Origin of the sequence: Halalkalibacter krulwichiae (assembly GCF_002109385.1) — a bacterium.
GTDB classification, from domain to species: domain Bacteria; phylum Bacillota; class Bacilli; order Bacillales; family Bacillaceae_D; genus Halalkalibacter; species Halalkalibacter krulwichiae.
Genome location: NZ_CP020814.1, coordinates 4319514 through 4434856 on the forward strand (window position 1 = coordinate 4319514; position 115343 = coordinate 4434856).

Below are 115343 nucleotides of genomic sequence, written 5' to 3' on the forward strand. Positions count from 1 at the left end.
CGTTAACATAGGTAATGTTAAGTGACTCAAATTCTCGATTTGAACCAAGGTCCTCTTTCAATGTAAACGTAGTAGGATTTCCTAGATCAATATTTTCAAAAGACAAGGTTGTTCCGAGATATTCAAATGTTTCTTCTTGTTCAAAATCATATGGAAATGAGGCCTCGTCAAATACTTCTAAAACGGCTCCATCGATCTCAACTTTTAACACATCCGGCTCGTCAAGAAAAATCGATTCAAACAGTAGCTCTTGAGAACGGAATCCTCCAGCTGACGAAATTCCTCCTCCCATTGAGAATGGATCAACCTCATACGTTTTTCCGTCTCCTTCAATACCCGAGATGAGGTATTGTAATACCGATTCATGTTGGTCACGGTTTGTGTATTCATACGTTAACTTTGTAATAGTAGGTGCGATGGTTAATTCGGTAAAGCGAAGAAGATTCCCAGCTACTTCTGTTTCAACGTCGAGTTCTTTTACGATTGCTGGATGCTTCTTCACCGGGATCTCAAATGACCATTCACCGGCATACAATTCTCTTTCTTCGATCGGTGTCACCTCATCCTCCTCCAAAAACGCCGAGACAACTTCAAGCTCATTCAACTGCAGCGAAATGAACCCTTCCTCTCCTTTGATGGGGCTAACCCCATTCGGCCTTTTACGACATGGTCTTGGTCTGAGTAAAGACGCATATGACTTCTTAAACTATGGTCAACATATTCATGAACCATGAGTACATCATTTTTATTAACGACTTCCGTTCCCTCGTGGAAATCAATCATCAAATGCTTTTCATGAGCTAAATCCTCGATCTCATAATAAATATACGTTTGTAAGTCATCGGCAACGACGTCCGTAATCGTCACTTTGACATTTTGATCAACGACAGCAATATTGACTCGTTCCCCTAATCCATGTTCAATCGTTTGGTCGACCCTCTCTTGCTGATCATCGGCAATGGCTATCCACCAATCGAGTAAATCATTGAAGCCATTCGTTGCAAAAGCGGTGCCTACAAACAAAAAGCTGAAAACAATTGCTGCGACCCATGCTCCTGGTCGATAGAGGAGAGAGCGTTTTCTCTCAGGCTTTGCCTGCTGAACTTTCTCACGCACAGCATTCATGAATAAAGGCGGCGGTGATGGCAGCTTCTCTTCTTTTATCACTGAAATCATCTCGTTCATCGCTCTATACTCCGCGTCACAATCCGCGTTGTTCTTTAAATGCATTTCCATTTCCTTCATTTCTTCTGCTTCTAAATTCCGATCAATGTAATCGATTAAGCGTTCTTCACAATAGGTGCAGCTCATACGACTTCTCCTTTCTGTAGTTGTTTCCGCAAACGTTTCAGCCCTCGATAAACTCGTGATTTCACTGTCCCAAGCGGTATTTCTAGTAAATCTGCAATATCTTCTTGGGAAAAGTCGTTTATGTATTTTAAAATAATGACTTCCTTATAAGGTTCTTCTAATTGTTCTAAGCGATCGAGAAGCTCCATCTTTGTATGATCTTGATGGCTCGCTCCAATCGGCTCTACATCTTGATCAAACTCTTTTTTCCTTTTACGATACAATCGCTTGCATTCATTAATGAAAATCGAGGTCACCCACGTTTCAAAGTATTGAGGCTCCCTCAGCTGATTTATATGATCATAGACTTTGAGAATCGTAGTTTGAAACACATCCTCGATATCATGGTGTCTTCTGAGATAGGCCCAGCCAATTTTATAAAAGTCACTGTGCTTCTCATCAAACCAGTTCACAAGCGCCTCCATCTCTTTCTTTTTCACACACCTAATTACTTCTTCCACCCGCACATACTCCCCTCCTCTCAAACATTAGAGTCATGAAGGTCAAATAACGTTCCCTCTTTTTTAAAAAGAATTTTCCCTGCAAAGGAAAAAAGCGAACCGTTTGCCTTAACAGGGTTCACTTATCACTATTAGTTCCAGCTCGGTGTTTATGCCTATTTTGCCCTTCTCTAAAAGCCTCAACGATCTCCCAGTCCACCTGTACACTTCCTTCTAAATGCCTGCCTGTTACGACGATGTGATAAATGCCAGGGTCTTCAACATTGATCAACTGAGAATCTTCGCTAGTCTCCGTCATGCCAACTAGATCGCCAGCTTCGTCTCGGACATGATACCCATGGCTTGCCCCGTTTTCCACGGTGAATTTAACTTGAAACTGAACCGTTTTGCCATCCTCTACCGCAATCGGGATGTGATGTCTTCCATTAAAATAGTGAAACGTCGCATGAAACGATGAATCCGTTTGGACTGCCTCCCACTGTTTTTTCTCGGTAAAATCAAATTGGATTAGTGCAAGGAACAAGATAGGGAGAACGAAAGCGCACAAATATGTAAAAGCTTTCGAACGCTCGGCAAGCGTTAGTCCACCATAAAAAATAAGCGCGCATAAAGCTCCGACTGTACCGGCAATAATCGTCACATAATTCAATCCAAAGATGAGAAAACAACCGTACCCAGCAAGAATATATAGCAAGACTTTCAAATCTCTTTTAAATACGTTCGAACAGAGAAAGTCGATAACAATGGAGCAGATGACCCCATATCCAAAAAACAGTAACCATAACGACCAATGCGATATAGTCTCAACAAACTCATACAACTCTCTTCCAGTTATTAAGAAACTGATGATAAACAAAATGGTTATGGAAAAACCTGCCCCAGCAACCTTATGTAAGAAAAGTGATCCAACCTTTTGGAGTCTCGACTTTTCATTCACTACCATAACAAACCTCCTCTTACATGCAGCTTGATTTAGTACGATGAAGGCTACTCTCCATTCTCTTCAAACCACGTCCCATATAGCTCTTTCTCAAGTTGGGCAACTACTTCAATCTGACCACCATAAAGGATTTTTTCATAAATAGGGTGATCCTCATATTCTAGCTGCGTCGAAAACACCTCATACATATTTCTGTCCTCAAAAGAATCAACAAGGTAATAGACTCGTTCTGCTCTACGATCCCACTTCACCCCGTAGATGTCAGGATGAATCTGTGATACGCCTTTTAATTGTTTCGCTTTTTCCAGATCAAAATGATACATATTCACAACAGCTCCTCCCTCATGATGACCGCCGACAAAGGCAATCATATTTTCGTTAGGAGCCCATGCGATTCCAAAAGGTTTCTCATAGCCAGCGTAATCGTACTCATAACCAATGTCATCAGATAAATTCGTCACTTCACCAGAATGTCTATCGACGACATATATTTTCACTCCCGCTTCGCTGATTACATCAAAGGCTATAAATTGTTCATCGTGGGATAAGGCCACACTTTGAATCGCACTTTCTTTAAACGGAAACTCAATGACAAACTCTTGATCGCTTGTCTTGATCGTTACTTGATCGTCAATTTTAACTAGCTCATACTCTCCAAGCTCTATCCGGTCAAAGGTCCCCTCCACTTCAATCACATGGGGATTCGTATAATAGCTCGGTTCACTCGTCGTCGAACATCCAGCTAGCCCGAGCAAGACAAAAACTGTCCAAAACAAAAACTTCTTTTTCACGATACATCCAACTTTCTTTACGTTCATGCTTTTATCTTAACATCGATTACCTTTTTATTGGCAAAGAATCGAAAAAGGGGACGTCTCACTTTTTGAGACGTCCCTACTTCATTAAGAATGATGATGCTCCTCCGCTTCCAACGCCTCAGCTTTCGTCGCATGAACCGTTCCAAATGGATGCTGTGGCGGGGCATAAATAGAGTATAATTTCAGTGGCTTATCACCTGTGTTCGTTAAGTTGTGCCATTTTCCAGCTGGTACTATTATTGCAAAGTCATCAAACACTTCTGCTTGAAAATCTAACTGGTCCTGTCGATCTCCCATCTGTACAATACCTTGCCCTTCTTCAATTCGCAAAAACTGATCAAGATGCGGATGATTTTCAAGACCAATGTCCTCACCGACACCAATGCTCATTAACGTCACTTGCAAGTGTTCTCCTGTCCAGAGAGCAGTTCGGAATGTGTCATTTTCCTTCGTCGCTTCTTCGATATCAATAACAAATGGATTTGGTCCAAAATCGGTTTGACGATTGCGATTATCTTCCGTTAGATGATAGATTCGCCATGCATTTTCATGTTGACTCTGCATCGCTTGTAAAAAGGCATTTTGAACGTGTGGGTGCTCTGTAAGTACATGACTTCTTTGATCTTGTTCATAACCTGCTATTTCCAATTCATATGCCTTATACAATCCTTCTTCATAGTCCTCAAACCTCACCTCATCAATTTGATAATTCGGCTCGCTTCCTGTTAATTGGCTATACAGATTGCGGAATTCGTTCACCTGTGTCTTTTTTTCTTCTAATGATTGAAGAAGGTCGGCGTTATGCTCTTCATTAGGGGCCGCATCTGCTAAACGTTGATACAAGTTAAGCGCTGTAGCCTCTCTTTTTACTCCTGTTAAAATCGCTTCCACTACTTGCGGATTCTGTCCATGGTCCCTTGTCATATTGGGTGAATGATAGATCGGTGTGTGAACATTTGCGTAAAAAGGATACGAATGATAATAATTCAAACAGCTCATTCCCTTCAAATATTAGTCAAATTCATCATATGCCCAGCGTGTTGGAAGGTACTTGAAAAGTTTCTGTCCAACCAAAAATGGGCACGAACCTACTCCTCTTTTCTCAATCGTATATTTATGTTGAAATAGAGAAAGAGTTAATAGCAAAGGTAAAAAAAGAGAGAAGGTATTTTATGTTAAAACAACTAGCTCAAAGAGTGTTTTATATGCCACATTACTCCGAAACGGACCGACCAACATTGGGGTTGTTTGCGGAGATCACTTCAGTGTAATCGTTGATTCAGGAAACTCACCTGCTCATGCAAATGATTTTCTTCGCCTCATTGAAAAAATCGATTCAGCACCTGTTAAGTTTGCTGTCATCACTCATTGGCATTGGGACCATGTCTTTGGGATGAAAACGATCGATCACATAACGATTAGCACAGATGAAACGAAGAAGAAAATAGAGTACATGACAACGCTAAAATGGGATGATACTTCCTTGGATGAACGAGTTGCGACCGGGGAAGAGATTGAATTTTGCAGAGATATGATCAAACGAGAAATGCCGACACGTGATCACTTACAATTAAAAATTCCAGATATAACTTTTACTCATAAAATGGAAATCGATCTAGGCGGTATCACTTGTGTCATTGAACATGTTGGAGGCGTTCATGCAGACGATTCTTGTATTATTTATGTCCCAGAAGCAAAAGTCATGTTTCTAGGAGATTGCATTTATCAAGATTTTTATAGCGGTGACTGGAGCTATGACCAGCAGCAATTAACGATTTTACTAGAGAAAATTAAAAAATACGAAGTAGAACACTATGTCACAGGACACCAAGATCCAAAAACACACGACGAAATGTGGAGCTTCTTCGATGATCTAACAAGTATCGGAGAAATGGTCGGAGAAGAAACCGATCTACATCAAGCAGTTACGAAATTTCACGAAGTGCGAAAAGCACCCCCAACTGAAGAACAACTTGAATACATCGAGAACTTTATTAGTGGGAATCGAAAGACTATGAGAAATAGCTAATCATGGCCTCAGCTTGGTTTGTCCTTCATTCGGTTGATGAAGGACATTTTCTTGTAAATATAGCTTACGTTTGTCCTTGAGGTCCTTTCTCTTGGACACTTCACCCTCTTTTCCGCTCTTCCTTTGTCCTTTAGCACCCTTCTCTCGGACACTTCATCCCCTTTTACGCTCTCCTTTGTCCTTTAGCACCCTTCTCATACACTCTCCTCTAAAAAAATCGCCTCAAACGGTTCACTCTAACCATCTGAGACGATTTATTCCTTAGGATTCTTTCAAACTGTCCATTACTACATAACCGAAAACCATCCCTGCTACGAGCATACTCCTATCGCCTATTTGTAATAGTTGCACCGTAAAAGGAAAATATGGGCCAACCGCGCTAAAATACAATACAGGGGCGATGGTTACATAAAGACTAGGAAGACCGACTGCTACTAGCTTTGCCCAATTGAGCTGCCACTTTTTTGACTGCCTTATTTCCCTAATCAAGCGAGGCAACCGAAGTAGCATCCCGAGCAAGATCGGAAACAGAATGCTATAAACAACTAACGTCGAAACATGATAGGTGATTGCTGCTTGTTCTTCTAAATGCTTGTGAAACAGAAAACCATAGTAGATTATCGCTCCTATTAAAACAGTCGATATGAAATAATGGAAAAATCGCTTCATGCTATCCCTCCTACAATGTGACTCTCCAGTTATCGTATCATGAAGGAGAAAACGACTCCACGCATCGCAAACAATCTAAGAACATAATAGAAAATGAACCTTTTTCCCTATCTTCTATAGAGACAGATCCTACTTTCATGTATAATAAATAGTAAAAATCACCGTCCACACTGTAAGTCGTATCATAAACTATTATGTTTAGGTGGTGACATTCATGCTTAAAGCCATTCACTCGTTTGAGAAATTTTCAGCGACGGATCTTCATCTCATTAAAAAATGGGAGCGCTTTCACACTGATGGCATTATTGTTGGGCAACGTCCTACTGTTGCCGCATCTTGGAAACGAAGCAAAATGTACGACATTGATTATTCACTTAAACAAGTCCCTCTCCTCTATCAGACAGATAATGAACTCCATGAAATGAAAGAACAGAATCAAACGTTGCTGCACTTTGCCGCCCCGTTTATCCAACAGTTATATAGTGAAGTGTCTCATGAGGACATCAACATTGTCTTATCAAATGAGCAAGGCATCCTCATTGACCAGCTCGTCCCAGTCCATATACAAAAAGAAGTTGAGAAGATTTCCTTTGTTCCAGGTGCTGACCTGAGTGAACTAGCGGTCGGGACGAACGCGATTGGGACGGCGCTTGTTGAAAAGAAGCCTGTCCAAATTTTTTCTGGTGAACATTTTGTCGAAGGTGGACTTCCGTGGGTTTGCTCAGCTGCGCCGATTCTTGATCCTTTAACAAATGAAGTGCTAGGCATTCTCAACATGACAGGCAATAAAAAAGTGGTACAAGCTCATGATCTGAATTTAGTGATTAATTACGCTTTAAAAATTCAAAAAGCGATCGTCACTCCCCACCATACGTTGATTAATCAGACGATTTTTGACCATGTCGCGCAGCCAATTGTCATTTTTGATATTAAAGGACGGATTACCCAATGCAATGTACCGGCCAAACAACTGTTAAAAATACATAATGGGATCAGCGTCAGTGAGTTACTCGGTCGAACGAGTTTCACAGAGATTCAAAGACTTCTAGGCAGAAATGAATTACAAGAATTGATGACGGTTAAAGATGGAACCGAATGGAAGTTAAAAGTCGATGCCTATCAAATTGGCGAACATCTTCTAGGAGGTGTATTGCTATTTGAAAAAGGAAAGGAAGTCGTTCAAGAAAGCAGCCACTCTCACCAAACGCGCTATCATCTTGACCAGATCATCGCCGCTGATCCAGCAATGCTAAAATTAAAAGAGAAGGTCAAGAAAGCTAGCTATAGTGAAAGCAATGTACTCATTTCTGGTGAGTCAGGAACTGGAAAAGAGCTGATTGCTCAATCGCTTCATTCGTCTGGCCCAAGAGCGCACCAGCCATTCGTCTCAATCAACTGCGGCGCGATTCCAAAAGAGTTACTAAGCAGTGAGTTGTTTGGATATGACGGCGGTGCGTTCACCGGAGCGAAGGCGAAGGGTAAGAAAGGGAAGTTTATATTAGCGAACAACGGGACGATCTTTTTAGATGAAGTTGCTGAATTGCCTTTTGAATTGCAAGTGTATCTACTGCGCGTGCTTGAGGAAAGAGAAATTGTCCCGATTGGAGGAGAGAAATCGATTCCGATTCAAGTGAGAGTGATCGTCGCTTCTCACAAAAACTTGAAAGAGGAGGTGAAAAAAGGTACTTTTCGCCAAGATTTATATTACCGACTTCAAGTCATCTCCCTTCACGTTCCACCATTAAGGGATCGCAAAAAAGACATCCCACTCCTAGTAGATGATTGCTTAAAGAAACTAGGAAAAAAAGAAGGAGCAGCATGTCTAGAAGCAGGTGTGATGGAGACTCTACTTAATTATAACTGGGAAGGCAATATTCGAGAGTTAAAGAACAGCATTGAGTATGCCCTCTTCCAGGCAGAAACAGACTACATTTCCTTAACTGATTTTCCAGAAGAGATCTCCTGCATTGCCAATCGTTCAAGCAAACAACAAGAGTCTAGCAATCTAGTCACGTTCAGGAGTAAAATTGATCAACCGATGCTTATCGAAGCCTTAAATCAGACAGGCGGAAACATTACTCATGCAGCCAAAATGTTGAATACCTCACGAGTAACGATCTATCGAAAAATAAAAGAATTCAATTTGTAACAGTTGTTACACATGTAACTGTAACAACTGTAACATTGCTACGTCTTAATCAAAGCGCCGGTGAGAAAACAGCTTAACTAGTCCCTTTTTCATGGATTCTGAAAATTGGCACAGTAGTTGCATAATGACTTGTGTAAAAACATTTGAACAGGATTAGGGAGGTTGTTTACATGAAGATTCAAGCAGCTGTTACAAACTCAAAAGGGGAAGATTTTAAAATTGAAACGGTAACCCTTGATGAGCCAAAAGCAGGAGAAGTATTAATCCGTGTTGTTTCCTCAGGGATTTGCCATACAGATATGGTCGCGCAACATCAGGAATACCCTGTTCCTCTTCCGGCCGTTTTAGGACATGAGGGTTCTGGAGTTGTGGAAAAAGTCGGTGAAGGGGTAACGACACTCCAACCAGGCGATCATGTTGTAATGGGCTTTGCTCACTGCGGGAAGTGTAACCAGTGCTTAGACGGCCACCCTTATGTATGCGAACGATTTTTCGAATTGAATTTTGTAGGAAAAATGGAAGATGGCACTTGCCGTCATCATAATCACGACGATCAAGATTTATCAATTTTCTTTGGCCAGTCTTCTTTTGGAACGTATACGGTTGCGAATGAGCGCAATGTTGTCAAAGTCGATAAGGACGTTGATTTGAACTTATTAGGTCCTCTCGGATGCGGCATTCAAACCGGGAGTGGGGCTGTGTTAAATCGCTTAAAGCCGCAAGCTGGCTCAAGCATTGCTGTATTTGGTGCAGGGGCTGTAGGATTAAGTGCGTTGATGGCTGCAAAAGCGGTCGGGTGTGGAACGATTATTGCGATCGATGTTCACGATAACCGTCTTGAGCTTGCAAAAGAACTTGGGGCGACACATACCATTAATGCCAAAGGAGTCAATGTTCCTGATGAAGTAAAGAAAATTGTTGAAAACGGTGTCAACTATGCCGTTGAAACAGCAGGCGTTCCTGGGATTCTGCGACAAGCAGTTGATTCTCTCAGCATCCGTGGGGTCGTTTGTCAAATCGGAGCACCGCCACTTGGTACCGATGAGAAAATTGACGTCAACGATTTGCTCTTAATGAATAAAACGATTACGGGTGTTGTCGAAGGAGATAGCATTCCGAGAATTTTCATTCCACAGCTTATTACCCTTTATAAAGAAGGCAAGTTTCCTTTTGATAAATTAGTGAAGTTCTATGATTTTGAAGACATCAATCAAGCAGTTACCGATTCAAAAAACGGAACGACGATTAAACCAATCATTAAAATGGGGTAAATGAAAAATTAGGAGGAGATACGATGACAACAGCTACAACTTTTAGCCAATGGCAGAAGCAATATATTGGAGGTGAATGGACTTGCGGTACAAGTGAAGGGACGAGCACAAATCGTAATCCATTTGACCAATCAGAACTTGTCACCATTCAGCTAGCATCTGTACAAGACATCGATCAAGCCTATCAAGAAGCAAAAAAGGCTCAAAGCAACTGGCAGCGAACAAAACCAGAAGAACGTGTCGCCCTCATGAAAAGGGCAGCAGAGGTGATGGCTAATCGCCGTGCTGAAATTGTTGACATTCTCACACGTGAAACCGGATCAAGTGTCGCGAAAGCTAATGCCGAAGTTGATTTTGCGATTGCTGATATTCAAGAATTCTCCTCGATTCCGTTAAAAATGAACACAGAAGTACGCCCGTCTGTCATTCCTGGAAAGGAGAACCGAATTTACCGCATGCCGGTTGGAGTCGTCGGGGTCATTAGCCCATTTAACTTCCCGCTCTATTTGTCGACGCGGGCCATCTTCCCTGCGCTAGCAGCTGGAAACGGCGTTGTCGTCAAGCCAGACTTGCAAACCTTTATCTCAGGGGGACTCATTATAGCGAGCATCCTAGAAGAAGCAGGAATTCCAAAAGGACTTATGAATGTCACGGTTGCTGATGTTTCAGAGATCGGAGATGCCTTTGTTGAACATCCAATTCCTAAGGTTATTTCTTTCACAGGATCAACAGCCGTTGGACGTCACATTAGCGAGCTATGTGGCAAAAACCTGAAGAAAGTTGCCCTTGAACTCGGCGGAAACAATGTGATGATTGTTCTTGAGGATGCCGATGTGAACGAAGCAGCCAGCGCTGCTGTTTTCGGCAAGTTTCTACACCAAGGACAAATTTGTATGTCGCTAAATCGCATCTTCGTCCATCGCAAGCTATACGATGATTTCGTTAACGCCTTTGCTGAAAAAACAGCGAAAATCAAAGTTGGTGATCCGACTGATCCTGAAGTGTTTGTCGGCCCGCTTATTAACAAAAGACAAGTCGATAAAATCCAAATGTGGATCGATGAGTCGATTCGCCAAGGCGCTACCTGCTTACAGCGCGGCAACGTGAGCGGCACCTTGATGGAACCAGTTATTTTAACTGATGTCACAAACGAGATGCCCATTGCAAAAAATGAACAATTTGGTCCTGTCGCTGCGATTATTCCTGTTGAAAGTGAAGAGGAAGCGATCCAGCTTGCCAATGAAAGTGACTTCGGCTTAAGCGGATCAATCTTCACTAGCGATCTAGATCACGGTGTAGAAGTCGCTCTGCAAATTCATACCGGAATGATTCACGTAAACGATCAAAGCGTCAACTGTGAATCACACATCCCGTTCGGTGGTGAAAAATCATCAGGCCTTGGTCGATATGGCGGAGAATGGTCGTTAGATGAATTCACTACAGTTCGTTGGGTATCGGTTCAAAAAGAAACACGTCCATTCCCATTTTAATAAGGGGGCGTCTCAAAAGGTCTCGTTTTGACCTTTTGAGACAGCCTTTTTCTTTATACGGATAACCCAATCTTCCTCCGAACTTCTTTTAAAAATGGCACACTAACAGCCCTCGCCCTTTCTGCTCCTTTTAGCAAGATCTCATCTAAAGTTTCAGGTGAAGCGATCAATTCATTGTACTTAGCACGAGGCTCTTCTAACTGACGATTCATGACTTCAAATAGTTCTCTTTTCACTTCGCCCCAACCAATTCCCGCTTCGTATTGCGTTCTCATGTTTTCAACTTCTGCAAAAGTAGCAAATTCTTTATAGAGAGTAAACAAACTCGATGTACTTGGGTCCTTAGACGCTTCTGGTGGTAAGGAGTCTGTTTTGATTTTATTAATAAGCTTTTGCAACCTTTTCGGTTCGGCAAACACAGGAATCGTATTGTTGTAGCTTTTACTCATCTTTCTCCCATCTAATCCAGGAAGAATGGCTGTCCCTTCTTCAACTTTATACTGTGGCAAGACAAATGTTTCACCATAATGATGATTAAAACTTTCGGCAATGTCCCTGGCAATTTCAACATGTTGTATTTGATCTTTCCCTACAGGCACTGTCTCCGTTTTAAACAACAAAATATCCGCTGCCATCAAAATCGGGTACGTAAAAATCCCCATATTGACCCCATCATCTACATCGCGACCCATTTGATTGTTCTGATCAACGAGCGCCTTATAAGCATGAGCCCGGTTCATTAATCCTTTCGGTGCAAAACAAGAGAGGATCCAATTCAATTCGAATATTTCCGGAACATCACTTTGGCGGTAGAAAATGACTTTATTAGGATCAAGCCCAAACGCTAACCATGCTGCTGCGACCCCGTATGAAAGTTGTTTGAACTCCTTGCTGTCATGAATTTTTGTTAATCCATGAAAATCGGCAATAAAATAAGCTGGCTGAAACTTATCACTCTGTGCTAATGCCAAAGCAGGCTTAATGGCCCCGATATAATTCCCTAAATGAATCTGCCCAGTCGGCTTAATACCTGTTAAAATAGTCTTTTTCATTATCAAACACTCCTTATAAAATCAAAACACAAAAAGGGTTACCCCTCCTTAAAAAAGGACGAGTAACCCGTGGTGCCACCTTCATTCGTTTACATCTAGCAAACGCACTTAGTCTGTACGGAAACTGTGAAGCCGTTTCGATACATAGTCTCTTTTAACGGTAAGACACCCGCCAGGCCTACTATTCTTTCAACCTAGAAGCTCCAAAATCCATTCAACGATATTCCCGTACGGACTCACAGCAACCATCCGCTCTCTGAAACATTCCTATCGCCTACTCTTTTTCATCATCGCTCTTAAATATTAAGTAGATTTTAATGGATTACGAAGTTGAGGTCAAGAAACTTATTTCAAAGTTACTCCCTCTTTCTGTAACCGTTCAACAAAAAAAGGACTAGGACAAAAGAGTTTCATTAACGAAAAATCGGAACGAAATGACGGGTGGTGAGCGGTGCATAGCCTCCGCTCCGGAAATATACTTCGCTAAGCTGTCGTCGTTCCTATTTTCAATACACCACTTTAGTTATATCCCAGTCTAATTAAATGACAGCCGCTTCTTCGACTTCATGGGGCTTTTTATTGACCTTTAGTAGAACTTGACGAACTCGTTTTTCTTCCGCCTTCTCTATCTTCAAGCTCAAATGCTCATAGACAAATTCTTCGCCCTCTTTTGGAATTCGTTGAAACTCTTCAATCAACCAACCGCCTAATGTGTGGTTTGTCGTTTCGGGTGCAGCAATTTCCGCGAACTCCGCAAAGCTGTCGATTGAGTAATCAGCATCAACGACATAGCTGGATGGTCCAACTTGCTTCACTTGGTTGACACTGACATCATGTTCATCCCAAATTTCACCGACAATCTCTTCTAAAACATCTTCTAATGTGACTAATCCAGATGTTCCGCCAAACTCATCAATGACAATCGCCATATGAACCTTTTGCTTTTGAAGCTCTGGTAGCAAGGTTGAGATTTTCATTGACTCAACGACATACATTGGACGCCTGATCAGTGATGTCAAATCAAGGCTATCACCGTGCTCAATATAAGCTGTTAAGAAATCTCGCTCAGACAAGATCCCAATCACATTATCAATATTGCCCTCATATACCGGAATTCTCGAGAAATGCTCGGTTAAAAAGGCATCCTTAATTTCAGAAATGGGCTGGTTCACCTCGACAGCAACCATGTCAGGGCGCGGCTTTAAAATTTCGTGAACGATGATATCATCGAACTCTAATGAGCGATGCACCATTTCCCTTTCCTTTTTCCCAATCACACCTTCATCTTCACTGATCTGAACAAGCATCTTGATTTCTTCTTCTGTAACAGATGGCGTAGTTTCTTTGTTTCTCACAAATAAAGTGACTAGCTTCTTAATTTTTAAAAACACCCAAGTCACAGGATAGAACACTTGTATCATCAAAAATAGAATTCCCGACGTCTTTAATGCGTACGCTTCTGCATATTCTTTCGCGAGTGATTTCGGGATAATTTCGCCAAAAATTAAAACTAAAATTGTGACAACAAATGTACTAATAAAGACTCCTAGACTAGGGCCAAACCATTGGATCGCAATTTGTGAAGAAAGTGTTGCTGCTGCAATGTTCACAAGATTATTGCCAACCAAAAGGGTTGAAAGCGTCTTATCAAAGTTCTCAGCTATTTCAACAGCCTTCTTAGCCCCTCTTCTTCCTTCCTCCTCATAGTTTCTAAGGCGGATTTTATTAACACTTGAAAATGCCGTTTCAGCTGAGGAGAAAAAAGCAGATAAACCTAACAACATGATAAACAACGCAATCAAACTCGACGGAACATCGTCCATCTAAACATCACACTCCATTAGTATATTACTCCTATTTTATTATGAAACTTATTTTTTAACTACTGTTTTTTTCTTACTTTTTTTCCTTTATTCCTCCTGTGAGCTTGTATGTAATCTTCTCTTTGAAAATAAGCTGATTGCCTACATATACTTTGCAACTTAAGCTAACAAGCCCACCCATCTTTACTTTAACTGAATACGTTTGTCCACGATCTTCAACGACTCCTGTTAAGGTTTGGTACGGTTTAATCCACGAGTACCACCTCGTTCGTTTCTTTTCATCTACGAGTGTGTCATTGATAAACAATTGTTCATGGTTATATTTATTCACAACTTGAATTTGGTTTTCCTTAAAAGGAATGATCCATTGCTTTTCATAGTCTTTCTTGAGCTCATCGATGAATTCATCCCAAGTTTCATCTTGTTCCGGCTTCTTATCGGCTTCCTTAATGATCTTTTTCTTAATCAAGCTTAAAATCGCTTCGATGATAAAAATAACAACAAAGAAACTAGCTAGCATAACCCAGAAGTTTTCAAACACTGTACCTTTTGTTAGACTCCCATACGAATACCCAATCAAAAAGAATGCTACGACGTATAAAAGAAATTTAATCAACTTGCTTCCCACCCTATCACTCTATAATCTATGATCTATTATTTCACTCCAGGAAATATTTAACAACTCTTTAGTCTTTACAACACATACCCATTCGCAAATAGTGGTATAATGAGCACAAATGAATGGCTCGGATTTAATACAAAAAGTGCGGTGAATCATATGTTTAAGCTCATGTTAATTGAAGATGACGAAACATTATTTAAAGAAATCGAGGAACGGCTGACACAATGGTCGTATCAAGTGTTTGGAATTGAAGATTTCGGCCATGTATTTGAAGAATTTATAAAAATCAAACCAGATTTGGTCATTATAGATATCCAACTTCCAAAATTTGATGGCTTTCATTGGTGTCGGATGATACGGAACCATTCCAATGTTCCGATTGTCTTTTTATCTTCGCGTGATCACCCGACTGATATGGTGATGAGTATGCAGTTAGGGGCTGATGACTTTATTCAGAAGCCATTCCATTTTGATGTACTCATCGCGAAAGTTCAAGCAATCCTTCGCCGGGTTTACAACTATAATACGGAGCGAATTGAGTTAAAGACGTGGCGCGGAGCCACCGTAGATTATGAGACGAATACCGTTACGTATGAAAACGAAACAATTGAATTAACCAAAAACGAGCTCTTTATTTTGAAGCAGCTCATTGAACACAAAAATAAAATTGTCAGCCGCGAACAACTAATTCGCAGCCTCTGGGACGACCAGCGCTTTATCAGTGACAATACGTTAACAGTGAATGTGAACCGGTTGCGTAAAAAGCTAGATGAACTCCGTTTAGGTCAGTTTATTGAAACAAAAGTAGGACAAGGCTATATCGCAACAGATGAGGGGACAATATGATTAGAGCATACATAAAAGAGCGTCGGAGCTGGATTGTCCTGCTTCTAAGTATGCAAGGTTTGCTTTTATTTGTTTCCTATGTAGACCCAACGATTCCGGTCAGTTCGATCTTATATATTCATTTTTTATCGATTATCATCTCCTTTCTATTTCTTCTTTTGCGTTATAAAAGAGAAACAACCTTTTATCAGCAATTAAAAGAGCGTGACCCTACTCTTGATCTTGATTCCGTTGCCGATTCCCAGCGCCCCTTTGAGGTCATTGTCGAAGAAAGCATGCGTTCACAGATCGAGCAGCTGAAACAACAACTTTTCCAAAATCAGCAACAAGTGACTGAAGAAAAAGACGATTTATTAAGCTGGATACACGAAGTTAAAACGCCGTTAACTGCGATGCAACTAATGATCGAACGAGTCGAGGATGAGAATTTAAAAGCTCGTCTCACCTATGAATGGCTCCGTATTCACTTGCTACTCGATCAACAACTTCATCAAAAGCGCCTACCTTTTATGGAAAATGACTTATTTATTGAGAAAACATCGCTTGAATCGATCATGTTTCAAGAAATTCATATGCTTAGATCTTGGTGCATTCAGAAGAACATCGGCTTTGATGTTGATCTCGAATCTGATATTGTTTTAACGGATGCAAAGTGGCTTGCCTTTTTGATTCGGCAATTGCTTACCAATTCAATAAAATATAGTGAAGCTTCTGACATCGTTATTAAAAGCTTTCAACATGAGGAGCAAACGGTACTCATACTTGAAGACTTCGGCTGTGGTATTTCAACAAAAGACTTACCGCGTATTTTCGATAAAGGATTTACCTCGACGACTCAACACCAAAACCATGTGGCAACAGGGATGGGCTTATATTTAGCTAAAAAAATCGCCAAATCTCTACGCTTGAAGCTCGAAGTCCAATCCGAATTAGGCAATGGAACACGATTTACGCTAACCTTCCCGAAAGCAAATGCGTTCATTGACCTTTCAAGCATGTGACAACAATGTCACATGCTTTCGTTATTTGTTCGATGAAACGAAGGAAACCAAATGAAAGATTGGTTACGATTAAGCTATAAAGATGCGGAGGAGTGATTGCATAATGACAATCTTAACAGCTAGCAAACTACACAAAAGCTATGGCAATAAATTTAATAGACAAGAAGTGCTTAAAGGAGTCGACCTTTCGATTGAGAAAGGAGAATTTGTTGGCATAATGGGTGCATCGGGTTCTGGAAAGACGACTTTGCTTAATGTTCTCTCGTCGATTGATAACGTGAGTCAAGGGACGATTGCGATAGAAGGCATGGATATTACAAGAATGAAAGAAAAGCAGCTGGCTAAATTCCGCAAAAATCATCTAGGCTTTATATTTCAAGAATACAACTTACTCGATACATTAACAGTGAAAGAGAATATTCTATTGCCTCTATCCATTCAAAACGTTTCAAAGAAAAATGCGGAGCAACGGTTTCGTGAACTAGCCTCAGAACTTGGCATTAGCGATTTACAGAATAAATACCCAAACGAACTTTCAGGAGGACAGAAGCAGCGAACATCGGCTGCACGTGCATTCATTCATCACCCTAGCATGATTTTCGCTGATGAACCAACGGGTGCACTCGACTCAAAGTCGGCTGCTGACTTGCTTCATAAATTAAAGGAACTAAATCAATCAAGACACGCAACAATCATGTTGGTTACTCACGATCCCGTCGCAGCAAGTTACTGCAGTCGTGTCATTTTCATTAAAGATGGCCAAATTTATACGCAGTTAACAAAAGGAGATGAAACGAGGAAAGCCTTTTTTAACGATATTATGACAACTCAAGGTGTGTTAGGCGGGGTGCAGCATGACGATTAAGCGTCTCATCTATCAAAATTTCAAAAAAAACCTGCAACATTACTACTTATATGTGTTCGCACTGACCTTTACCGTCGCCCTTTATTTCGCCTTTGTCACCTTGCAGTATGACCCTGCCCTTGATCAGACGAGCGGGACGATAAAAGGAGCTGCAGCACTGAAAACAGCATCGGTCTTACTCATTGCCATTGTTGCAGTCTTCTTGTTATATGCGAATAATATTTTCATTAAACGACGAAGCAAGGAAATTGCGTTGTTTCAGTTAATTGGGATGACAAAAGGCAAAATTGTACGCATCTTAAGTATTGAGAATTTCTTATTATATGCCGGTTCCTTAGCGTTTGGAGTCTTTCTTGGCTTTTCCGTTTCTCGCCTGATCATGATGATGTTGCTTTCAATTGTCGGAGTCGAAGAAGTTGCTTCCCTTCGCTTTTCTACAGAAGCTCTAATCCAGACATTAATCGTTTTTGGCGTCATCTTTTTGTTCATTGTCGCTATGAATGGCTGGTACATTAAACGCCAAAGCATTCTTTCACTGTTCCATGCTGTTTCCGCAAGTGAGACACGCCGGAAGAAGATATCCTTTCTTGAAATCGTTATTGGTGTCGCCGGGATTGTTTCCATTATCACAGGTTATTATCTATCTTCTCGCTTATTTAGCGGTGAGATAACAGTCATGGGGAATTTATTCATTGCGATGCTTCTTATATTAGCTTCTGTCATTTTCGGAACCTATTTGTTTTACAAAGGGTCGATTAGCTTTCTATCTCATCTCATCCGCAAGAAAAAAGGCGGCTATTTAACGATCCATGATGTGTTATCTCTAGCAAGTGTCATGTTTAGAATGAAAAGCCATGCCTCGTTGTTAACGATCATTACAACGGTTTCTGCGTTAGCGATTGGGTTACTATCACTAAGCTACATTTCCTACTATTCGGCCGAAAAAATGGCAGAAAATAGCGTGCCGAATCATTTCTCATTAAGTGATCAAGAAGACGCCAACGCTTTTAAAAACCTACTAGATAGCGCAAACATCGGGTATGAGGAATTGGAGTTGAATATCATTCAAGCAAAGGTTGATATTACTTCGATTGTTGACTCAAACATGGACGGTCTTTATGCGGATCCAAGTGAGATGGTCTTATCTATCGTGAGCGATGATTCTATTTCGGGCATTGACCTTCCAGAAAATGAGTCGCTCTTTATCGGTTATAATAATATGTTGGAAATCTTCATGCCACTTAAGGACGAAGGCCAATTTGACATTTTGGGCGTGACTGAATCGTTTGAACTAAACTATTTAGGTCTTAAAGATGACTCCCTTATTCCTTTTTACTTTACCGGCGGCGGGTTACCAACTGTCATCGTTGACCAATCAATTTATGAAAGCATTGCGAGCGACCTTGATCCAGAATTACAAGGTAGGCCTTCTACTTATATCGGCATTGACATTTCTGAAAGAAGTCAACTCGAGAAAGCGAATACCCTCTTTAAAGAACCGGATTTCAGTGGCGACTATCATGAATCCCAGCTTGATGCCGCTAACATGCAAAAGCAAAATATGGGGTTGATTATGTTTATCGTCGGCTTTCTCGGCTTAACGTTTTTGGTTACTTCTGGCTGCATTCTTTATTTTAAACAAATGGATGAAAGCGAGGAGGAAAAGCCAAACTACACGATCTTACGAAAACTTGGCTTTACCGAACAAGACCTCATGCGTGGTGTTCAAACGAAGCAACTATTTACATTTGGAATCCCGCTTGTTCTCGGATTGTCACACAGCTATTTCGCTGTTCAATCAGGCTGGTTCTTTTTCGGAACAGAAGTTTGGACACCTATGCTTTTAGTGATGGGATTTTATACAGCTTTATACTCGATTTTTGGTATCTTGTCTGTCCTTTATTACAAGCGAGTGATCCGACAAGCATTGTAGTCGCACTGGATGAAAGTCGAGTGCGGCTTTCATTTTTTCCCCGAAGTACTCATCCCTGTTTCATAGCGCGATCCTGCGACTGCCTTTCCTCCTACGACAACCCATTCGCGTGTAGGTACCGTTGCTACAGCATGCTCTAAATTCAGCGCTGACACTAATAGAAAATCAGCACGTTCTCCAAGCATCGGAACGAGTGAATCGTTGGTGGCAAACCGAAAAGCTCGAACGAGTTGATCATCTTCAACCCAATTTGAACGCTCAGCGAGTCTACTTAGACGTGCGAGCATATCAACGTTCCCAAATGGAGACCATGCATCAAGAATATTATCCGTTCCAAGTTTCACGTTCACACCAAGTGCTGCTAGTTGCGTGACGTTTGGCATCGGTCGGTCAATGGGAACACTTGAAAGAATAGAAATTCGATGTTTTTTCAAGCGTCTTCCAAGCTTTGCTACAGCCTCTTCAGACACTTGACCAAGGCAATAAGCATGGCTAACACTGACATGCCCTTGTAAGCGTGCTTCCTTCGTATAATCGACGACTTTATCAATTGTGTATAAACCAAGATGCCCAGGGTCATGCAGATGAATATCAACCCCGCTCTTATAGGTTGTAGCCAATTCAAATACGTGTTCCAATGACGATTCGATATGTCGATCCAAGCCGCCTGGATCGACAGCACCAACAAGGTCGGCTCCTTCCTCCATTGCTTCTTTCAATACCTCATAGGATTTTGATCGAAGTAAACCTTGCTGAGGAAAGGCCACAATCTCTATTTTAACTTTCCCCTGGAATTCATCGCGTACTTGTTTGATCGCCTCTAAATGTGTGAGCCCTAGTTCGGGGTCAACATCAACATGAGTCCGAATATGAGTGGTTCCTTTTTCAAGCATCAATTGAAGCAATTTGCGGGCGCGGTCCATGACACTTCCTTCTAAACTCGCAAGCAATTTCTTTTCACGTTCAAGTTGCTTTGGCAGACTATCGATTGCTTTACGTGAGCGCCATGTCTCACCAATGAAATGTTTATCTAGGTGACAGTGCATATCCGAAAGCGCCGGGATATATAACAAGCCCTCTGCATCTATCTCATTTTCAAAAGTGACTTTATTGTCCTCATCTTCCTCAATTTTCGTGAAAAGTCCTTGTTCTGCCGTTAATTTGTAAAGCTGCCTCCCAACCCTAACTCGTCTCCAAATTGAGCTCATAGCGTAGCCTCCTATTTTTTTGTCACTTAGCTACTATATGACTTTCCTTTTTGTTATAGACTGCGCTTTTCCCTTATGCTTCTACCTAAATTTTTACATAGATGAACAGTTTATACCCCGTCCTTGTAAGGAGATGTTACAGAAAAAAAAGAGACTGCCTCCAAGGTCGTATCGACCTTACAGACAGCCTTATCTACTCTACATGAACTGCATCGTTGTGATACAAGTTGGATCTCCTTCAAACGTTGATAGCTCTGATTCGAGCGTTTCCCCGCCAACGTGTTCAATTACAACACGGTAGTTGTTGTCGCGTGGCAACCATAAATCGAGGAATCCGTTTGCTGGCGTCTCCATCGTATCATCGATGATAACATTTCCACCCATGTCTTCAATATATACGTTAAATGATTCGTTCACTAGTTCTCCTTGACAACCTGTCAAGTTGTGATTCATTCAAGGATGAGTGTGATCATAATATGGTGCGATTGAAACAAAAAATTCATCTTCCGGTAACTCATAGACAACTTGACTTCCATCACTGTCTGTAACAATTAGTTCATGTGAAGTGATCGAAGCATTTTCATTTTGGATATTTCCGACACTGTATTCATGAACCAGTTCCTTGATCTCAGGCTCTTGAAGTGCTGCCTGCTGATCATTATTAACAGCAAAGACATACACGAATAAAGCAACCGAAAGCAATCCAATAACAGCAAAGACTTTTCTTTTCATATGTGCTTCTCTCCTTGTCTCTCCGCTTTCTCTAAAGAATTTTTCCACCATTATCTTACCATAGTTTCACCGCCTACCTCTGTCCAACTAACGGCAAACATTTGAACATTTCACAACTCATTGAAAGAAACAAAGAGAGCGTCTCAAGATTAAGACGCCCCCTCATATTTTTCTATTTACGACTCTTTCAAATTTGCCCTAAAAGCGTAACTGATTACAAGTAATACATGGTAAAAGAACAAAGAGGCAATCACCCCAATGACTAAGAAAAACAATACATTTCCCCACTCTTGTCTAAACAACGACACATAGAAAAAGTAATTAACAACGACGCCCCCAACTGCATAAATCATCAAGGCCCGAGGGTATATTTCGTTTGTTTTCCTCGGTTTCCATTTAGTAAGTAGCTTTTCTGCAAGCACAGCAAAGGTGACACCACCTATAAGAAGCATAGGAAACGAATAAAAGAGTGCCACTGTGAACATGAAAGAAAACGAAATTGTTGAAGGTCTCGACAGCACTGCTGCAAGCGCAATGGATAACATGATTGCACAAATGAAAGACGCTAAACCTTTTTCTATTAGTTTCATAACGCTCTCCTTCCGTTTATGGCTTTAGTTTCACTCTACCATATGAACAGAAGGTGTTGGAGCTAGTTACTTGCTTTTATTGCACATACTTCTTTGTATGGCTTTTGATCTCTTCAAATGAACTTCCACTAATCGCGGGCGTTTCGATTTCCGAAAACGGATAAACTTTGTATAAATTCTCTTCTTTGACGACAATTGTCGGTTCAATTTCTGGTGAGTGGATTTGAACCGTCTGATCGCCTCTTATATTTTTCGTAATATCAATGGTCGCCACTCCACCAACATCAGTATAGTTAAAGTCTTGTCCTGACAAAAAATTTCCTAGTGAATAAAAGACCGTTGTTTCATGACCGGATTCTTGCTTAATCACATCGATTGGTTGCAAGACATGAGGGTGATGGCCAAAAATAATATCCGCCCCAGCTTCAGATAATAACTGGGCGAGCTGGCGTTGTTCTTGATTAGGCTCACGTTCGTACTCTGCACCCCAGTGCATATGAACAATGACGACATCAACCTTTTCTCTGAGTCTTTCAACGTCCGATTTCATTCGCTCTTTGTCGATTAAAGCAACAATGTCTTCATGGCCAACAGGAAGAGCGATGCCATTGGTTCCATATGTGTATGCTAGAATTCCAATCGTTACATCATTCACCGATACAATCCGATCTCTTTTTCGGTCTTCTCGATCACGATAAACACCGACATATTCCATTTGAATTTCGTCATAGAAATCAAGCGCACTCATTACAGCTTGAGGCCCTCGGTCAATCGTATGATTATTCGCACCAACCACCATATCAATACCAAGAGCTTGTAGATTACGAACAATTTCTTGCGGACTATTAAAAGCTGGGTACGTTGACAGGCCGATTTCAACCCCACCTGGCATCGATTCTTGATTGGCCATCATAAAGTCAGGAGCCTCTAGTAGTACTTGGACAGGCTTAAGCATTGGCATGAAGTCATAGCCTGCATCGGTTACTGCTAAATCATAGACACGCTCATGAAGCAATACATCGCCGATGGCTCCAACTGTAATCGTCACTTCTTCTTCCATTTCTTTTGTTGACATACTCACATGTTTATCTTTTGCCGCTTTTACATTGAGCGGATCGGGATCATCTTCTAGCGCTTGTTGACAGCCAATTAATAGAAAGATGAATATGATGAACAAGTAGTTTCTCATAAAAGGTAACCTCCCCCTCTAACGTTTGGCATCAGTATAGCCAAAGTTTGGAAAGGTTATTGCTTTGGTTCGACATTTTCCGGGAAATGATCAGGCAGTTTCCTCATTCTGAAATGGCCAAGCACCACATGCGCACATTTTAAAAAATGTAGGAACTCGTCTATACTCTACTTAGAGGCTATGAATATAGTGTTACTATAGGAGGTAGAAACCAGTTAAAGAGACATGAATGACAGATTATTAAAAGGGCAGCCAAAAAAAGATGACAACCTCCTACATGCTGTTCGCATCGAACAGAATCATCATCAAATAGGTATAGGCAAAACATATGATTCCTCCCTTATGACTGCTGACCGGATATGGCAATGCTCTTACCATTTGTTCACTCCCATTGAACAAAAAGAGACTGTGTCAAACGTACACAGTCTCAAATTTTACATAGCTAAGCTATTTGTCTTACCAGTACGGACGATAAGGGTAGACATAGTACGGATATGGTCTATACGGATATGGGTACACAGGATATGGGTATGGATAAGGAGGGTAATAATATCTAGGTGGTGTTAGTAATGCACCCGCTGCTAAGCCCGTCAGAAATGGAACTCCAAATCCAAAACCGCCTCCTCCGTATCCAAAACCGCCTCCTCCTGTGAGAAATCTTTGGTCTGTTTGGTGATAGTTATTCATAATTATCTTCCTCCCATTGCTTTTTCTTAACGGCCTATTAAACAATATGCCGAATGAAGAAGAAGCTCTTGGGCACTAAACCCTCTTTTTTAAAATTTACATACAGAAAAAGGCGTTAGTCAATCCTAGCGCCTTTTTCTGCCTCTTGTTTCACTCGATGAACAAAGTCTACAACTACTTTTTCCGTAGCAAACAATAAGAACAGCTTCACAAACCATTTGAGTGGCTGATTAGTCGCTGTATATGTAAGCAAAGTTGTGCCATCGTTGATTTTCTTTAATTGATACCTTGCTGTAATCTTAAACATATTCGCAAGGGTAAAGCCGATTTTTAGCTTCTTTTCATTGTCTTTGTTTTCATATTCTAGCGTTTCCACTTCATATTGTTGCACACGTTTGCCTTCTTTGTATGTTTGAAGGTATACACTGCCGACGCCTTCCTCCGTTACATGAACTGGCTTATTTTCGACAACTTGGGGCATAATTTTTTGGATGTTTTCCAATGAGCCGTCAAAGTAGTCCCATATTTTTTCGATTGGTGCATCGATTTCAATTGATTTCGTCCACGTTTTCATAAAGCACCTCGTCTTTTTTTGGTCTACCTTATTAATTCCACACAGTTATCAAGTTCCCCTTCCTGAGCATAGCCACGAACGCTCCTACTAAATCATTTGCTGCGTAAACAATGGCAAGAGGGATGAACGCCACCCCGATTTTGCTTATGACTATTCGAAACGGATTTTCGTTCTTTTTATTTCCTTCCTTCGCTTGCATACATTCCCCCACCTAGAAACATACTATCAAAGCAAATTCAAGAAAAAGGGGATCGTTTATGAGCGAGAAGAATTTTCTTTGGCTTTTACAAGGGATGACCATTGGCAGTTTACCGTTTGTGCTTTTTCGAAAGCAGCCGATAAAAGATTGGCTAATCGTCTTCTTCTTAGTTGGGATCGTTTCAGGCAACATTGATAAATGGCTAACAAGAAAGGGTATCTTACAATACCCAGTCAGAACGTTTCCAAGGTTTTTACAGACTTCCTTCTTATTTGACTATCTTCTTTGTCCGCTTTTAAATGTTCTCTATAACCAGATCACCTTTAAAGATAAGCCAAAACTTGCACTATTGAAATTATTCTTGTTTATTACACCTATGACTGTGTTTGAACTTTTCTTAGAAAAGAATACGAACTTAATCAAATGGAAGAAAGGATGGACCTTTTATCATACGTACATCTCGACTTTCACAAAATACTTCAGTGTTCGCCTCCTAATGGGATTAATAAGAAACATAAGTAGGTCACAAGAACAGAATCACCGCTACCAAACAGACTAATTCCCTTTGTGGTAAGGTCTGTTTTTTTTACAGCTAACCTCCTAGGCATGCTAGTACAAAACCTTTACATTTTTTCAATCATATTAGCGAACCCTAACGGTATTACAACAGGAAAGGGATTTGAACATGAGGCATATCCTTCTATCTACATTTCTCATTTGGTTAAATTACCGTAAGCGAACGTGGACGCTTCTTCCGCACTTTTTTCAGGCATTGATTTACATCGCTTTTATAAATTCCTCTTACTATTATTTTTTTAAGAACCGTATTCTTTGGGAGCTGCAATCGACCTGCTTGAGCTTAAAGGCGTTACGCGTTATCCATATTTTTATCATTACGCCTTTAATTTTCTTACTCTGCATGGTGAACTTTCCGAAAGAGAATGTTCGGAAACAAATGAAGCATATTGTGAAATGGGCATGCATGTGTGCTTCTTTCGAATTCATCGGGCTAAAATCAAATATGATTTACTTTAAGCATAAATGGAACATTCTTTGGTCATGGCTCATCTATATTTTGCTTTTCTCGTATGGATATGCTTACCCGAAGAAACCGGCTCTCGTTTGGGGACTATCGATGCCGACACTACTATTTTTCTTAATAAGATTTAAAGCTCCATTCAGAAGAGTCATGTTATTCGGGCCGATATTATTTTTAGTAAATAGGTTCAACATCTTCCGCACTCTTACCTAAGTATGGAAAAGAAAGGAGAAACATCAATGAAATCGAAACACCATGCTCCGTTAACATCAGCAGAAATTTCAAGTTTATGGACTTCATTTATTGGTGACAGCATGTCCATTTGCGTTCTTAGCTACTTTTACGAAAAAGTCGAAGATCCTGAGATTAAAAATTTGCTCAAATTTGCTCTTAAGCTTTCTAATGAACACGTCTCTGTCATTGATAAAATCTACCAACAGGAAGGGTTGCCCACTCCTAAAGGTTTTTCTAACAAAGAAGATGTCAACGTAAATGCACCAAGGCTCTTTAACGATACTCTCTACCTTTATTATTTGAAGAACATGACAAAAGCTGGATTAACGACGTATGCAATCATTTTACCTAATATGTCGAGGCTTGATATTCGTGAGTTCTTTTCAAGTTGTCTCGCTTCCTCAACAGAGCTTTATAACGAGGTGACAGATCTTTTACTTAAAAAGGGCTTAGAAATAAGAGCTCCACAAATTCCTTACCATAAAGAAATTACATTTGTAGAAAAGCAAAGCTTTTTAGCAGGATGGCTCGGAGAACAGAGGCCGCTGACTGGAACAGAGATTATGTATTTACATGCGAATATCCAAACGAATAACATTGGTCAAGCTATCGCTTTAGGATTTGCTCAAGTGGCTCAAGATCAAGAGGTAAAAGCCTATATGAAAAGAGGATCTGACATTGCTAAAAAGCATATTGAACTATTCTCAAAACAGTTATTAGACCACAATCTTCCTGCCCCAATGTCATCACACTTTGAAGTACTACCAGAGAAGATCCCTCCTTTTTCCGATAAACTAATGATGTATCATACAGGCTTAATGAGTTCTGCGGGCATGGGCAATTACGGGATTTCGATGTCACTCAGCCAACGACGGGACCTCGTCACAAATTACGCTAGGCTCGTTGCTGAGGTCGGAACATATGCAGATGACGGCTTATCCCTCATGATTAAACATGCGTGGTTAGAGAGACCGCCTCATGCATAGTTTTCATAATCACTGGTCTCCCTTCATCTTTATTGTTTGATACGACGAGAAGAGCCGCTCAGATCTCATTGTCTGAAAGCGGCTTTTTCAATTTATTCAATTAAACGACTTGATTTTGCTTTATCTGAGGTCGCTTGAATACGTTTGTCAAAGAGTGGCTTTAACAAAACACCGATGGCAATCGCTAGAAGCCAGAAGCAAACAAGCACCGCTATATTACGCCAAACAAGGATAGGGATGACGCCCCAACCGCTTCACGCAATAAATTAATTGCATAAGAAAATGGCATAAACGGATGAATCGCTTGGAAAAAGGGCGGGATTACTTCAACCGGGAACGTCCCTCCGCCACTAGATAATTGGAGAACGAGGAGGACGATCGCCAACGCTTTTCCAATGTTCCCTAAAATCGACGCGCACGTGTAAACAATCGTCATAAATATAATCGCGATCAAGACGGAAAACAAAATGAGCAACAGTGGATGAGCCGCATAGATTCCTAACAGCGTTAAATTACCGATGCTCACAATGAGCCCTTGAAGAACACCGACAATTAGAAAGAGAATCATTCGTCCAAAGTAGATCTGACGCAATGTGAACGGCTCGCGTCGGTCAGCTCCATGCAGGTTCGTGCTCACTAAATTTGATAGTAAGAGAGCACCGACCCAAAGACTTAGCGTTGTGTAAAACGGTACATTCGCTGATCCATAGTTTGGAATCGGAAACAGTTGCTCTTCACTTAAAAGAACAGGGCTTGCAAAGAAGTCACTTTCCTGATCAAGATCATTTCGGAGCATAGAAATGATTTCATTGATGCGGTTATCATCTTCCATTTGGTGGATACGCCGAGCTGCCTCACCGATATTCACTTCTATTTCTGGCAGATGCTGACGTCCAAAATTGGCGAGCTCGTGGATCGATTGTTGAATGTTAGGGACGTTCTCTTTTAAAAGAGATGCTATATGAAGATACGTTTGTTCGGCTTCTGGCAGATCTTCACGAATAAATGCTGTCACTCGCTTCACCTGTTCTTCAATAACAGGGAGGTCTTGTTTGACAAACTGCCCTAACGCTTCAATAACAACGATCACTGTTGGAAGATCTTCTTGAACACGATCAATCAATTCATTTAACCTTGTTTCAATTTCTGGCAAACGTTCGATCAACTCTGCAATCGTTTCTTCTCCCGTTGCCGTGATCGACTCTGCATGACTAAGCACCTCCTCAAGTGAGTCAAGCTTCGAATAGGCTTCATCAAACGATTGTTGCTTTAACGCTGAGTGCACACCGTTAATCGCACGTTCAAGCTCTGCAGGCCCATCGCCCTTTAGAAGGGAATAGAGTTCATTTGTTGCTCTCTCAACTTGTTCAGCATTTTGTCTGGCCACTTCTACTCGTTCAGGATTTGAAAGATCCACTTGAGGTACCTGTTCCTTCATGCGTTCGAGGCCATCCTTTGTTCCAGTTAACCGCTCGATCATTGGTAACAAACTTTCCTCTCCTGATACCTCATATAAACGACTGTACATCTCAATGGCACTTTCAAGCATTTCAAGATGCGCTGTTAGCTGGTGATCGATGCTCTCGATCACGTCTTCTACTTGCTCGAGCGATTGCTCATCTTCTACCATCGCAAGAGCATGATTGACCGCTGCAGCAGTCTGATTCATAAAAAGAAGCTGCTGCGCAAGCGTATCAATTATCGGATCGGCCGCCAATTGCGTCTCCTCGATGAACACATCTAACGCCTCAACATAAGCTTGAGTAGACTCAACTCGCTTCCAAGCAACAGACAAACTATCTTGAGCTGATTTAATAGACAATTGAGCCTGTTGTGTTGCTTCTAATGAGCGTTGAAGTTGCTCTTTCACTTCAGCAAAACGATCATTGATCTTATCTAATTCTTCTACCGCAAGCTCGATTTCTGGAATCGCATCTTCCAATTGCAAGATTCCATCACCGAGTTTATAAAGTTCAGGAAATAATTTCTCTATCCGTAAAATTTGTTCCGCCCCTTCATGAATTTGTGGAAGATGACCCTCGATAGCAAGGAGACGGTCAACCTGCTCTTCCACTTGATCCCAGTTTTCATCAAGCGTAATCAACCAGTCAGCAAACTCATTCACTTCTGGGAACCTTTTTTCCAGCTCATAGATTGCTAGCTTTATTTTGCGAAATGTAGGGAGTTCTTCTTCAAGGCGAATTCCAAGCTTATCAAACTCGTGAAACAACACCTGTGACGTTTCTGCAATAAATTGAGCGTTAATCTCTTTCACAATCGTTGACGCTCCTGTAGACGTCATTTTCGGAGCGATTGCATTAACCTTTTCGTTCACTTGATAAAACACTTCAGCCTGCACCGGATCACCTGTGATTACTTGTGCCAAATGCCGAGAGAAGTGCTGATCAATATAAAGCCCAGCATAATAATCACCATAGCGAACCCCTTTTTCGGCTTGCTCCCTTGACACAAAGACCCATCCTAAATTTTCATTTCCAGCTAAGCTACGGATGAGCTCTTCACCAATATTGACATACTCTCCTTCTATTTCTGTTCCTTCGTCTTCATTGACAACAGCCACTTGAATTCCTTGAGTATTGCTATACGGGTCCCAAGCGGCGCTTAAATTAAACCAAGCGTATAACGAAGGCAAGATCGCTAACCCAATTAACAAAAGCCCAACAAGTGGTACTCGCTTTATATTACGCAGGTCCTGCAGAAAAATCGCCCAAACATTTCTCATGATCGTCCTCCCATATCTTTGATGCCTATTTGAATTAGACAACTGACCAAAATAGTTCATTGGTCATTTTTTTGTAAAAAGAAAAGCTAGCTTACGACTTGGTCTGCTTAGCTAACCCTTCGATAAAGTATTGATTAATCAGACTTGCTACTTGTTGTTTCGGTAGAGGAGCGTGACGATCTTTCCAATCATTGACGAGGTTGATATACATTTTGAACATGAGAAAAGCGGTCACTTTCGGTTCACATTGACGCAATTCTCCCCGTTCGATTGCCTTTACTATATGAACTTCAATAAAATGACAAATTTCATCTTCTAATGATTGAAGTGCGTCAACGACTACAGGGGTTCCAATCTCTTTCACTTCTTGAGAAAGCTTGATTGTTAGTTCATGCTGTTCTTGGAATTCAACTATGCCATTTAACGCGGCATTAAAATTTGAGACAAACGAATTACCCGGAACGATTGCTTTACTCGCTACATCATTCATTTCTATTGAGATATCATTGATGATTTCCTTCAGTAACTCTTCCTTTGTTGCAAAATACGTATAGATCGTTCCTTTGCCTACTTTAGCAATTTTAGATACCTGATCCATCGTTGTTGCCTTATATCCAAACAAAGCAAATGACTTCGTGGCAGCCTCAATAATGCTCTTTTTCTTCACGCTTTCCATTTCTCTTCCCTCCACTGACCAAAATACTATTTTAGTCAATCCGTTCTACTATTAGCAGGATACCACAGGAATGGTAAGGACCACAACTATTTGGTAGGATTGAACGTTTTTCTTCTATAATTTCATCGTTTAGGTAGAGGAAGCTCAATGAAAAAGGTTGTCCCCTGTTGGGTAGAGCTCACGTCAATCTTGCCTTTATGAAGTTCGATTAATTGCTTCGTTATGGCTAGTCCTATTCCACTTCCTCCACTATTCGAATTCCGTGACTTATCTGCCCTATAAAATCGATTCCATATATATGGAAGATCTTCTGGTGGAATCCCTTCGCCAGTATCAGACACTGCAATCGTGACCGTCTTTTGTTTTTGTTCTATTTGTATTTCAATTGCACCCTTTTCTTCCGTATGTCTAACGGCATTTGATAATAGATTTATAAGTGACCGGGCGATTTTTTCTACATCAATCTCAGTCCAAATTTCAGGCTGATTTGCGTTGACTTCAACGGTAATCATTTTTTGATCAAGCTCGACCCGTACTCTATCTGTAAGGTTTGAAATAAATTCGACGAGTTCAGTTTCTTCTAGTTGCAAAGGAATTTTGCCTTCTTCTAATTTCATCAGTTCGAATAAGTCGCGAACGAGCCCTTCCATCCTGACTGCCTCTTGATGAATGATTTCCGCTTGGCTTTGAACTGTTGTTTGGTCTAACGGTTGATCTTTCAACAAGGCGGCATATGCCTTAATATATGTTAACGGGGTTCTTAAATCATGGGACACATTCGTTAAAAACTGTTGCTGCGTATCACGATACTGTTTTAATTGTATGGCCATAGACGAGATATGCTCGGTTAAGCCCGCTAATTCATCATTTCCTTTCGTATCTAAGCGAACGTCAAAATCGCCCTTAGCAATTTTCCTAGTTTCTTTTGCGGCAGCCCTGAGCGGCCTTGTAATTTTTCTTGAGAAAAAGAATGCTAGCATCCCTGCTAACAGCAACGTCAACAGCGCTGTTACTAACGTTAACATCATCATTCTTGAACTGGCTTCTTCAAAGCTCCCTGTATCTTGGTCAATAAATAAATACCCTAATAGCTCTTGTTGTTGATAGAAAGGCTCAAATGACCATATATGAGGAATGTGTCCTGCTATTGTCTCAATGTACTCACTCTTTTCCGTTGTCTCCCTCAACCAATCTCGGTAACTTTCAAGCTGCCTATCTTCTACTTGTTGACTTTGAAGCAACACATTCAAGTTTGGATCAAATATAACAAAAGCATTTTCCTCTCTTTGACGTTCCATTAATACAATATGAAGAAATGTTTCTTCTGCCAAGTGAGATTCAATAGCTTCGCGATGACCTTCGAGACGCGATTCAATGTCGAGTTGGAGTTGTTCCTTGTAAAAATTCTTTGACAATGTATAAAACGACGTACTCATAAGGATGATGACAAAAGTCGTAGCTGCAAAAACGGTCAGTGCCAGTTTCGTAGAAATCTTCATTTGCTTTCTTCTTCCGGCTGAGAGATTTTATAGCCAACTCCCCATACCGTTTCGACAATAGCTTCAGTAATTCCAACTTTCTTCAGCTTGTCTCGGATGTTTTTAATATGAGTATCAATCGTCCGATCCTCCCGTTCACCTAAACGATCCCATATTAGATTAAGAAGTTGTTCTCTTGTAAAAACCCTCCCTGCATGTAAAAACATGCGCGTAAACAGTTGAAACTCTGACTTCGTAAAAGCAATTTCCGCCCCATGATAGGTAACCCTGTTTTGTTCTTCATGCACTCTTAAGCCGTACATCGTCTTTTTGCTCATCGTTGTCCGCCGTAAGACGGCCTGCACCCTGGCCACAAGCTCTTTCGGTTCAAATGGCTTTGTCACATAATCATACGCTCCTAGATTTAACCCTTCTACGATTTGGTCAGTCTCACCAATAGCCGAGAGGATGATAGTCGGGATGATCAGCGCGGTTTGATTCACTCGCTTCAACACTTGAAAACCATTTGTCCCTGGCATCATAAGATCGAGGAGCATCAAATCAAAGCTGTTCCTCTCTAACATTTCAAGTGCCTCTTCACCTGAACTAGCCGTTTGAATTTGAATAGAATCAGACTGAATGCACGTTGTAAGCAAAGACTGCATTTGCCTTTCATCGTCGACTACTAAAATTTGATACATCCTTCCGCCCTTCCTCTCTACTCATTCATTTGCTTTTTGACCAAGCTCAGATATTGTTCTCCAAGTCTTCCCAAAATCATTTGTTTCCATAATGCTTTGATTGTATGAGCCTAGAGCAATTCTCTGATCATTGTCTGCGTCAATCGCAATATACGTAACATAGTCACCTTGAAGTTTGAAATTCAAACTTAACCATGTTTCTCCAAAATCAACACTAACAAACAAACCTTCTTGCTCTCCTATTAAATAAGCTAAAACATCCGCTGACTGAGCGTCAATTGTTTTTAACGCACTAGCGCTAAATTCTGATTCCGTTCGTTCCCATAATTGACCACCATTTTCAGACTGAAACAATCCATCTTCGGTTCCAGCCAATAATAAATCTGGCTGTTGTGGATGAGACGTTAATGAAAGGATCGATCCAACAGGACTTTGTAACCCTTCTGTCTTCACTTCGTTCCAATCATACCCGCCGTTTTCAGATCGATATAGCTTGGAATGGTAAGCATCAATGCCATAGATAATGTTTCTGTCACTTTGATTCACATGAAGAATATGAAAATCAACTTCTTCATAAAGCGCAATCGGCTCCCACGTTTCACCATGGTCCTTACTCAACATCACTCCAAGTGGATCCGCAAGCTTGGAGTCATGACTAGGATGCCCGCTTGAAATCATGACCTCTTCATCAATAATCGAAAAACCCATTAAATCATGTTGCTCACTTGCCCCACCAACATGTGTCCAACCGCCATCGGCAATGTTCACTAACCCATAATGAGTCGCTACAAACAGACTCTCATCATGATGCGAGTACTCCAACCCATGTATATGAGTAAAGGAATCGATCTCAGCCTTTCCACAAGCCGCGAGCGTGAAAATAACAAATAACAAGCAACAAATTCTTTTTCCCATCTGATTCTCTCCCTCAAAAGAAGGAGGTTGTCCAGTTTCAGACAGCCTCCTTCTTTTTTTTATTCTTCCTCAACCGGTGACAGTTCTTCTTCCGTCACCCACTTATGATTTTCCACTTCTTCTCCGGTAGTCGTAAGCACGAAATCAACCATATAGACAAATGTTCTTTCAACTGAATCAACCTCTGCAAGCGCTCCCTGCATACCAGCCATATGCTCAGCTTCAAGTACGACTTCATCGCCAACTTCTAATGGCTCTGCTCCAACATCAGCCAACTCCTCATGAATCACCCACTTATGATTTATCTCTCGGTCGCCACCTGTAGTTGGATCATAAGAAACCGCGTAGACATACGTATCGAAAGCTCCTACAATCGTAGCTTCAGCACCTTCCATTCCTGGCATATGCCCATCTGTTATGAGAGCTTTGCTTCCTACTTCATATGTTGGATTCTCTGCCACCGCTAACTCATCTGGTACTTCGCCTGAGCTAGAATGATCCATATGAGCATGTTCATCCGCATGCTCATCAACATGAACCTCTTCTTCTTCATTATGACCATTATGCTCGTTATCTTCTGGAGTTGAACAAGCTGCCATCACTCCAGCAAACGTAATAATCGCTAATGTCATCAACCATTTTTTCATTTATCCTCACCTCTTATGTTTTTATTTAATCTTAGTAGATAAATGTTGAGAAAGTATGGAGAAAAGAAAATTTCTACTTTTTTTATAAATTGCCCTACCTACATAAAAAGGATTGCCCCAGAAGGTAGACAAACTTACCTTATGTGACAATCCCTTTCAAGTTGGCAGTCAAAGCCGCAACTAATTACACTACTTTTTCAAATGGATACTTCTCTTCAATCATTTCTATAAACGGCTCAACAAATTGTGGATCGAACTGCTGACCCGAGCATTTCCGCAGTTCTTGAATCGCTTCTTCATAAGATTTAGTTGCTTGATAAGGCCTTTCCGTTGTCATCGCATCAAAAGAGTCGATAATGCAAAGAATTCGTGCAAGCTTTGGAATCGATTCACCTTGCAATCCATGCGGATACCCTTTGCCATCATAGCGCTCGTGATGCAACTCGACTAATGGCACAAGCTCACTCAACGCTTTGTTTGTTGAAATGATGTCCTTGCCCCAAGTAACATGCTTTTTCATGATCTCCCACTCGTCAGGATCCAGCTTACCCTTCTTATTAAGAATATCGCGTGAGATTTCTATTTTGCCAATATCATGGATAAGTGCCCCTAAAATTAGCACTTTGCCCTCACGTTCACTCAGCCTAAGTTTCTGTGCAAAATTAACCGCATACCGAAAGACACGCTTGCTATGCTTGTATGTATACACATCCTTTGACAAGAAAATGCGAACTTGTTGCTCAAGCAGTTCAATGTTCTTTTCTTCATTCAGACTCTTCTGATAGACATCATTCTCATCATAAAGATGCACATTGTTCTTTCCTTGCGCCTTCGCATGGTACAACGCTTGGTCAGCCCGATCAAGCAATTCTGATGTGTCGTAGCGCTCCCCTTCATGTGTAACAATGCCACCCGAGAAGGATAAACAACCATGAGGAAGCACTTCAACCCCTTTAAAATAACTATCATTAATCTTTTTTCGTAAGCCGTTTAAAAACTGATATGCCTCAAACGCATCCTTTTCCGGCATCAAGATCACAAATTCCTCTCCACCGTACCTCGCATACGTATAATTATATGGGCTGCATCCTTCCTTTAACAGCCGGCCGAAATGTTTCAGCAACTCATCTCCTTGAAGATGGCCATGGCAATCATTGTATTTTTTGAAATCATCAATATCAATCATTGCGAGACTCAAGCGTTTCATTTCCTGTGTCTTCATAATCGTCTCAAAAGTCTCTTTGAAATACCCGTGATTATAAAGCCCGGTTAAATCATCACGATTCGCCTTTTTAGAAGCCTCTTCATACAATTTAAAATGCTGCTTAAACGCAAGCGATAGCATCAATATGACAGCCGTAAACAAAATGAGCCCAATAATCGGCTGATGCAGGAGAAGAATCCCTAAGATAAGGGAAAGGATTAAAATGCTAAAGTAACTAAAAATCGACTCCTTCAAGAATACTTTGACAATTTGAAGCAATGGATCATTACTAATAAACCAAAAGAACATTCCAATCACAAATATATTTAACAACATATAAACGATCATAGCTAACACATAAGAATGCATGTACGGAAAGCCAACTGCCCCTACTTCTCCACCAGTTGCTATATAAACATAATACCCAGCAATAATCATTAACGTAAAAGAAGAGAAGTTAAAGAGATGCTTCCACCAAGCTGTTTTGACTTGATAGATCGCAACAATTACACTGCTCATTAATAGCAGTGTTAATGAAAAATTCAAACCAAAAATAAAAATGGATACTAAATAAATTGTTGAATCCATTGCAAGAGCATTTCCTTTTGGAGGGATCAAAATAGTAAAATGTTTACACAATACATTCACGATTGTTAACGACAAAATTATAGTCCATTCATAGGACGAATAGGTAAGTTGAAAGTCTCCTAGTAAAAGAAATAAACTACATCCTAGCATCGAGATAATCAGAACATATATATTTGAACTTTTATTAAATACTCCATGATTGTTCATTATTTCTCACTCTCTACAATAGATTAAAGAAGCCGGGACAACAGAGTTTTATTAACGAAAAATCCGAACGTGATAGGTGCATAGCATTCACTCCGAAAATATACTTCGCTAAGATTGTCACCGTTCGTTTTTTTAATAAAACACTTTAGTTATGTCCCAGCCTCTCTGAGTACTTACACTAGATGATAGCCTGATGTAAATGCAACAACAAGAGATGCAATTATCGCTAGATTGATTAATAGGTTTTTCTTATTCAAAGTCGTCACCTCCTTTGCTAGGCTGCTTTTGTAGTCGCTTGCCTTCTTTTGTGTCGCAACATAAGGTGTTGAATAAAAATAAAGATACCAATGTTCATAATAATATCGCCAATACTAATGACTTGGCTCTTAGGATAAGGGCTTGTGATTGGAATAACATCGCCTAGAAATCCTAATTTAGTAGATTCTGTCAGCATCATGTGTTTGCCGTATAAGCCTTCTTTTAGTATGTCTGCATAAATGGGATCAAGAGCGATTACAGTTGCCTCATAGGAGACTGGCATTCTCCCTCCATTTAAAGCCATGACTATAAAGTTTAGAAAGACACCAATTAATAAGAGAGTAAAGCCTTTGTTTTCGCGGTTCATCCATAAGAAACACATTCCTATGATGTAGATGAGGATAAATAAAAAGCCACTAAACTGCTCCAGAATAGCGACTCGGTCTTGAAAGAAAAAGACAAACAGTTGGATGCCTAGTAAAATAGGAAACACCCAGCCAAATTTCAAGCTGAGATCTGCTAAGCCTTTTAACGTTCCGCCCCTGATAAACCCGATGATAAGCGACAATAGAATTCCATCAAATACCATGTTAGCACCTGTCTAATAGTAGATTTTGCTTTCTATTAAAATGGTTATATCTTCTAATAGTAAGATTATTTTACCAGTAAAATAGTCAGACTTCAACGAATTTTATCGCAACTTAACTATTTACTGGTACTACAGTAGTTTACTAGATTCACCTCCCCCAATGGTGTTCTATATTGTTATTTTTGACCTAAAAAGAGAACAGAGGCTAAACAGCTCCTGTTCTCACTTTTTCATATGTTGCTTTATTACAAATAATATAAAGTTCTGCTTCTACGGGAATCTCCTCATTTAAACGACGATTAATGTCGAGTAAATGACGGTCAGCTATTAATGTTGCTCCTTGCATCAGCAGGTCCAAAAAGGCATCATTGTAAGTAGTCCAGCTTGGATGTTTCGAAATCTTATAAAGATCTTCACCGTGCTGACGACTAATAAGCTGGGAATAGACTTGGCTCACCCCTTTATATAGGGCAGACCGTACCGCAAGGCGAGAAATCGTCTCTTGTGACAAAATAAATTCATCGACTTTCACATGTGAGAAATTCGCTATGTTCTTTTCCGTCATCACTTCGGCGGTTGTATGGACATCTGGCGCTAGTCGTTCTACCGTGATGGAGACGAGTAAGGTTTTGGCATCTTTTAGTGATGGATCTTGGATATTGTCATCAGAAAAGATAATGACTGCACTTGCTTCCTCGATGTTTGCTTTTAAATATGGTTCTTCTGACGTGGGGTCACCTTGGACAAAGTGCAAGCGTGTATCCGAGATATCAATCGGTGCTTTTTGTAAGGAATCAATAACCACTACTTCTATCTCAGGATCAGAGTCTAGAATTTCTTTAATGGCTGATTCTGACTTTTTCCCCCAACCTATCATAACAATATGACGGTCTTTCATATAGCTCAACTTCCCTTCCTCTCTCATTTTCCGAAACAATGTGAACGAATCAACGATTTTTCCAATCACGACCCCAAGTAAGCCAATTCCAATTAAAAACATAAAGACAGCAAAGAATTTACCAGGCAGTGTAACAGGTGAATAATCTCCATATCCTACTGTTGTAAAGGTCGTCATCACAAAATAAAACGTGTTTAATAGATTTTCAAACGTCTGTGGCTCAAGCGCATACATGACGACAGTGCTTAGCACAATAAAGATCGCCGTTGTCATAAAGAGCGTCATGTTTCTCATTTTTATTAAGCCTAAGCTTATTTTTAGAAAGAAATGCATACTGTGGACTCCTCCATTCGATTCACTTACGCTCATTATGGTCGCGTACTGCACATAAAAATCAGCGCGTGCACTACACATGCACGCGCTACTCAAGTTACTTCGTCGTATAGGCGACAAACATTGAGAGGTTGCCGGTAATGTGCTCACCGACTCGGAAGAACAAACCGCTTGGTTCGCCGTTAATGACGTGGGAGCCGATCAACAGCTTTCCCGTATATGGTCCGTCCCACGTATCAACCGTTTGATCAGGCATCGGAAAGTATTGCTGGAAGACGACGGGTTGATCTTGATAATAATCGACATCTTCATCTAACACCGTGCCTCCTGAAACAATTTGTATGCCTCCTCCTTCGCGGCCAAGCACTGGCTTTTTCACATAGGAATCGAGTCCATGCGCTGTTTCATAGGTTGGCAAGAAGTACTTGTCAATCACCGCTTGCTCTTGGCGTGTGAACCACTGTTCTTTTTTTTCCGTAATTAAAGCAAGTATCGCTTTAGACTGCATGAACAGAGCAGAGGGCGGGTTAATGATTTTCACTTTTTCATTCAAGACGTGAACAATGAATCTTTCGCCGATTAATTCGCCTGTTGCGCTTTTTTCTTCCAAAAAGAATTCAAGCGGATATAGTCGATACAAAAAGTCAATGCGCTCCCCTTCAGGAGTTCGAACGTCCTCTTCCTCAACAACAATATCAGCGAGCGGTATGTATTTCGCCTGCTGCGGATACAAGCTCATCAAGTACTGAACCGTTTGCTTATCTTCATCATGCCAGTCAGCGCATGTGAAATAAAGTGTGTCCGTACTGCCAATTTGATAGTCTTTGATGATTTGATTCCAAGCATTCTTAATATTACCGGCCATTTTCTCATTCGGGTTGGTACTGTGATGTTCTTCGCAAAGCACTTGCTGGGCAACGGCTGCTTCGACTAGCCCAACCGGCGTGTCCGTGTTGCCTTCAATCACTTTTAACCCATTGGCCGATGCGATGAAGTCATAGCGACAGAAATAAGAAAAAGCAGTCCTGTTTTCTGCTAAAAGCAAATCCCATAGAAAGACGGAAATTCCTGTTTTATGAATAACAGAGCGGTCTTTCATCGCTTCTTGATACGCTTTAGCAAAAATATCGTTCACAGCTCTTGATGCATTTTCCACTTCGCGTGCAAGCGAAGCTGGTACAACAAGGAGTGAGTCGCTCATGTATTGGTTGTCTTCATAATTTTCATAGAGCGTTGCCCAAGTAAAGCCCTTCTCCGCTACTTTACGCTCAAGTTCAAGCCACCTCTTTTCATAAGCATTAGGCTCAAATGGTTCCGTTAATGATTTGTATGGGAGCATGTATACAACCTCCTCTTAATAGCTGATTGTTGCTGCAACGATCATTCCGACTAAGACAGAGATTCCCCTAAGAAAAGGCCGACTGCAACGTTTCCTTTTTCAACTTCTTTCGCCAAGCTTGTGTTACGTGTGAATACATATTCAACGACCAGGTGAAGCACCACTTGAACAATAATCGCAATAAAAGCCCAAATCGCCAGGTCAACTAGGTTAATGGAATGACGAATCGCTGATTGCAAGACGACAACAAGTCCAGCCATTTTCCCGAGTAGCTTTAATGAAACGGCCACATTGCCATTACGAATTTGCTCACGTTCTGAGTACGGCGTTAGCAGCTTAAAAAGGTACGTTCCGATTAAAAACAAAACAAGAGAAACCGCTAAATAAATAATAAAATGATCAAAGGTTTGTAAATAAAACGTTAAATCCATTCATTCGCTCCTTTCACCCCACAAGGGAGGAAGTAAGATAGGTTGTCAGTAATTTGTGCACCGGCACGAATGCCGAACGCACTTGGCTTTTCATTGATAATGAAACTCCCGATTAGTAAGTGTGCAGTCGTTCTTCCTTTTTCAGTTTGAATCGTTGCTTGTGGCAAATCGACATATTGTTGATACACTTTCACATACTCATCGTACGTTTTTTCAGGTTGACTAGCGAGCACCTTCCCTTTTTGTCTTACTTCAACGGTGTCTCCTTCACGGCCAAATGCAGGCTTTGAGACGTAACGCTCTCCCGTTTCAATAAAAGGTTCTTCATCTAAATAAGTCGGTAAAAAATATCGACCGATGCTGTCATGTTCCCGATCGCTAAACAACGGATGGCGACGTTCATGCATGCCCCAAATCGCTGCCATTACAACTTTTGATTGCATTAAAAAGGCCGATGCAGGGTTTAACATTCCAACTTTACGCTCTCTGACTAATTGCATAAATTCAATTCCAATTGGAAATTCATCAGCAGATACGTCTTCTAGCAAAGCTTCCAACGGATATGTATGCCGGTAGAGAATGTCAATTTTATTTCCTGCGCAATCATATACACCTTCTCCGGCGAAAATGTGAATGTCTTTTAGCGGGACGAAACTTGCTCCCTTAACTTGAGCGACGTTCATTAAATACATCATCGTTTCCCGGTCTTCGATGTCCTCTTCATGAGCTGTAAATACAACGTTTGGATGGCCCTTCAATCCAATTGCTTGTGCACAATGAAAGATACTGTTCCGGAGTGCCTTCGCTAATTGTTCTTCGGCCCCCTCATTCGGATTGGCAAGATGAAATTCTTGACAAACAAGGCCGTTCACCTCAAACAATTCACGAATAAACGTCGGTGTGTCTGAGTTGAACTCAATTAGCTTCAGCCCCCTATTTGTTTGAACAAAATCAAAACGGCCAATAACTGTTTCATATGGGAGCATTACCATCTTAAGATACGGCACTGCCTTTTTCGGAAAGCCAAGATCAAGCAACGTTTCATCTGGTGCATTTCGAATGATCTGCGTCCCTTTTTTGAAAATGGCGTAGACCTCTTCTGTTGCCTTCCTGATCGCATCAACTTCCTGCTGTTTGAGCAAGTAGCAGTCATATAACGCATACTCGCTACCATACAGCCGGTCCCAAAACGAAGGAATCTTCGCATAAAATGCGTTGCGCTTATCCACCAAAGCTTCCTCCGCCTCCCATTCCTGAACGCGGATTCGTTGCTCGCCCTGGTTGCTGATTTTGATTCAGGTTCGGCTGATTTACGTTTTGGTCCGTTCTTGGCGTTGTCGCCGGCTCTCTCACACGTGTGCCGCCACCACCGCCTCCCATTGCTCGTCCAGCCATAAACGCGGCAATCGTTGGGAACCAGCTACCGCCATAATAATAGTGGCCGTAGTTTTCATTGCCTTCCTGGACACATTGATAGCCTTCCGCTTCCTCATCCCACTTCCACGTATCGCAATCAGCTTCTTCAGGAGAAGGCGGTCCTGCATCCGGCTGTACATTCGGGTCAGGTTCAGTCGGCGTTTGAAAAAGCTCCTCCTGTGCCGCCGGCGAACAGGCCGTTAAACCCATTAGCGCTACACTCGAACTAAGCAAGCCCTTCAAGAGCTTATCCGTCTTTGGTTTTGTCATATCAACACCTCCTACTAACATTACGTTTCGTTTTACATATGGTTTCCATTTTATCAATTTTTCATTGATCTTTAAAAGAGGGAATCTTTCAAAAAATAATACTTGGTAATTATTTCTTCCTCTGTCTTTTTCCGATAAAATGAGAGTAATAGAAAGATCACAACTACTTGGAGGCTACATAATGACGTATCAGTTGAAGTTGCTTGCTAGTTTAAAAGATCCTACCTCAAAATTTTATCAGCTAAAAGTCGCTGAAATGATTGCCATTCCAATAAAAAAAATAGTTCTCGTCCTTTTGCTAGGTATGGTCATTGCATTGATCCGTGCCTTCATGGGCTTAGATACAGCACGATTATCACCTCTTATTTCAAATGTTGAAGCAAGTGAATTCGAGTTCATGAAGCTTTTGATCGCACTAGGTAGTTTACTAGAAGCCTTCTTCATTCCCTTGTTGTTTCTTACTTTCACGAGTTTCATTTATACGATTTTGTTTGATGAGGTTACATTTCGACACGCACTAATCGTTAGTACAGTCAGTCTGTTTATTTTTCAACTTGGCAAACTTGCCATGCTCCCAATCGAAATCTGGTTTGGACTTGATTCCACTTCTTCGCCGTTTGCATTCGGTCTCATCGCAAATGTGCTCGGCGCGAGTGATTTCTATATTGAGATTGGAAGTCACTTTTCGCTTTTTCTCTTTTGGAGCATCATCCTGCACATTTATGCATTCTCGCAAATAACAACGGAACGCAAATTTTTCATTGTCCTGATTAGTATTGCTGTTCATTTGCTTGTTATCGTCTTTTCAATTTTAAAAACATTTTTCAGCGTCTATATAACGTTGATCTAAAAACGGAGGTGAACGCTTTGCAAAGGTGGAAAGCATACATACTGCTCGCTAGCATTCTGCTATTTATTGGAATAAATATGTACTTGCTCCTGCATGAAGATAATGAAATCGCTCGTTTGCAAATTGTCGATGAGCTGCAGTCCCCTCGCCAAACCGACATCGTCGAAGCAATGCAAAAACGCGGCGTCATCACGGCAAGTAAGGAAGAGTTTGTTTACGTCGATGACCGCTTCGGTTCCGTTGGGTCGATTTATGTTGAGGAAGGCCAAGAGGTGCAGATTGGAGAAGCCCTCTTCCACTATGAGAATGTCGATATGCTTGCAGCTGCAGCTGAACTAGAAGCAAAAATTGAACAACTAGAGCTTCGGTCCTCACAGCTTGCCACTGAAATCAATGGTTTATCAGGTTTGAAGCAACCACTCTATCAAACAGAGGACGAAGAAGAGTCGCAACAGCACCAAGCGTTAATCGAGCAGCAAAATGCGCTCTATGATATTCAGATCACCGAGAAACAACATCAAATCGAACAAATTGAGCTCGAAAAAACAACCTATGAACAGTCTCTGACATCTTTACAAGAACAGCACGATCAGCTTGAGGTGATTAGTCCTGTAACCGGCATTGTCAAGGAAATCAACACGAATCGTAACGAGCCTTTTCTCACAATCGTCTCATCTCCTTTCATCGTAGGAAGCGAAGTAACCGAGGAAGAATCGCTTGAAATTTCAGAAGGACTTGACGTCCGAGTATTTGTACATGACAAAGAGCCAATAGACGGCATCCTCTCAGAGATTGCGCAGTTTCCAACGAAGGAACCTTCAATCGACACTGAGACGATGTATCCCTTTTACGTCGAACTAGACGCGGAATCGCCTGAATTAAAAATAGGGTACCATGTCGATCTTGACATCATTCAAACTGAAATTGAAGATGCCATCATTATCCCTCAAAACACATTGCTTCATACTGGTGATGAAACCTTTGTCGTAACAGCCAAAGACGGTCTCCTCGTTCCAAAAAGCATCACACTTGGCTTATCAACTGGAAAAAGCTATGAAGTTGTTGAAGGCCTTAATACGAATGATTTCATTGTCAGTTCCCGCGTTCCTATGACCTTGGCGAACCGTTTGTAACAAGGCTTAGATTAAGTGAAATTGAGCGATCTTCTCTAGCCGCCTTTCGAAAAAAAGAGCTGCTATTGCTAGCAGCGGAAGGGTTTTTAAAGTGAAAAAGCGGTTGCCTCATGTTCAGAGTGCAGCCGCTGTAATGTCCGTAATTTCAAATGGATACTCGTTTCTCCACATGTTCGTTCTATTTCACTACGAGAACAGCATTCAACAAAAAGACCTACCCAATATGGGTAGGTCTATCTATTATTGACGGAAGATCAAATTAATTACTTCTTTAAGTGACATGTCGCTATCGACTTCAAATGTCCCTGGACGTAATTCGTTGGCGAGGTCACGCTTTTCGACTTCATTGAAAAACTTCATCGCACTATCAATAATGTTGGCACGCACAAGTGCTTCACCAACATCAATGCTCGTCATCCCAGGAGACACTGTCAGCATCGTTTTGTAAATAACGACTTCTTTTACTTCTTCTTCTTCTTTTTCTTCTTCTTCTTTTTCTTCTTCATCAGCTTCAGGTTCTACAACAATTTCATCAATAATTGCTTGTTCTGCCGCAGCAAGCTGCTCCTGCCACTGTTCTTCCGTTTGGATCATATAGCCTTCTGCAGCTAGCTCAGTTATAAGGTCTTCTGTCGTCACAGCTACACTAGCCTCATTAGCTTGTCCTTCTTCTGTGCCAAAGAAGTATACCGCACCACACACCGTTGCGGCAACAATCAGGCCACCGGCAAAGCTGCGCAATGTATTAGCCTTCATTTGCTACCTGTCTCCTTTCGTTCTTTGCTTCAATATAAGGAGCAAGCATCAATCTAATTTCTGTCTCAGAAGCGGTCGTTTGAGCGGCAATTCCTTCATACGAATAGCCACGGCGATGTAAGTCAATCACTTGACGCAACACAGCACGCTGCTTCGTTGCTACACTTTTCACACCTGCTTCACGCGCTGTAATTTCATTATCGAGCGCAAGGTCATGCAGCTGCTTTTGCAACTCTTGCATCTCTTCCATCAGCGAAATGGACAACTGCTCCATTTCTTGCTTCTCTATCTCTTGAGTTTTCTTTGCTTTTACAAATGATAATACGAGTAATGCTACTGCGACACCGAACAAAATGGATAACGCCCATTCCATCATGTAGTGATCCTCCCTCACGCTAAAATCTATTATTCTTACATCCTTCTATTATACATACATTTTAACGATAATTCGATTTAAAACGAGAAAAAACCGTAATAATCCACGGTTTTTGACAAAAAAACAACTTATGTTGTGCATGCACTTGAGCCCCGTTGCGATTACAACGGGGCTCAGGCTCACTCTATTCTCCTCGTAACTCCGCCACCAAAATATACCTCTCTGGTGCAGACCCAATGAAATCAAATGGATAACAAGTCGACACTGTTAATGTCGCACGCGGCTTAGGTACAATGACGGTACGGTCATCCTCATCAACAATTCTCACCTTCCGTACCTTATACGTGAACTCGCCGGCACCTGTTCTTACAATGAGCAAGTCATTTTCACCGACCTCCCCAAGTCTGCGAAACACCGTGTCACGATGCCCGGACAAGACGGAATTGTCATTTTCACCCGGCAGCACACTGCCCGCAAAGTGACCGACTCCTTTTTCCAGTTCGTCTTCGTCTGTGCCATGGTAAATAGGCAACGTTGCTTCAAGCTTTGGAATGTAGAGTTCTCCCATTAAGTCGCCTTTTTCAGGCTGGAGGGGATACAAAGAGTCAGCAGGTCGATCTGTCTCGTCTTCGCTCTCCTCTTCCTCAACAAGATCATTCACTTCCACTGGTTCGACAACGGCACTTTCTGCTGTTTTAAACAAATAATAACCCTTTACAAATTTAAATGCATTCGTTGTTGAAAACCATAAGCCAAAACCAATGATTGCACTACAAATAAGTAGGAAAATCAGCTTTTTATGCCGCATGGTTTGATTTAAAACGACGGTAAAGAAGGAAACCACCAAATGCGATTGCGAGACCCGCTGCCGTATTTGTTACATAGTCAGAAGCAGTCTTAGGTAACTTTGCTCCTTTTTCCGTTTTCGTTACTGGCTTTTGATCTTGTTTTTCTTTCGCTTTTGTCACGACTTTCTCAACTTGTTTCAAATCTTTTCCTGTTTCTTGAATGATTTCAGGTCCAAACATGTCTGCTGTAAACAATATATCTGCCAAGAATTCGCCTTGTTTGTTATAAAACTCTATTAACAACCCATATCCATTTGTCGTAGTCATTGTCATCAACGTTTCTAATGAAACAGGCTTTTTCTCATCTTCTTTTACAAGATAATACTTCACGTCTAACTCAAATAGGTCGAGTAATTGTTTAAAAATACTAAGAAGCTCTGCAATTTGTTCAGCCGTTAAGTCTGCTGGATCTTCAAAGTCTTCAAACGCCATTAATCGATTCGCTAATTCTTCTAACTTTTCTAAGAAAGCAGGATTTTCGTAATCAAGGGAAGCAAAGTGTTCGAACAATCTTTCTAGTTCTTTATCTGTTAACCCAATCATGCTAAATAAATCATCTACTTCAGAAAAATCAATGTCAGATCCATATAAATAGTAATCTACAGACCACTCGAGGTCTTCAATAAATTCATAGTATTCTAGAGAATCGCCATTTTCCTCTAATAGAGCGAGCAACTCATCCATCGTTAATTCATAATCGTTTAAAAGCTGTTGCAAATTTTCATCGGTAATCGGAGTAAGATTATAAAAATAAAGGTCAAAATCTAAATCATCGTAAAACTTATACACATCTAAAATCGCTTGTCCTTCTTCAAGCTCGCCATATTCAATAAGCAAAGCTGTTGCTTCCTCTTTTGTTAAACCATGTTCTACTAAAAGCTTGTTTAAATTCTTCTCTGTTAAGACAGGACCTAAGAAGCTTTTCAGTTCCGTTACACTTTCAAAGTCTTTGATGGTAAGATCATAGAAATCCAAATGTTCTTCCATTTGTTGCTTAGACCAACCTATTTCTTTTAAATAGATTGCTAGTTCAGAAGAAGATGGTGCTGCATAGCTTGCAGCTGGAGCAAAAACAAAACCTAATACGACTAAGAACGACATGAATAAGCCTTTCACATAACATTCCTCCTGGAAATGAAGTAATAAAATCTAGCTTATTATATACTGAAAATTTGTAAAAAGATAGAAGATTTTTCTTGGAAGGAAGAGGACCGTGTATCCGTTGGGGGCGTTGACATTGCACGAATTTGAAACGCTATTTGCACTGTTTTTTTTCAAGTGCCTGACGTGGCTTTGACCTGATCGTCAGGCACAGCAATAAATACTAGTAGAAGATTATTGAACGGTTACTTGTGGGAAGGTAATCTCAATCGTCGTCCCTATGTCCACTTCACTCAATATTTCTAATTTCCCTTGGTGATTTTCGACAATTTGTTTGCTAATCATAAAGCCTAGCCCTGTACCGGTTTCTTTCGTTGTGAAAAAGGGGTTACCAATTTTTGAAAGCTGTTCTGGCGGGATCCCGACTCCTTGATCAACCACCTTTATGACAATCTCATTGCTTTCGTTCGTGGTCATTTGAAGCTTGACTTCTCCACCATTCGGCATAGCTTCAATCGCATTTTTTAAAAAGTTGATCAATGTTTGTTTGATCTGGTTTTCGTCTCCGAGGAGGGTGTATGATGAACCTTCTTCCACTTCCATGATGATTTCGATGTCGTATAAAGTCGCATGGGCCGAGGTCAAAGTCGCAATTTGCTTCGCAACCTTGGTTAAATCTACCTTTCGATCGGTCGTTCTTTGTGGTTTGGCTAGCAGCAACAATTCACTTAATATGACTTCAATGCGATTAATTTCTTTAATGATAATAGGGAAATAATAAGGTTCTTCGCTTAATTCATGTCTTAGTAGCTGTAGGAATCCGTTAATCGATGTCAGAGGGTTACGAATTTCATGAGCAATTCCTGCTGCAAACTGACCCGCTACTGTCAGCTTTTCAGAGTTAAGTAAGATTTCTTCCGTTTTTTTACGCGTCGTTACATCTCGAACCATTGCACTTAGAAACACCTCACCGTCGACTTTCCAACTACTCAAGGTGATTTCTACCGGAATCTCTGTACCATCTCGAGAAACAGCAGCAACTTCTATTGTTTTCTTCGCTGCTCCTAATTCCTGATATAGTTCTACTCCATTTATGTATTTGCTTTTTGAACAACTTTTGAAAATCAAGTTTGTATTTTGACCAACGGCTTCTTGGTTCGTATAGCCAAACAATCGTTCAGCTGCTTTATTCCAATTGATAATCGTCATCTTCTCATCGACGACAATAATGGCATCATTGGCTGACTCAAAGATCGCTCTTACCTTCTTTTCCGAATTCAGAAGGTTGACTTCAGCTAGATTTCTCTTATTAATATTGCGGAAAACGCTAATTGTTTCTATTTTTTCACCCTCTGAATAAATATCATTACATTTCGTTTCAATCCATATAAAAGAACCATCCTTTTTAATAAAACGAAACGTAAGTGAGCGGCTGAAGAATTGAGATAACAGACCAGATTCATTGATTTTCTTCATATCTTCAGGATGCACAAAATGTGAAAATGGTGTACCAACTAACTCCTCTGGATGGTAACCAAACATCGTGAAGGCATTTGGGGTTACATATTGAAAATGCAATTCAGGGGTTAACCGAACTATGACATCTAACGTATTCTCAACAAGAAAACGATAAGCTTGTTCTTTATTTGGACGGTCGATCTGAGTAAGATTATGTATTTGCAGGAGAATCGATGAAGGATTATTATCCTCATCATACACTAACGTACCATTGACTGAGCTTACAATGTCATAACCTGATTTATGAAAGAAGCATTTTTCGACTTGGTAGAAAGGTAGCTTGTCGCTCCACATTTGCTCTAAATAAGAGCGTTCCAATTCTTCATCATCTGGTCTACTTAGCTCGAAGTAACTTGTTAACAGTAACTCACCCTCAGAGTAGCCGACTAGCTCGCAAAAGGCTCTATTAACGTCTATCCATCTTCCTTCTAAATCAATGATTGCCATACCAACTGCTGCCAAATGAAAGGATTGACTTATCGCCTTTGGGTCAAAGGTTTTCATTTTCGCACCTCCAAAATCTATTTTTTCGTTTTGCGAAGGAATCATTCTACCTTTCTCAGCTTAATAGCTAGGATGGAGGTTTCGAATGGGAATCGGATGAACTTATTCCTCTCCTACATTTTTCAACCACTCTCGTAATTTTTCTTTTGGATAGTAGATTGTATGATTCAATTTAATATGAGGGATGTCTGGATACTCATTCAAAAGTTGCTTGGCATCTTCTTTTGATATCCCGATAAAAAGATGTACGTCCCTTTCTTTAATAAGTTGAGGATCGTCCTCAAAATCAAAAGCTTCTAGTATATTTTTGGCATTTGGATTTTGAAAATTTTTTAAACCGTCTCCAATGAAATAGCCTGCAGCTGCAATGGCAAGCGATAGAAAGATAAAGTCCAATATTTTCCCTCCTTTAGAAAGCGATTACGAGCTTTATCATCGAAAAATCTTGTCACCCCTTCATATTACCATATTCCCCCAAATTTAATAATGAAACATTTTACCCTAAAAAATTAGTACACTTTCTAAAAATTCTTATATATACAAAATGAAAGGAGGTGCTAAACATGCTAACGAATTCTCGCTTAGTCATTCAATTTGGAAATGGCGTTGATGATGATGGAAAAGACATCCTTATGACAAAAAGCTTCACAAACATTAAGACATCAGCAACAGATTCACAGCTTATTGCGGTTGTCACTGCCCTAACGCCTCTTCAAGAATGGGACTTGATCAAAGTTGATCGCACAAATATTCATAGTTTAGTTTAAGCCTACGAGGCAAAGGAAAGGAGGAAGGTAAATGAGCAAACGTCTAGAACTGATTTTTGAAAATGAGATGGGTGGAAACATTACATTGACCTTGGATAACCCGGTACATCCAGCTAATCCAGCGGCAGTCAGCGCAGCAATGGATGCCATCGTGATGCAGAATGCGTTTATTTCAACTGGCGGAGAAATCGTCGGCAAAAAATCAGCCCGCTTCGTTGACCGTACCGTCGAAGAAATCGAAATTTAAACGATATTATCGTGTGCCATAAGGTCAAAGTGAGACTTTATGGCGCACTCTTTTATGAAAGGAGGAAGGAAAATGGACATGTGGCTGCCACTTCTAAGTGAGTTTGGCTTTCCTGTCATCGTCACTCTCTACTTGCTTCACCGCGTCGAGAACAAGCTCGATCTGGTTAACCACTCGATCTTAAAACTGCCAGAAAGCATCCACCAACTTCAATACTTCCACTCAATTGATCCAAAGATTCGAGAGAACGTCGATGACAAGAGAAAAACCGTCTAAAGAGACGGTTTTTTGCTGTACTATTCAAACGTTGGTCGGAGTATGTTGCGAAACACCTTTAATTCCTATACCACTTTGAAAATTGCGTCATATTTTTGGCCTACATAATCAGGAGAATAATCGATAAAGTTGCTGTCACCGTTCGGATCGACTTTTTCTAATTGAAGAGTACCTTGGTCTACTAGATGCATAAGGTAGATCATTAATATCGGATAGAGCTTTGGCGTACCTTGGCTGTATGTTTCTCTAGAGAAACCACGCTCCTTTATTAGATGATCACATAACTGCTTCGCCGTATAGCCTTCTTGTAAATAGGTCAACAGTTCATTTTGGTGTGGGACGAGAGATTTTGCAATCGCTGGAACATGGCTGTCCGACAATAGGGTTTCTTGCTTTATTTCCTTTTTCTCTTCTTCAAAGTCTCCAAACAGGCTTAATTGTTCCATTGTTTTTGTCAGCTCCTACTCTTTCATGCTCCTTTTATTCTATCATTTTTTCATGGTCACCTGCATGCCTCAACCGAAAGAAGAAGCGCCCCAAAAGTTTAACCTTTTGAGGCACTTCACTATTTACACTCGAAACTTAGAAATCGATTGTTGCAAACCTTCTGCAAGTTCGGCTAATGAAGTCGACGCGGCGGTGATTTCTTCCATCGTCGCTAGCTGCTCTTGTGATGCTGCTGAACTCTCTTGACTTGAGACAACTGACATTTCTGCGACAGTTTTTATCGTTTCAATGGAATGGACAACATGATCGCTGACACTTGCCATTTCTTGAACCGATGCAGACACTTCTTGAACTTTGACAGTGACTGATTCAATCGCTTCTTTGATTTCAGCGAATGTGCTCGTAACATTGCTTGTTGTCTCAAGCCCTTCTTGCACACGCTCTGCACCGCCTTGCATTGATGTGATCACTGAGTTGGTTTCCGTTTGAATTTCCGTAATCATGTCATAGATTTGTGCTGCAGATTGCTTTGATTCCTCTGCAAGCTTTCTGACTTCATCTGCCACAACGGCAAAGCCTTTTCCATGCTCGCCTGCACGTGCCGCTTCAATCGCAGCGTTTAAGGCAAGAAGATTCGTTTGCTCAGCAATGCCGGTAATTAATTTGACGATGTTGCCAATTTCAACCGACTTTGCACCTAGTCTTTCAACCGATTGGGACGTTTCGGAAACAGCGTTTGAAATGCTCAGCATTTGTTCGTCAACACGTTCGATCGCTTCTGTACCGGATTGCGTTTGGGATACGGCTTCTTCAGAATATGCACTCATTTCTGCACTGTTTTGTGCAATTTGATGAATGCTTGCAGCCATTTGTTCGACTGCCGAGGATACATCATTTAAGCTGTTCAACTGCTGGTCCGACCCTTCAGCTGACTGCTGAGCTAAAGCGGCTAGCTGATCAGCTGCATGCGTACTTTGTTCAGCACTCGCTGATAATTGTTCCGAACTAGCCGATACTTGCTGCGTTGCTTCAACCGTTTCCGTTACTAATCGTTGTAAGCTATGTTGCATCGAGTTCACACCGTCAGCAAGCGTCGCAAACTCATCCTTTGTTTGAAGATGAAGATCTTCGCCACTCAAATTACCTTCAGCGACTTCTTGCAGTCTGCCATTTACTGTCTGAATTGTTTTCAACAAATACTTACTTAAAATCAACGTAATTGCTACAGCAAGCCCTGTTGCAAGAAAGCCTCCAATAAGCATCGTCATTCGGCTAACTTGATACATTTGTTCGTTTTGCTCGACCAACTCAGCCGCTAATCTTTCGTTAACAGCAATCAACTCCAATAAGTCTTCACGCGCCACACGGAATAAAGGAGCACCAATTGCTATTCCTTCTCGTACCCCCTCGATATTACCAGCTATAAACAATTCTCTATTTATCCGTACTCGTTCATCAAACAAAGCCCAGTTATCAGCAAAACGGGTAAGCGCTGCTGCTTCCTCGGTTTGTGTATTCGTTCCTTCATACAGTGTAAGCAGTTGTTGAATGCTTTCTAAATTTTCGATCGCCCTATCTGTTAAACTCACATCTTCGTATAAGAGACCAGTCGTCATTTGCACTCTCGTATTTTCAGCTAATTGCGCCATTTGAGCGACATAACCGGTAGGAATAAGCTGATCTTGATACAATTCAACACTATCCTCGTACAGCTCTGACATATTGTAGATCGCATAAAGTGTTAATCCAACAAAAATGACGATAATTGATAAAAAAGACAAAAGTAGTTTCGCCCTTAACTTCATTTAAAGCCCTCCACTGTCATATAGTCCTAGTACTTATGACAGTATACAGCAATGTCCAGTATGGAAATGTGATATATATCACGTTTCAACGATGCTTTCGTCCTTACAACTGCTTCAACTCTTCATTCAACTTTCGCGCTTCCTTTTTAAAGTAGAAGTAAAATCCAGTCCAAATCAATACATAAATAAGAATAAAGATGCCTACTCCTGCAAGTACGCTCATCAAATCGAACTGAATCCAACCAATTCCAAAAGATAATAGGAAGTATAAAAGAGTTACGATCATAAAGTGCACGAGCGTTTGCATCGACAGAGATAAGCTCCTTATCTCAAAAACAAGCGGTGTGACGGCAAAGAACCACCCGCAAAACATCAACCCTAGTGCATTTGTTACAAATACCGATCCTTCTACTTGATTCACATCACCAATCAAAACCACATTCATAACGGAAATGACCGCAAGAAAAGCTCCAAATAAAATACCGACAACACTTTGAAATACGAAACGTTTAATCATTCGTTTGTTTCCCTCCTATTCATTTTCAATGTTTCTTTAATCGCTTTTACATAATGTCTTGTTACATATTCCTTTTTCCCTGACTTGAAGAACACACAAAGCGTTCCATTAAAGGAAGGTTCAAAATGACTAAATTCTCTTAGGTTTGCTATCACAGATTTAGATAGTCGAACAAAACGGTTCGGCGCTAACAGCTGCTCAAGTTCATACAATTTCTCCTTTAATTTAAATTCACCCTTATCGGTCACAGCATATACCGCGTCCTTTTGCGTATAAAAAAAGTGAATATCTTGCGGTTTCAAAATATGCTGTCGCTCTCCTTCCCGGCCAATAAGAAATTCCGTTTCTTTTGCTTTCATAAAATTAAGAATCTCATTGACAGTGTCATCAATTTCTTTGCAGTGAATCGTCATTCTCGTTTGCTCATAATTCTGATCAATATCAAGTGTTACTTTCATTCCGCACCTCCTGCTCTTCCCTTATTGCTTTCTCCACTTTACATTTTTTCCCTTTAGGAGAATGAAAGAATTAGATCCCTCCTTCAATCGTTCTCTTGATACTTTTAGTCTATTTCAATGAATCTAATTCGTCGCTCTACTTTCTCCATCATGCATACATATCAAGGTGACTTGCCGTCTACGGTAACTGACATGCAAAAAGCTTTAACACCTTTGACCAATCATTGAGGAAAGGCGTCATGAAGGCAACCGCTTGAACTAACACTGATCATCATGTACACTTGACTATGGCAGTTGTGGGTGGATAAAACAAACAAAATTGAAAAAGGCAAACTATTCGAAAGGGTAGGACGCAAAGCCTAGGGACTAAGGTTTTGGAGGAACAATTCAAAATGATGTCAGCCTGGTTACCAACATAAATAGAACGTCTATTTAGGCCGTCCCTATTTTCTTTGGGATGGCTTACTTTGTCTGTTTTAGTCGCAAAAAAAATACAAAAATTTTAGGATGATGTATGTGAAAGTTACAAGAAAACAATTGCTAAAATGGTTAATCCTTCAGCAAGTTTATTTAGGGCAGCGAGATAGTTCTTCTCTTGCTGAATCAATACCCGCTCATGTGCCTTTTTTTGACCAGTCGATTAGTTTGAAGACGCAAGTTCATAATCTTGTTATTTCCCTTGAAACACAAGAGCTATTGTTGATTAATTCAGCACTGAAAACGCCTTCTTACAAACTAAGTGCTACTGGCAAAGAAGTTCTTTTTTCTACAACGTATAAGTGGAGAGATATTTTCACAAAACAGCTGCACTGCTTAGAGCACCTCTTACACGTGTGCCAGGACATGCAGCCATCTAAAAAACCAGTTCATCTCTCAACAGATGAATCTAATTTCTTAAACCAACTTTGTCGTTCGAAACACGCGATGATGTTACTTATGTTGCTCGAGCTAACAAAATGGCAAGAGGTTGAAAATGAGGATGAGTATGTAAGCATTGCAAAATTACTGAAAAACATTCAACTGTATTATGGCTTATCATGCTCTTACACCACTTTTACTAAAGGGGTTTCTACGCTCATTGAAGAAGGTTTGATTGATTTAGAATGGCGTACACAAGCAAATAACCAAGAAGTTCGGTTCATCCGCATTAATGACAAAGGCCTTGAAGCAGTGCCTTCTTATTCGACTCTTGTCAGAAGTGAGATCGAGACAACTCTTGAGAAATGCAAAGTCACTTGTGCATTTTTAAAACGAATGCCCAACGAAGAAATTGATCATGAATGTGCTAATGGCTAACTCACATCTTTGTCACCTTTAACCACCGCTAATTGTTTGATTCCGCTACTACACTGACATATTTTATGGTTAGGAGACCGCGTCCCTAGGGTCTCCAATCATAGTAAAAAGGAATGGTCTCTTTATTCGGATCCATTCCTACTAGTTACTATTTTTTTTTCGATCAATCATTCTGATCACCCCAACAAGATAGCGATTCAACATTGACTTCAAACACATACTAACAAATGAATGATACCATTTCCAACCTTTTTTCCATTTTATAAAGTCCGTTTTCCGTTCGGCCAAAAACTCGATGAAATTAATCGGTAGCACCATCAGAATAATTTTGAGCGCACTTATAAGCGGCTTATCATATCTTGTCACTTGATTGACAATCACTGAGAACGTTGGATAAATAATGTGATCGAATAAAATATTCGTATTAAACTTTTTTGGTAAGACACGAATTGGATAGTCAAGCATCCCTGAGTGAATAATGACTTTGTCAATCAAAACATTTGAATAGGCATTAAGAAGAAACGCTAACAACCAATCTTTTATCGGAGGCCTTCTCAGCAAAAAAGGAAGCAAAATTATTGAAAAAAGAAGCAGTACACGTAGTGCCGATTTTTCCACTTTGGTTTTATTCACAACAAAACCTCCTATCCGTTCACTCTTACTGTAACCAGAGCTTAACGTTTCTATGAGGTGTTTGTCGAAATTTGCATTTAATATTTTCACGCAATAAGATGGGCAAAACAGTCACACACTCCCTTTTTCAGACGATCTACCCAATGTAACTTCGTTTTCTTAAATAAGAGCAAAATCGGGCCTTTGTATAACCTTTTCGAAAGAGGCAATCGGAAGCTTCCCATATAAAAAACAACCGAAATCACCGATAGTCCACTTACTAAAAAGGGTCTCTTCAAAAATAAGTAGCTAAACAAGTACATTTGTAAATAAATCAAGCCTGACCACAACGTATTCCAACCGTTTTTAAAAATTAACATATTGCTCTTTAATAAAAGCCAATCGACAATGGTTGAAGCAAATACCCATTTACTAACATACTTAACCTGTTTTTTAAATTCCTTTGGAAAATTCGATAAGAATAGCAACACCAACAATGGTGTGATTAAGAAAATATGTACTAACCTAACTACCCTCCAATCCATTCCACCAGGATTAAACTCCCAAATCAAATGTCTCTTGAAAAGGTAATAATACATGGCATTGATAAAACTTACATAACTCAAGCTCTTATAATAGGTAGGTATCCCTTTCCACGTTTTTTTATATACACTTACTAAAAAAATACTACCGAATAAGAGCATTTGTTTTTGCTTGTGATTCATTTTACCCCTCCTTGATCATACCTTCTCCAACAAACTTACAAAATATGTAATTTGTTCAAAATAATTGTTTTTAGGTATGTCTTTATAAAAAGGAAGCAGTTTAAAAGGAGGAGGTGTTATGATGAAGATAGAAAATCTCTTTCTCAAGCTAATCAATTTCATATCCATTCTTCTTTTGCCTTTTGCAATTATAAAACGCCCACTAAAAGATTGGATTATTGTGTATTTAGTTAGCTGTATGGGCAATTCTTTCGCTGACCGTTTCCTCGTATCGAGAGGGTATTTAAAGTATAAGGTCAGACCGTTCCCTCATAGAGTGACGATTCACCTGCCCTTTGACTTTCTTCATTTCCCATTGTTTTTGCTTTACTATAACCAATGGACACTGCACAGTAAACCGCTAGGAATCATCCTTAAGCTGTTTCCATTCCTCATCCCGCAAATAATCATCGAAACGATTGCTGAGAGAAGAACCGATTTAATTTCATGGAAAAGGGGGTGGAACTGGCAGCATTCTATTATAAGCATGGCTTGCAAATATTTGCTTTGTCGAGGAATTATTGCGTCCATTCGAGTATTGAATAATAAAGAGACATCGATCACTTGAGGGAAATATCTTGTTTTCACTGGTATCGGCCTGAACCACTCCATTTTGGGTGGTTTTTTTGTTCCGTTTGAAGTGAGATCAAGAGCTTTCCTCCTGCCTTTTCCTCCACTTTCACTCTGCTTTCCCTCTCCTCATTCCATAAAATTTCCAAAGCATAATCAAGCAAACGTAACAAATACTACCACCAAATGATTAATTGGGTGGTAGAGTCTATGAGCTTTTCGCGGTTACAACTTCTTTTTGTTTTATTATTATTTGTTGGAATTTCGAATCATGTGTTGATTGTGCCGCATTTACTTGGTGCTGCCAAGCGAGATGCTTGGATTTCCGTGCTAGTAGCTTATGGAATTCTTATCGCTTGGGCTCTTATTTGTTCATTTATTTTCCGAAAAAATCCACAACGGAAATCGCTATATGATTGGTTAGAAGAGCGTACCGGGAAAAAGGTAAGTTATTTGATACTAACTTTCTTTTTTTTGTATTTCATCGTCATTGGCTTTATCTCTTTTTTTGATTTAATTGTGTCAGTGAAAATTTACTTTATTCCACTCACACCAACCTGGTTTGTTGCGCTCCCTTTTTTACTTATATGCATATGGACAGCTATTAAAGGGATGACAGCCATCGTCTACTCATCAGCAATTATCCTGCCGATCGTTTGGATGTTAGGTCACTTTGTTGCTTTTACGACGATGGATAATAAAGATTACTCTTACTTGTTACCGATACTTGCTGATAATGAGGCATCACTCATACGCGGTGTACTGGTTGTGTTAGGTGGAAGTGTCGATCTGTTAGTGCTTTTTGTCCTGCAGCAATATGTTAATAAACCGATTTCATATAAGTACTTATTCATTCTCATTACACTGTTAACAGGACTGATTCTCGGTCCAACGATTGGTTCGTTAGCGGCATTTGGACCGAATGTAGCAGCAGATATGCGTTTTCCTGCTTTTGAACAATAGCGTCTTGTCACAATCGGCGAACACGTCTCACATGTTGACGCATTAGCTGTGTTTCAACTGCTATGTGGGGTGACGATTCGTGTTGCTCTTTGTTTCTTCTTACTTCCTAATCTATTCAATGCACAATCTACCAAAATAAGAGTCAGCTTAGTCGTAAGTACGGCAGTCTTTTTTTTGATAGGTATGGTTCTTCATATTAGTGATATATGGATGCAAACGATATTGAAGATGTATTTTTATATTTCCGTTCTCATATTTGGGGTTTCAATGACCTTACTGTTATTGATTATTAGTTACTTACCAAAAAAGAAAGGGTCAAATGCTTATGAAAAACAATCAACATGATACGGAAATGAATCAGTATGAGCAAGCTTTGAAGCAAGGACATTTAACGAAGGAGAAACTCACTGAACTGTTCCACCATAGTGCCGATATTGTATTTGTTCCTAATCAACACTTTGATTCAATTATTGCTTTTTATTGCGAAGGAATGATTGATAAAAGCCAATATAATGAATACCTTCACACTACTATTACTTCGCTAACAGAAGACTTTACTAATGATAAAAAAGATTTACCACCAATGATTGAAATAAAGACAATGAAGGAAATGATGAATAAAGTCTTCTCTGGCTTTTTAGTTTTTTATAAGCTAGAAGACGATGTTTTTTATGCGATTAATATTTCAAAAGTCCCTCAAAGAGCTCCAGAGGAATCAAAGACGGAAATTTCGTTAAAAGGACCGAGAGATGGCTTTACAGAGGAGCTTGCCACCAACATTTCTCTTATCCGTAAGCGTTTAAAAACAGAAATCCTCCACAACGAAGTATTCGAGATCGGATCGATCAATCAAACAAAGGTTTCCTTGCTTTATTTAAAAGATAAAGTGAACCCAGATACGCTTAAGGAAGCACAAAAACGCTTAGAAAAAATAGATACGGAAAGCTTATCGAGTAGTGGACAGTTAGAGCAATGGCTCTCTGACCGCACTTTCTCACTTTTTCCGCTTTTTGATTACATTACAAGACCAGACTTTGCTCTTGAATGTATGTTGCGTGGTCGATTTGTTATCATCGTCGATGGGACTCCAAGCGTTCTGATTGGTCCAACGACATTGTTTGAACTACTTAAATCGCCTGAAGACGTTCATTTCCCTTTTTATATTGTCGCCTTTCAAAGACTATTAAGGTCGATAGGGCTTGTGGTTTCAATTTTTTTACCTGGACTTTACATAGCAATTACGAATGTCAATATAGATCAGCTCCCCTTCTCGTTATTGGCAACGGTCGTTGTTGCACGGGAAGGACTTCCTTTTTCACTGCCCCTAGAAGCCTTCTTAATTCTCATATTATTTGAATTGCTTAGGGAAGCAGGAGTTCGAATGCCTTCAGCTGTAGGGCAAACGATTTCAATCGTCGGCGGTCTTATTATTGGAGATGCAGCGATTCGAGCTGGTATTACTTCACCAACCTTACTCGTCGTAATTGCCGTCGCTGCCGTTGCTACGTATACCCTTGTAAACCAATCCTTAACAGGAACCGTAACTATTCTACGAATTTACACGATGCTTTTAGGTACTTTTCTTGGCGTGTACGGTTTTGTTTTAAGCTTTTTAAGCATCCTTATTTATTTAAGTCAATTAGAATCGTTTAAAGTCAACTATCTTGAACCGGTATCAACGTTACAAATTAATGAGTTCCCTATTACATTTTTAATTAATCCGTATAACCAGAAAAGATTCTCAGCACCGATGTTTCAAAAAAGGAGAAAAAAGTGATGAAAGAACAAAAAAATTTTTATGCTTACTCCTTTTATTCTTAGTGTTTGCTTCCGGCTGTACAACCGATATGAAGGAAATCCAAACTCTAAATTATGCAACAGCCATTGGAGTTGATTATAAGGATGGAAAGTATTACATTTATACTCAATTAGTAGGTTTAGCTTCCGTAGCAAAAACAGAAGGCCAAAGTGCTCCACCGCAAACCTTCGTCTCTCGGGCAGAAGGGAAAACTTTTATTGATGCTTTCTTTGAAGTGTATCAAACTGGTCAAGAAAGATTTATTTGGGCGCATATTACCTCCATTGTCCTAAGCGAAGCTGTTCTAGAACAAGGAATTGAGAATGTCTTTGATGGATTAACGAGATATTATGAATTCCGATTGACCCCTTGGGTGTTCGCAACAAAAGAGCCACTGGATGAAGTGTTAACCACACTTGGATTCTTTGATCAATCTGCCTTAGAAACACTTCTTCATAACCCCCAAAGAATCCACAAGCAAAGTTCAATTATTAGACCTATTCGTCTCCACCAATTAGCGAGAGAATTGTTTGAACCGGCCCAAACAACCTATCTCCCGTATATATCAATTATGGAAGATAAATGGCAAAAGAATCAGGAAAGTGAACCAAAGCTAGCATTAGAAGGTGCGTTTTTCATTGAAGCTAACTCTTACAATGGCGCCTACACACTTGAACAGTTAAAGGGATTGCGATGGCTTACCCCTGAAACAAAAAGAGCCTCTGTCTTAGTACCAAATGAAGAAGATGCTGACTTTTTAGCTGTCATTGATCGCTTTGGGGCAGATATCTCAATGACAGAAGGAGACACTCCTACATTCTCCGTCGTTTTCAACACCGAGGGATTAGTTAGCAATCAATTAGATGGACTAGATCAGTTAAAGCAAATGGAGGAGGAAACGAGCAAAAGCATTCAAAAGGAAATTGAGGAACTCTTTCAATTAAGCATTGAGACAAAAACCGACTTCTTCAACTTCCAGCATCTGCTTTATCGAGAACACCCTCATAAGTGGAAACAATTTACTAAAAATGATTTACTTCAAGAGGGCAAGTTGGAAAACGTAACGGTGAATGTAAAACTTAGACATACAGGGGCTTTTAAAAACAAAATGGTTCAAGTTGAAGATTAAGTGTGAGGAAAGATACTGAACGTATGCAGGTATTGCGGTAAGGTGGTTCGTATGTAATTGACTGCCCTAGCCTGCCAGTGAGGTGAATGGAACATGTTCTTACTTTATTTCATAATTGTTGTATCCTTTATCGATACCTTCTCTCAGCTACCAATTATCACGCCATTTTCCATGAGCCTTGGGGCAAGTTCGTTGTTGGTTGGGATCATTATTGCGGCTTATTCGCTCTCGAATATTTTTGGAAATATCTTCTCCGGGCTCTTGGTCGATCGAGTCGGAGCGAAAAGAATATTATGTGTCGGAATGATAGCTGTAAGCTTGTTTCTCCTTCTTTATGCATTCGTAACGACTCCTAAGCAACTGCTTATGGTTCGTTTCCTACATGGACTAGCGGGGGATTCATCGTACCAGCAGCTTTTACTATTTTAGCCGCCACAAAACGAGGACAAGGGAATGGCAAAAAGATGGCTTTATCAGGAGCAGCTGTTGGAACAGCAGCGATTGCTGGGCCTGCACTCGGAGCTGTCGTAAGCAGTAGATTGGGCTTTGATTGGCTCTTTTACAGCATGGCAATGGTTATGTTAACGGCTGCTCTTTTGGCTTTGTTGTTTTTACAAGAGCAAGAGGTGAAAAAAGAGCCAAACGAACAGATTGAATCAAAATCTGTTTCCTTCACTTTCTCATTGAAGTATGCGTATTTATCGATTTATTTGTTACTATTTACATTAGGTATGCTCACTTTTGCGCTTCCACTTAAAGTTAGCGAGCTGGGCCTGCAAGCTGTGTTAACAGGTCCTCTTCTTAGCACGTTTGGAATCGTCGCGATCATCCTTTTCATTTTACCGACGAATCGGCTTTACGACCGTTATTCAAAGACTCACTTGATGAGTTCAGGTCTGATCATCATCTCGCTTGCCCTATTAACTCTCGCTTTGGCTAAGGAGAGTAGCCACCTTTTTGCTGCGATGAGCCTTTACGGGATTGGCTTTTCTTTCTTGTTTCCTTCAACGAGCGCGACGGTTGTTGAGAGCTCTTTGGAGTCAAAGAGAGGAAAGTCATTTGGGATTTACTACGCTTGCTTTTCATTCGGTGTGATCTCAGGTTCCTTTTTATCAGGTCTCGTTGGCTGGCCGCCTTCTGAGCTTTTTCTAGCTGGAATGTTTGTTGTGATCATTGCGTTTGGGCTTTTTCAATTTGTATCGAAACTTCGCTAAGAGCTGCATTCACTCCAAGGCAGCTCTTTCACTTTTGTTTCCTCATCCATTTGATCGTCTCTTTAATCCCTTCTTGGTAAGGCGTACGCGGCAACGAGTGTAGCTCGGTTTCGTATTTTTCCCCACTTAAGATCACTGGATTTTCCGTTAAATACATCATCTCAACAAGCTCCTTCATGAAAGGAGAGAATATGCCAATAATCCTAATCATTCTTTTCGTAACGATTCTCACTGCTTTATCATAGCCGGTTACTTCTCTTATAATGCTAATCAACTCATCCCCGGTAATTGGATTAACTGCAGGAATATTCCAGTTTTGATTATAGTATTCCTCTCTTGTCGCAAGCTCGACCATTGCCTTTGCCCCGTCCATTGTAAAGAGAAACTCCCTCGCAACTTTCGTATCACCGACGTAATTTGCTTTCTTATTTTCAGTGACATTTCTCAATGTTTCATAAAGGATGGTATTCTCTGCATTCGGACCGTATAAGTCCGGCATATGAACAATTAATGTTGGGACTTCGCTTTCTATTAACTTTTTCTCCATCTCTAAACGAAGCTTACCTTTTTTCGTATGTGGTCTTTTTTTCGTATCTTCATCAACGAGTTGGTTAGGCTGACGACCATACGCGTAGATGTTATCAACATACGCTACCTTTATTTGCTTTTGTTTTGCGACTTCAAGCATGACATCAAGGCATTGCATGTGCTTCTCTTCCCACTCTTGATACGGAAAACTAATGGCATGAAAAATCACATCAACACCGTTTGCTGCCGCTGCTAAATGATCCGGGTTCAATGCATCCCCTTTGAAAATCGTCACATCTACTAACTTTTGATAAAGAGAATGTAGGCGCTCTTTTCCTCTTGCAAAAGCCACGACTTCCACGCCTCGAGAGATTAGTTCGCAAACTAATGCATAACCGATTCCACCCGATGCCCCAGCGACTAAAGCCCTTTTCATGGTCATCACTCCTCCTTTCATGGCCAACTAAAACTACTCAATTAGAATGATTATTTTAGTTCTATTATAAAAGATCTGACGGCTCGAATGCTGTGTAAAAATCTATTAGCTTTCCGAAGAGTTTGTAATCTATGTGGGATTTTTTCAACTTGGTTGAATACAATTGAAAAGAACGGGTAAATAGACAAGCGAGGTGAGGACATGTTGCGTTTCTTTTTCACTTTATTTGCACTTATCTTTGTGCTTTTGATCAATTATTTAGCCAATGCACTGCCATTTAATGAGCAAACCACTTCAGATGTCGCAAACCGCCTCGAGGTTTTGTTCACTCCTGCCGGCTATGTATTCAGTATTTGGGGAGTCATTTATCTATTGTTAACAATTTGGGTCTTACGTCAGCTCTTGCCTTCACAAAGAGACTCGGCTGTATATAAAGTAGGCAGTCCATTGTTCATTTTAAGCTGCTTCCTCAACAGCTTCTGGCTCTTTCTATGGCACTATGAGTATTTTCTCTTATCGGTTCTCGTGATGATTTCTCTGCTTGCAACCTTACTTGTGTTGTATCACCGTACTCACCCTCTAGCCAAAACCCTTTTTGATTTACTTCCTTTTTCTTTGTATCTCGGCTGGATCAGTGTTGCTACGATTGCCAACATTAGTTATTTTCTAGTCGACATTGGCTGGGGTGGCTTCGGCCTCTCTAATGTTACATGGACGCTGATTATGCTACTCGTCTCTGCCGTACTCGCCATAGTCTTTCGGATCAAACGAGGAGATCCCGTCTTTGCACTCGTATTCGTCTGGGCACTTATTGGTATCGGGGTAGATAACCTTTCTGCCTACCCACTCGTTGCCTATTCGGCTTTTATTCTCGCAACAATTGTCTTTGTGTACGCCCTGTTTGGAAAACATCATGAAATTAGCATTTATCATTTATCGTAACAACAAAGGAGCAGCCCGTCTCAATAGGCTGCTCCTTTGTTGTGTTACATACGTTGCTGAACCTCTTCTCTCAACGCATGAATCAGCTCGTCTGAAAGGTTGGCTGGCAATGATGTCCCCTCTTTTAAAACCCACATATTAAGAACCTCAAGGTCCGATTTATGAAAGGTGACACTGTAATCTTGTTTGTTATAAGTGAAATCAGCGGTAATTGATTCCTCCCCGATAAAGTGATGATCAATAATTATCTCTTTCATTTGATATTGTTCCACCATGTAATCTCCTTTTTTGTTTATAGGGTGAGCTTCAAAATGATGATTATTCATATTAAGATTTGAAAAATTTAATGTAAGTAGCTATTCATGGACATAAAGCCTTCCTAATTGGGCATTATTTAGCTAGCAGAAGATTACCAGGAGGACAATCATGGTATATCAATTCAACAGAGTAATAATATTCAACACCTGCAAAACACAAGACATTGCTTTTGTAAACTAGATATGGTCTATATGAAACAAGTTTGGCAAACTACTCAGCGAATGTAGGCTCCGTTTCTACTACTTTTGCCGATGATTCCGGATCTACTTCAACTCGGGGCTTTAACAGCACCCACTCAGTAGTAAGATCCCAGTAAATACTCCATCGTTTTAGCTGATGCATTTAAGCATGCATTTGAAGACGTCGAAATCTTGGGGGACCGACGATTCCGGTGACAACACTGCCGTTTCACAAAAATTGGGTTGAATAAAACTTAGAGATTACGGAGCGTTCGGTGCCTTCTACCGCTCTTACTACTCTTACTGGAACACTGAGTCCCGATGGGGTTTCTCAGGATGATTGCAACTGGGCATGAGCTTATCGGCAATTTTTCCACTGAACTGCAATATATGTTTCACAGTAAGTAAATAACACTTACTTACTGCTTTTCTCTCCTCTAAATCCTCTTATTAATCTTTTCTCTAATAGAATTAGAATTTAAGCATTTAGATAAGTTAGCTGGCAGTAAAGTCAATCCTCAAACAGCCATATATTAATAATCTCAAGATCTGCTTATGAAAGGTGATGTTATAAATTTTTTGGTTATAGATGGATTCAGCGGTTACTGATTCCTCGTCGTTGAAATGGTCGGCGGTGATCATCTCGTTAATTTGATAGTCCTCCACTATGTATTCTCCTTTTTAAGAATGAACTTGATTTAAGAGATTATGCATTCAAATTGTTCACTTCTACTAGTAAACTCGTCTACACACATTAGTATCTTTTGAATATTGTAATATGGAAGGTAGCAAATCTTTAAAAGGAGATGATTAATTTATGGGCTTTCCAAATTTACCTGAGAATTTTGGTCCTATTAATATAGATTTAGAGGCTGAAGATATCGCATTCCTACTTCTTCTATCAATTGCATTTGAGGAACTTTCACTTGCACATATCATGAATGCTGAGGGAGAAAAGCTTCAAGCTGCTTTAGGTACTCTTGTAAATGATACAGGAGCACTTATATTTCCAGGACCGCTAGCTGATAATTTAGATGATTTATTAGAAACAAATCGTAGTGTTGAAAGAATGTTACGTACTATTGCTAAAAAGGAAATGCTTCTGCAATGGAAGTTTGAGGATGTCATTGACTTTCTAGGTACACCTCCTACGGCTACAGCTGCGTGCGCTTGCGCGGTAGAAATAACTGCAGACGCAGAAACGGTAATAACTGCTACAGAATTCCCAGGTGCTGATGTCGATCCAGAGGATGTAGCTATCATTCAACTTACCGTTAACATTTGTCCAGGTTGTGAACCAGGCGAAAGTACAATAAACGCTGTGTTTGCAAATACCACAACAAATCCGAACACAACACTAGTTGCTACGCTAACGCCTGGAACAGTAGAGCAATTATGTCAAGGCGAGACATCTTCATTTATTCAAGGTTTAGCCAATGTCCTTTTATATGGTGGTCCATTACCTACACCAGTTAGTGATGAACTCCCTTTTACAATTACTGTAAACGCGGATGGGACATCAACATTTACAGCACAACTACCGGCCCCTGTCGGAGGGACAGCAAGTATCACGATGGAAAATTTAAATGTTACAATCACTGAATGTCCTATTGAAACAAATGGAGGCGTTTAATAGTTACCCTAAGAATTAAATCCCGACCTAAGAGGACTCATTCTTAGGTTTTTTATATTTCTTCTTCCTCATTTGAGAAACAGATTCTGTGACAAGTATCATCATTAGGCTCATTCATTAAGGTACTCGCTAAAAAAATCAACTATAGCCGAGTGCCTTTATACGGATTATTTTCATTTCAATCACGAATGTCTTTATAAATTGATAAAACGACCCATTTACAAAACATAGCATGCAATGATTGGCATACGAAAGAATTCCATATATCCATTTAATTCAAGCAGAAAGCTCACAGCAAATTGAGTATATTTTTTAAAATTATGTGCTATTTGATTTTCACTTTTTTATTTTTAACAACATATCTTAGTCTCTCAAATTGTTGCCCTTACTAACTTCTACAGTCTGGCTTTTCACTTTTTATCAACTAAGGATTATAGAGCATAGTATTAACTTTACTATAATCACAAAAAAGTACCCTTTAATTAATAAAAGGCACTTATCATCATATATAAAATGTGTTTAGCAAAAGTTCTACTGAATTTCTTAAAAGAAAACTTCTACGGAGTAGGATCAGTGATCAGTAAATTCCTCTGCAAACCTAACTACATCTTGCAATTTTGCAAGTAAAATAAACTCTTTGTGCATCGCTAATTTTAATACACTTGTTACTTCACGGTTTATTCTTATCAAATCATCAAATGTTGTAGCTAAAGGGGGAGGTGTCGTTCCGCCAACCTCAAGTGTTCCTAATGCTCTCTGAAGTTTCTCAGCTTCCGCATTGACTAAATGGGCCAAACTCAATTCTTCTAGGCCAATTGATGCCAATAGCAGGTTGATTACCTCGTCACGATCAATATCAATATCTGGGTTAATATCTGGAATGTTTGGATATCCCAATTAATTCCTCTCCTTTCAAAACTGAACTCTATCTACCCTATTCAACTAGTCTCCGTTTGGTTAGGCTAAACGTCTAATGAATTAGCAATTTTTTTAGGTTTGGAAGCATAACATAAAAAAACTCGCCGCTAGGACAAGCTTGAAAAACTGTCTCCACTCGACATCGTTCTTAAATGAGAAAACAATAGAAAGACTGGAACCTAAAGGCTCGAGCATTCATCCTCTATACACAATCGGGCATATTGTAACTGTTACTGAACCAGAATTTGCACCCTTGAGCAGCAGCAGTTGCTGAAATTGTATTTTCTAAATCCAATCGCCAGCGTTCAGGTCTTGCTAAAACCAATGTTATCCATTACTAGACAGCGGGCATGGTCTCACTGTAGCAGCACCAGTAAACGACAATACTATAGGAACACCTGGGTCATCTGGAATGGACAAACGGAGAGTGATGTCCGTTCCGTTAATTTCTAGCTGCGCATCAAACTGCAAACCGAATAACTCAACCTCAAACTCTATAGTAGCTACATTTAAAGCACATTCTGTGACTTGAATACTATTTGGATCGACAGGTATTGCAATAATAGTACCGTCTTCCTCTGTTAATGTAAGACTAAATATACTAGTAGCTTCTGGGTCGCACCCTGGGCAAATTTGAACAGTTAGATTTAAAGTACTATCACCAAGATCACTTTGGGCATTCATAATAATTTCACATTCGCACACTGCTGGCGGCTCTGGCCCTGGCGGCGTGAACTCCACAGCAAAGTCAACTATATCTTGAAGCTTAACTAACAGATTGAATTCTTTTTGTGTCGCCAATTTCATGAAACTTCTCACGTCTCTATTCGCAGCACCGTTATAAACTCTTTGACACGTACTCTTGGCAGGAAACGGCGTGTTTTTTTTTTATGTAGCAAAAAACCTTGATTTCTCAAGGTTCTCAATTAAAAATCATCATGTGGAAAGTCTGGAACTAACCATACATAGTCAAGATTATTCTCACCAAAAATCCAATCAATGACCAGTTGCTCTTCTGCTTCTCCTGCCAGTTGTTCAACTAATCCTTCTACCTGCTGATCCTGCTTCTGTCGCTTGGTCTGCTTCTTCCTCTGTGAAGTGATCGTCGCCAAGAAGATATTATATTTCATCAAAGAGTCAATTTTTAATTTTTTTCATAGGTTCCACAATATTTAAATGAAAAAAGCTCGGTAACATCAAGTTACCGAACTTCTATATATTCCAATATTTTTTGTTTATCCTTCAGGAAGAGGGCAAGGTGTTACAGTCGCAGTACCAGTAAGTTGGATGGCTGCTGTTGTCCCACCTAATTCCGCAGACAACACGATAGTACCGTTTTGAACAAATAGTGTGAATTCTGCTTGTGCTGGCGCTTGACCAGGTAATGTCGCCACCCCTACAAACGTTACAGTCGCAAAGTCTTCTCCACATGTTACAACATCAATACTTGGAGTAAATACTGTAATAGGTACATTAGCTCCACCTAAAGTTGCAGTAATAGTAATTAACGTACCTTCTGGAGTACAACCTGGGCAAATAGCAGCATTTAAATTAACAACAGCCTGTTGTCCTTGGAATGTTGTTGTACCACTAGCATTCACAAGGATTTCACACGGACACACAGCAGGCTCTGGCTCTGGCGGTGTAAACTCTTCAGCAAAGTCAACGACATCTTGAAGTTTAACTAAAAGGTTGAATTCTTTTTGCGTAGCGAATTTCAAAAATTTGATGACGTCTCTATTTACAGAGCGCCAGTCATCAAGAGTCTCGATTAATGCAGGAGGTGTATCTCCGTCTACCTCCAGTGTTCCTAACGCTCTTTGAAGCTTTTCTGCTTCACCGTTAACTAGATGGGCTATCGCTAGTTCGTCGAGGGCAACGGAGGCTAACAGCAGGTTAATGACTTGCTCACGATCAATGTCGATATTAGGTTGAATGTTATCGATATTTGGGTTACTCATTTTTCTTCCTCCTTTCTTTTTAAGGTATAATGCATTTTATGAAAATAAATAGAAAGGGGTTGTACATGTTCCCATTTTTGATGTCCTTTCATTAAAAGAGGCCTTCGTCACCGTTATAAACTCTATACTCCACTTACTCTTAGCAGGAAACGGCGTGCTTTTTTATGTAACAAAAAAACCCTGATTTCTCAAGGTTTCTAATTAATAATCGTCATGTGTAAATTCCTTCACTAACCATACATATTCAAGATTATTCTCATCAAAAATCCATTCAATAACCAGTTCCTCTTCTTCTTCTTCTGCCAGTTGTTCAACTATTCCCTCTACCTGCTGCTCAGTTGCTGCTTCTTCTGCTAACTGCTCTACTAATTCTCCTACCTGTTGATCTGCTGTCCCTGTTTCTAATGCTTGGTCTCCCTCCCCCTCTGGGATGTATTTCTCGCCAAGAAGATATTCTATTTCATCAAATAATGTTAGTAGCATAAATTGTTTCTCTTCACATAAATCACTATCGAGGAGTCTATTTTTGATCTCTTCATAGGCCTCAAAGTAGATATTTAGCAACTCGGGTTGTGTACAAATCATACAAACATCTGACTCGAAAGAATAGCGGTAAAAAGTATGCCTTCTCATTTGCAGGTTTTGTAGCATAATTAGATTTTCCATAAGCATTCGAAGGGAATCAAACATGTTTTCATTTTGAACTAATTCATGCTGAGAATTAAATAATAAAAGCGCACTTTCCATAAAATACTCTATGGAAACGTTGAGTTCATATGACGATTCTATTAAAAAATCTGTTTCACTCATCTCCCATTCACCTTCAGCTCTCATTATTAGATTAAGAGGTTAACACTTATATTTTTTGTGCTTCTTGTGGTGCTTTTTGCAGTGTTTATGATGCTTTTTGCATTCTTTCTCATGTTTTTTTACATGTTTCTTTCCGCAGAAACAATGATCATCGACTAACTGCATCACATTTTCAAACTTTCTTAGAAGCAACCATTCTTTCATGACAACTGTTTCTAATAATTGCACAACGCCATTATTAAATTTTGAAATGTCGTGGTTGGATGGGCAAGTCGGGAAATCTAGGTCTTCTCCTACAAACGCTTGAATTTTTTCAGCTTCTGCATTTAAGATATGCGATAATGCAATCTCCTCAAGTGCGATTGATTCAAACAAATCTATAACAACTTTCTTTTTATCGGGGCGATGTGGTTCTTTTGGAATTTGTGGCATGCTCATAACGCTAACCTCCTATTGATTTACTTCTTATTCACTTATTAACCTATTTAAAACAGGCCGTATTAGGAACTTGTACGCTTAAGTTCGCACAATTTTAGGCTTTTAGCCCCTTAGATTGTAATCTTCGCAACCAAAGTAAGATGCACTAACACTACATGAATTTGCTCTTATTGGGGCATTCTTTACCAAAGAACAATTTTCGGAGGGAACATATGGCATATCAACTCAACAGCAAGCTAACATCGTCTGAGCTATCTTAATTATGGAGTTCGTACATAGGGGATAGCTCAAGCGTGTATATTTCAACATTTCCTCGAACATGTTGAAGATGCACAAATAAAAAAAATCATCCAATTTGCCCACCAAAAGTGTCTTGAACATCTCCAGAGCATCCAAACACTCTTTACACAAGAAGGACATGAAGTACCTGTTGGTTTTCATGGCGATAAAGATGTTACAACGGGTGCTCCTAGGATCTTTTCTGATATTCTCATGTTAGAGTACACCCATGAGTTTGCGAAGATCGGCGTCCGCGGCCACAGTGTCAATTTAACCGTTTCTACCCGCAAGGATTGATTGTACAGCCTTCTTTCAACAATGCCTAAGTGAAGCCGTTACGTTGTATGAGTCTGCAAAGGATTTATTAGTGGAAAAAGGATTCTATATCTCATCGGGAATTCCAGAGATGACTCACAAAGTTGACTTTATTGAACATCAGAACTTTCTTGCAGGGTTTTTCGGTGATAAACGACCACTTGTTGCACCTGAAGTAACAAATCTATACGCAAACTTTCAACGTAATGCTCTAGGAATCGCTACAATACGTGCATTTTGCCAATCAGCGACATCAAAAGAGGTATATAAACATTTCGTTCGAGGAGAAGAAATCGGACGAAAACACTGTGAAGTTCTTGCTTCTCACTTAAAAGAACATAATTTGCAAGTCCCTCTCTCTTGGGACACTCATGTCATTGAATCATCAGCAAACGTTTTTTCAGATAAGTTAATGATGTTTGCAATTGTCACATTAACCAATTTCAGCATGACTTTTTACGGGCTAGGTCTCGCAACAAGTTCAAAAAAAGACCTTGGAATTATGTACAATCGCTTTTTAGCTGAAATTCAATTATATTCCGAAGATGGCGGCAATATCTTGATTGAAAATGCTTGGTTAGAGTCACCACCAAAAGTGTAAAGATCAAACGACGAGAAAGGGCTTGATAAGAATATAGTGAAATCACTTATAGCTACGGGGGCGCCTCAAAAGATCTTTTGAGGCGTCTCTTCTTAATGTACCAAACAACTTTTTGACTACTTTTATGGAATGGACCACCTAAAATGATCTTTTTATGGTAAAATTGTAACAGTTTGAAGGTATGTAACGATACCTACTCTCATACATATCAATAAAAGTTCGCAATGAAGACAATGCTTACAAAGACACTACTGCTTTTATGTGAGAATCTCATCCAATTTATGAAAAAGGAAAAGGAGACACGCTATGAAAAACGAACAAGAATATCCAACCTACTACAACGGTTATGGTGTAGAGAACATTCATTTGAACGACAACTCGAAAAATGTGATTATTTGCAAACCAAAAACGAGCTCCGAAAATGTAAGCTCGTTTAAGTATCCTTATTTTCAATTTATAAAGTAAAGTAACTGCCATTACAATACTTCAAAAGCGACGGTAGCAAAGAGGTTGTTGATTAGAATTTAGAAGCAACCTCAGCTGCTTTTGCTAAGCCATCATTAATAATTTCATCCGCTTTGTCTGGGAACTGGTTATGCCCTTCAATAATTACTGTTGAAATATCTTGAATGCCCCAGAAGCTCATCATTGTATTAACATAGGTAACAGCCATTTCTGCTGCTTGTGCAGGGCCTTCTGAATAAACCCCACCTCTGGCATTTAATAATGCCACTTTTTTATCCGTCAACAAACCAACTGGTCCGTTCTCTGTATAACGGAATGTTTTGCCTGCTTGTGCTAAATAGTCTAAATATGTGTGTAATACTGCTGGAACAGTGAAATTCCATAATGGGAATGCAATTACTACTTTATCAGCTTCAAGGAATTGATTTAAATATTTTGTTACAACATTTGTTGCTTCTTCCTCAGATGCCGTAAGCTCCATGCCTTTTCCTAACTTAAACATACCGTTAATTTTATCTGTGTCATAGTAAGGTAGATTTTCTGCGAAAAGATCAAGCTCTGTAATCTCATCAGTAGGGTTTGCCTCTTTATAGCTATCAAGAAATGCTTGATAAAGCTTCACGCTAACTGCTTGCTCAATCGGTCTAGAATTTGCTTTAACGAATAATACTTTTGCCATTTGTAAAACCTCCAAAATATTGTTGTTGGTTGATATAGCAACCTTTTGATCTCGTATAGTTGTTATAGCAACTTATTAGTGCGAATGTCGAACTACAAACAAGTTCGGACATTGTCATTCATCTTTTCGAGCAATCGTTCTAATTGTAACAGCTCTTCCCGAGAAAACCCTTTACAGACGGTTTCATTGAACTGTTCTGTAATTGGCAATACTTGTTCACCTAACTTCTCCCCGCAAGGAGTTAAATACAGCCTAATTGAACGCCGGTCATTCGGGCAATGAATTCTTTTGACAAAGCCTTTCTTTTCAAGGCTCGAGGCCATTCTAGCAATATTTGTTTTATCTTTATCAAGCTTTTCAACTAAGTAATTCTGTGTTAAACCATCCTTTTCCCAGAGCAGCATCATAATTAAATTCTGTTCTGGTGCAAGGTTAAACGGCTCTAGCTTAGCTTTGATCAGACTCGTTAAATACAAATCTGTTCGGTGAAGCTTAATACTGATATAGTCTTGAAAGGTAAACTTCAAGTGAATCCCTCACTATTAGTTGCTATACATACTAACATAAAGTAAGTATAGTGCACTTTTTATTTTTGGTCAACTAGCTAGCTCTTTTGTTTCTATTTTAATTCAAAAGTACTAGTTGTATCAAGACCACCTTTTACCAATTGTGACTAAGGACGGAAATACTACTAATAAACCGAAGCTGGAACATAACGAAAGTGTTTTTTGAAAATACAAACGATGACAACTTTAGCCGAGAGGAATGGGCGAGACCCCACAGCGCATTAGGAGGGTACTGTAAAAGGTTGGTTTGTACCTTTTGCAGTGGCTTCCAGTTAGCACGTGGAGACTCACCATTCGACCTCGATCGTAATATTATGCCTTCCTTAATTTAGCTTGTAAAAGATACAAGGCTGGCACGATAAACAAGGTTAATAAGGTCGAGAAGATCAATCCTGAAACAATCGCAATTCCGAGCGGCTTAAATAACGTACTATTTCCAAGCGCGACCGGAAGTAGTCCAGCAATTGATGTTAAAGTCGTTAAGACAATCGGACGAAAGCGTTGTTCAGCAGCAATGATCACAGCTTCAACTGGGTCAGTCCCCTCTTTACGACGTTGCTCAATAAATTCAATTAATACAATTCCATTTCGAACGACAATACCAGCCAAACTCACGGCCCCCATCATCGACATGAAGCCTAGACCAGTTTGGGTGATAAAGAGTCCAATCAAAGCACCGGCAACAGCCAAGTAAACGGTACTCATAATTAAGATCGGCATCATCAATGAATAGAACTGAATTGCAATAACGATTAAAATTAAGAACACAACGACAATAAAGATCTTTCCAATATCAATAAACACATCAGTTCTAGCGGATGCTTCCCCGCCGATATCAATTGTATATCCTGCCTCATCAACGACTTGTTGTAAGTCATCTCTTGTCTCATTTAGAATCTCATCAGTCGTTCTTTCTCCACTAGGATAAGCCCTAACAGTAACCGTTCTTACCCCATTTTGATGAGGGATGTTCGGCTGAGAAAGAACTTCTTCGACCGTTACAACATCTTCAAGCACGACAGCTCCTGCTCTTGTCGATGGCAGTGAAATCTCACTTAACAATTGAGTCGTCGGCTCCTGATCAATCGCATAACGTACGTTAAGGTCAATTAACTGATCTTCTATCTCCAACTGTCCTAATGGGATTCCCTCTCCAATTAAGCGTAACGCTTGAGCAAGATCTGCACTCGTAATTCCACTCGCTTCAAGTTCGTCACGATTTGGAATCACATTATACGTTTCAAGCGCTGCCCCAACATCATCATCAACGTTACTAACCCCTGTAGTTTCTGATAAAATCTCTTTCATTTCATCGGCCATTTCTGTTAGACGGTCAATCGATTGTCCGCTCACTTGAATGGCGATCGGCGCTCCAACAGGCGGGCCTGATTCAATCATGGAAGCAGTAAAACGCTTATCAGGGAATTGCTCTTTCAATATTTGATTCCAAGTATCTCTAGCGTCTCGTGTCGTAATCTTCTCTGAATTAATAAAAACAAAGAAATTGGCAATATGGTTACCAGTTGCCCCACCGCCACTAGCGCCAAATAAACGTGGAATATTCGTACCGACATAAGTAGATACAGATTCAACATAATCTAACCCTGTCAAGAACTGTTCTACTTCTTTAGACTGCTGTTTTGTTTCTGTTAGCGATGTTCCTTCCGGTAGCTTCATCTCGACAAACACTTCTTCTCGATCTGTATCCGGGAAAAACTCAAGTGGGATAAACGGAATTAGCGCATAAGCTGCTGTTCCAAGTGCAAATCCAATTAGCACTGTCAGAAGTGGACGACGGCTCACTTTTAACATTAACCTAGCACTATAAATATGGGCCGCTTTGTCAAACAATTTCCAAAGCAATCCTGCTGATTTTCGCTCAGCTGATTGTTTGTTCCGACGCTCTTGAAGAGTTCGATAAGTTGGAATTAAAAACAAAGCAACAACGGTTGAGGCAATCATCGTTGCCACTAACACGGCTGGCAGTGGTCGAATAAATCCTCCTGCCTCCCCCGGTAACAATAACAACGGCAAAAAAGTAAATACAACCGTTAGTGTCGAAGTAATAACAGAAACAGCCACTTCCTTCGTTCCATTAATCGCAGCATCTAAAGGCTGTTCACCAAGTTGTAGCCTTCGCTCAATGTTTTCATTTACAACAATCCCATCATCAACTAAGATCCCAAGAGCAATAATAAGCGCGATTAGAGAGATTTGGTTTAAATCAATCCCAATAAACGGATAAATGATCGCTCCTAAACTAAGCGATACCGGAATAGCCAAAGCGACACTGAATGCCGTTGGAATGTTTAAACCAAGGGAACAAACCAATAAGACAGACACAATCGCAATGATAAAGGAAAGACCTAGATCTTTAAACAACTCGCTTACTAAATCAGCTTGCGAATAGAGAAGCGAAAGCTCTACACCCTCTGGTATATCAACCCTCATCTCTTCAATGAACCGATCGAGTGACTTCTGAGCTTGTGTGACGCTCGCTCCTTCCTTTAAATAAAATGTTAGCGAAATCGCTTCTTCCCCGTTAAACGCCACTTTCTCTGACGGTTCTTTAAACGTCTCGCGTAAACTTGCAACATCAGCAAGAGTGATGATTCCGTCTTCTTCTGAAAACCCAACAGGTAGTGTCTCGAGCTCAGCTAAAGAATCATAAGTTTGTAGCTCGACACGGTAGTCATATGCCTCTGTCTGCCATTGTCCTGGAGGCAGTGCACTTGTTTCTCCATTTAACACACCTATAACCTGATCAGTCGTAATGCGATAATTAGTAAGAGCTTCATCGTCGAGCTCAAGTACAATTTCTTTTTCTAACGTTCCATCAGCTTGAACAAACGTAATGTCATCAAGCTGAATGAGACGCTTATTCCAACGCTCAATCCACTCGTTCACTGCTTCGAGCTTCTCTTCATCATCAAGTGTAACTTGATAAGTAGCAAGTCCTTGAATACCCAGTTCACTATTTACCTGAGGGGCATTCGCCTCATCAGGAAATCTCGCTGTTGCATCTGCTACTCTCTGTCGCACTTCATTCCAAATCGGATCAGCATCAACTCCACTTTCTAGTTGAACCGATACCAACGAGATACCAGGACTTGAAACGGAAGAAATCGAAGAAATCTCACTTATCTGTTCTAGCTCTGTCTCAATTTCATTCGTAATATTTTGTTCGACTTGCTCAGCTCCTGCACCAGGATAGATCGTTGTTATTTGCGCAATAGCCGGACTCGTCTCCGGTATTTCTCTTTGAGGCAATTGTATAAAACTTAATATTCCAACCAACGTAAACATTAAGAAAAACAAAATGGTGCTTTCGTTTTCGAATCAACCATGAAATCATTATCGATTCCTCCACCCTCAATATCTTTCATTTCATTGTATATTGATTATACAATTGTTAAACAAAATTTAAAAGTTTTATGCATTCATTATATTTTGATTTCAGCTGGTATATTGTTCTTGTGGTGAGAATGCAAGGAGTATGAGGGTTAAAAACAAAAAGAAAAGGGTTGTTCTATAAAGTCTAATTTCGACCTTATAGAACAACCCTGGAGCAATGATTGGACCGCTACCTCAAACCTAAAGAGGAAGAAACCTCCCCTTTAGGTCGAGCAGCAAGCGAAGTCATCGCCATTTTATTTTAGCCTCTGCTTAATTAGTTCGTTTCTTCATCCATTTCTTCTTCATCAGCAAGCTCATCGCCTGTTTCATCCTCAACATCTACATCAATTTCCTCTTCTGTATCGAATTCAGGATCTTCTAATGCAGGCTCTTCATCGATTGGCTCATCCATTGGAGCTTCCTCTTCTAATGCTGGATCTGTTACTGCTGGATCTTCTTCTAATACTGGATCTTCCTCTGCAGGTGCTCCACAAGCTGTAATTACTCCTAGTGATAAAACAGCAGCTGCTGTTGTCATTAAAAATTTCTTTTTCATTTTCATTACCCCCAATTAAAAAATGTGACTAGCAGATAAAATCTCTCTCTGCTGTTAGTCTGTGTGTATCTTAGCAAGATTATTCGCATGCGTCTATGAAATGCGTGCATTTTTGGAAATGTCCTACCAAATCCACAACTTCTTTCATCTTTTCTCATAACAATCTCGAATAAATATGGGAAATATATCTAATTTTAAAAAGAAAAAGAGCTACTCCTTATTAAGAGTAGCTCTTTTTACATCATTATTTTGTTCCTAAAGCAAAGGTGATATCCGTTTCACACGCGACTTCTCCATTTACCGTCGCAATTGCATGGCCCTTGCCAACTGGCCCTTTTACTCGCGTTAACTCAACTTCAAGTCTTAATTGATCACCTGGTCTCACTTGCTTTTTAAAGCGGCAATTGTTAATCCCTCCAAAAAATGCAAGCTTGCCTCTATTTTCTTCTTTCTTTAAGATGGCAACCGCTCCAACTTGTGCTAGAGCTTCCACAATTAATACACCTGGCATAACAGGGTATTCAGGGAAATGCCCATTAAAAAACTCTTCATTTGCTGTAACATTTTTTATGCCGACAGCACGTTTTCCTTCTTCGACTTCTTCAATTCGATCAATTAATAAAAACGGATAGCGATGTGGAATAATTTCTTTAATTTCATCAACTGTTAACATGACCGTTCATCCTTCCAATTCAACTTTTCAACAATTATACCATATTTGTGGAACTGTCTAACAAGCCCCAAGGAAACGAATAAAAAAAAAGAATGACCTTGAAAAAAGATCACTCCCCTTTAATCATATCAATAATATGGTACCACGTATCTGGCTCTAGAGCCTCTTTTGGCTCCCCACCGCCAATGACTCCATAGCCAACAAGCAAGCCGACAATTAAACTGCCTCCAATCAACAGAATCGAAATCACAATACGAAGCCAAATGGGAATTAATCGAAGTCTCGGCTTTTTCTCACGTTTCTTTCTTCTGTCTTCTCTTGATTCAGCTTCTTCTGCTTCCTTTGCTGTCACAACAGTTGCAGGAGCCTGTGTACCGAGGTCCGTCTCCTGTTTTGCCTCTTGGCTTTCAGAATCCTCCTGAGCTTTCGATTGTTCTTCGATCACTTCTTGAGCACCTAGTTGTTCTTCCACCGCATCTTCTTCCTCACGAATTGAAGTCTCGACTAAGTCTTGCTCTTGCCCAGAGCTTTCCTCATTCATATCTGTCTTCATTTCGCCTGAAGTGGATTCTTGCTGTTGTTCAAGCTCTGTATGTGGATTTTCTTGGTTTGATCGTTTTTCGCTCATCGTTCTCTCCTCAAATCGCAGCAGGATGATTAGGTACGGAACAGTTATCTCCGTAACCCATTCACCAATCCTGCCATATCATCAGCCATAGAGATGGCTCTTGAATTAAATTGGTAATGTCGTTGTGCCATCATTAATTCATTCATTTCATTACCTAAGTCTACATTGGAACCCTCAAGCGTTCCTTGAGAAACCCGCCCGTTTACTGCTGCAGCTTCCAACACATCTCCTGCAGCAAGTCCAAGTGCCGCAAAGTTAGGCAATCGATATAACTGATCTCCAATTGAATCAAGCAATTGCGGTTTCAGCACTCGCGTTAAACCGAACTCGCCTATATTTTCAACCGTGCCATCCGTTAGCGTCACAAGCAACTGTCCTTCTTCATTTAAACTAATAGATTGAAAGTTTAAAGGCAAGGTAATTCGGTCCCCATTTTGATCTAAAACGAAATCGCCATTGCTTGTCACAATCGTAAGCTGATTTGGATTTCCAGGGTTTTCACTAAAATAAAATGTACCATCACGCGATAAACGTTCAACAGGATTCCCGTTCTCCATCGTTTGAATTCGGAAGAAATGATTTTTATCCGTAATCGCAAAATCAAGCTCTCGATCTGTATTAATGAATGGACCTTGCTCGAGTCTCAAAGCCGTTTCGGCAATCTTCGCCCCCGAACCTACTCGTATGCCATTTGGCGTTAACCTTCCGACTTCATTTTGAGCATTAGGCTGAGTATGCACTTGCTGAAAAAGCAAATCAGAAAACGTTGCCTCTCTGCGTTTGAAACCAGTCGTATTAGAGTTAGCAAGGTTATGTGAAATGGTATCCATCTTTCGTTGCAACTGCCCCATCGTAACAGAAGCAGAGATCATCGAAGTATTCATTGTCATCCCTCTTTTGTTGTAATGATCTTCTTTTAGTGAAGTTTTTGGTTAGCTAAGTACCCCGGGCAATGGCTACGCTTAGCACGCGCGCCTTTTAGGAGAAGTTCGCTCCTAAAAGGCTTAAAAGATAGCAGCGGCTTCGCTCATTGCTGGAAAGATCTAAGAAAAGGGAAGTTCGCCTTTTCTTAGATCTTTCCTATTTCATTCACCGCTTTTTCTAAGCTTTGGTCGTAGGCTTGGAGGATGCGTTGGTTGGCTTCGAACGTACGGTAGGCGCTCATCATTTCGGTCATCGTTTGCGAGGCATCTACGTTCGAGCGTTCGAGAAAGCCTTGTTGGATTTGGAAGGTGATCGCTCCGTTTCCGATTGCTGTTTGGAGTTCTCCTTCTCCTTCATAGCGAAGGAAACCACTGCCTTCTTTTACAAGTAACATTGGGTCTTCTGCATAAACAACATTTATTTGTGCTACTTGCACTCCTTGATCATTTACGATCACACCTTGTTCGTTTACACGAAATTCTTCATTGCCAACTTGGATCGTTTCTCCGTTTGAACCAAGGATGTAATGTCCTTCTGTTGTTGTTATGAAGCCTTCGCCATTAATCGTGAAGTTTCCGTTACGTGAATAGCGGACTTCGCCATTTTCATTTTCTATTGTATAAAAAAGTGCCCCTTGTCTTCCTGATTCCGTTTGCGGCATCACGCCTTGTAGTAAAGCGATGTCTGTGTTATTTCCTGTTTCCATCAAATCGCCTTGACGAAAGTTCGGCATTCGTTCTTGGAGATAAACACCTGTTACTAGTTCACCAACCACTTGCACTTGGCCTTTTGGAGCTCGATTCGTATTCATCGCCGCAATTAACATGTTGGGGAATGAACGTAATGAAGCTTGATCGGCTTTAAATCCAGGTGTATTTGCGTTAGCTAGGTTATTAGTTAACATTTCCTGACGCTGCTGCTGAGCAATCATTCCTGCGGCAGCTCCATACATTCCACGAAGCATTGTTGAGTTCCTCCTACATATCTCTACTCTACTTACTATATCGGTTTTCGATCCTCTTTTTCCAATGGTTAATAATGGCTTTGCTTCGTTATAACTCTTCTTCTTCCTGAGAATGATAATGAAGAAAAACCATAGAAATGAGGGATATAGGGAAGGAGTAAAGGTGGGTTGTCTTATTAGCTAATATTTTTTAACAATTCCATTGATGCTTCGACCTGAAGATGGTGGAGAAAACCACTTTTCTATAGGGTAAAGCCTAATGCTTTTAGCCTTAGTTTGTGGTTAAACCCTGGCAATGGCTACGCGCAGCACGCGCGCCTTTTAGGAGAAGAGCGCTCCTAAAAGGCTTAAGAGATGGCAGCGGCTTCGCTCATTGCTGACTTTAATCAAAAAGGGAAGTTTGTCCTTTTTGATTAAAGTCTTACCTTCTTACTCGACATGCGGTCTAGGTTTTCTAGGATGATGCCTGTCCCTTTTGCGACACAGTGCATTGGTTCTTCTGCTACGACTACAGGTACTTTCAGTTCTTCTGCTAACAGCTGGTCGATGCCGTGAAGAAGTGCGCCTCCACCAGTAAGAATCACTCCGCGATCGATGATATCTGCTGATAGCTCAGGTGGTGTTTTTTCTAGCACCTGTTTGGAAGCTTGTACAATATAGGAAACCGACTCCGTTAATGCTTCTTCTATTTCTTTTGAGTGTACCGTAATTGTTCGTGGAAGTCCACTTACCATGTCACGTCCACGAATGTCAATCTCTTCCTGACGTGCACCCGGAAATACTGTTGCAACTTGTACTTTAATATTCTCTGCTGTGCGCTCACCAATTAACAGCTTATACTTTTTCTTAATATAAGCAAGAATATCAGCATCGAAGCGGTCTCCCGCGACTTTCATGGAAGAGGCGGTGACGATATCACCCATCGAAAGAACAGCAACATCTGTTGTTCCACCGCCTATGTCTACTACCATGTTACCGCTTGGTTGGAAAATATCCATTCCCGCTCCAATTGCAGCAACTTTCGGTTCCTCTTCCAAATATACATTTTTCCCTCCGCTCTTCTCAGCGGCTTCACGAATCGCCTTTTGTTCAACTGATGTGATATTAGTCGGACAACAAATTAGGATTCTAGGCTTAGAGAAAAGACTTTTGACGTTAATCTTGCCTAAGAAATGTTTGAGCATTGCTTCAGTCATTTCGAAGTTTGCAATGACACCGTCTTTCATTGGGCGCAGGGCAACAATATTTCCTGGTGTACGTCCGACCATACGGAACGCTTCTTCCCCTACTGCTAGTACTCTCTTCGTTGTTGTATCAATAGCAACAACAGACGGCTCATTTAGGACAATTCCACTACCTTTGACATATATAAGAACATTTGCTGTACCTAAATCAATTCCAATATCGCGACCAAACATGATTCTTTTTCCTCCCTGTTTTCACGGAACATGATCGTATTATTTATTACGATTTACCTAATTGTTTATTTTATCACAGATGTGGTCACAGGGGGTAATTTTTCCTTTAAAAAAGTTACAACATTTGACAATTAATTTCTTGTTTTGACAATTGGTTTATCGGAATCGTCTTGCGTTTTTCTATACTTTACTTTCGTTGCTTCTCCCCCACGCAAGTGGCGGATCGACTTGTGGTACTCTAAAATCTCTTTGACTTCATTCGCTAACTCAGGATTGATCTCTGGCAGTCTTTCTGTGAGGTCTTTGTGTACGGTACTTTTCGAGACTCCAAATTCTTTGGCAATTGTTCTTACTGTCTTCTTAGTCTCGACAACATACCTACCAATCTTGATGGTTCGCTCTTTGATGTAATCGTGCACACGACTCGCCTCCCTAATTCTGTGTTGGGTGATTGGTACAGTTTATTAGGCGGTGCACGCAGATATACCACATTCTTGCATGGACGGGCTTGACTTTTCAGAATTTTGTGTAATGCTTTGTAATATTTGAGATTTCGATTAGGTCTGCAAGTGTTTTCTTGCCTCGATCTTCAAGGTGGTGAAGCAGCTCGCAAAATAAGTGAGCGGTTGTCAGGGCATCTCCAAGTGCCTGGTGACGTTCATAGATCCTAGAGCCAAATTGACTTGCGTAAATCTCTAAATCTAGCATATGCTTGGCCGGGCTTAAATAGCCTACTAAATCAAGCGTATCTAAACAAATAGGAAAATCGATGCGGTACTGATTTCTATTAATCTCTTTTTTAAAAGCTAGTAAATCAAAGCTCGCATAATGTCCGACCCAAACGTCTCCTTCTCCCTCCTCGCTATAGTGAAGAAAGGACTGAACTGCTTCAATCACCGTCGGAGCATCGGCAACAGTCGCATTTGATATACCCGTTAAATCAGTTATTTCAAATGGAATTTCTCGATCAGGATTAACATACGTCTGAAAGGTCTTCTCCAACACTTGACGGTCTTTCACCTGAACCGCACCAATTTCAATAATTCGATCGTGTGAACCTACAGCAAACCCCGTTGTTTCCGTATCAAAAATCGTAAATGTTAGCTGAGAGTGGTGGGTGTTCAATGGAATCTCTTTCACCAATTTCCTCTTAGGCCATAATGGTTTTTTCCGAAACATGATCATCTCCTCCATGCCTTTTTCGATTTTTGCCTTATTAGGGTAAAAGGAATCCAGACTTCTACCCTAATCCAAAAGTCACGAGCACTTGATTTTGCAAACTCCGAATCGTTCTTAGTGCCATCATGAGCTCTTCTTTGTCTTTTGTTTTAAGTTGGTTGAATTCCACTTCGCTGGAACTTTCCCTGCCTTTTTGGTGGGCAGTCCACGTTCGATCGACTCGAATTCTTAAAATGACTTCATAAGCAAATCTTAGCTTATCAGCTGTTTCTTCTGAAAAGACATGATGTTCTGTTAATAAGTCAATTTGTTGCAAGGAGTGGCCTTCAAGTAGGTCATATTTTGCACACAGTAACTGCAAGCAATGATGTAGAGGAAACAAGGCGTGCTTTTTTAAATCGACTGATTCCTTTTTCATCCGAAAGAGGGCACGAATGGGATGGTCAAATGTCGGGACAGGTTGTTCTTTTTCGAGCTCTGCCATCCGATATAAAAAGATTCGTGATTTCTCTAATTGTTGCTTAATCACGTTGCAAAATTGGTCATGAAGTTCTTCCTCTCCATATAAATAACGAAAGGATAAAAAGTTATGAGCAAGCAGTAGATTCTCATTCGTTGCCCTCAGCGCCCAGCTTCGCCACCGTTCTTGCCATAAGTCGAGCGAACCTCTCCAATTTGCTTCACTCGCCATCATCAAACCAGGACAACGTTTATATCCTGCAGCTTCCATGTGCATAACAATCTCCGTTCCTAAGCGCTCAAAATAACGGTCTACACCTTCTTTATACTCTCGTTTCGGATTTTCATAAACAAGAAAATGGTCTTGGTCTGTTAGCAAAAATTGCTCACCACGTCCTCCACTTCCCATCATGTAAAAAACAAAAGGCACAGGAGGTTTCCCAACCATCTTCAAAGCTAATTCGATCGCATGACGAACGAGGCGATCATAAAGCTTTGTCATCACTTCTAGCAGATGAGCCGTAGGGATCCCATCTTGAATTAAATGTGCTAGCACTTCATACATTGCCGGTTTAATTTCAGCTATGTTATCAAGAGTTGACTGTTCAACCGACTGCAATAGCTCAAGTGTTCCGCGATTCTTCTTTCGTAGTAAATCTGAGAGTGTGACCATGCCAATGACCCTGCCTCCGTCCATAACTGGCAAATGTTTCACGCCATTCATTAAGAAGCTCGACATCGCTTCGTAATAATAAGCATCACGGGAAATGATAAAGGGGTGTGGCGTCATAACATCCTTCGCGCAAAGACCTGCACCAAGCCCCTTAGCCACTACACGCTGAACTAAATCTTTCTCAGTGACAATCCCGATTAGCTGTCCATTGTCATTCACGACGACAACAGAGCTAGTATTATACTGAACCATCAACGCTGCTACGTCTTGGACATCGTCATCGATGTCCGCACTAATGACAGGCTGGCTCATCACATCATGAATGCGACGAATAAATGGCTCACTCTCTCCCCACTTATTCGCAAGACGGATTTGTTCAGCGAAGGAAGCGTACACATCTTGTAAGCGCACAGCGGCTTGCTGCAAGATGAAATCACGCACTCCAGGGTCACCCCAAAGCGACTGAATAACAGAGTACGGAATATGCAAACAGACTGCATCTTCAACTGCCTGGACATCGACAGCATATCTCTCTGGTTCCTCTGTTTTTCCGCCTAGAAAATCAGCCAAACTCGAAAATCCGATCATATCCCCTGTTTGCAGCACTTCCAGGACCTCCTTCTGGGCATAGGGCTGCTCAGGCGTCAGGGATGGAAGCGGAAAGTCACCAGGTGCAACAAAAACTTCTGCTACCCCGTTTAGGATAAGCAGAAGTCCTTCTCTTGGTGTTTTTGAATAAAGCACCTTTTCATTTTTTTTATACGTTTTGAGCACACAGCCCCGAAGGACTTCGTCGAACTGAGTTTCACTCAGCCCAACGAAGACCGGGTGCTTGCGGATTTGAGCTCGCACATTATTTTCCGGCTGCATCATCCATCCAAACCTCTCCATCTTTATAACTCATTTGTTCAGGATAACGGAGGTCAACGACTTCATCTTGAAGCTTCTGTGATGGTGCTACTGTCATTTTCGACACAAGATATGTTACAACAAAGTTAATTGGCACCCCAATTAAACCTGCTCCTGTGTCTTGAATTCCAAAGAGCGTAATGCCGTTGTTAGCAAGGAAGATGTACGTTAACGTAACAGATAACCCAACTAACATCCCAGCAATGGCTCCTTGCTTATTGGCACGCTTCCACCAAACCCCTAGAAGAAGAACAGGGAAGAACGTTCCACCAGCAAGGGCAAAGGCCCACGCAACAATTTGCGTAATCACACCAGGAGGATTTAGTGCTACCGCACCAGCTACCACTGTTGCGATCACAATCGCCCAACGACCAGCTGCTAAGCGTTTTTGATCACTTGCATCTGGCTTCATTAGACGGTAGTAAATATCATGAGCAAACGAAGACGAGATGGTAATTAGTAATCCACCAGCTGTCGATAATGCCGCTGCCATTGCTCCAGCTGCCACTAACCCGATGACGAATACACCTAAGTTAGCAATTTCTGGTGTTGCCATTACGACGATGTCGTTTGAAATGACAATTTCACTCCATTGTAAAATTCCATCGCCGTTCGCATCAGCAAGCTGAAGTCGACCAGTATTAACCCAATTTTCTGTCCATGCTGGCAATTGATCAAGTGGCTGGCCAGCTACACGTGTCATTAAAATGAAACGAGAGAATGCTGCATAGGCAGGAGCAGATAAATATAAAAGAGCGATAAACACAAGTGCCCACGCACCACTCCAGCGAGCCGCCTTCATTGTTGTTACCGTGTAGAAACGTACGATAACGTGTGGAAGCGCTGCTGTACCCACCATTAAAGTAAACATTAAAGCAATAAATTGCGATTTGTCACTCTCAGCAAATGGTGCAAAGTATTCAGAAACCCCAAGTGCTCGATCCAACTCACCAAGCTCACTCACAATTTTCCCGTATGTAAGCCACGGAAGCGGGTTGCTAGTAATTTGAAGTGACATGAACACGATTGGAATAATATACGCAACAATTAAGATCATATATTGTGCTACTTGCGTCCATGTGATCCCCTTCATCCCGCCAAGCGTTGCATAAATCGCAATGACGACAACCCCAATCATCGTTCCATACATCGCATCAATGCTTAAGATTCGTCCTATAACTACTCCTGAACCCGATAACTGCCCGATGATGTACGTGAAACTAATAATGATTGTTGCAATCGCAGCAATTAATCTTGCAGCATTGCTATCAAATCGGTCACCAATGAACTCAGGAACCGTGTAACGACCATATTTTCGTAACTGTGGAGCGAGTAAGAAAGTTAAAAATAAATAGCCACCGGTCCAACCCATAATATAAGCTAAACCGTCATAACCAAGAATCATTACCGTACCAGCCATCCCAATAAAGGACGCTGCACTCATCCAATCACCGCCGATGGCCATCCCGTTCCATACAGGTGGTACACCGCGGCTTGCTACATAGAAATCAGATGTTGCTTTTGCACGGTTATAAACAGAAATACCAATATAAAGTCCGAACGTCGCTAAGATAAGCAGTAGTGAAACAATTGTTTGCTGATCCATGCATTAACCCCCTATAGAATCTTCTATTTTTTAGTGATCTAACACCTTGCCAGCACTTACTCTTGTGTTATGCTCTTCATCTATTCCGAACTTCTTGTCAATTCGATCACTAATGATAGCGTTTGCAAAAAGTAAGACAACGAAGGTCACAACGGCGCCTTGAGCACCCATGTAATAATGAGCCGGCATTCCCATAATCGTAAATTGACTTAATCTCTCAGCAAATGCAACAACTCCAAAGGAAGCAAGACCACCAATAATCAAACAAATCACAACGAGCATCGTCCTCGCGCGGAAATAAGCATCAGCAACATTTTTGTCAATTTTTCTCACTGGAAACTCCTCCTTTTTTAATCATGACTAATCTCAGGCATTTTCATTATTATTAAACAGCATCGCCTCCTCTACGGAATGTACTTAAGGTTGATAGGAGAAAAGAAAGTGACAAGATGAACAACGTCTAAGAGGTTTTCGCTTGGCAAGCTTCATGTTGAGGATTCCAATGATAGGTATAAATAATAGAAAGAAAAACGAAGCAATAATAGCTAAAATAATTGCAGCAATCCACGGCAAGACACTGAGTAAAATCACATGACGTACTAATGGAATTTCTACCGTTTGTTGTTGATTACATTTCACACATAATGACCGGTCGGTTTGTGTACGGGCTAGTCGGTTCTTTTTCATGTTCATTGTTTTACCTTAATTGAAAGATAAATTTAATTGTTTCAAAAAAGCCGAGTGGAACCATCGCAATTTGAACGATCATATAAGCAAAAATAGATACAAACGGTAGTGATAACAAGAGGGGCTTTTTTAACCGAAAGGCAAAGATAAGAGAAGCAACAGTGATAAGTAAGAATAGATAGATCATATTCATTCCTCCTTAGTAGGACAAGGTATGAAAGCGTTATCATTTATTCTGGTAAAAAAGAGGTAAGATTACTTTCTACAAAATGTATTATTTCAAATTTTCAGATATAAGTCAATAACTTCTCTTGTCGAAAATAAAGATGACTCCGCGGAAGTTTTCGACATCGCAGAGCCATCTTTTATTTTATTATCCTAATTCATTTTCTTCTTCGTCTTCATCTTGGTCCGTATTATCCTCAGGTGCTACTTCCTCTTCATCTTCGTTATCAGCTGCATCTTCATCTTCGTTTTCTTCTTCGTCAGGCGCCGCGTTGACTCCTTCATTTCCTTCTTCTTCGTCAGCCGGCTTTTCATCTTCTTTATTCTTCTCTTGATCTTTCACAGCATCTTTGACAGAATCAATTGGTTGTTGGAATACATCATTAGGATTCACAGCAACTCCATCTTGACGGATTTCAAAGTGAACATGGATTCCAGCGTCTGTATTGTAGCTGTTACGTCCTGCACGGCCTAATAGATCACCTTGCTGAACTGTAGTCCCTTCTTCCACTTCCACTGTTTCTAAGCTGTGGTAGTGCGTGACAACACCATCTTCATGTGAAATCTCAACAACATATCCTAGTAGCGAATCTTTTTCCGCTTTTACAACAGTACCGCTAATTGCAGCTGCTACTTCAAAACTTTCACCTTCTACGTGAGCAAAATCCATACCTTTATTCGGGAAATACGTATTATTGTAGTATACAAGAGCTTCTTGCTGTTCTTCTGGTGTACCATTGACATCATAGAAATAACCAACGACTGTCACTTCTTCTTCATTTGCAACTGGCATTTTTACCACTTCAGATGATGCTGTTACTTGAACGGCATCCTCACCATACGGATAATTTTCCCCTGCTTGACTTGGATCAGTTACCTCAACACCTTCACCAGGAGCAGCTGAATCATTAGGACCTTGCATTGCAAATACGGCAATTAAAACCCCTGCTGCTGCGGCTAGATAAATAGCAGGTAACATCCAGCGCTTACGTAATAGACCTTTTACATTCAATGAATTTTCTTCAGATTTAGAAGAGCGTTTGTTTTCTTCTTCTCTCATTTCTCATCACCTCAGCAACCATTCTGATCAGATTGCTAGAAATGTATACATCTCGCCAAACATTTTTTTAAATTAGTTTTCGACAAAGTCGATTTTTTTATGCATAACTACTTACATTTCTTTTTAAAACACAAAAAATTACGTGAGAATACGGTTTGAATGGGAAGATCTCCTTTATTAGCAAAGCATCATTATAAGAGTGAATTCGATAACAGCCGAATCACTTGTTTCAAGTGTAAAGAATCAGCCCTGGGATCATCATTCCCAGAGCTTGAATTTATTCAGCTTTTGCCGTCATTTGGGCAATAAATGGATCAAGGGCTTCGATTTCTACCCCCGGTAATAATGGACAAGAATATCTTCATACGATTTCCCTTCCTTCGCCATACCATCTGCACCATACTGACTCATACCGACTCCATGGCCCCAGCCTCTCGTTTGGATCGCAATCTGATCACCTTGGCGCTGCCACTGAAAGTCAGAGGAATCGAGTTCTAACTTCTCACGTACTTGGCGACCGGATAATTCCTTGCCACCAATTACGACCTTCGCGACTCGCCCTCCATCCGTTCGTTCTACAATCGTTCCTACCGAACCATCCTCAGGCAGAGCGACCCCTAAACGATTTTGAAACTCAGCAACAGAAACCATTTTTTCTGCTGTAAAACGAGGGGAAGACTGATCCCACGGACTCTCAACACTTCTTAAGTAAGGAAATTCACTATGCCAATAATCTTCGGAGTTTTCCGTATAACCATTACTCGTAGAGAAGAACATTGCATCAATTGGTTCCCCTTCATACGTTAACACTTGACCTTGCGTTGATAAAACGGCCTCTTGGATACGAGCCATATATAAGTCAAAATCAGCGCCCCATTTTTCTTTTAGCTCTACTTCACTCTGATAAACTTGATGCGTAACTGTATCGGTCACCATCGCACCGTCTGGAACCTGAACATCACGTGGTTGAAGAATATTTTTAACCATATACGTGCGCGCCGTCATTGCTTGAGCCTTCAACGCCTCCATTTCAAAATTAGGATGCATCTCTGAAGCAACCACGCCCATAACATACTGTTCTAGCGGCAATTCTTCAATTTCATTCTGCTGCGAACGGAACACCGCGACTGTCATATCATCTTCTGGATTATATGACCACTTTTCCTCCGGTTGATCAACTGCAACTGATCTGACCGTAGAAGTTGTTGTTTCTTCCGTCTCAGAAACAAAAAGAACGAGCATCGTTGGAATAATAAGAATAACAGTACAAAGAATCGTTGCTGCGATTAGAAGTCGTTTCATGTCAGTCCTCCATTGATAGGTTGATGATTGTTCTCTACAAAAAATATATGAAGGCCCGTCATGAAATAGACCAAGATTTAGCTGTCAAACTACGGGAAATATTCGTCTAGGAAAATTCCCCTTGATTCTTTGCCTTTATTTGTCTTTTAGCACCTTTATAAAGGACATTCTCTTTGCCTTTCTATGCTCCTTTGTCCTTTATTGACCTGATGAAGGACATTCTCCTTGCTTTTTAACTCTCTTTTGTCCTTGAGCGCATATATAGGGGTCTCATTCATGTGCAATTGAGATTTATATTTACAATGTTCTCTCATTATTTTAATTAAACCTGTTATTTCAGCTCCTCCATGCACCGCACCGAAGAAAACAATGCTCATATCTCGGCGCAAACAAAAAAAGGGGGATTTCACCCCCTTTTTTTGTTTGCTATATCGACTTAATCTGCAGTGGTGCAGGTGCTTCTAAGTTTTCGATTTCTTCTTCCGTTTCTTCTACGATGCGTTCTACGTCGGCTCCTAAGGCGCGTAGTTTGTCGGCTAGGTCTACGTAGCCACGATCAATGTGTTTCAGTTCCGTTACACGTGTCATGCCATCTGCTACAAGGCCTGCTAAGATAAGGGCTGCTCCTGCGCGTAAGTCTGTTGCTGCTACTTCAGCACCTTGAAGTTTGTTTGGCCCTGTTATGATTGCAGAGCGGCCTTCTATTTTGATATTTGAGTTCATGCGGCGGAATTCTTCAACATGCATAAAACGGTTTTCGAACACCGTTTCTGTGATTACTCCTGTTCCTTCTGCTTGAAGAAGAAGAGCCATCATTTGTGCCTGCATGTCAGTTGGGAAGCCTGGATGTGGCATTGTTTTAATGTCCACCGGCTTTAACTTTTCTGGTCCGATTACGCGTAAGCCATTTTCTACTTCTTCAATTGTTACGCCCATTTCACCCATTTTAGCAACAAGTGGACGAAGGTGTTCGGACGTAGCACCTTCCACAATTACATCACCTTGCGTCATCGCAGCTGCTACCATAAAGGTTCCTGCTTCGATGCGGTCAGGGATAACAGTGTGTTTCGCTCCTACTAGTTCATCTACACCTTCGATACGGATTTCACCCGTACCAGCTCCACGAACTTTTGCTCCCATTGCGTTTAAGTAGTTCGCAACACAAACAATTTCAGGCTCTTCGGCAGCATTTTCAATGATCGTGGTTCCTTTTGCCATTGAAGCGGCCATCATAATGTTTTCTGTTGCCCCAACACTAGGGAAGTCTAAATAAATTTTCGCGCCTTTTAAACGTCCATCAATCCGCGCTTCAATAAATCCGTTCCCGATCTCAACTGTCGCACCCATTGCTTCAAAGCCTTTAAGATGCTGGTCAATTGGACGTGATCCGATTGCACATCCTCCAGGAAGAGCGATTCTTGCTTTTCCTACACGTGCTAAAAGAGGTCCCATGACTAAGAATGATGCTCTCATTTTACGGACATATTCAAATGGTGCTTCAGTCTTTAATGCCTTTTCTGCATTCACCTGAAATATTCCGTCTTTGTATTCAACTTCAATATTTAAATTGCGTAATACTTCTTTCATCGTGTATACATCTGCCAGTTTTGGCACATCATATATGTGGCTTGTGCCGCGGCCTGCTAAGATTGATGCAGCGATGACAGGTAGGACTGCGTTTTTCGCACCTTCTACCTTCACTTTGCCGCGTAGCTGGTTGCCACCCCGGACAATAATTTTCTCCAACGTATTCCCCTCCGCGTCTAAATTATAGTCTCTTCTCTATCATCAATATTCAGTGGTAATAATAGGCGTTCCTATTGTCACCGTTGTCCCTGCGCCCAATCGTTCATTCTCTCTAATCGCTAGCTGGATATTCATCTTTGTCCCAGCTGTTTCAATGTGAGATTCCCACTCGGAGTGAAACGCGGAATAAGAGACAAAGCCTTCTTCTATAAGTGCTTCTACTTCGTTAGCACCTAATTGCTGAATCCACTTTTTCGCATTTGCCTTTATATCGCTCGATCCTGATCTGTCATTTGCTTGAAATTGAACATATGCCGTTGCATCTTGCAAAGATAATTGCTCCGTTCGTAGTTCAACTAGTTCATTTACTATATTAGATTCAATAACAGATCCATTTGTTCCAAGCACCTGATAAGTAACTAAATAAGTAAGTGCTTTATTGTTTGGTGTTGGGTAAGCGAAAAATTGCAAGGATTCGATCAACCCATTTGGTTGTACATATGTATAATGTGCTTTCCACTCTGAACCTTCCGTTGACACAAAGCTTTCTTCCCAATCATCAGAAGCCAATTGAGAAACAAAGGCGATAAAGTCATCCTTGTTTTTCATGCTTGAGTCCACCTGCTCCTGTCGCAAACGAACCGTCCACTCTTTCAAGCTTAATTCCTCATTTGCTTCTACAAGCTCATGGAACTCCTGCATTGGTTGCTCATACGAAGGTTGTAAAGTAGCACTTAGAACATGTACATACCCAATAATAGAAAAAACGAAACCAAATACAACTAATCGCACATAAACCATTTCTGTTCTCCTCCCCAAGAAAACGAGTATTAGTATCATTTTTACCAGGAGGAGGCTCAGCATACATGGAAGTTGTAGTCATTCCTCGACAAAAGCTTTATTCCCACAAATACCTTAGCATCTGTGAAGAATGTAAATAGTCGAGAAAGAAAGATGTTAACAACTGAGCAATGGCAATCGTCACGATTATCATCAGAACCTTTGCTTTTGGACTATTCGGTTCCTTTACAAAAAGATCAAATCGAAAAGATTGTAATGCCCACCATGTAACAGCCAAGAAAAAGACACTTGTAATGATATGTATCATTGCTTGTTGTCCAAATCCGTCGAACATTGTCATTACTCCCTTACCGCTGATCAGCTTATATTTGAGCTGAAACTGTTACCACCGCTAGTTTTCAGCCCATTTTCCATCATAACTGATAGGATCTAAAAAATCTATAGAAGAAATGTGTGAATTTATAGTTGTTCGGACCTATTTTTTTACAGAAAACGCTTACAATTTTCGGCAAATGCAAAAAAATAAGACATAAGATCCTGTGCATTAGTATTGTCTAATACTCCATGATTTATGTCTTATTTTGTCGTTTTTATTTTCCTGCTACATTTAAGCGATTCGTAGCTCGTTTTAACGCTAATTCAGCACGTTTGAAATCAATTTCATCCGCTCTTGCTGAATCAATTCGTTTTTGAGCTCTCTCTTTCGCTTCACGAGCACGGTCCACATCGATACCTGTTGGCAATTCAGCAGCCTCTGCTAAAATCGTTACTTGATCAGGGCGAACTTCAACAAATCCACCACTAACCGCTACTTTTTCTACAGTGGAGCCTTTTTTTAAGCGTACTGCCCCTACTGTTAATGGAGCAACTAACGGAATATGTTTTGGTAAGATACCTAATTCGCCCTCAATTGTGCGAACACTTACCATATCTACGTCACCGTCATACACCTTGCCATCAGGAGTTACAACACTTACTTGAATTGTTGGCATTGGAAAACCCTCCTTATAGCAATACGGGGTTTGGAAAGGAAAGGTTCTCCTTTCCTTATTTTATGCGTAATGGATTACGCCATTTGTTTTGCTTTTTCTACTACTTCCTCAATACGACCTACAAGACGGAACGCATCCTCAGGAAGGCTGTCATACTTACCTGAAAGGATTTCCTTGAAGCCTTTGATCGTTTCTTTTACTGGTACATAAGATCCAGGTTGGCCGGTGAACTGCTCAGCCACGTGGAAGTTTTGAGATAAGAAAAATTGGATACGACGTGCACGTGCAACAACCAATTTATCTTCCTCAGATAACTCGTCCATACCTAAGATCGCAATGATATCTTGTAACTCTCTATACTTTTGAAGTGTAGATTGAACTTGACGAGCCACTTCGTAATGCTCTTCTCCAACAATCTCAGGAGAAAGCGCACGTGAAGTAGACGCAAGAGGATCCACGGCAGGGTAAATACCCATCTCAGAAAGTTTACGCTCAAGGTTCGTCGTTGCATCTAAGTGAGCAAACGTCGTCGCTGGAGCTGGGTCAGTATAGTCATCGGCAGGTACATAAATCGCTTGGATTGATGTAACTGATCCAACCTTTGTTGATGTGATACGCTCTTGTAATTGACCCATTTCCGTTGCTAGTGTTGGTTGGTAACCAACGGCAGAAGGCATACGACCTAGTAGGGCCGATACTTCAGAACCTGCTTGTGTGAAACGGAAAATGTTGTCGATGAATAAAAGAACGTCCTGACCATCTTGGTCACGGAAGTGCTCAGCCATAGTAAGACCAGAAAGAGCAACACGCATACGTGCTCCAGGTGGCTCATTCATCTGACCGAATACCATCGCTGTTTTCTTAATAACGCCTGAATCTGTCATCTCATGGAAAAGGTCATTTCCTTCACGAGTACGCTCACCAACACCTGCGAATACTGAGATACCGCCGTGCTCTTGAGCGATGTTGTTGATAAGTTCTTGGATAAGAACCGTTTTACCTACACCGGCTCCTCCAAATAGACCGATCTTACCACCCTTGATGTATGGTGCAAGAAGGTCAACAACTTTAATACCTGTTTCAAGGATTTCAGTTGTTGTAGATAATTCTTCAAACTTCGGTGCTTCACGGTGAATAGGATCACGCTTCACGTCAGCTGGGATTGGATCATTTAAATCAATTGCTTCACCAAGTACGTTAAATACACGTCCAAGCGTTGCTTCACCTACAGGGACAGAGATTGCCGCGCCTGTATCAACGGCTACTGTTCCACGAACAAGTCCGTCTGTAGAATCCATCGCAATTGTACGAACGGTATTGTCACCAAGGTGCACAGCAACTTCTAGTGTTACGTTAACATCAACAGCATTAACTTCAGAGCCAACTTGCTCAACGACTAATGCATTGTTGAGTTCAGGTAGAATTCCGTTGTCGAATTTCACGTCAACAACCGGACCCATTACCTGAATAATGCGACCTTTATTCATTTTTTCGCCCTCCTATTTCTTACCAATGGGGTTTTCGTTTTATGTCCGAGTATCAGAAGACTCAGCAATTAGAACCTTCGTCCACCTAAAAAAATCTATTCAAGCGCAGCTGCTCCACCAACGATCTCCGTAATTTCTTGCGTGATCGCAGCTTGACGAGCGCGGTTGTATACTAACGTTAAATCATCAATAAGAGCCGTTGCATTGTCTGTTGCAGCGCTCATTGCCGTCATACGTGCACCAAATTCACTTGCTTTTGCATCAAGCAACGCACCGTAAATAAGGCTTTCTGCGTATTGTGGCAATAATCGTTCTAAAATGGCTTGCTCAGATGGTTCGTATTCGTACGTAGTAGTTTTCGTACCTTCTCCGATATCGGTAAGCGGCAGGAGCTTTTGCTCCGTTACCTCTTGTGTTAATGGACTTACGAAGTGGTTGTACCACACATATAGCTCATCAAACACTCCATCAGCGAACATTTCTACCGTTGTACGTGCGATATTTTTAATATCGTTGAACTCAGGTTGATCAGAAAGTCCAGTGATTTCTTGAATGATTGGAAGGTTGCGTTTTTTAAACAAATCACGTCCGATACGTCCCATAACGACAATTCCGTACTCATCTGGTGATTTATGACGTTGTTGGATTGTAGTAAGAAGCGAACGAGTCAGGCTCGCATTGTAGCCCCCAGCTAAACCACGGTCAGATGTAATGACAATATAGCCAGTTTTCTTAACCGGACGCTCTTCTAGCATCGGATGGCTTACCTCTGTCGATGAAGAAGCAATACTCGCCACAACCTCACGAATTTTCTCCGTATAAGGTAAAAATGATTGTGCATTCGTTTGAGCACGGTTCAATTTCGCAGCTGATACCATTTGCATCGCTTTTGTGATTTGCTTTGTCTTCTTCGTTGACGTAATTCGCCCTTTTATCTCTCTCATTGAAGCCATTTATTTTCACCACCTTTTCGCAAAACTAAAAGAGTTAATCTCCTGATTGGATGGTACGCAGCGAGGCAATGGCCTGTTACCTGCTGCTTGCACCATTATTTACTTACTGCTAGGAATGAAACCTTTTTTAAATTCACTAATCGCAGCTTTGAACTCATCTTCATCAGGAAGATTTCCAGTTGTGCGAATATGGTCAAGGATCTCTTTTTTGTTGTGATCAAAGTAAGTGAATAACTCTGACTCAAAACGAAGAACATCTGCAACTGGGACATCATCAATGAATCCTTTTGTTAAAGCGTAGATGATCGTTACTTGGTACTCAACTGGTTGCGGCTTATGAAGATCTTGCTTAAGAACCTCAACCGTACGTTGACCACGATCTAGTTTCGCTTGAGTTGCTTTATCTAAATCAGAACCGAACTGAGCAAATGCTTCTAGTTCACGATATGCCGCTAAGTCTAGACGCAATGTACCAGCAACTTTTTTCATTGCTTTGATTTGCGCCGATCCACCAACACGTGATACCGAAAGACCGGCATTTACCGCTGGACGAACACCTGAGTAGAATAGATCTGATTGTAAGAAGATCTGTCCATCAGTGATCGAAATTACGTTTGTTGGAATATAAGCAGATACGTCACCAGCTTGTGTTTCGATGAAAGGAAGAGCAGTGATTGACCCTCCGCCTAAAGCATCGCTTAACTTCGCTGCACGCTCAAGTAAACGAGAGTGGATGTAGAATACATCCCCTGGGAATGCCTCACGACCTGGAGGACGACGTAGTAATAATGAAAGCTCACGGTACGCAGCAGCTTGTTTTGAAAGATCATCATAAATGATTAAAACGTGCTTGCCGTTATACATGAACTCTTCACCCATTGATACCCCTGCATATGGTGCTAGGTATTGTAATGGTGCTGGGTCAGATGCACTCGCAGATACAACGATTGTGTAGTCTAGAGCACCACGCGCACGTAATGTTTCAACTAGGCCTGCCACTGTTGTTTTCTTTTGACCGATTGCAACATAGATACAAATCATATCTTGATCTTTTTGGTTTAAGATCGTATCGATTGCGATCGCCGTCTTACCTGTTTGACGGTCCCCGATGATTAACTCACGTTGTCCACGGCCAATCGGAACCATTGTGTCGATTGATTTGATACCAGTTTGAAGTGGCTCGTGTACAGACTTACGATCCATAACTCCTGGTGCTTTATATTCAATCGGACGAGTTTTAGAAGTGTTAATTGGACCTAATCCGTCAATTGGTTGACCTAGTGGGTTCACCACACGTCCAAGTAATTCTTCACCTACAGGAACTTCCATAATACGTCCAGTACGTTTTACTTCGTCTCCTTCACGGATATCCGAGTAAGGTCCTAAAATAATAATACCAATGTTGTTCTCCTCAAGGTTCTGAGCCATCCCCATAACCCCATTTGAGAATTCAAGTAGCTCACCAGCCATTACGTTTTCAAGGCCATGAGCAAGGGCGATACCGTCACCGACACGGATAACTGTACCTACATCTTGTACTTGTACATCAGACTGAAAATTTTCAATCTGCTGTTTAATGAGAGAACTAATTTCCTCTGCTTTGATGCTCATTACTTTCACCCCTATCTTCTACTAGCGTGCACCGGCAACAAGCTGACGCTCGATACGGTCAAGCTGCGCTTTAACAGTGCCGTCATATATGCGATCTCCAATACGGATCTTAATGCCTCCGATTAGATCTGAATCGACGATGTTTGTTACTTCAATTTTAGATTTTTTTACTTTTTTCGCAAAAATCTTTGCAATATGATCTTGCTCTTTTTCAGATAAAGGCTTAGCAGAATACACTTTCGCTTCAGCCAGATCTTGAGCTTCATAAGCTAAATCTTTGAATTTATTAATCATTGGTACAAGTTCATCTACGCGCTTTCTTTCCACTAAAAGCAAAACTGTATTCACAGTGATTTCACTAAGAGTTTTTGAAAAAGCCTCTTGGATAAAAACTTGTTTTTGTTGGTTAGTAACCTTTGGATGACTTAAAAGAGAAACAAATTCAGGAGTTGTTTCAAGAACTGTTTTCACAACTTGTAACTCTTCATTGACCTTTTTTAAGTCGTGTTTTTCTTTTGCAAGTTGAAATAATGCAACCGCATAACGATTCGCTACTGCTTGATTGCTCATAGCTTATCGCCTACTTCTTTAAGATAGTCTTGAACAAGAGCTTCTTGTGCTTTCTCGTCTAACTCTTTCTCAATTACTTTTGCTGCAATTAAGACAGATAGACTAGCAACTTGTTCACGTAAAGCTTGAACAGCTTGTTCTTTCTCACGTTGAATTTCAGCTAAAGCAGAGTCTTTAACGCGTTCTGCATTTTCTCTAGCTTGTTCTAAAATTTCTTGGCCTTGCTGTTCGCTTAGTTTCTTCGCTTGTTGAATAATCTCTTGCGCTTCCACTCTAGCTTTTTCAAGTTCTTTACGTTGTTGTACTATAAATTCCTCAGCCTCTTTGCGATTCTTCTCAGCTGAGTCAAGGTTTTCGTTTACGATTTGTTCACGTTTTTCCATTACACCCAATAAAGGCTTAAGTGCAAATTTATTTAGGAAAAAGAGTAGTGTTAAAAAGGCAACTAATTGATAAAGAATTGATCCCCAATTAATATCAAACACTGCGATTCACTCCTTTCTTGGATGTGAAAATATGATATTCAAACATTAGATTTTAATTTTGATACATAAGGAATGGCGAAGGTCGTTGAATCGAACTGTCGCCATTCAGAAATTGCAAGGCACGAAATGGCCTTACTAGTATTATTGGAACAATAATAAGAAAGAGATAACGATCGCGATGATCGGAACGGCCTCTGCAAGAGGAACCCCAATAAACATTAGAGTTTGAAGGGTACCTTTTAATTCAGGTTGACGAGTTACACCTTCAAGAGTTGCACGAACGATAATTGCTACTGCGAATGCTCCACCAATTGCTGCTAAACCTGCTGCAATTGCAGCTGCTAAAAATGCCATAATAAAATTTCCTCCTTAAAATTATCTTGTAGTTTTTTTTATATATTAATGTCCAAAGATAGGACGGTAGAAAACCCGAAAACTTAGTGATGCTCGACTTTATGTGCCATGTAAACCATTGCTAGCATGGCAAAGATATACGCTTGGAGCGATCCGATGAACATACCGAATGCTTGCCAAATGATGGTTGGCAGAAAGGCCCCAAAGGCTCCAATAAGTCCTGATGTTCCTAAACCAACTAATAGAATCATCAAAATCTCTTTAGCATACACGTTACCGAATAAACGCATTCCAAGTGTCAGTGTATTAGCAAATTCTTCAATAATCTTGAATGGCAATAGAAACGGTACTGGACGAACATAATCTTTCAAATATTCGCCAAATCCCTTAACCTTGATCCCATAATAATGAGTAAGAATGATAACAAGTGCTGCCATCGTAAGCGTTAAAGCTGGGTCTGAGGTTGGCGATTTCCACCATACTTCATGCGTATCCTTGTTATATATCTCAAATGGAATACCGAGCATGTTAGCAACAAATACATAAAGCAATATCGTAACAGATAGAGCAATAAATTGTCCCCCGACTTTCCAGCCCATGTTCGCTTTAATGATTCCTTTACAGAAATCAACGATCCACTCAAGGAAGTTTTGCAAACCTGAAGGGCGCATTGCTAATTGACGAGATCCGATAAAACAAATAAGAAATACAATTACGCATGTAACAGTCGTCATTAAAACTGTAGACATATTGAAGGTCAACCCAAAATACTCCCTAATGGGTGATATATGATCCATTTATTTTCACCTCTTTCTACCAGATTCAATAAGTATATCTGTCATTATAATGACATAAATCAGGGCGAACCCTGTAATGACCGCGAATAAGTGGAGTCGTTCTGGAAATGAGAGTGCTAACCATACACACAATATCGCCAACCCGATCCGGATTAAGACACCAAATGTGGAAATAAAGTAACTAAATAGCTTGTACTTTTTGATACCAGTGGCAACAGCTCCCACATATTGGGCTTTTCTGAAGACCGTTGACAGGCCTAGAAAGCTTAAAAGGAGCCCTATTGTAAGACCGAGGAAAATCGATTTATAAGTGCTAACCCAAAACCCAATCATAAAGAGCACTATGAGGATAGAGACTATTATGGTATATCGCTTCATTCTTGCTTCGAGTGACATCATTTTTTCTTACCGTCTCCTATAAAAGGTTCAATTGCTTTAAATACACCGTAGAACCCTGTACCAAGTCCCAACAACAAACATAAAATTAAGAAAAACGGCTTTGCACCAAATTGATCCCCAAGCCATAAGCCAATAAAAACTCCACCGACTGTCCCTCCAACAATATAGGAAGAAATGATAGAAACGAGCACCATAGCACGCCATGGATTACGCTTGCCATCTGTCATGAAAGCGTTCCCCCTCACAACGATTGTCGCCTGAGCTTTCCATTCGAAACTTTCAATCTTTTTTTGCCATATATGTAACCCTTATCATTATATCCTTAGTAATCGTACAATAGTGAAAACCCTGTGTCAATGCGATTTGTCATTAATTCCGCCCTTCATTTCACGTGTTCACATATCTGTCAAAAAAGCTCACAAAATTGGTCAGACCTCTCCTCTGAAACAGAAGAGGTCTGACCTTTTAATCATCATGAAGCCGTTCATCTAAAACTTGAGGCCCTACTATTATCGTGGATTCAAGCGTATCTTCCTTGCCATCTTTCCTTGCATAGATCAGAGCTTTATAGGTCCCATCTGGCACGTCCAACTTGTCCCAAACTTGCCCAACCATGCCTCGTCCGACGTTTTTCTTGACGTCTAAAAACTTGACAAACTGGAAAGTGTCTGCGTCATAAAGCGCAATTCCCATCTCTTCTGCGCCACCAGGTAAATACAATTCATAACGATATTGATCTGGCTGGTCTCCCGGCCCAAAATTAAACGCCATCGCTCTTGGATAGTCAGGTTCCTCTATAAAGAATACATACGGAACAAGAATTGGCTCCTTGCCACCTTCAATTATAATTTCGCCATGATGAGTGCCCTCCGCGAGCACTTGCGGAAATAAATCAAGATTTACTTTAACGTCTCTTTTTTCCCCTGGTTTAATGGTCGTTGAAAATGGCACTTCCCACTGCAAACCATCCGGTGCTTCAAAAGGTGGTTTTACATGATACGTTCTGGCAACATCGTCATGATTCTCAATTGTGAATGTTACCGTTCTTTTTTCTCTCGGATCATCCTTTGTATACTTTCCAAATGTTAATGCTCCAGGATAAGCAAGCGTTGTCGCTTCAACCGCTTTATCAACTTGCAGTCTTCCCGCTCCTTGCTCATATGGGTAATACGGCTCACCATCACTTTTCACTAGTTGCTTTGCCGTATTCATAAGCGCTGCTTTAATTTGGTCTGGTGTCCAATCTGGATGAGCTTGTTTCACAAGTGCTGCTGCACCAGCTACATGGGGCGCCGCCATACTTGTACCATTTAACGCAAGATAGCCTTTTGGCACCGTACTATCAATTGCCACTCCAGGAGCCACTAAATCAGGCTTCACTTCCCAAGTTTGCGTAACAGGACCTCTCGAACTAAATGGCGCAATAAAATCTTCTTCATGGCGATATATCGTTCGTACATGTTGGAAATCTTTATGTTCCTCTATTTGCTCCAGCAGCCACTCTCCATCTTCCTTTGAAATGCTGACAACCGGAAGTTCCACGCCTTGTTCTACCGCCCCAACAAAGGAACCCGGTAAATTATTGTAGATTAATACAGCTTTGGCCCTCCCTTTTGTGCAGCTTTTGCTTTCTCAGAAAAAGAAATCATCCCCCGTTTAATCAAGACTATTTTATTTTGAACGTCTAGATCTTTCCACTCTTCTTCCAATCCATAACCTGCATCGACAATCTCATAGTCCCTTTTTATCGTCCAAGGCAGCGTACCACCTATCGGATAGAGCGTTATCTCTTTATCTTGTCCCGGCACGGTAACATAAGGTGTTTTGAGCGGGGGAGCTGAGGCTCCAACTGAAATGGCTTTTGTTGATGTACCAGGTGAACCAACCGTCCACATATTCGGTCCACTATTCCCATTTGAAGTTACCGCAACGATTCCTTCTTCTACTGCTTTATCAAGCGCAACACTTGTCGGCCAATCAGGTCCATTTACCGTGTTGCCTAGTGAGAGATTAAGAACATCAACCTCATCATCAATTGCCTTTTCAATCGCTTCAATAACTTGCTCAGTCGTACCTTGCCCTCCAGGCCCTAGTGCACGATACGCATAAATATCTGCATCCGGGGCAATTCCTTTTACTTGTCCGTTTGCAGCAATAATTCCTGCAACATGGGTTCCATGTAACGTCGGCGGTCCTTGCGTAGCAACCGTCTCCATTGGATCGCGGTCATAATCAACTACATCATACCCACCTTTATAGTTCGCTTTTAAATCAGGATGGTGATAGTCAATGCCTGTATCAATTACCGCAACCTTTATTCCCTTTCCTGTTAGTTTGACCCCTTTGGATCCACCATTCCTCTTACATGATCTCCCCCTACAAACGGAACACTACTATCTAAATTCGCACTATATTCAACAATTTCATCGACTCGTTCGATTTCATTTAAGGCTTTCAGCAGTTCAACTTCACTTTCCATTAATTCAATAGAGAAGCCATTCAATGTCCTTTTAAACATTTTCCGAACCTCACTCTGCGGAAGTGCTTGAGAGACTGCTGCTACGGCCTCCTCGACTTCACCAGTTGCTGTCACAATCACAACGACTTTTTCATCTGACTGATCCAGCTCTTTCAAGGCCGGGATTTCAGGGAAAGTGGCAGCCAGACTCACATTCACATTGATGTTGCATACTACTAACATTGCTAATAAACACGCCATAACGCTTCTCATCCTTACCATCTCCCTGCCTGTTTGCATATGTTGATAGTATGTACAAAAAGTGGAGAAACATGTATGTGAGAGGGACAGCTGTGTTTGCTCAACAAAAAAAGAGACTGATCAACAGCCTCTTTTAAATAAGTAATTATTTTGTTCCAAATAAACGGTCTCCCGCATCTCCTAGACCAGGAACGATGTACCCATGGTCATTTAGCTTCTCGTCCATTGCCGCTAAATAAATGTCTACATCTGGGTGTGCTTCTTGTACAACTTGAACCCCTTCAGGAGCAGCAACTAAACACATAAGCTTCATTGTTTTGGCTCCACGCTTTTTCAAACTATTAATCGCTTCTACAGCAGATCCACCTGTCGCTAACATCGGATCAATCACAATGAATTCTCTTTCTTCTACATCTGTTGGAAGCTTTACGTAGTACTCTACTGGTTGAAGAGTTTCAGGGTCACGATATAAACCAACATGTCCGACTTTAGCTGCTGGAATCATGCGAAGAATCCCATCAACCATTCCAAGACCTGCACGTAAAATCGGAACTAGTCCTAGCTTTTTACCTGCAATTGTCTTTGCTTGCGCCGTAGCTACAGGTGTTTCAACCGTAACATCTTGTAACGGCAAATCACGTGTAATTTCGAAAGCCATTAAGCCAGCAACTTCATCTACAAGCTCGCGAAATTCTTTCGTTCCAGTTTCCTTATCTCGGATATACGTCAGTTTATGCTGAATTAGAGGGTGATCAAACACGAAAACTTTACTCATTAGCTTTTTAGCTCCTTTTAAACGATCTAATATCTCCTTCAAAATTCTACAAAAAAAGCCAAGCCTCTTCAAGCTATACTGAGAATAAGTGCCTTATTTCTTTAATTTATAATATTTTGATAACTCTTTATAGTAGTATGATTATACCTTTTCGCCATAGTTCGATAAGCACCGACAGCTTCGTTACCCTTTTCCATGTAAAGAGGCTGAACCTTTTTAAGGTTCAGCCTCACAATCTTATAGATGTGTGTACATTGGGAATTTCTTCGTTAGTTCAGCAACACGCGTGCGTGCCTCTTCTAATTTCTCTTCATTATCAACATTTTTCAATGTTAACGCAATAAGAGCCCCAATTTCATCCATTGCTTCACCATCAAGACCGCGCGACGTAACAGCTGCCGTTCCGATACGAATACCGCTCGTAACAAATGGACTTTCTGGATCAAATGGAATTGTATTTTTATTTGTTGTAATTCCTACTTCATCAAGCGCTTTTTCTGCTACTTTACCAGTAAGGTTAAGCGAACGTAGGTCCAGAAGAAGCAAGTGGTTATCTGTTCCACCTGATACTAAATTGATTCCTTCTGCTACTAATTTCTCACCTAGACGTTTTGCATTGTCAATGATTGCTTGACCATATGTTTTAAACTCAGGAGTCAATGCTTCTCCGAAAGATACAGCTTTTGCAGCAATAACGTGCATTAATGGACCACCTTGAACTCCAGGGAAAATTGATTTATCAATTTTCTTTGCGAATTCTTCATTACATAAAATCATTCCGCCACGAGGTCCACGAAGTGTTTTATGAGTAGTTGTCGTCACAAAGTGCGCATGTGGAACTGGGTTTGGATGTAAACCAGTTGCAACTAGACCAGCAATATGTGCCATATCAACCATTAAGTACGCGCCTACTTCGTCAGCAATTTCACGGAATTTCGCAAAGTCGATTTGACGAGGATATGCACTTGCACCAGCAACGATTAACTTCGGCTTATGCTCTTTCGCCAATTCACGAACGACATCATAGTCAATGTATTGTGTTTCTTTATCAACACCATACTCTACGAAATTATAAAGAACACCACTAAAGTTAACAGGACTTCCGTGTGTTAAATGTCCACCGTGCGAAAGGTTCATACCAAGAACTGTATCACCCGGCTCTAAGATCGTGAAGTATACAGCCATGTTTGCTTGTGCACCAGAGTGCGGCTGAACATTGACATGCTCTGCTCCGAAGATTTCTTTCGCACGATCACGAGCTAAATCCTCAACAATATCAACATACTCACAACCGCCATAATAACGGCGACCAGGATAACCTTCTGCATATTTATTTGTAAGTACAGATCCTTGCGCTTCCATTACTGCTGCACTAACAAAGTTTTCAGAAGCAATTAGCTCAATTTTATCACGTTGACGACCTAATTCTTGCTGCACCGCTTCAAATACTTTTGCATCTTGTTTTTGTAACGTTTCTTGATTCATCTCTATTCCCCTTCCAAACTATATCTTTCGGATTTTATACAACACAACATTCAATTCGCTTTTATCTTAACACAATTGCACTTTCATTTCCGTACAATTTTTCAAAAAAAATATTTTTTATTCATGTTCTTGCAATTTTTCATAAACAGCACGCATGCCGCCGATTAGCTTCGGACGGGTAAAAGCTAAAGTCACATGTGCCTCTCCAAGCTTTTTTACTTCACTGCGTAAAGGTACCGCGACCTTTTTCAAATGCATCCCAATTAAGGTGTTGCCAATATCTATCCCTACATCAGCTTGAATCGCTTCCACTAAGACAGGATTGTTCATTTTTCGATAAGCGTAGGCCGCCATCGCACCACCCGCTTTTCGAATAGGAACTGCCGCAACCACTTCCGCACGATCATTTCGTGCCGTTTCCTTTTCGACAACCAATGCACGATTTAAATGTTCGCAGCATTGAAATGCTAATTTCATACCTGTTTTCTCTTTCTTCTTCGCAAGCACTTGGTAGATCGCTTCAGCAATTTCATTCGAGCCATTTGTTCCAATGTGATGACCTGCTACCTCACTCGTGCTTGTCCCAATAACGAGTAACGTATCCTCTGTGAGTGGATAGGCTGCATCTAAATCATCGAGCAATTGATTAAGTTGCTCTTGAATCGTTTTAATTGGCAAATCCATCCCTTTGCCTCCTTTTACGCTTCGTAACTTGTAATCTTATTCACACGATTCGCGTGACGTCCACCTTCAAATTCTGTTTCTAGCCAAATTCGCGCTATTTCACGAGCTAGCCCAGCACCAATTACTCTTTCTCCCATCGCTAATACATTTGTATCATTATGTTCGCGCGTTGCTTTTGCACTAAATGTATCATGTGCCAATGCACAACGAATTCCTTTTACTTTATTAGCTGCAATTGACATTCCAATACCTGTTCCACAAATTAAAATGCCACGATCAAATTCCCCGCTAGCTACTTTTTCAGCTACTGGTACAGCATAGTCAGGGTAATCCACCGATGTACTACATTCACAACCAAAATCCTCATACGGAATTTGCAGCTCATCCATTAACTTTTTGATTTCTTCCCTAATATTGATTCCACCATGATCTGAAGCAATTGCTACTTTCACTGTAGACCCTCCTTAAATTTCGTTTATGTATTTGATTCGCACTTACTATTATAGTAAGAAAATTTTCTCGAGATAATGATTCGATGACTTGGACCCGTGGCGACGGCTTCGCTCACTGCGCGCCTTTTAGGAGAAGGGCACTCCTAAATGGCTTAAAAGATGCAGTGGCTTCGCTCGTCGCTTCGAGATAACAAGAAAAAAGGTAAAGTTCGACCTTTTTTCTTGTTATCTCTCAAATCTCCCTATCGTTTCTTTTAAGCTTTTTGCTTGGTTCGATAGGGATCGGGTTAGGTGTTGGATGTCTTTGAGTGTGTTGCCTTGTTGCTCGGTCATTGCTGAGATTTCAGTTGATCCTGCTGATGTTTGTTCGGCGATGGCTGCTACTTCTTGTGATTGGCTTGTTGTGTCTTTCATCAAGTTCATTTGGCGGTCGACCATTGATGAGATATCTGTGATATAGTCAGCAACTTCGTGAACGGATCTTTCCACTTCCCCAATCGCTTGTGTAGCTTGCGTACCTTGTTCTGATTGTTTCATAGCTGTCTTCACTTGACCATCAATTTGCAATGTGGCATTTTCGACTTCTATTTGAATGTTATGAATCAGGCCGGAGATGCCTTTTACTGCTGTTGAGCTTTCGTCAGCTAATTTCCGAACTTCATTGGCTACAACCGCAAAACCTTTGCCATGCTCTCCAGCTCGCGCTGCTTCAATTGAAGCATTCAAGGCTAGCAAATTCGTCTGCCGTGCAATATCTCCGACAAGCGAAGTGATCTCGCCAACTTCGCTTGCTTGTTTCTTTAAACGCTCAACAGCTAAGAGCGACTGTTCATTATCACTTGCAAGCTTTTTAATTCCTTCCACCAATGAATCAACAACCATGCGGCTTTCCTTTAGTGTTTGCACCATTCCTTGTGAAGAAACCTTTGATTCATTTGCTCGGTCTTGGACTTGCGTTGCAAGCTCTGTAACTTCTTCCATTGATTCTGCTGTCGTTTGAATAGCACTAGCTGTATTTTCTGCACCTAGAGCAATTTCATCCATTGTTGCTTCAATTTGGTTCGCTTTCGTTGCAGCAAGTTCCGAGGCTCCGCTTAGTTCTTCTACCTTTTGATTCGTCCGCTCGAAGTTATCATCAATGTCTTTGACCATTGCGCGCAAGCTTGAAAGCATTTCGTTGTAAGCCAACCCGAGTGCACGAATTTCATCATCCGACTTTGAAACGATTACCTCTTCTCTCAAATCACCATCAGCTGCTCTTCTTGCCGCTTGTTCTAACTCATGCAAAGGTTTAGATATGAAAGGAGCCGCTAGATAGCCTAATACCCCACTCCAGAAAACACCTTTTAGTAAAGTAAATGCAATGATTCCATTGCTTGTTAACCCAAACATTCCTTGTAGAAAGTCCGCTAAAAAAAAGATAAAAATAGCACTAAAACCAAATGTCACAACAGCTAGTCCACTAACACCAATGACTAACTTTTTCCGAATGCTGCTTTTATAGCTTGGCTGTCCCCCTGCCATCTCTACACCTCTTCTACGATTCTTCCTTAAGCTTCTTCGTCAGCCGCGTTAAGCTCTCTTCAATTTCTACTGCTGTTTGTCTGTATGCTTCGATTGGTCCGCCAATCGGATCAGCAATGTCAAAGTGGCCCACATCTGGATCAACGAATTCTTTTAACGTGAACAAATAGTCGCTTACATGAGGGTAAAATGTTTGTAGCATTTGTTTATGAGAATGTGTCATCGTTAAAATGAGATCTGCCCACTCAAGTAACTCTTCTGTTACATGCTGCGCACGATGTTCCTCTGCCGTATCAATTCCTTTTTCGGCTAAGACAGCTAGCGTCCCTTCTGAAGCAGGACTGTTTGGAAAAGCTTGTACCCCTGCAGACTTCACCTCAATCTCTTCGCCTGCACGCGAACGTAAAAGAGCTTCTGCCATTGGACTTCTGCACGTATTCCCCGTACATACAAACAGAATGTTCGTCATATCATTCACACGTCCTTCCTTTTAAAAAAACATACGAGCTGTTCAAATAAACAACGCCTATTCCTATTATTCATCTAACCAACACTTTCCTTATTTACCTTCTCTTTTTTACAAATTTATCTTATCATATTGACTTTCAAAACGGTACAAAGCAATACTTAGAAAATCAACTTCAAGCCAAAGCCAATGAGAATACATCCACCTAGTAATTCTCCGTACGACCCAATGTATTTCTGAAACCTAGCCCCAATTAGCAAGCCAACCCACGATAAGACCATGCTCATAAAGCCAATCATTAACACAGTCAGCGCGGTCTTTGCCCCTAAAATCCCAAAGCTAAGCCCTGCAGAAAAGCTATCAAGGCTAACTCCAACCGCAAATAAAATTAAGCCAAAACCAATCAGCTCTAATGAACTTTCCTCTTCTGATTGAAAAGAAGCCCACACCATTTGTAAGCCAATGATTAACAGAAGGCCACCTCCAATATAAGTAGCAATCATGCCAAAGTAATTCGATAAAAGCTTCCCTGTTAACATCCCAAAGAGCGGCATGACAATGTGAAATAACCCGATTGTTACACCTATATGAAAGATTTGTCTTAGTCTTAATCCTAGCATTCCCATCCCTAATGCGACGGAAAAAGCATCCATTCCTAATGCACTTGCCATTAAAAAAAGTGTCACTAACTCGCTCATCGCCTACCACTCCTAAGAACATGCTACTCCAATGTATGCACGTCCAAAAGAAAATAGACAGCCTAATTAACAAGGCGTCTCAAAGAGTCGAAAATAGACTTTTTGAAACGCCCGATGATCACTTTTATAAAATCTGGCCACCTGCGGCTTTTTCAAGCCGATTCATAATTGCAATCCCTAATTCTTCATTTGGAAATGTTTCTGAAAAAATAATTTCCGCTTCCTCTAAATCAAACTTACGTAAACTCTCATACAAATGATTCGCAACCGATCTAAGATCATCTCTTTTTCCACAGCTAACCACAACGTCAGCTTCATACTTATCTCTGTTCTCTTCTGTCGTTAAGACCCCTGTACGTTTGCCACTTGCCTTCGCCTCTGCAAGTAGACGAACAAGCTTCTTTTGATCTTGTACTAACACAAAAGAGCCATTCGGAGAATAGTGGGTGTACTTCATACCCGGAGACATCGGGATTTCCTCTTTCGATATTAAAGACGGATCGACTTTAATCGGTCCAACAATAGCTTCAATTTCAGTAATAGTCGCTCCCCCAGGACGATATAAGACAGGTACGTCCTTGGTACAATCGAGTACGGTTGATTCCAAACCTACCCCTGTTTGTCCTCCATCCAAAATCGCAGCAATTCGCCCTTGCAAATCATGATAAACATGCTCACCACTCGTTGGACTTGGTTTTCCTGAAAGATTCGCACTCGGTGCAGCAACAGGAACACCCGCATCCCTCAATAGCTCTAAAGCAACAGGATGATTTGGCATACGAACCGCGACTGTGTCAAGACCAGCTGTTACACTTTCTGCAACTGATTGTTTCTTTTTTAAGATAATCGTTAACGGACCTGGCCAGAAATGTTTAATCAACTGTTGGGCAACCTGTGGGACTTCTTCAACAAGCTCACTTAATTGAGAAGTATCTGCAATATGAACGATTAGCGGGTTATCACTCGGCCTTCCCTTCGCTTCAAAAATCTTTTTTACCGCAGCTTCCTCCAACGCATTGGCCCCGAGACCATAAACCGTTTCTGTCGGGAAGGCAACAACCTCTCCTTTTTTTATCCACAGGGCTGCATCCTTGATAAATTGTCTTTGTTTTTCATACTCCCAAAACTTATCCACAATCCAAAATTCAGTTTGTTTATAACTCACGATTCATCGCTCCTAACTCTTCCATTTTGCAAGTGATGTCAAACGATGTCAATAAAAGAGTAAAAAATCGACATATCCCCTACTATTTCAGTAGTTTACACCTTAACTCTCATAAAAACACTTCCTTTGTTCGACAATGTTCTTATCTATGACAACAAAAAAGTTGTCCACAACCGTGGACAACCTGTAGATAACTTTGGTTACTTATCCAGTTATCAACAACCTATTCCAATAATGAACAGGCCCAAACCTTCACATCCGCTTTAGCATTTCTTTGAAAATGTGGAGAACTTTTTATAGAATGCGGAACATCACTCTTGTCCATCTCACGGAAACCAAGTTGATGGAACAAAGCATTAGTCCCCTTTGCACATAAATAGACCGTCTCCATATTTTGTTCCTCTGCATATTTCAATGTTAGCTGCAGGAATTCCAAACTTAAGCTCGCATTCCAAATAGGTGAATCTAAAACGAGTGAGCGGAGCAATCCTTCCGTCTCATATTGCTCAACGCCAACCGTTCCAATTAGAGTTTGGTTCTCATCTTCAACAACGAGAAAGCTCTTAATATATTGCTCTATTCCTTCATCTCTTAGTCCTGCTTTTGCAACCAGTCGTTGAATTTTTAACATATCGTTCGTTTTCGCTTTTCGAACAACAATCCCCATAAGCTCCACCCTTTCACACAATTTCCTTACTTCATATGTATGTGGAGCTTGTACCAATTATGCCTTTTCTGATGAAAAGATACGATCCATAATAGAAGAGAATAGTTCAACTACGAAAAATGACACTTCAATGTCTTCCTCTGATTCTGTTTGCTCTGACTCTGCAGCATTTACCGATGTTGCTTCATCTGTCGCTTCACCATTAGCCATATCTAAGAAACAAAGCGGAGGAAATAGGACACACCACCAGTTTTCTCCTTTTCCTTCACCTAGTGTAATCAACACCGCATCATACAAACCTGCTGGATAAACGATATTTCCATATAACTTCGTCGGAAATTGAACTTCCGAGAAACTTACTTCATAAGTTTGGGTTAAACCCATTTTCGCTAATTCACTTTCGACGATGTCTTCTATCATTGCTAGATTTCCTTCAATCGTTGCTTTCGCATCGTCTAAATCTCTTAGATCGACAACCATTTCTGTGATAGCTTCATTGACACGATCACGAATATCACGCTTTAACGCTTGATCGCGAATCGAATCACTATTCGCTAATATACGTAAGCGAATCGCCTCTTCTTGGCTCACTTCTTGGTGAAGCGAAGCAACAGCAACTGCACTTTGTGACTCCCAGCTCATTAACACTACAAATAAAGAGAATAATAGATATATAATAACATTTGGTTTCATATTTGATAGCACCGCCCTTTCATAAAATCATTGTGGACAGGACGGTGAATCTTTAAACCTATTAAATAAACTTTTTTAAAAAATTAATCATAGCAATGATAGATTCGGCGTTTCGATGTTGATGCCGGTTCGAGCAAGCTTGCTCGAACCGGCTCTATTTTAAATCGCTCTCACTGTCATATTGCCAAAAGCAGATACCATTCGCTCTTTCCCGTTAATATCCACTTTAATCTCTGTTATTGCATTAGGAAAAACATCTGCAAGCATCTTTCTCACGACTTCAGCTTGACCGACACCTACTTCAAAAGCAACAATCCCTGTTTCATTTAACACTTTAGGAAGCTCTTCCATAAAGCGACGATACAAATCAAGGCCATCTTCGCCCCCAAATAAAGCAAGGTGTGGTTCATGATCGCGGACATGCGTCATTAATGTTTTCGCATCTGTTAAAGGAATATAAGGCGGATTCGAGACGACAACGTCTACTTTCTGCTTGACTTTTATCAAAGGTTGCAACAAATCACCATGAGTAAACGTCACATTTGCACCAAGCTTGTTGCCATTTCGATTCGCAACAGTCAGCGCATCAGAAGAAATATCAATTGCACGTACGTCAATTGTAGGATCCTCTAGGGCAAGTGTAATCGATATTGCGCCACTTCCCGTCCCAACATCTACTAACTTGATCGGCCGAGTATGAAAGATTGCTTTTTTTCGTTCTAATACCTGAACAACAAGTTCTTCCGTTTCCGGTCTTGGTATAAGGACATGTTCATTGACTTCAAACCGTCTTCCAAAAAACTCCTCATACCCGATAATATGTTGAACTGGAATTCCACTTGCATGCCGGTTCAAATCTTCATTCAATCTTAGAAAGATGTCTTCTGCTAGCGGCTCGCGCAAACTCATCAATAACTGCGTTCGGCTCATTTGTAAATAATGTCTTAGCAACCACTCTGCTACTGGCTGCTCAAGTTCTCGTTCTGCTAAAAAAGAAGAAGCCCAATTGAGGGCCTCTTGTATTGTTTTATTCATCACTTAATCTTCTGCCCTTTGCATCGCTTCTGCTTGCTCTTCGACGATGAGAGCATCAATGATTTCATCAAGCTTCCCTTGCAAAATTTGCTCGAGCTTTTGCAGAGTTAAGCCGATGCGGTGATCTGTCACACGACTTTGCGGGAAGTTATACGTACGAATACGCTCAGAACGGTCACCCGTTCCAACTGCCAGCTTACGGTTTTGATCATATTCCGCTTGAACTTCGCGGTTAATCTTATCAAAAACACGCGCACGAAGAACCTTCATCGCTTTTTCCTTGTTCTTAATTTGCGACTTCTCATCTTGACATGATACAACCGTCCCTGTCGGTAAGTGCGTTAAACGAACAGCTGACATCGTCGTATTAACACTCTGTCCACCTGGTCCACTAGAAGCAAACGTATCAACACGAATGTCTTTGTCGTGAATTTCCACTTCAACTTCTTCCGCTTCTGGTAAAACAGCTACCGTTGCTGTTGATGTATGAATACGGCCACCAGACTCTGTTGTCGGTACACGTTGCACACGATGAGCACCGTTCTCATACTTAAGCTTCGAATAAGCACCTGCACCATTCACGCTGAAAATGATCTCTTTAAATCCACCAAGTTCTGTTGCCGTTGACTCAATTACATCAACTTTCCAACCTTGAGCTTCCGCAAAACGGCTGTACATTTTATAAAGATCACTCGCAAATAACTGTGCTTCATCGCCACCAGCTGCTCCTCGAATTTCAACGATAACGTTTTTGTCATCATTCGGGTCTTTCGGCAAGAGAAGAATTTTCAAGCGAGCTTCAAGCTCCTCAATACGAGTAGACAATTCATCAATTTCTTCTTTTACCATTGCATACATTTCATCATCAAGCTTTTCTTCAAGCATCGCTTTTGCGTCTTTATGTTGTTCCGCCGCTTCTTTGTATTCACGATACGTTTCGACGGTTTCCTGAAGGTCTGATTGCTCTTTAGAGTATTCTCTTAATCTCTTGGAATCATTTATAACATCCGGGTCACTAAGTAATTCGTTCAGACGATCATAACGATCCTCTAATGATTGTAAACGGTCTAACACGGCTTTTCACCTCATTAAGATTTCCAGTGTATAACATTCTAATTATAGTATACCAATGAATGCTGGTCAATGTGAGTCACACTATAGTCTTCCCAAAAACGTACGATCCAAACTTTTGAAATTTCCAAAAGTGGGTAAAGTATCTGTATAAGGAGTGAGGTATATGAGATATGTGATTATTGGTGGCGACGCAGCCGGAATGAGTGCTGCGATGCAAATTGTTCGTGCAGACCAGAAGGCAAAAGTGACAACTCTAGAAATGGGAGAGGTCTATTCGTATGCCCAGTGCGGACTCCCTTATGTTGTCGGTGGAGTCATTGACTCTTTTGATTCACTAATTGCCCGTGATGTCGAAACATTTCGTAGCAAATACGGAATTGATGCCCGCGTGAACCACGAGGTAACTGCCGTAGATGTCGAAAAACAAACGGTCTCTGGCAATGGGTTTTCCGTCGATTACGATAAATTGCTAATTGCAACAGGCGCTAGTCCGATCGTCCCTCCATGGGATGGAGTTGAGTTAGCTGGTATTCACACGGTGAAAACCATTCCAGATACAAAGGCGCTAGTTGAGGATTTAAAAGACGCAGAACGTATAGTTGTTGTAGGTGGAGGGTACATCGGACTCGAGATGGCTGAGAATTTCGCTCAGCTAGGGAAAAAGGTGACGATGATTGAGCGTAACCCAAGGCTTGCTGGTATTTTTGACCCAGAGTTATCGGAGAATGTACATGTAGAAGCGAAAAAGCACGGAATCGAATTACGTTTTGAGGAATCGGTAGAAGCATTTGCAGGCAAGGAGCGTGTAACAGAAGTTGTAACCGATAAAGGCCGAATTGATGCTGACTTAGTCGTTATCGCAATCGGGGTGCGCCCTAACACATCTTTCTTAGATGGAACAGGCATTCATTTATCTGGAAATGGCGCGATTAAGGTCGATGCTTTTATGAAGACAAACGTTGAGAACATTTTTGCAGCCGGAGATTGTGCGACCCAATATCACCGGGTAAAGGAGCGCGATGATTACATTCCACTTGGAACACATGCTAATAAACAAGGACGCTTAGCTGGATGTTCAATGATTGGCAAGCCTCGGCCTTTCCAAGGAATTGTTGGAACTTCTGTCATTAAATTTTTCGAAATCACGCTCGGCAGAACCGGTTTGTCTGAAGCAGAAATAGAGGAACTTGGTTATCCATATAAGACGATTGAAGCTAGCATCCCTCATATCGCCGGCTATTACCCCGAGCCGAAAAAACTGGATATTCGCTTAAGTTATCATGCTGAGACAGAGCAACTACTAGGTGGTCAAATTATCGGCAAGGAAGGCGTTGATAAGCGAATAGATGTGTTAGCAACCGCTTTGTTTCACCGAATGCGGATATCCGAGCTTGAAGACCTAGATTTAGCATATGCCCCTCCTTATAACGGTGTATGGGATCCTATTCAGCAGGTGGCGCGGCGGAAGTAGGTGCGAAAAGCCAGTATCTATTTCCTAATCTTAAACATTTCCCAGGACATAATTCGACAGCCTGCGTCACTTTCCTATAAAAAAGCCTGATACGAGTCAGCTTCCTCGTATCAGGCTACCATGTGGAAAAGGCTTTATCGCGTCTTCGCCACCCTATTAGTTATTCTTATCTTCCCTTACATGTACTTGATAACGAGGCACTTCTTGAAGAAGGGCTCTCTTCACTTTCCCCATCTCTTTCTTCTTGTCTTCTTCATTTAAATCAGCCGGTGGAGTCACATTAACAAAAGCATGACTACCAGCAATAATAACCATTCCAGCTTTCATCCCATGCTCATCTTCAATTATATGGTGAATCAGCTGTTGATCGTTTTCTAACGTTCGTCGCGAGCTTTGCGGGGTAATATAACTCGTCCCTCGATTCAGCTCACTTTCTTGAATCGTCGTGACATGTTTTCGATTATAGCTAGTCTTTGCTAACGGACCCATTCCTAAGCCATAATCACCCATTGTATAAGCCGTCCTCTCGCCTTGGGCTTGTATTTGATTGCCCGCTTGCGGTGGATTCGGGTCAGTACAGCCAGTAACAAGCAGCATTCCTACAGCTAAACCACTTAGCCATATTTTCTTCATTGTAGAGCACCTCCATGTTACCAAAATCAAGCTGCACTTATAGTATGTCCAGTCCACTTTTGAATTCGGCTGTTAGTTTTGCCCATACATCGTTTCTCAAATTTCATCATATGATAAAAAAGAAGACACTCACAATATGAGCGCCCTCCTTCCTTTACCTTACTGCTTTTCTTTAGCATCTTTGTAAAATTCAATTAGCGGTCTTGTTACAATGAAAAGAGCGGCAACGACTAACCAAGCAAAAGATAAATAAAACCATCCGGTTAAAAACTGTTCGCTATACACATAACCTGTTGTAAACATAATTCCTGGCCAGATCACAACGAGTACGAGTGACAGTCCGATTGCCCATCTAGTACATAACTTTGTATCTTTTATTAGCTGCTTTTCATCCATACTTTTTCAGTCCCTTCAACTGTTGTAGTTGACTCATCAAAGCTTTTGAACTTATCTTTTAGTGAATCAAAGTCAAATTCCTCCG

General features: G+C 40.7%; 124 protein-coding genes, 2 pseudogenes, 1 riboswitch and 1 other annotated feature (2 of these 128 cut by a window edge). Of the genes and pseudogenes, 27 read left to right on the forward strand and 99 right to left on the reverse strand.

What is annotated here, in order from left to right; translation table 11 throughout:
* From BkAM31D_RS21925 to BkAM31D_RS21950, 6 genes are all read right to left on the reverse strand, one after another.
* A protein-coding gene (locus BkAM31D_RS21925) for a hypothetical protein (RefSeq protein ID WP_157108300.1) crosses the window boundary here: on the reverse strand, positions 1-559 show its 5' portion. 257 nt of this gene lie to the left of the window's left edge; only the first 559 of its 816 coding nucleotides appear in the window; its start codon is at positions 557-559; its stop codon lies off the left edge, out of view.
* Positions 560-600: 41 nt separating this feature from the next.
* Positions 601-1311 carry a DUF4179 domain-containing protein gene (locus tag BkAM31D_RS21930; RefSeq protein ID WP_085449852.1) on the reverse strand — a complete coding sequence of 237 codons (711 nt, stop codon included), beginning with the start codon at positions 1309-1311 and terminating at the stop codon, positions 601-603.
* Positions 1308-1811 carry an RNA polymerase sigma factor gene (locus BkAM31D_RS21935; protein WP_257391613.1) on the reverse strand — a complete coding sequence of 168 codons (504 nt, stop codon included), beginning with the start codon at positions 1809-1811 and terminating at the stop codon, positions 1308-1310. Before BkAM31D_RS21935 ends, BkAM31D_RS21930 begins: the two co-directional genes overlap by 4 nt.
* Before the next feature lie 118 nt (positions 1812-1929).
* On the reverse strand, positions 1930-2754 hold the full coding sequence (locus BkAM31D_RS21940) for a hypothetical protein (protein ID WP_066154616.1): 825 nt from the start codon (positions 2752-2754) through the stop codon (positions 1930-1932).
* A gap of 44 nt (positions 2755-2798) precedes the next feature.
* Positions 2799-3569, reverse strand: a complete 771-nt coding sequence (locus BkAM31D_RS21945) for a hypothetical protein (RefSeq protein WP_157108301.1) — start codon at positions 3567-3569, stop codon at positions 2799-2801.
* An 84-nt stretch (positions 3570-3653) separates the two neighbouring features.
* On the reverse strand, positions 3654-4559 hold the full coding sequence (locus BkAM31D_RS21950; protein WP_306807423.1) for a cupin domain-containing protein: 906 nt from the start codon (positions 4557-4559) through the stop codon (positions 3654-3656).
* A 280-nt stretch (positions 4560-4839) separates the two neighbouring features.
* On the opposite strand from BkAM31D_RS21950, the gene BkAM31D_RS21955 reads away from it, so the two are divergent.
* Positions 4840-5598, forward strand: coding sequence for an MBL fold metallo-hydrolase (locus tag BkAM31D_RS21955; protein ID WP_257391680.1), 759 nt, complete (start codon positions 4840-4842; stop codon positions 5596-5598).
* A 261-nt stretch (positions 5599-5859) separates the two neighbouring features.
* Here BkAM31D_RS21955 and BkAM31D_RS21960 read toward each other — a convergent pair whose 3' ends face one another.
* On the reverse strand, positions 5860-6267 hold the full coding sequence (locus tag BkAM31D_RS21960) for a hypothetical protein (RefSeq protein ID WP_066154629.1): 408 nt from the start codon (positions 6265-6267) through the stop codon (positions 5860-5862).
* Between the two features lie 214 nt (positions 6268-6481).
* Here BkAM31D_RS21960 and BkAM31D_RS21965 point away from each other — a divergent pair, with 214 nt between their 5' ends.
* From BkAM31D_RS21965 to BkAM31D_RS21975, 3 genes are all read left to right on the forward strand, one after another.
* Complete coding sequence (locus BkAM31D_RS21965; RefSeq protein WP_066154634.1) at positions 6482-8416, forward strand: sigma-54-dependent Fis family transcriptional regulator; 1935 nt, start codon at positions 6482-6484, stop codon at positions 8414-8416.
* A gap of 170 nt (positions 8417-8586) precedes the next feature.
* Complete coding sequence (locus BkAM31D_RS21970) at positions 8587-9687, forward strand: NAD(P)-dependent alcohol dehydrogenase (RefSeq protein ID WP_066154637.1); 1101 nt, start codon at positions 8587-8589, stop codon at positions 9685-9687.
* 23 nt (positions 9688-9710) lie between these two features.
* Positions 9711-11177, forward strand: a complete 1467-nt coding sequence (locus BkAM31D_RS21975) for an aldehyde dehydrogenase family protein (RefSeq protein WP_066154640.1) — start codon at positions 9711-9713, stop codon at positions 11175-11177.
* A 53-nt stretch (positions 11178-11230) separates the two neighbouring features.
* Here the strand turns inward: BkAM31D_RS21975 and BkAM31D_RS21980 are convergent, their stop codons facing one another.
* The 3 genes from BkAM31D_RS21980 to BkAM31D_RS21990 all read right to left on the reverse strand — a co-directional run bounded on the left by BkAM31D_RS21980 (position 11231) and on the right by BkAM31D_RS21990 (position 14668).
* Positions 11231-12229: a tryptophan--tRNA ligase gene (locus BkAM31D_RS21980; protein WP_066154644.1), complete on the reverse strand. Its 999-nt coding sequence runs from the start codon at positions 12227-12229 to the stop codon at positions 11231-11233.
* Positions 12230-12280: 51 nt separating this feature from the next.
* Positions 12281-12529 (reverse strand) — a binding site (T-box leader).
* A gap of 239 nt (positions 12530-12768) precedes the next feature.
* On the reverse strand, positions 12769-14052 hold the full coding sequence (locus tag BkAM31D_RS21985; protein WP_066154647.1) for a hemolysin family protein: 1284 nt from the start codon (positions 14050-14052) through the stop codon (positions 12769-12771).
* Positions 14053-14125: 73 nt separating this feature from the next.
* Positions 14126-14668 (reverse strand): hypothetical protein, encoded by a 543-nt coding sequence (locus tag BkAM31D_RS21990; RefSeq protein WP_066154650.1) that lies wholly within the window; start codon positions 14666-14668, stop codon positions 14126-14128.
* 162 nt (positions 14669-14830) lie between these two features.
* Here BkAM31D_RS21990 and BkAM31D_RS21995 point away from each other — a divergent pair, with 162 nt between their 5' ends.
* The 4 genes from BkAM31D_RS21995 (at position 14831) to BkAM31D_RS22010 (ending at position 19319) form a co-directional block, all read left to right on the forward strand.
* A complete protein-coding gene (locus tag BkAM31D_RS21995) occupies positions 14831-15520 on the forward strand; it encodes a response regulator transcription factor (RefSeq protein WP_066155321.1) in 690 nt (229 codons plus the stop codon).
* On the forward strand, positions 15517-16521 hold the full coding sequence (locus BkAM31D_RS22000) for a sensor histidine kinase (RefSeq protein WP_066154654.1): 1005 nt from the start codon (positions 15517-15519) through the stop codon (positions 16519-16521). The genes BkAM31D_RS21995 and BkAM31D_RS22000 overlap by 4 nt, the downstream gene beginning before the upstream one ends.
* A gap of 103 nt (positions 16522-16624) precedes the next feature.
* On the forward strand, positions 16625-17386 hold the full coding sequence (locus BkAM31D_RS22005) for an ABC transporter ATP-binding protein (RefSeq protein ID WP_066154657.1): 762 nt from the start codon (positions 16625-16627) through the stop codon (positions 17384-17386).
* Positions 17376-19319 (forward strand): FtsX-like permease family protein, encoded by a 1944-nt coding sequence (locus BkAM31D_RS22010; protein WP_066154661.1) that lies wholly within the window; start codon positions 17376-17378, stop codon positions 19317-19319. The genes BkAM31D_RS22005 and BkAM31D_RS22010 overlap by 11 nt, the downstream gene beginning before the upstream one ends.
* Positions 19320-19348: 29 nt before the next feature.
* Here the strand turns inward: BkAM31D_RS22010 and BkAM31D_RS22015 are convergent, their stop codons facing one another.
* From BkAM31D_RS22015 to BkAM31D_RS23815, 7 genes are all read right to left on the reverse strand, one after another.
* Positions 19349-20527 (reverse strand): amidohydrolase family protein, encoded by a 1179-nt coding sequence (locus tag BkAM31D_RS22015; RefSeq protein WP_066154664.1) that lies wholly within the window; start codon positions 20525-20527, stop codon positions 19349-19351.
* A 198-nt stretch (positions 20528-20725) separates the two neighbouring features.
* Positions 20726-21259, reverse strand: a complete 534-nt coding sequence (locus BkAM31D_RS24040; RefSeq protein WP_169801112.1) for a CueP family metal-binding protein — start codon at positions 21257-21259, stop codon at positions 20726-20728.
* A 176-nt stretch (positions 21260-21435) separates the two neighbouring features.
* Positions 21436-21849: a hypothetical protein gene (locus BkAM31D_RS22025; RefSeq protein WP_066154673.1), complete on the reverse strand. Its 414-nt coding sequence runs from the start codon at positions 21847-21849 to the stop codon at positions 21436-21438.
* 76 nt (positions 21850-21925) lie between these two features.
* Positions 21926-23038 (reverse strand): CapA family protein, encoded by a 1113-nt coding sequence (locus BkAM31D_RS22030; protein ID WP_066154675.1) that lies wholly within the window; start codon positions 23036-23038, stop codon positions 21926-21928.
* A 456-nt stretch (positions 23039-23494) separates the two neighbouring features.
* Entirely contained in the window at positions 23495-23725 is a 231-nt protein-coding gene (locus tag BkAM31D_RS22035) for a hypothetical protein (protein ID WP_066154677.1), read from the reverse strand.
* A 115-nt stretch (positions 23726-23840) separates the two neighbouring features.
* Positions 23841-24299, reverse strand: a complete 459-nt coding sequence (locus BkAM31D_RS22040) for an SRPBCC family protein (protein ID WP_066154682.1) — start codon at positions 24297-24299, stop codon at positions 23841-23843.
* 31 nt (positions 24300-24330) lie between these two features.
* The gene (locus BkAM31D_RS23815) at positions 24331-24498 is read right to left on the reverse strand and encodes a hypothetical protein (protein ID WP_157076817.1); all 168 of its coding nucleotides are present in this window, start codon (positions 24496-24498) and stop codon (positions 24331-24333) included.
* A 58-nt stretch (positions 24499-24556) separates the two neighbouring features.
* Here BkAM31D_RS23815 and BkAM31D_RS22045 point away from each other — a divergent pair, with 58 nt between their 5' ends.
* Both BkAM31D_RS22045 and BkAM31D_RS22050 read left to right on the forward strand, forming a co-directional pair.
* Complete coding sequence (locus tag BkAM31D_RS22045; RefSeq protein WP_066154685.1) at positions 24557-25057, forward strand: CBO0543 family protein; 501 nt, start codon at positions 24557-24559, stop codon at positions 25055-25057.
* 719 nt (positions 25058-25776) lie between these two features.
* The gene (locus tag BkAM31D_RS22050; RefSeq protein ID WP_066154687.1) at positions 25777-26757 is read left to right on the forward strand and encodes a DUF3231 family protein; all 981 of its coding nucleotides are present in this window, start codon (positions 25777-25779) and stop codon (positions 26755-26757) included.
* A gap of 211 nt (positions 26758-26968) precedes the next feature.
* Here the strand turns inward: BkAM31D_RS22050 and BkAM31D_RS22055 are convergent, their stop codons facing one another.
* The 13 genes from BkAM31D_RS22055 to BkAM31D_RS22115 form a co-directional block, all read right to left on the reverse strand.
* Positions 26969-29500, reverse strand: a complete 2532-nt coding sequence (locus BkAM31D_RS22055; protein ID WP_180319888.1) for a YhgE/Pip domain-containing protein — start codon at positions 29498-29500, stop codon at positions 26969-26971.
* 91 nt (positions 29501-29591) lie between these two features.
* The gene (locus BkAM31D_RS22060; protein ID WP_066154692.1) at positions 29592-30176 is read right to left on the reverse strand and encodes a TetR/AcrR family transcriptional regulator; all 585 of its coding nucleotides are present in this window, start codon (positions 30174-30176) and stop codon (positions 29592-29594) included.
* A 122-nt stretch (positions 30177-30298) separates the two neighbouring features.
* Positions 30299-31675 (reverse strand): HAMP domain-containing sensor histidine kinase, encoded by a 1377-nt coding sequence (locus BkAM31D_RS22065; protein ID WP_066154695.1) that lies wholly within the window; start codon positions 31673-31675, stop codon positions 30299-30301.
* Positions 31672-32355, reverse strand: a complete 684-nt coding sequence (locus tag BkAM31D_RS22070) for a response regulator transcription factor (protein WP_066154698.1) — start codon at positions 32353-32355, stop codon at positions 31672-31674. The genes BkAM31D_RS22065 and BkAM31D_RS22070 overlap by 4 nt, the downstream gene beginning before the upstream one ends.
* 21 nt (positions 32356-32376) lie before the next feature.
* Positions 32377-33270, reverse strand: a complete 894-nt coding sequence (locus BkAM31D_RS22075; protein WP_066154700.1) for a F510_1955 family glycosylhydrolase — start codon at positions 33268-33270, stop codon at positions 32377-32379.
* 59 nt (positions 33271-33329) lie between these two features.
* Entirely contained in the window at positions 33330-33917 is a 588-nt protein-coding gene (locus BkAM31D_RS22080) for a YdhK family protein (protein WP_066154704.1), read from the reverse strand.
* A gap of 184 nt (positions 33918-34101) precedes the next feature.
* A complete protein-coding gene (locus BkAM31D_RS22085) occupies positions 34102-35916 on the reverse strand; it encodes a bifunctional diguanylate cyclase/phosphohydrolase (RefSeq protein WP_066154707.1) in 1815 nt (604 codons plus the stop codon).
* A gap of 274 nt (positions 35917-36190) precedes the next feature.
* Positions 36191-36763: a DUF5317 domain-containing protein gene (locus tag BkAM31D_RS22090; protein ID WP_066154710.1), complete on the reverse strand. Its 573-nt coding sequence runs from the start codon at positions 36761-36763 to the stop codon at positions 36191-36193.
* 205 nt (positions 36764-36968) lie between these two features.
* Entirely contained in the window at positions 36969-37994 is a 1026-nt protein-coding gene (locus BkAM31D_RS22095) for a potassium channel family protein (RefSeq protein WP_066154716.1), read from the reverse strand.
* Positions 37995-38091: 97 nt separating this feature from the next.
* Positions 38092-39333 carry a glutathionylspermidine synthase family protein gene (locus tag BkAM31D_RS22100; protein WP_066154719.1) on the reverse strand — a complete coding sequence of 414 codons (1242 nt, stop codon included), beginning with the start codon at positions 39331-39333 and terminating at the stop codon, positions 38092-38094.
* Positions 39334-39383: 50 nt separating this feature from the next.
* A complete protein-coding gene (locus BkAM31D_RS22105) occupies positions 39384-39764 on the reverse strand; it encodes a DUF350 domain-containing protein (RefSeq protein ID WP_085449854.1) in 381 nt (126 codons plus the stop codon).
* On the reverse strand, positions 39755-40993 hold the full coding sequence (locus BkAM31D_RS22110) for a glutathionylspermidine synthase family protein (RefSeq protein WP_066154725.1): 1239 nt from the start codon (positions 40991-40993) through the stop codon (positions 39755-39757). The genes BkAM31D_RS22105 and BkAM31D_RS22110 overlap by 10 nt, the downstream gene beginning before the upstream one ends.
* Entirely contained in the window at positions 40986-41450 is a 465-nt protein-coding gene (locus BkAM31D_RS22115) for a hypothetical protein (protein ID WP_066154728.1), read from the reverse strand. Before BkAM31D_RS22115 ends, BkAM31D_RS22110 begins: the two co-directional genes overlap by 8 nt.
* A 181-nt stretch (positions 41451-41631) precedes the next feature.
* Here BkAM31D_RS22115 and BkAM31D_RS22120 point away from each other — a divergent pair, with 181 nt between their 5' ends.
* Complete coding sequence (locus BkAM31D_RS22120; protein ID WP_066154731.1) at positions 41632-42300, forward strand: hypothetical protein; 669 nt, start codon at positions 41632-41634, stop codon at positions 42298-42300.
* Between the two features lie 17 nt (positions 42301-42317).
* A complete protein-coding gene (locus BkAM31D_RS22125; RefSeq protein WP_085449855.1) occupies positions 42318-43433 on the forward strand; it encodes an efflux RND transporter periplasmic adaptor subunit in 1116 nt (371 codons plus the stop codon).
* 240 nt (positions 43434-43673) lie between these two features.
* Here BkAM31D_RS22125 and BkAM31D_RS22130 read toward each other — a convergent pair whose 3' ends face one another.
* The 6 genes from BkAM31D_RS22130 to BkAM31D_RS22155 all read right to left on the reverse strand — a co-directional run bounded on the left by BkAM31D_RS22130 (position 43674) and on the right by BkAM31D_RS22155 (position 48932).
* Complete coding sequence (locus tag BkAM31D_RS22130; protein WP_066154735.1) at positions 43674-44189, reverse strand: hypothetical protein; 516 nt, start codon at positions 44187-44189, stop codon at positions 43674-43676.
* Complete coding sequence (locus BkAM31D_RS22135; RefSeq protein ID WP_235820435.1) at positions 44179-44565, reverse strand: hypothetical protein; 387 nt, start codon at positions 44563-44565, stop codon at positions 44179-44181. Before BkAM31D_RS22135 ends, BkAM31D_RS22130 begins: the two co-directional genes overlap by 11 nt.
* A gap of 184 nt (positions 44566-44749) precedes the next feature.
* Positions 44750-45373: a class D sortase, LPxTATN-specific gene (srtD, locus tag BkAM31D_RS22140; RefSeq protein ID WP_066154738.1), complete on the reverse strand. Its 624-nt coding sequence runs from the start codon at positions 45371-45373 to the stop codon at positions 44750-44752.
* Positions 45363-46529 carry a processed acidic surface protein gene (locus BkAM31D_RS22145; RefSeq protein WP_066154743.1) on the reverse strand — a complete coding sequence of 389 codons (1167 nt, stop codon included), beginning with the start codon at positions 46527-46529 and terminating at the stop codon, positions 45363-45365. The genes srtD and BkAM31D_RS22145 overlap by 11 nt, the downstream gene beginning before the upstream one ends.
* Positions 46530-46748: 219 nt before the next feature.
* On the reverse strand, positions 46749-48536 hold the full coding sequence (locus BkAM31D_RS22150; RefSeq protein WP_066154746.1) for a PAS domain S-box protein: 1788 nt from the start codon (positions 48534-48536) through the stop codon (positions 46749-46751).
* Positions 48537-48638: 102 nt separating this feature from the next.
* Positions 48639-48932, reverse strand: coding sequence for a hypothetical protein (locus BkAM31D_RS22155; RefSeq protein WP_066154749.1), 294 nt, complete (start codon positions 48930-48932; stop codon positions 48639-48641).
* Positions 48933-49099: 167 nt separating this feature from the next.
* Between BkAM31D_RS22155 and BkAM31D_RS22160 the strand changes: the two genes are divergently transcribed.
* The 3 genes from BkAM31D_RS22160 (at position 49100) to BkAM31D_RS22170 (ending at position 49826) form a co-directional block, all read left to right on the forward strand.
* Entirely contained in the window at positions 49100-49303 is a 204-nt protein-coding gene (locus BkAM31D_RS22160) for a DUF1659 domain-containing protein (RefSeq protein WP_066154752.1), read from the forward strand.
* 31 nt (positions 49304-49334) lie between these two features.
* Positions 49335-49550, forward strand: a complete 216-nt coding sequence (locus BkAM31D_RS22165) for a DUF2922 domain-containing protein (RefSeq protein ID WP_066154755.1) — start codon at positions 49335-49337, stop codon at positions 49548-49550.
* Between the two features lie 72 nt (positions 49551-49622).
* On the forward strand, positions 49623-49826 hold the full coding sequence (locus BkAM31D_RS22170) for a YvrJ family protein (protein WP_066154758.1): 204 nt from the start codon (positions 49623-49625) through the stop codon (positions 49824-49826).
* A 65-nt stretch (positions 49827-49891) separates the two neighbouring features.
* Here BkAM31D_RS22170 and BkAM31D_RS22175 read toward each other — a convergent pair whose 3' ends face one another.
* The 4 genes from BkAM31D_RS22175 to BkAM31D_RS22190 form a co-directional block, all read right to left on the reverse strand.
* A complete protein-coding gene (locus tag BkAM31D_RS22175; RefSeq protein WP_066154762.1) occupies positions 49892-50272 on the reverse strand; it encodes a DUF3895 domain-containing protein in 381 nt (126 codons plus the stop codon).
* Positions 50273-50395: 123 nt separating this feature from the next.
* Entirely contained in the window at positions 50396-52078 is a 1683-nt protein-coding gene (locus BkAM31D_RS22180) for a methyl-accepting chemotaxis protein (RefSeq protein WP_066154765.1), read from the reverse strand.
* 103 nt (positions 52079-52181) lie between these two features.
* A complete protein-coding gene (locus tag BkAM31D_RS22185; RefSeq protein ID WP_066154768.1) occupies positions 52182-52595 on the reverse strand; it encodes a DUF3021 domain-containing protein in 414 nt (137 codons plus the stop codon).
* A complete protein-coding gene (locus BkAM31D_RS22190; protein WP_066154771.1) occupies positions 52592-53053 on the reverse strand; it encodes a LytTR family DNA-binding domain-containing protein in 462 nt (153 codons plus the stop codon). The genes BkAM31D_RS22185 and BkAM31D_RS22190 overlap by 4 nt, the downstream gene beginning before the upstream one ends.
* Positions 53054-53370: 317 nt before the next feature.
* A riboswitch (cyclic di-GMP riboswitch) is annotated at positions 53371-53468 on the forward strand.
* Positions 53469-53569: 101 nt separating this feature from the next.
* On the opposite strand from BkAM31D_RS22190, the gene BkAM31D_RS22195 reads away from it, so the two are divergent.
* Positions 53570-54349, forward strand: coding sequence for a hypothetical protein (locus BkAM31D_RS22195; RefSeq protein ID WP_066154773.1), 780 nt, complete (start codon positions 53570-53572; stop codon positions 54347-54349).
* A gap of 141 nt (positions 54350-54490) precedes the next feature.
* On the opposite strand, the gene BkAM31D_RS22200 is transcribed toward BkAM31D_RS22195, so the two are convergent.
* Together BkAM31D_RS22200 and BkAM31D_RS22205 are read right to left on the reverse strand one after the other, a co-directional pair.
* Positions 54491-54982: a CBO0543 family protein gene (locus BkAM31D_RS22200; protein ID WP_084372206.1), complete on the reverse strand. Its 492-nt coding sequence runs from the start codon at positions 54980-54982 to the stop codon at positions 54491-54493.
* A gap of 86 nt (positions 54983-55068) precedes the next feature.
* Entirely contained in the window at positions 55069-55686 is a 618-nt protein-coding gene (locus tag BkAM31D_RS22205) for a hypothetical protein (protein WP_066154776.1), read from the reverse strand.
* 118 nt (positions 55687-55804) lie between these two features.
* On the opposite strand from BkAM31D_RS22205, the gene BkAM31D_RS22210 reads away from it, so the two are divergent.
* The 5 genes and pseudogenes from BkAM31D_RS22210 (at position 55805) to BkAM31D_RS22235 (ending at position 61399) form a co-directional block, all read left to right on the forward strand.
* Positions 55805-56293 carry a CBO0543 family protein gene (locus BkAM31D_RS22210; RefSeq protein WP_066154779.1) on the forward strand — a complete coding sequence of 163 codons (489 nt, stop codon included), beginning with the start codon at positions 55805-55807 and terminating at the stop codon, positions 56291-56293.
* Between the two features lie 212 nt (positions 56294-56505).
* Entirely contained in the window at positions 56506-57258 is a 753-nt protein-coding gene (locus BkAM31D_RS22215; RefSeq protein WP_169801113.1) for an endospore germination permease, read from the forward strand.
* A gap of 325 nt (positions 57259-57583) precedes the next feature.
* A complete protein-coding gene (locus BkAM31D_RS22220) occupies positions 57584-59035 on the forward strand; it encodes a spore germination protein (protein ID WP_066154782.1) in 1452 nt (483 codons plus the stop codon).
* A gap of 70 nt (positions 59036-59105) precedes the next feature.
* Positions 59106-60185 carry a Ger(x)C family spore germination protein gene (locus tag BkAM31D_RS22225; protein WP_066154785.1) on the forward strand — a complete coding sequence of 360 codons (1080 nt, stop codon included), beginning with the start codon at positions 59106-59108 and terminating at the stop codon, positions 60183-60185.
* A gap of 93 nt (positions 60186-60278) precedes the next feature.
* Positions 60279-61399: pseudogene (locus BkAM31D_RS22235) on the forward strand (MFS transporter).
* A gap of 28 nt (positions 61400-61427) precedes the next feature.
* Here BkAM31D_RS22235 and BkAM31D_RS22240 read toward each other — a convergent pair.
* Positions 61428-62363 (reverse strand): SDR family NAD(P)-dependent oxidoreductase, encoded by a 936-nt coding sequence (locus BkAM31D_RS22240; protein ID WP_066154789.1) that lies wholly within the window; start codon positions 62361-62363, stop codon positions 61428-61430.
* 201 nt (positions 62364-62564) lie between these two features.
* Here BkAM31D_RS22240 and BkAM31D_RS22245 point away from each other — a divergent pair, with 201 nt between their 5' ends.
* Entirely contained in the window at positions 62565-63305 is a 741-nt protein-coding gene (locus BkAM31D_RS22245; protein ID WP_066154792.1) for a TspO/MBR family protein, read from the forward strand.
* Positions 63306-63349: 44 nt separating this feature from the next.
* On the opposite strand, the gene BkAM31D_RS22250 is transcribed toward BkAM31D_RS22245, so the two are convergent.
* Positions 63350-63580 carry a hypothetical protein gene (locus BkAM31D_RS22250; RefSeq protein WP_257391614.1) on the reverse strand — a complete coding sequence of 77 codons (231 nt, stop codon included), beginning with the start codon at positions 63578-63580 and terminating at the stop codon, positions 63350-63352.
* Between the two features lie 1039 nt (positions 63581-64619).
* On the opposite strand from BkAM31D_RS22250, the gene BkAM31D_RS24045 reads away from it, so the two are divergent.
* Positions 64620-65435 carry an alpha-helical endospore appendage domain-containing protein gene (locus tag BkAM31D_RS24045; protein ID WP_174521911.1) on the forward strand — a complete coding sequence of 272 codons (816 nt, stop codon included), beginning with the start codon at positions 64620-64622 and terminating at the stop codon, positions 65433-65435.
* A gap of 570 nt (positions 65436-66005) precedes the next feature.
* On the opposite strand, the gene BkAM31D_RS22260 is transcribed toward BkAM31D_RS24045, so the two are convergent.
* The 6 genes from BkAM31D_RS22260 to BkAM31D_RS22285 form a co-directional block, all read right to left on the reverse strand.
* Complete coding sequence (locus BkAM31D_RS22260; protein ID WP_066154797.1) at positions 66006-66332, reverse strand: alpha-helical endospore appendage domain-containing protein; 327 nt, start codon at positions 66330-66332, stop codon at positions 66006-66008.
* A gap of 348 nt (positions 66333-66680) precedes the next feature.
* Complete coding sequence (locus BkAM31D_RS22265; RefSeq protein ID WP_066154799.1) at positions 66681-67160, reverse strand: hypothetical protein; 480 nt, start codon at positions 67158-67160, stop codon at positions 66681-66683.
* Between the two features lie 119 nt (positions 67161-67279).
* Positions 67280-67483, reverse strand: a complete 204-nt coding sequence (locus BkAM31D_RS22270) for a hypothetical protein (protein WP_066154801.1) — start codon at positions 67481-67483, stop codon at positions 67280-67282.
* Positions 67484-67588: 105 nt separating this feature from the next.
* Positions 67589-68314: an alpha-helical endospore appendage domain-containing protein gene (locus BkAM31D_RS24050; protein WP_174521912.1), complete on the reverse strand. Its 726-nt coding sequence runs from the start codon at positions 68312-68314 to the stop codon at positions 67589-67591.
* Between the two features lie 201 nt (positions 68315-68515).
* Complete coding sequence (locus tag BkAM31D_RS22280) at positions 68516-69124, reverse strand: hypothetical protein (RefSeq protein ID WP_066154804.1); 609 nt, start codon at positions 69122-69124, stop codon at positions 68516-68518.
* Positions 69125-69163: 39 nt separating this feature from the next.
* Positions 69164-69562: an alpha-helical endospore appendage domain-containing protein gene (locus BkAM31D_RS22285; protein ID WP_235820437.1), complete on the reverse strand. Its 399-nt coding sequence runs from the start codon at positions 69560-69562 to the stop codon at positions 69164-69166.
* Between the two features lie 336 nt (positions 69563-69898).
* On the opposite strand from BkAM31D_RS22285, the gene BkAM31D_RS24930 reads away from it, so the two are divergent.
* The 3 genes from BkAM31D_RS24930 (at position 69899) to BkAM31D_RS23820 (ending at position 71222) form a co-directional block, all read left to right on the forward strand.
* Positions 69899-70138 (forward strand): DUF3231 family protein, encoded by a 240-nt coding sequence (locus BkAM31D_RS24930; RefSeq protein ID WP_371807212.1) that lies wholly within the window; start codon positions 69899-69901, stop codon positions 70136-70138.
* Positions 70139-70208: 70 nt separating this feature from the next.
* Complete coding sequence (locus BkAM31D_RS22295; protein ID WP_157076819.1) at positions 70209-70757, forward strand: DUF3231 family protein; 549 nt, start codon at positions 70209-70211, stop codon at positions 70755-70757.
* Between the two features lie 306 nt (positions 70758-71063).
* Positions 71064-71222, forward strand: coding sequence for a hypothetical protein (locus BkAM31D_RS23820; RefSeq protein ID WP_157076820.1), 159 nt, complete (start codon positions 71064-71066; stop codon positions 71220-71222).
* 52 nt (positions 71223-71274) lie between these two features.
* Here the strand turns inward: BkAM31D_RS23820 and BkAM31D_RS22300 are convergent, their stop codons facing one another.
* The 46 genes and pseudogenes from BkAM31D_RS22300 to prfA form a co-directional block, all read right to left on the reverse strand.
* Positions 71275-71901, reverse strand: coding sequence for an FMN-dependent NADH-azoreductase (locus BkAM31D_RS22300; protein WP_066154811.1), 627 nt, complete (start codon positions 71899-71901; stop codon positions 71275-71277).
* A gap of 92 nt (positions 71902-71993) precedes the next feature.
* Positions 71994-72428, reverse strand: coding sequence for a MarR family winged helix-turn-helix transcriptional regulator (locus tag BkAM31D_RS22305; RefSeq protein WP_066154814.1), 435 nt, complete (start codon positions 72426-72428; stop codon positions 71994-71996).
* A gap of 351 nt (positions 72429-72779) precedes the next feature.
* A complete protein-coding gene (locus BkAM31D_RS22310; RefSeq protein WP_257391615.1) occupies positions 72780-75737 on the reverse strand; it encodes an efflux RND transporter permease subunit in 2958 nt (985 codons plus the stop codon).
* 400 nt (positions 75738-76137) lie between these two features.
* Positions 76138-76419: a hypothetical protein gene (locus BkAM31D_RS22315; protein ID WP_066154820.1), complete on the reverse strand. Its 282-nt coding sequence runs from the start codon at positions 76417-76419 to the stop codon at positions 76138-76140.
* 244 nt (positions 76420-76663) lie between these two features.
* A complete protein-coding gene (fabZ, locus tag BkAM31D_RS22320; RefSeq protein WP_066154823.1) occupies positions 76664-77092 on the reverse strand; it encodes a 3-hydroxyacyl-ACP dehydratase FabZ in 429 nt (142 codons plus the stop codon).
* A 109-nt stretch (positions 77093-77201) separates the two neighbouring features.
* Complete coding sequence (locus BkAM31D_RS22325) at positions 77202-77720, reverse strand: DNA-directed RNA polymerase subunit beta (protein WP_066154826.1); 519 nt, start codon at positions 77718-77720, stop codon at positions 77202-77204.
* A 44-nt stretch (positions 77721-77764) separates the two neighbouring features.
* Positions 77765-78604, reverse strand: a complete 840-nt coding sequence (locus tag BkAM31D_RS22330) for a flagellar hook-basal body protein (RefSeq protein WP_066154829.1) — start codon at positions 78602-78604, stop codon at positions 77765-77767.
* Positions 78605-78789: 185 nt separating this feature from the next.
* Positions 78790-79608: a flagellar hook-basal body protein gene (locus BkAM31D_RS22335; RefSeq protein WP_066154833.1), complete on the reverse strand. Its 819-nt coding sequence runs from the start codon at positions 79606-79608 to the stop codon at positions 78790-78792.
* Between the two features lie 413 nt (positions 79609-80021).
* Positions 80022-81026 (reverse strand): rod shape-determining protein, encoded by a 1005-nt coding sequence (locus BkAM31D_RS22340; protein ID WP_066154836.1) that lies wholly within the window; start codon positions 81024-81026, stop codon positions 80022-80024.
* 131 nt (positions 81027-81157) lie between these two features.
* Positions 81158-81445 (reverse strand): sporulation transcriptional regulator SpoIIID, encoded by a 288-nt coding sequence (gene spoIIID, locus BkAM31D_RS22345; protein WP_066154839.1) that lies wholly within the window; start codon positions 81443-81445, stop codon positions 81158-81160.
* Between the two features lie 97 nt (positions 81446-81542).
* Positions 81543-82205 carry a 3'-5' exonuclease gene (locus BkAM31D_RS22350; RefSeq protein WP_066154842.1) on the reverse strand — a complete coding sequence of 221 codons (663 nt, stop codon included), beginning with the start codon at positions 82203-82205 and terminating at the stop codon, positions 81543-81545.
* Between the two features lie 61 nt (positions 82206-82266).
* Positions 82267-84228, reverse strand: coding sequence for a DUF294 nucleotidyltransferase-like domain-containing protein (locus BkAM31D_RS22355; protein WP_235820439.1), 1962 nt, complete (start codon positions 84226-84228; stop codon positions 82267-82269).
* The gene (locus BkAM31D_RS22360; RefSeq protein WP_066154844.1) at positions 84191-85852 is read right to left on the reverse strand and encodes a sodium:solute symporter family protein; all 1662 of its coding nucleotides are present in this window, start codon (positions 85850-85852) and stop codon (positions 84191-84193) included. The genes BkAM31D_RS22355 and BkAM31D_RS22360 overlap by 38 nt, the downstream gene beginning before the upstream one ends.
* A gap of 30 nt (positions 85853-85882) precedes the next feature.
* Complete coding sequence (locus tag BkAM31D_RS22365) at positions 85883-86185, reverse strand: DUF4212 domain-containing protein (RefSeq protein ID WP_066154847.1); 303 nt, start codon at positions 86183-86185, stop codon at positions 85883-85885.
* An 84-nt stretch (positions 86186-86269) separates the two neighbouring features.
* Entirely contained in the window at positions 86270-86545 is a 276-nt protein-coding gene (locus BkAM31D_RS23825; protein WP_157108302.1) for a hypothetical protein, read from the reverse strand.
* A gap of 4 nt (positions 86546-86549) precedes the next feature.
* Positions 86550-86726 carry a hypothetical protein gene (locus tag BkAM31D_RS22370; protein ID WP_174521913.1) on the reverse strand — a complete coding sequence of 59 codons (177 nt, stop codon included), beginning with the start codon at positions 86724-86726 and terminating at the stop codon, positions 86550-86552.
* A 186-nt stretch (positions 86727-86912) separates the two neighbouring features.
* Positions 86913-87824 carry a stage II sporulation protein SpoIIQ gene (spoIIQ, locus tag BkAM31D_RS22375; RefSeq protein WP_066154853.1) on the reverse strand — a complete coding sequence of 304 codons (912 nt, stop codon included), beginning with the start codon at positions 87822-87824 and terminating at the stop codon, positions 86913-86915.
* A gap of 277 nt (positions 87825-88101) precedes the next feature.
* A pseudogene (gene spoIID, locus BkAM31D_RS22380) lies at positions 88102-89126 on the reverse strand (stage II sporulation protein D).
* A 426-nt stretch (positions 89127-89552) separates the two neighbouring features.
* On the reverse strand, positions 89553-90872 hold the full coding sequence (gene murA / locus BkAM31D_RS22390; protein WP_066154862.1) for a UDP-N-acetylglucosamine 1-carboxyvinyltransferase: 1320 nt from the start codon (positions 90870-90872) through the stop codon (positions 89553-89555).
* Between the two features lie 42 nt (positions 90873-90914).
* Positions 90915-91673 (reverse strand): YwmB family TATA-box binding protein, encoded by a 759-nt coding sequence (locus BkAM31D_RS22395; protein WP_066154865.1) that lies wholly within the window; start codon positions 91671-91673, stop codon positions 90915-90917.
* Positions 91674-91770: 97 nt separating this feature from the next.
* Positions 91771-92007, reverse strand: coding sequence for a DUF1146 family protein (locus BkAM31D_RS22400; protein WP_066154867.1), 237 nt, complete (start codon positions 92005-92007; stop codon positions 91771-91773).
* A 256-nt stretch (positions 92008-92263) separates the two neighbouring features.
* Positions 92264-92665, reverse strand: a complete 402-nt coding sequence (locus tag BkAM31D_RS22405) for a F0F1 ATP synthase subunit epsilon (protein ID WP_066154870.1) — start codon at positions 92663-92665, stop codon at positions 92264-92266.
* Positions 92666-92739: 74 nt separating this feature from the next.
* Entirely contained in the window at positions 92740-94152 is a 1413-nt protein-coding gene (atpD, locus tag BkAM31D_RS22410; RefSeq protein ID WP_066154873.1) for a F0F1 ATP synthase subunit beta, read from the reverse strand.
* A gap of 95 nt (positions 94153-94247) precedes the next feature.
* Entirely contained in the window at positions 94248-95105 is an 858-nt protein-coding gene (atpG, locus tag BkAM31D_RS22415) for an ATP synthase F1 subunit gamma (RefSeq protein WP_066154876.1), read from the reverse strand.
* 99 nt (positions 95106-95204) lie between these two features.
* Positions 95205-96716: a F0F1 ATP synthase subunit alpha gene (gene atpA, locus BkAM31D_RS22420; RefSeq protein ID WP_066154879.1), complete on the reverse strand. Its 1512-nt coding sequence runs from the start codon at positions 96714-96716 to the stop codon at positions 95205-95207.
* A 21-nt stretch (positions 96717-96737) separates the two neighbouring features.
* Positions 96738-97286: a F0F1 ATP synthase subunit delta gene (locus BkAM31D_RS22425; protein WP_066154882.1), complete on the reverse strand. Its 549-nt coding sequence runs from the start codon at positions 97284-97286 to the stop codon at positions 96738-96740.
* On the reverse strand, positions 97283-97771 hold the full coding sequence (gene atpF, locus BkAM31D_RS22430) for a F0F1 ATP synthase subunit B (RefSeq protein WP_066154885.1): 489 nt from the start codon (positions 97769-97771) through the stop codon (positions 97283-97285). The genes BkAM31D_RS22425 and atpF overlap by 4 nt, the downstream gene beginning before the upstream one ends.
* A 141-nt stretch (positions 97772-97912) precedes the next feature.
* Positions 97913-98125: a F0F1 ATP synthase subunit C gene (gene atpE, locus BkAM31D_RS22435; protein WP_066154889.1), complete on the reverse strand. Its 213-nt coding sequence runs from the start codon at positions 98123-98125 to the stop codon at positions 97913-97915.
* Positions 98126-98208: 83 nt separating this feature from the next.
* Positions 98209-98922, reverse strand: coding sequence for a F0F1 ATP synthase subunit A (gene atpB, locus BkAM31D_RS22440; RefSeq protein ID WP_066154891.1), 714 nt, complete (start codon positions 98920-98922; stop codon positions 98209-98211).
* A 6-nt stretch (positions 98923-98928) separates the two neighbouring features.
* A complete protein-coding gene (locus BkAM31D_RS24935) occupies positions 98929-99321 on the reverse strand; it encodes an ATP synthase subunit I (protein ID WP_066154893.1) in 393 nt (130 codons plus the stop codon).
* Positions 99318-99548 carry an AtpZ/AtpI family protein gene (locus BkAM31D_RS22450; RefSeq protein ID WP_066154896.1) on the reverse strand — a complete coding sequence of 77 codons (231 nt, stop codon included), beginning with the start codon at positions 99546-99548 and terminating at the stop codon, positions 99318-99320. The genes BkAM31D_RS24935 and BkAM31D_RS22450 overlap by 4 nt, the downstream gene beginning before the upstream one ends.
* Positions 99549-99786: 238 nt before the next feature.
* Positions 99787-100863 (reverse strand): S8 family serine peptidase, encoded by a 1077-nt coding sequence (locus tag BkAM31D_RS24765; protein WP_306807424.1) that lies wholly within the window; start codon positions 100861-100863, stop codon positions 99787-99789.
* A 47-nt stretch (positions 100864-100910) separates the two neighbouring features.
* Complete coding sequence (locus BkAM31D_RS23835; RefSeq protein WP_157108304.1) at positions 100911-101639, reverse strand: S8 family serine peptidase; 729 nt, start codon at positions 101637-101639, stop codon at positions 100911-100913.
* A gap of 11 nt (positions 101640-101650) precedes the next feature.
* Positions 101651-102040: a hypothetical protein gene (locus BkAM31D_RS23840; RefSeq protein ID WP_157108305.1), complete on the reverse strand. Its 390-nt coding sequence runs from the start codon at positions 102038-102040 to the stop codon at positions 101651-101653.
* A gap of 145 nt (positions 102041-102185) precedes the next feature.
* On the reverse strand, positions 102186-102815 hold the full coding sequence (gene upp, locus BkAM31D_RS22460) for a uracil phosphoribosyltransferase (RefSeq protein WP_066155331.1): 630 nt from the start codon (positions 102813-102815) through the stop codon (positions 102186-102188).
* 237 nt (positions 102816-103052) lie between these two features.
* Positions 103053-104300 (reverse strand): serine hydroxymethyltransferase, encoded by a 1248-nt coding sequence (glyA, locus tag BkAM31D_RS22465; RefSeq protein ID WP_066154902.1) that lies wholly within the window; start codon positions 104298-104300, stop codon positions 103053-103055.
* A 117-nt stretch (positions 104301-104417) separates the two neighbouring features.
* Positions 104418-104984 carry a TIGR01440 family protein gene (locus BkAM31D_RS22470; protein ID WP_157076822.1) on the reverse strand — a complete coding sequence of 189 codons (567 nt, stop codon included), beginning with the start codon at positions 104982-104984 and terminating at the stop codon, positions 104418-104420.
* A 14-nt stretch (positions 104985-104998) separates the two neighbouring features.
* Positions 104999-105436 carry a ribose 5-phosphate isomerase B gene (rpiB, locus tag BkAM31D_RS22475; RefSeq protein ID WP_066154904.1) on the reverse strand — a complete coding sequence of 146 codons (438 nt, stop codon included), beginning with the start codon at positions 105434-105436 and terminating at the stop codon, positions 104999-105001.
* A 225-nt stretch (positions 105437-105661) separates the two neighbouring features.
* Positions 105662-106960 carry a methyl-accepting chemotaxis protein gene (locus tag BkAM31D_RS22480; protein WP_066154907.1) on the reverse strand — a complete coding sequence of 433 codons (1299 nt, stop codon included), beginning with the start codon at positions 106958-106960 and terminating at the stop codon, positions 105662-105664.
* 13 nt (positions 106961-106973) lie between these two features.
* Positions 106974-107429 carry a low molecular weight protein arginine phosphatase gene (locus BkAM31D_RS22485; protein ID WP_066155336.1) on the reverse strand — a complete coding sequence of 152 codons (456 nt, stop codon included), beginning with the start codon at positions 107427-107429 and terminating at the stop codon, positions 106974-106976.
* Positions 107430-107587: 158 nt separating this feature from the next.
* A complete protein-coding gene (locus BkAM31D_RS22490; RefSeq protein ID WP_066154910.1) occupies positions 107588-108124 on the reverse strand; it encodes a manganese efflux pump MntP in 537 nt (178 codons plus the stop codon).
* Positions 108125-108248: 124 nt separating this feature from the next.
* Positions 108249-109289 carry an L-threonylcarbamoyladenylate synthase gene (locus tag BkAM31D_RS22495; RefSeq protein WP_066154913.1) on the reverse strand — a complete coding sequence of 347 codons (1041 nt, stop codon included), beginning with the start codon at positions 109287-109289 and terminating at the stop codon, positions 108249-108251.
* Positions 109290-109512: 223 nt separating this feature from the next.
* Positions 109513-109956, reverse strand: coding sequence for a GNAT family protein (locus tag BkAM31D_RS22500; protein ID WP_066154916.1), 444 nt, complete (start codon positions 109954-109956; stop codon positions 109513-109515).
* 57 nt (positions 109957-110013) lie between these two features.
* The gene (spoIIR, locus tag BkAM31D_RS22505; RefSeq protein WP_066154919.1) at positions 110014-110649 is read right to left on the reverse strand and encodes a stage II sporulation protein R; all 636 of its coding nucleotides are present in this window, start codon (positions 110647-110649) and stop codon (positions 110014-110016) included.
* A gap of 159 nt (positions 110650-110808) precedes the next feature.
* Positions 110809-111684 (reverse strand): peptide chain release factor N(5)-glutamine methyltransferase, encoded by an 876-nt coding sequence (prmC, locus tag BkAM31D_RS22510; protein WP_066154922.1) that lies wholly within the window; start codon positions 111682-111684, stop codon positions 110809-110811.
* Between the two features lie 3 nt (positions 111685-111687).
* Entirely contained in the window at positions 111688-112758 is a 1071-nt protein-coding gene (gene prfA / locus BkAM31D_RS22515; protein ID WP_066154925.1) for a peptide chain release factor 1, read from the reverse strand.
* A gap of 163 nt (positions 112759-112921) precedes the next feature.
* Between prfA and BkAM31D_RS22520 the strand changes: the two genes are divergently transcribed.
* Positions 112922-114229 carry an FAD-dependent oxidoreductase gene (locus BkAM31D_RS22520; protein ID WP_066154927.1) on the forward strand — a complete coding sequence of 436 codons (1308 nt, stop codon included), beginning with the start codon at positions 112922-112924 and terminating at the stop codon, positions 114227-114229.
* A 156-nt stretch (positions 114230-114385) separates the two neighbouring features.
* Here the strand turns inward: BkAM31D_RS22520 and BkAM31D_RS22525 are convergent, their stop codons facing one another.
* The 3 genes from BkAM31D_RS22525 to BkAM31D_RS22535 all read right to left on the reverse strand — a co-directional run.
* On the reverse strand, positions 114386-114862 hold the full coding sequence (locus tag BkAM31D_RS22525; protein WP_066154929.1) for a hypothetical protein: 477 nt from the start codon (positions 114860-114862) through the stop codon (positions 114386-114388).
* A gap of 159 nt (positions 114863-115021) precedes the next feature.
* On the reverse strand, positions 115022-115258 hold the full coding sequence (locus tag BkAM31D_RS22530; protein ID WP_066154931.1) for a hypothetical protein: 237 nt from the start codon (positions 115256-115258) through the stop codon (positions 115022-115024).
* Positions 115240-115343, reverse strand: the end of a protein-coding gene (locus BkAM31D_RS22535) for a sodium:solute symporter family protein (protein ID WP_066154935.1). The gene runs 1447 nt beyond the window's last position; 104 of the gene's 1551 nt are visible here — the last part of the coding sequence; the start codon falls outside the window, past its right edge; it ends in the stop codon at positions 115240-115242. Before BkAM31D_RS22535 ends, BkAM31D_RS22530 begins: the two co-directional genes overlap by 19 nt.

What these genes read in the sequence shown, in the direction of transcription:
- BkAM31D_RS22030 (WP_066154675.1), bottom strand. Translation starts at nt 23,038, where the DNA reads ATGAGAAACTACTTGTTCATCATATTCATCTTTCTATTAATTGGCTGT.
- atpB (WP_066154891.1), bottom strand. Translation starts at nt 98,922, where the DNA reads ATGGATCATATATCACCCATTAGGGAGTATTTTGGGTTGACCTTCAAT.
- BkAM31D_RS22355 (WP_235820439.1), bottom strand. Translation starts at nt 84,228, where the DNA reads ATGGAGAGGTTTGGATGGATGATGCAGCCGGAAAATAATGTGCGAGCT.
- BkAM31D_RS22485 (WP_066155336.1), bottom strand. Translation starts at nt 107,429, where the DNA reads ATGACGAACATTCTGTTTGTATGTACGGGGAATACGTGCAGAAGTCCA.
- BkAM31D_RS22190 (WP_066154771.1), bottom strand. Translation starts at nt 53,053, where the DNA reads ATGAAAGTAACACTTGATATTGATCAGAATTATGAGCAAACGAGAATG.
- BkAM31D_RS22105 (WP_085449854.1), bottom strand. Translation starts at nt 39,764, where the DNA reads ATGGATTTAACGTTTTATTTACAAACCTTTGATCATTTTATTATTTAT.
- BkAM31D_RS22045 (WP_066154685.1), top strand. Translation starts at nt 24,557, where the DNA reads ATGAGCGAGAAGAATTTTCTTTGGCTTTTACAAGGGATGACCATTGGC.
- BkAM31D_RS22360 (WP_066154844.1), bottom strand. Translation starts at nt 85,852, where the DNA reads ATGGATCAGCAAACAATTGTTTCACTACTGCTTATCTTAGCGACGTTC.
- BkAM31D_RS22090 (WP_066154710.1), bottom strand. Translation starts at nt 36,763, where the DNA reads ATGGTATTTGATGGAATTCTATTGTCGCTTATCATCGGGTTTATCAGG.
- BkAM31D_RS21995 (WP_066155321.1), top strand. Translation starts at nt 14,831, where the DNA reads ATGTTTAAGCTCATGTTAATTGAAGATGACGAAACATTATTTAAAGAA.
- BkAM31D_RS22470 (WP_157076822.1), bottom strand. Translation starts at nt 104,984, where the DNA reads ATGGATTTGCCAATTAAAACGATTCAAGAGCAACTTAATCAATTGCTC.
- BkAM31D_RS22450 (WP_066154896.1), bottom strand. Translation starts at nt 99,548, where the DNA reads ATGACAGATGGCAAGCGTAATCCATGGCGTGCTATGGTGCTCGTTTCT.
- BkAM31D_RS22425 (WP_066154882.1), bottom strand. Translation starts at nt 97,286, where the DNA reads ATGAGCAATCAAGCAGTAGCGAATCGTTATGCGGTTGCATTATTTCAA.
- BkAM31D_RS22070 (WP_066154698.1), bottom strand. Translation starts at nt 32,355, where the DNA reads ATGTATCAAATTTTAGTAGTCGACGATGAAAGGCAAATGCAGTCTTTG.
- BkAM31D_RS24935 (WP_066154893.1), bottom strand. Translation starts at nt 99,321, where the DNA reads ATGATGTCACTCGAAGCAAGAATGAAGCGATATACCATAATAGTCTCT.
- BkAM31D_RS22040 (WP_066154682.1), bottom strand. Translation starts at nt 24,299, where the DNA reads ATGAAAACGTGGACGAAATCAATTGAAATCGATGCACCAATCGAAAAA.
- BkAM31D_RS22280 (WP_066154804.1), bottom strand. Translation starts at nt 69,124, where the DNA reads ATGAGTGAAACAGATTTTTTAATAGAATCGTCATATGAACTCAACGTT.
- spoIIR (WP_066154919.1), bottom strand. Translation starts at nt 110,649, where the DNA reads ATGAAACCAAATGTTATTATATATCTATTATTCTCTTTATTTGTAGTG.
- BkAM31D_RS22010 (WP_066154661.1), top strand. Translation starts at nt 17,376, where the DNA reads ATGACGATTAAGCGTCTCATCTATCAAAATTTCAAAAAAAACCTGCAA.
- BkAM31D_RS23840 (WP_157108305.1), bottom strand. Translation starts at nt 102,040, where the DNA reads ATGGCGTGTTTATTAGCAATGTTAGTAGTATGCAACATCAATGTGAAT.
- BkAM31D_RS21930 (WP_085449852.1), bottom strand. Translation starts at nt 1,311, where the DNA reads ATGAGCTGCACCTATTGTGAAGAACGCTTAATCGATTACATTGATCGG.
- BkAM31D_RS22025 (WP_066154673.1), bottom strand. Translation starts at nt 21,849, where the DNA reads ATGAAACTAATAGAAAAAGGTTTAGCGTCTTTCATTTGTGCAATCATG.
- BkAM31D_RS22035 (WP_066154677.1), bottom strand. Translation starts at nt 23,725, where the DNA reads ATGAATAACTATCACCAAACAGACCAAAGATTTCTCACAGGAGGAGGC.
- fabZ (WP_066154823.1), bottom strand. Translation starts at nt 77,092, where the DNA reads ATGTTAACAGTTGATGAAATTAAAGAAATTATTCCACATCGCTATCCG.
- BkAM31D_RS23820 (WP_157076820.1), top strand. Translation starts at nt 71,064, where the DNA reads ATGAAAAACGAACAAGAATATCCAACCTACTACAACGGTTATGGTGTA.
- BkAM31D_RS22405 (WP_066154870.1), bottom strand. Translation starts at nt 92,665, where the DNA reads ATGCCAACAATTCAAGTAAGTGTTGTAACTCCTGATGGCAAGGTGTAT.
- BkAM31D_RS22265 (WP_066154799.1), bottom strand. Translation starts at nt 67,160, where the DNA reads ATGAAATTGGCGACACAAAAAGAATTCAATCTGTTAGTTAAGCTTCAA.
- BkAM31D_RS22325 (WP_066154826.1), bottom strand. Translation starts at nt 77,720, where the DNA reads ATGAGCGAAAAACGATCAAACCAAGAAAATCCACATACAGAGCTTGAA.
- BkAM31D_RS22085 (WP_066154707.1), bottom strand. Translation starts at nt 35,916, where the DNA reads ATGAACAATCATGGAGTATTTAATAAAAGTTCAAATATATATGTTCTG.
- BkAM31D_RS22135 (WP_235820435.1), bottom strand. Translation starts at nt 44,565, where the DNA reads ATGATGGAATGGGCGTTATCCATTTTGTTCGGTGTCGCAGTAGCATTA.
- atpG (WP_066154876.1), bottom strand. Translation starts at nt 95,105, where the DNA reads ATGGCTTCAATGAGAGAGATAAAAGGGCGAATTACGTCAACGAAGAAG.
- BkAM31D_RS22300 (WP_066154811.1), bottom strand. Translation starts at nt 71,901, where the DNA reads ATGGCAAAAGTATTATTCGTTAAAGCAAATTCTAGACCGATTGAGCAA.
- BkAM31D_RS22340 (WP_066154836.1), bottom strand. Translation starts at nt 81,026, where the DNA reads ATGTTTGGTCGCGATATTGGAATTGATTTAGGTACAGCAAATGTTCTT.
- BkAM31D_RS22350 (WP_066154842.1), bottom strand. Translation starts at nt 82,205, where the DNA reads ATGTTTCGGAAAAAACCATTATGGCCTAAGAGGAAATTGGTGAAAGAG.
- BkAM31D_RS22165 (WP_066154755.1), top strand. Translation starts at nt 49,335, where the DNA reads ATGAGCAAACGTCTAGAACTGATTTTTGAAAATGAGATGGGTGGAAAC.
- BkAM31D_RS22000 (WP_066154654.1), top strand. Translation starts at nt 15,517, where the DNA reads ATGATTAGAGCATACATAAAAGAGCGTCGGAGCTGGATTGTCCTGCTT.
- BkAM31D_RS21980 (WP_066154644.1), bottom strand. Translation starts at nt 12,229, where the DNA reads ATGAAAAAGACTATTTTAACAGGTATTAAGCCGACTGGGCAGATTCAT.
- BkAM31D_RS22055 (WP_180319888.1), bottom strand. Translation starts at nt 29,500, where the DNA reads ATGAGAAATGTTTGGGCGATTTTTCTGCAGGACCTGCGTAATATAAAG.
- BkAM31D_RS22080 (WP_066154704.1), bottom strand. Translation starts at nt 33,917, where the DNA reads ATGAAAAAATGGTTGATGACATTAGCGATTATTACGTTTGCTGGAGTG.
- BkAM31D_RS22170 (WP_066154758.1), top strand. Translation starts at nt 49,623, where the DNA reads ATGGACATGTGGCTGCCACTTCTAAGTGAGTTTGGCTTTCCTGTCATC.
- BkAM31D_RS22065 (WP_066154695.1), bottom strand. Translation starts at nt 31,675, where the DNA reads ATGAAGATTTCTACGAAACTGGCACTGACCGTTTTTGCAGCTACGACT.
- BkAM31D_RS22095 (WP_066154716.1), bottom strand. Translation starts at nt 37,994, where the DNA reads ATGCATTTCTTTCTAAAAATAAGCTTAGGCTTAATAAAAATGAGAAAC.
- BkAM31D_RS22225 (WP_066154785.1), top strand. Translation starts at nt 59,106, where the DNA reads ATGAAGGAAATCCAAACTCTAAATTATGCAACAGCCATTGGAGTTGAT.
- BkAM31D_RS22315 (WP_066154820.1), bottom strand. Translation starts at nt 76,419, where the DNA reads ATGAAAAAGAAATTTTTAATGACAACAGCAGCTGCTGTTTTATCACTA.
- BkAM31D_RS22005 (WP_066154657.1), top strand. Translation starts at nt 16,625, where the DNA reads ATGACAATCTTAACAGCTAGCAAACTACACAAAAGCTATGGCAATAAA.
- BkAM31D_RS22180 (WP_066154765.1), bottom strand. Translation starts at nt 52,078, where the DNA reads ATGAAGTTAAGGGCGAAACTACTTTTGTCTTTTTTATCAATTATCGTC.
- BkAM31D_RS22480 (WP_066154907.1), bottom strand. Translation starts at nt 106,960, where the DNA reads ATGGCAGGGGGACAGCCAAGCTATAAAAGCAGCATTCGGAAAAAGTTA.
- BkAM31D_RS24050 (WP_174521912.1), bottom strand. Translation starts at nt 68,314, where the DNA reads ATGAGTAACCCAAATATCGATAACATTCAACCTAATATCGACATTGAT.
- BkAM31D_RS22100 (WP_066154719.1), bottom strand. Translation starts at nt 39,333, where the DNA reads ATGCTCCCATACAAATCATTAACGGAACCATTTGAGCCTAATGCTTAT.
- BkAM31D_RS22185 (WP_066154768.1), bottom strand. Translation starts at nt 52,595, where the DNA reads ATGATTAAACGTTTCGTATTTCAAAGTGTTGTCGGTATTTTATTTGGA.
- BkAM31D_RS22285 (WP_235820437.1), bottom strand. Translation starts at nt 69,562, where the DNA reads ATGAGCATGCCACAAATTCCAAAAGAACCACATCGCCCCGATAAAAAG.
- BkAM31D_RS22060 (WP_066154692.1), bottom strand. Translation starts at nt 30,176, where the DNA reads ATGGAAAGCGTGAAGAAAAAGAGCATTATTGAGGCTGCCACGAAGTCA.
- BkAM31D_RS21985 (WP_066154647.1), bottom strand. Translation starts at nt 14,052, where the DNA reads ATGGACGATGTTCCGTCGAGTTTGATTGCGTTGTTTATCATGTTGTTA.
- BkAM31D_RS21945 (WP_157108301.1), bottom strand. Translation starts at nt 3,569, where the DNA reads ATGAACGTAAAGAAAGTTGGATGTATCGTGAAAAAGAAGTTTTTGTTT.
- BkAM31D_RS23815 (WP_157076817.1), bottom strand. Translation starts at nt 24,498, where the DNA reads ATGCAAGCGAAGGAAGGAAATAAAAAGAACGAAAATCCGTTTCGAATA.
- BkAM31D_RS22210 (WP_066154779.1), top strand. Translation starts at nt 55,805, where the DNA reads ATGATGAAGATAGAAAATCTCTTTCTCAAGCTAATCAATTTCATATCC.
- srtD (WP_066154738.1), bottom strand. Translation starts at nt 45,373, where the DNA reads ATGCGGCATAAAAAGCTGATTTTCCTACTTATTTGTAGTGCAATCATT.
- BkAM31D_RS22245 (WP_066154792.1), top strand. Translation starts at nt 62,565, where the DNA reads ATGTTGCGTTTCTTTTTCACTTTATTTGCACTTATCTTTGTGCTTTTG.
- BkAM31D_RS22400 (WP_066154867.1), bottom strand. Translation starts at nt 92,007, where the DNA reads ATGTTCGACGGATTTGGACAACAAGCAATGATACATATCATTACAAGT.
- BkAM31D_RS21975 (WP_066154640.1), top strand. Translation starts at nt 9,711, where the DNA reads ATGACAACAGCTACAACTTTTAGCCAATGGCAGAAGCAATATATTGGA.
- BkAM31D_RS21965 (WP_066154634.1), top strand. Translation starts at nt 6,482, where the DNA reads ATGCTTAAAGCCATTCACTCGTTTGAGAAATTTTCAGCGACGGATCTT.
- BkAM31D_RS22370 (WP_174521913.1), bottom strand. Translation starts at nt 86,726, where the DNA reads ATGATCTATCTATTCTTACTTATCACTGTTGCTTCTCTTATCTTTGCC.
- BkAM31D_RS22330 (WP_066154829.1), bottom strand. Translation starts at nt 78,604, where the DNA reads ATGAATACTTCGATGATCTCTGCTTCTGTTACGATGGGGCAGTTGCAA.
- upp (WP_066155331.1), bottom strand. Translation starts at nt 102,815, where the DNA reads ATGAGTAAAGTTTTCGTGTTTGATCACCCTCTAATTCAGCATAAACTG.
- BkAM31D_RS22335 (WP_066154833.1), bottom strand. Translation starts at nt 79,608, where the DNA reads ATGCTTCGTGGAATGTATGGAGCTGCCGCAGGAATGATTGCTCAGCAG.
- BkAM31D_RS22220 (WP_066154782.1), top strand. Translation starts at nt 57,584, where the DNA reads ATGAAAAACAATCAACATGATACGGAAATGAATCAGTATGAGCAAGCT.
- spoIIQ (WP_066154853.1), bottom strand. Translation starts at nt 87,824, where the DNA reads ATGAGAGAAGAAGAAAACAAACGCTCTTCTAAATCTGAAGAAAATTCA.
- BkAM31D_RS22175 (WP_066154762.1), bottom strand. Translation starts at nt 50,272, where the DNA reads ATGGAACAATTAAGCCTGTTTGGAGACTTTGAAGAAGAGAAAAAGGAA.
- glyA (WP_066154902.1), bottom strand. Translation starts at nt 104,300, where the DNA reads ATGAATCAAGAAACGTTACAAAAACAAGATGCAAAAGTATTTGAAGCG.
- BkAM31D_RS21960 (WP_066154629.1), bottom strand. Translation starts at nt 6,267, where the DNA reads ATGAAGCGATTTTTCCATTATTTCATATCGACTGTTTTAATAGGAGCG.
- BkAM31D_RS24045 (WP_174521911.1), top strand. Translation starts at nt 64,620, where the DNA reads ATGGGCTTTCCAAATTTACCTGAGAATTTTGGTCCTATTAATATAGAT.
- BkAM31D_RS21940 (WP_066154616.1), bottom strand. Translation starts at nt 2,754, where the DNA reads ATGGTAGTGAATGAAAAGTCGAGACTCCAAAAGGTTGGATCACTTTTC.
- BkAM31D_RS21970 (WP_066154637.1), top strand. Translation starts at nt 8,587, where the DNA reads ATGAAGATTCAAGCAGCTGTTACAAACTCAAAAGGGGAAGATTTTAAA.
- BkAM31D_RS22270 (WP_066154801.1), bottom strand. Translation starts at nt 67,483, where the DNA reads ATGAAATATAATATCTTCTTGGCGACGATCACTTCACAGAGGAAGAAG.
- BkAM31D_RS22160 (WP_066154752.1), top strand. Translation starts at nt 49,100, where the DNA reads ATGCTAACGAATTCTCGCTTAGTCATTCAATTTGGAAATGGCGTTGAT.
- BkAM31D_RS22215 (WP_169801113.1), top strand. Translation starts at nt 56,506, where the DNA reads ATGAGCTTTTCGCGGTTACAACTTCTTTTTGTTTTATTATTATTTGTT.
- BkAM31D_RS22075 (WP_066154700.1), bottom strand. Translation starts at nt 33,270, where the DNA reads ATGGGAAAAAGAATTTGTTGCTTGTTATTTGTTATTTTCACGCTCGCG.
- BkAM31D_RS22240 (WP_066154789.1), bottom strand. Translation starts at nt 62,363, where the DNA reads ATGAAAAGGGCTTTAGTCGCTGGGGCATCGGGTGGAATCGGTTATGCA.
- BkAM31D_RS22530 (WP_066154931.1), bottom strand. Translation starts at nt 115,258, where the DNA reads ATGGATGAAAAGCAGCTAATAAAAGATACAAAGTTATGTACTAGATGG.
- BkAM31D_RS22205 (WP_066154776.1), bottom strand. Translation starts at nt 55,686, where the DNA reads ATGAATCACAAGCAAAAACAAATGCTCTTATTCGGTAGTATTTTTTTA.
- atpA (WP_066154879.1), bottom strand. Translation starts at nt 96,716, where the DNA reads ATGAGCATCAAAGCAGAGGAAATTAGTTCTCTCATTAAACAGCAGATT.
- atpE (WP_066154889.1), bottom strand. Translation starts at nt 98,125, where the DNA reads ATGGCATTTTTAGCAGCTGCAATTGCAGCAGGTTTAGCAGCAATTGGT.
- BkAM31D_RS22015 (WP_066154664.1), bottom strand. Translation starts at nt 20,527, where the DNA reads ATGAGCTCAATTTGGAGACGAGTTAGGGTTGGGAGGCAGCTTTACAAA.
- BkAM31D_RS22115 (WP_066154728.1), bottom strand. Translation starts at nt 41,450, where the DNA reads ATGACAAAACCAAAGACGGATAAGCTCTTGAAGGGCTTGCTTAGTTCG.
- BkAM31D_RS22520 (WP_066154927.1), top strand. Translation starts at nt 112,922, where the DNA reads ATGAGATATGTGATTATTGGTGGCGACGCAGCCGGAATGAGTGCTGCG.
- BkAM31D_RS22120 (WP_066154731.1), top strand. Translation starts at nt 41,632, where the DNA reads ATGACGTATCAGTTGAAGTTGCTTGCTAGTTTAAAAGATCCTACCTCA.
- BkAM31D_RS22150 (WP_066154746.1), bottom strand. Translation starts at nt 48,536, where the DNA reads ATGAAAACCTTTGACCCAAAGGCGATAAGTCAATCCTTTCATTTGGCA.
- BkAM31D_RS23825 (WP_157108302.1), bottom strand. Translation starts at nt 86,545, where the DNA reads ATGAACATGAAAAAGAACCGACTAGCCCGTACACAAACCGACCGGTCA.
- BkAM31D_RS22250 (WP_257391614.1), bottom strand. Translation starts at nt 63,580, where the DNA reads ATGGTGGAACAATATCAAATGAAAGAGATAATTATTGATCATCACTTT.
- atpD (WP_066154873.1), bottom strand. Translation starts at nt 94,152, where the DNA reads ATGAATAAAGGTCGCATTATTCAGGTAATGGGTCCGGTTGTTGACGTG.
- BkAM31D_RS22490 (WP_066154910.1), bottom strand. Translation starts at nt 108,124, where the DNA reads ATGAGCGAGTTAGTGACACTTTTTTTAATGGCAAGTGCATTAGGAATG.
- BkAM31D_RS22500 (WP_066154916.1), bottom strand. Translation starts at nt 109,956, where the DNA reads ATGGGGATTGTTGTTCGAAAAGCGAAAACGAACGATATGTTAAAAATT.
- prmC (WP_066154922.1), bottom strand. Translation starts at nt 111,684, where the DNA reads ATGAATAAAACAATACAAGAGGCCCTCAATTGGGCTTCTTCTTTTTTA.
- BkAM31D_RS22525 (WP_066154929.1), bottom strand. Translation starts at nt 114,862, where the DNA reads ATGAAGAAAATATGGCTAAGTGGTTTAGCTGTAGGAATGCTGCTTGTT.
- BkAM31D_RS22395 (WP_066154865.1), bottom strand. Translation starts at nt 91,673, where the DNA reads ATGGTTTATGTGCGATTAGTTGTATTTGGTTTCGTTTTTTCTATTATT.
- BkAM31D_RS22050 (WP_066154687.1), top strand. Translation starts at nt 25,777, where the DNA reads ATGAAATCGAAACACCATGCTCCGTTAACATCAGCAGAAATTTCAAGT.
- BkAM31D_RS22130 (WP_066154735.1), bottom strand. Translation starts at nt 44,189, where the DNA reads ATGAAGGCTAATACATTGCGCAGCTTTGCCGGTGGCCTGATTGTTGCC.